A 111,432-nucleotide genomic window follows, 5' to 3' on the forward strand; every position below is an offset into this window, starting at 1 on the left:
AGCAGGAGGCCAACCGGAACCAGGCCGAGTACGAGCGCCAGACGGCCGTCGTCCGGGCCTCGTACCAGTCCGAGGTGGACCGCGCGCAGGCCGAGGCCGCGCAGGCGGGCCCGCTCGCGCAGGCGAACTCCCAGCGCGAGGTCCTCGCGGCCCGGACCGAGCTGGCCGAGCGCGCCGCGCAGCTCCGCCAGCAGGAGCTGGTGGCGGAGGTCGTCAAGCCCGCCGAGGCCGAGGCCGAGCGGATCAAGACGCTGGCGCTGGCCGAGGCGGAGCGGACGAAGATCCAGGCCGAGGCCGCTGCCTCGTACGACCGGGTCGCCCTCGACCAGCTCCTCATCGACCAGCTCCCCCAGATCGTCAAGGAGGCCGCCACGGGCCTCTCCCGGGCCAATGTGAACGTCCTCAACGGCGCCGACGGCCTCGGCGAGATCGCCGCGGGCCTCGTCGGCCAGGGCCTCACGATCCTGGACACCGTCAAGCAGAACCTGCACGGGACCGACGGCGCGAACGGGACGCCCCCAGAGGCCCCGGCTTCGGCCCCGACCCCGGCCCCGCAGCCCCGCCGCTCCGACGACGGCCCGGTCCCGCTGGCCTGAGGGCCCCGCTCAGCAGCAGCCCGGAGCGCCGGCGCCCGGCAGCGACCGCTTGTTGCGGGAGGCGAGGTTCCGGGCCGCCAGCTCCTCGTCCGCCGGATAGCCGACCTCCTCCAGCGTCAGCCCGTGCGGCCGTACGACGTGCACCGCCGAGTCCCGGACCCCGGCCTCCAGCACCTTGCCGGGCCACTCGGGCGGGCGGTGCCCGTCGCCGACGAAGAGCATCGCGCCCACCAGCGAGCGCACCATGTTGTGGCAGAACGCGTCCGCGACGACGGTCGCCTCCAGCACCCCGTCGTCGTGCCGCGTCCACTCCAGCCGCCGCAGCGTACGGATCGTGGTCGCACCCTCACGCTTCTTGCAGTACGCCGCGAAGTCGTGCTCCCCCAGCAGCGCCCCGGCCGCCGCGTTCATCGCGTCGAGGTCGAGCGGCCAGTTGTGCCACAGCACGTGCCCGCGGCGCAGCGGGTCGGCGCCGCCGGGGTGGTCGGTGACGCGGTAGGCGTAGCGGCGCCAGGTCGCGGAGAAACGCGCGTTGAAGTGCGCGGGGGCCTCCGCCGCGCGGAAGACCCGTACGTCCATCGGCAGCCGCCCCGCGAGCCGCCGCAGCAGCCGCTCGCCGTGCTCGGCCCACACCTCGTCGGGCAGGTCCACGTGCGCGACCTGCCCCCGCGCGTGCACGCCCGCGTCCGTGCGCCCCGCGACGGTCAGCTCGGGCGTGTGGTCCAGCCGCATGACGACGCGCAGCGCGTCCTCCAGCTCGCCCTGCACGGTCCGCTGCCCGTTCTTCTGCTTGGCCCAGCCGGAGAAGTCCCGCCCGTCGTAGGCCAGGTCCAGCCGCACGCGCCGGAACCCGGCCGCCACCTCTTCGCTCACACGCCCGATCTTCTCAGACCGCGCGCGCCGGTCCGGCCGTCAGGCCGCCAGGAAGGACTCCACGCGCGCGGCGAGCGCCACCGGGGTCTCGTGCATCGGATAGTGCCCCGCGCCGGACAGCACCTCCACCTCGGCGCCCGGATGGCTCGCCGTCCAGGCTTCCCTGACCGTGCTCTCGGGGATGGCCAGATCGTGCTCTCCCGCGAAGACCTTGACCGGCATCCCGCGCGCCCCCGGCACCGGGCACCTGAGGTCGTCGTACGCGAACGAGCGCGCGTACGCGGCGAAGGCTGCCGGACTTGACCCGTCCAGCGAGGCGCGCGTCATACGGTCCAGCCACCCGGCGCCCGCCCTGTTGCCGGTCGAGAAGTCCAGCAGCGCGCGACGCGCGTCCGCCGAGTGCACCGCCGCCAGGAAGGCCGCCCACTCGCGCTCCCCGATCCCCGCGGGGCCGGGGGGCGTCGGGGTGATGCCGACGAGCTTGCGCACCCGCAGCCACGAGGGTGCCTCCGCCGCGGCCAGATGCAGCGCCTTCGCGCTCATGGAGTGCCCGACGAACGAGCACTCGCGCCAGCCGAGCCGCCCGGCGAGCGCGAGTGCGTCGTCGGCCAGCTCCCGCATCGAGAAGGTGCCCGGCACCGCGGCGCGGCGCCCGTAGCCACGCGCGTCCAGCAGCGCGCAACTGAAGCGGGAACCGTCCAGGCACTCCAGGAACGGACCCCATGTGCCCGTCGGCACCAGCCAGTCGTGCGCGGCGATCACCCGGTGCGGCCCCGAGCCGACGACCCGCGGGCGGGGGACGGTGGAGGCGGCGGTCACGCCGCGGCGGCCGTCGTCCCCACGCTCGCCAGCCAGCGGTAGGCGAGCAGGATGTTCAGCCGGTGCAGCGAGCGCAGTTGGGTGCGGAACGCCTCGGGCGCCGCGGCCGGCGGGGTGACCCCCCACATCGGCAGCTCCTCGCAGAGCGTCTCGACGGGCACCCCGGCCTCCCGCCCCCGGTGCACCTCGGCCGCCAGGTGCTCCAGATACGAGATCAGCCCCGAGACCCCCGGCTCGGCGGGCCCGAGGAAGGCGTGCCCGGGGACGAGGGTGTCCAGGTCGAGGGTGGCCTTCATGGTCCGCAGGCTGCGTGCGTAGCCGAGCGGGTCGCCGATCAGCGCCATCGGCGGTGCGCCGGGGGTGATGAAGTTCCCGGTGAAGGTGACCTTGGCGTCGGGCACATGGACGAGCGTGTCGCCCGAGCCGTTGCCGGGGCCCAGGTGCCACATCTGGACCACCCGGCCGCCCAGGTCGATTTCGCAGAAACGGTCGAACACCACATCGGGGCGGCGCCAGGTGACGACCCCGTCGAGCGAGGTGTCGCCGTACATGCTCTCCGAGCGGACGCGCTTCTCCGTCTCCAGGTCGGTCATGGCGGCCTTGTTGAGGCGCGAGGAGAACACGGTGACGTCGTCGCCGAAGGCGGTGTTCCCGAAGGTGTGGTCGCCGTGGTAGGTCGTGTTCACCAGGTAGCGGACGGGTTTGCCGGTCAGCCCGGCCGCCACCTCCTGGATGTGCCGGCCGACGCCCGGGGTGACCCCCGAGTCGATGACGAGGGCCGCGTCCCGGCCGACGACGAGCCCGTTGTTGTCCTTGGGCGGCACGTTGGCCATCAGGGCGTAGACGCCCTCGGCCAGCTCCTGTGGCCGCAGCTCCAGCCCGGCCGGGCTCAGATCGGGCGCGACGAACCCCGGGGGCCGCTCGCTCATCTCGTGCACCACGGGCAGGTGACCGTGCATCAGGCGTCTCCTTCTTCGTACGGGATGACACAGCTCAGGAAGAACGTCACGTGGTCCGCGGCCAGGCGCCGGGCCGACGCCAGATCGGCCTCGGTCGCCTCCGCGCGCAGATGCAGGATGCGCGGAACGTGCAGCGGCGCGAACAGCTCCCAGACGAGCTGCCGGGGCGCGGGCCCCGCGCGGACCAGCCCGGCCTCCTGCCACCGCACGAACGGCTCCCGCAGCCGGTCCAGCGCCTCCTCGATCGCGGCGGCGAGACCGCCGAGCCCGCCGTCCCCCGCCCCGTCGCGCAGCAGGACGCTGGTGAAGCGCCGCGCCCTGGGGCCGGTCCAGCCCGCCATCAAGCGGTCCACCAGCATCGGCACGGCCACGCGGGGGCCCGCCGCGACCAGCTCGTCGACGTCGACGTCCAGCGCTTCGAGCGAGACGGGGCCCGCCTCCGCGAACAGCGCGTCGTAGATCGCCTGCTTGCTCGCGAAGTGCCCGTAGATCGCGCTGTCCCGCACCCCGACCTCGGCCGCGATCTGCCGGACCGTGGTGGCTGCGAACCCCTGGCGCGCGAACAGCTCCAACGCCGCGTCCAGCAGCAGCTCCCGCGTGGCACGCGCCTCGCTCTTCGGCGGGCGGCCACGCCGCACCGGCTTTGCTCCGTCCATGGAAATAATTTAATGAGCGCCAACTCAATTAATCAAGAGCTACGGGCAACGGACCCCCGGGCCCCCGGGCACACGAAAGCGGGCCCGCTCCCCGAAGGGTGCGGGCCCGCTCAGCCGAGAGGCGCGAAGGGGCTCAGGCGTCCTTGGACTCGCCCTCGGCCTCGTCCTTGGACTCGCCCTCGGCGGCGTCCTTCGGCTCGGCGTCCTTCTTCAGCTCCGCCACGGCCTCGTCGCCCGCCGCGTCCTTGGCGGAACGCTTCGTGGCGGCCTCGGCCTCGCCGACCGCGGCCTGCTGCACCGTGAGCGCCTCGACCAGCTCGATCACGGCCATCGGGGCGTTGTCGCCACGACGGGGACCGATCTTGGTGATGCGGGTGTAGCCACCGGGACGGTTCTCGTACCGCGGGCCGATCTCGGTGAAGAGGGTGTGCACGACGCTCTTGTCGAGGATCGTGCGCATGACCTGGCGACGGTTGTGCAGGTCGCCCTTCTTCGCCTTGGTGATCAGACGCTCGGCGACCGGACGCAGGCGGCGGGCCTTCGCCTCGGTCGTCGTGATGCGGCCGTGCTCGAAGAGGTTGGTGGCGAGGTTCGCCAGCATCGCCTTCTGGTGCGCGGCGCTGCCGCCCAGACGGGCACCCTTGGTGGGCTTCGGCATGGTGTTTCTCCTTCGTTGTCACTGCACCGGCCGTGTCAGGAACCGGTGGCAGTCCCGGCCGTATCAGGTACCGGGGTACGGCCCCGGGCCCGCGGAAAGGGGCCCGGGGGACTGGGGCGGACCCCAGAGATCACTGCGCGTGGTACGCGCTCAGTACTGCTCGGTCTCCACGAAGCCCGCGTCCGCGTCGTCGTCGGCGCCGAAGGCGTCGGCGGCGGCGGTCGGGTCGAACCCGGGAGGCGAGTCCTTCAGCGCCAGGCCCATGCCGGCCAGCTTGGCCTTGACCTCGTCGATGGACTTCGCGCCGAAGTTGCGGATGTCGAGCAGGTCCGCCTCGGAACGGGCCACCAGCTCGCCCACCGAGTGGATGCCCTCGCGCTTGAGGCAGTTGTACGAGCGGACCGTGAGCTCCAGCTCCTCGATCGGCAGCGCCAGGTCCGCGGCCAGGGCGGCGTCCGTCGGGGACGGGCCCATGTCGATGCCCTCGGCGTCGACGTTCAGCTCGCGAGCCAGGCCGAACAGCTCGACCAGGGTCTTGCCGGCCGACGCCATGGCGTCGCGCGGGCGCATGGCCTGCTTGGTCTCGACGTCGACGATCAGCTTGTCGAAGTCGGTGCGCTGCTCGACACGGGTCGCCTCGACCTTGTAGGTGACCTTGAGCACCGGCGAGTAGATGGAGTCGACCGGGATACGGCCGATCTCCTGGCCCACCTGCTTGTTCTGCACGGCGGAGACGTAGCCGCGACCGCGCTCGACGGTCAGCTCCATCTCCAGCTTGCCCTTGCCGTTGAGCGTGGCGAGGACCAGGTCCGGGTTGTGCACCTCGACACCGGCCGGCGGGGCGATGTCCGCGGCGGTGACCAGGCCCGGGCCCTGCTTGCGCAGGTACATCACGACCGGCTCGTCGTGCTCCGAGGAGACGACGAGGGACTTGATGTTGAGGATCAGGTCGGTGACGTCCTCCTTGACGCCCGGCACGGTGGAGAACTCGTGCAGGACACCGTCGATACGGATGGACGTGACCGCCGCACCCGGGATCGAGGAGAGGAGCGTACGACGCAGAGAGTTACCGAGGGTGTAGCCGAAGCCGGGCTCCAGCGGCTCGATCACGAACCGTGAGCGGAACTCGTCGACGACCTCTTCGGTCAGGGAAGGACGCTGAGCGATCAGCATGTGATGTGTGCCTCCATGTTTCGGCAACCGCTATTTGATGCCGTTACTGCAAGGGTACGGGCGGCACGGCCGTAGTAAAGCCGTACCGCCCTCCCCGGAACCGAGCGAAGTACCCGGACTACTTCGAGTACAGCTCGACGATCAACTGCTCCTGCACCTGGGTGTCGATGCTGCATTCCCCCGGGGAGTGATCCCCGGACCCCAAGCCGCACACGGGGTGCGCCCCGAAGCCGGATGCCGGAGCTGTCGTGCTGTCCCCTACTTCGAGTACAGCTCGACGATCAACTGCTCCTGCACCTGGGTGTCGATCACCTGGCGCTCCGGCAGCGAGTGCACGAGGATCCGCATCTTGGACGGGATCGCTTCCAGCCAGGCCGGAACCGTCTTCTCGCCCGCCTCCGCGGCCGCCACCTGGAAGGGCGTGAGGCTGCGGGAGGTCTCGCGGACCTCGACGATGTCGCTCACCGACACCCGCGCGGACGGGATGTCGTTCTTCCGGCCGTTGATGGTGATGTGGCCGTGCTTGACCAACTGCCGTGCGTGGTCGCGGGACTTGGCAAAGCCGGCCCGGTAGACCACGTTGTCCAGACGGGTTTCGAGGATCCGCAGCAGGTTCTCACCAGTCTTGCCCTGCTGACGGTTGGCCTCGTTGAAATACCCGCGGAACTGCTTCTCCAGGACACCGTAGATACGGGCTGCCTTCTGCTTCTCACGCTTCTGCAGCAGGTACTCGGAGTCCTTGGTGCGCCCGCGACCGTGCTCACCCGGGGGGTAAGGACGGATCTCGATCGGGCACTTCGCGCTCTCGCACTTGCTCCCCTTGAGGAAGAGCTTCTGCTTCTCCCGACGGCAACGCTTGCAGTCGGCCCCGGTGTAACGCGCCATTGTTTAGTTGATCCCTACTTCAGTCGGTTCAGACCCGGCGACGCTTCGGAGGGCGGCAGCCGTTGTGCGGGGTCGGGGTGACGTCCTGGATGGACCCGACCTCGAGGCCGGTGGCCTGGAGCGAGCGGATCGCGGTCTCGCGGCCGGAGCCCGGACCCTTCACGAAGACGTCGACCTTGCGCATGCCGTGCTCCTGCGCGCGGCGCGCGGCGTTCTCCGCGGCCATCTGCGCGGCGAACGGCGTCGACTTGCGCGAGCCCTTGAAGCCGACGTGGCCGGCCGAGGCCCAGGAGATCACGTTCCCGGTCGGGTCGGTGATCGAAACGATGGTGTTGTTGAACGTGCTCTTGATGTGAGCGTGCCCGTGGGCGACGTTCTTCTTCTCCTTGCGGCGCACCTTCTTGGCGCCGGCCGTACGGCCCTTCGGAGGCATATAGCAAAACTCCCGTGGAGGTGGTCGGTCCTACAGCGCGGACCGCTTGCAGCGTGTCCGGTGCGGACTACTTCTTGCCCGGCTTCTTCTTGCCGGCGATCGCGCGACGCGGGCCCTTGCGGGTGCGGGCGTTGGTCTTGGTGCGCTGACCGTGGACCGGGAGACCGCGCCGGTGACGCAGACCCTCGTAGCAGCCGATCTCGACCTTGCGGCGGATGTCGGCCTGGATCTCACGGCGGAGGTCACCCTCGACCTGGAGGTTGTTGTCCACGTACTCGCGGATCTTGACCAGCTCTTCCTCGGCCAGGTCCCGGACGCGGGTGTCCGGGCTGACCCCGGTCTCGCTCAGGGTCCGCTGGGCCAGCGTGCGGCCGATGCCGAAGACGTAGGTGAGGGCGACCTCGACGCGCTTCTCGCGCGGGAGGTCGACGCCTGCGAGGCGTGCCATGGATGTGGCTCCTGATGATTTCGTCGGAGGTCTGCAACAGCGCCGGTCCCTCACCCGTCGGGGAGGGTCCCCGGCCTCCGACCGGGGGTGTCGATGCTGGCGCACGGAACGTGCGGCACCGGGCTCTGCTGTGATGACTTGTCGCTCGCGTCGCGCGAAGAACTGCGAAAGGCAGATCGGTGGTCGTGCGTCAGCCCTGGCGCTGCTTGTGGCGCAGGTTGTCGCAGATGACCATGACCCGGCCGTGACGGCGGATCACCTTGCACTTGTCGCAGATCTTCTTGACGCTCGGCTTGACCTTCATGATGTGAGGTACTCCGGGTCCGTAGATCTACTTGTAGCGGTAGACGATCCGTCCACGCGTCAGGTCGTACGGAGACAGCTCCACCACGACGCGGTCGTCGGGAAGGATACGGATGTAGTGCATCCGCATCTTGCCGCTGATGTGCGCGAGGACCTGGTGCCCGTTCTGGAGCTCCACCTTGAACATCGCGTTCGGGAGAGACTCGACGACGGTGCCCTCGATCTCGATGGCCCCTTGTTTTTTGGCCATGCTTGAGCGCTTCACCTTCCGGGATCGGCTACCTGGGGTCGGCCAGGCATACGGATACACCTGGGCCGACGAGCCAGTCTACGTCACGGCCCACGGAAAGACGAATCCAGGGATTCTCCCCGTTCCGCGTGATCGTTACGCGTGATCGTTATGCGAGGGGGTCGGGGGCGGCCGTCACGCCCAGCTCCGCCAGCTTCGCCTTGCCGCCGTCCGGGGAGGTCAGGACCAGGGGGCCGTCCTCGGTGAGGGCGACGGAGTGCTCCCAGTGGGAGGACCAGGTGCCGTCATTCGTCTTCACGGTCCAGTCGTCCGAGAGGACGTGGGTCTTCGCCGTGCCGAGGCTCACCATCGGCTCGATGGCCAGGCACATGCCCGGGACCAGCTTCGGGCCCCGGCCGCGCCGCCGCTCGACGTAATTCAGCAGGTGGGGGTCCATGTGCATCTGCGAGCCGATGCCGTGGCCACCGTAGTCCTCGATGATCCCGTACTTGCCGGAGGACGGGCGGGGCTGGCGGCGGATGTACCCCTCGATGGCCCGGGAGACGTCCACCAGGCGGTTGCCCTTGCGCATCGCGGCGATGCCGGCCCACATGGACTCCTCGGTCACCCGGCTCAGCTCACGCAGCTCCGCCGAGTGGCCCTCCCCCACGAAGACGGTCAGGGCCGCGTCGCCGTGCCAGCCGTCGATGATCGCGCCCGCGTCGATGGAGAGCAGATCGCCCGCCTTGAGGACGGTCTCGCGGTCCGGGATGCCGTGGACGACGATGTCGTTGACCGAGGTGCAGATGTTGCCGGGGAAGCCGCCGTAGCCGAGGAAGTTCGGCTTGGCGCCGTGGTCGGCCAGGACCTTGGCCGCGACCTCGTCGAGGTCCTTCGTCGTCGCGCCCGGGACGGCGGCCTCGGCGCACGCCTTGTGCATGGCAGCGACCACCAGCCCCGCCTCGCGCATCTTCGCGATCTGCTCGGGGGTCTTGATCTCCACCATGGCGGATGCCGCCTTCCTCAACTGACGGGAGCTGTTGCTGTTGCGCTGTTCGTGCTGTCTCAAGTCTGCCAGCAAGCGAAAGGACCGGACTCCCGGTCCGGCCCCTTCACCACCTCGTCCTCGGACTAGCCGCGGCCGAGCGCCCGCATCGCGCGCTCGGTGACCTCGCCGACCTCGCCCAGCGCGGAGATCGTGGTCACGAGCCCCTGCGCCTTGTAGTGGTCGATGATCGGCTCGGTCTCGCTGTGGTAGACGGCGAGCCGCTTGCGCACCGTCTCCTCGCGGTCGTCGTCCCGCTGGTACAGCTCGCCGCCGCACACGTCGCACACGCCCTCGGTCTTCGGGGGGCTGTACTGCGCGTGGAAGACGTGGCTGCTGTCGCTGCGGCAGATGCGCCGTCCGGCGATCCGCTTCACGACCTCGTCCTCGGGGACCTCCAGGTCCAGGACGGCGTCCAGCTTCTGGCCGTTCTCGTCCAGATAGCTGTCCAGCGCCTCGGCCTGCGCGATGTTCCGCGGGAAGCCGTCGAGCAGGAAGCCGTCCCCGGCGTCCGGCTCTTCCATACGGCTCTTGGCCATCCCGATGGTGACCTCGTCCGGCACGAGCTGCCCGGCGCGCATGTACTCCTGGGCCTTCTGGCCCAGCGGCGTGCCCTGGCTGATGTTGGCGCGGAAGAGGTCACCCGTCGAGATGTGCGGAATCGACAGGTTCTCGGCGAGGAACGACGCCTGCGTTCCCTTGCCCGCACCAGGCGGTCCGACGAGGACGATACGCATCAGCGGAGGAACCCTTCGTAATGACGCTGCTGAAGCTGGCTCTCGATCTGCTTCACGGTCTCAAGTCCCACGCCCACGATGATCAGAATGCTGGTCCCGCCGAACGGGAAGTTCTGGTTGGCGTTGAACATGATCAGCGCGACGGTCGGCACCAGGGCGATCAGACCCAGATACAGAGAGCCGGGCCACGTGATGCGGTTCAGCACGTAGCTCAGATACTCCGCGGTGGGACGGCCCGCACGGATGCCCGGGATGAAGCCACCATACTTCTTCATGTTGTCGGCAACCTCTTCGGGGTTGAAGGAGATAGCCACATAGAAGAAGGCGAAAAAGACAATCAGCAGGAAGTACGTGGCGATGTAGATCGGGTGATCGCCCTTGACAAAGTGCGCTTGAATCCACTGTGCCCAGCCCGCTTGCGAGCCGCTGAACTGCACGATGAGCGCCGGAATGTAGAGGAGCGAGGACGCGAAGATGACGGGAATCACACCCGCCTGATTGACCTTCAGCGGAATGTAGGTCGACGTTCCGCCGTAGCTCCGGCGGCCGATCATGCGCTTCGCGTACTGCACGGGAATGCGGCGCTGGGCCTGCTCGACGAAGACGACGAGAGCGACCATCGCCAGGCCGCAGATGATGACCGCGCCGAACTCGATCCAGCCGTCCGCGAGCTTGCCCTGCTTCTTGATGGACCACAGGGCGCCCGGGAATCCGGCGGCGATCGAGACGAACATGAGGATCGACATGCCGTTGCCGATGCCGCGGTCGGTGACCAGTTCGCCGAGCCACATGATGAGCGCGGTGCCCGCGGTCATCGTGACGACCATGGTGATCGTCGTGAAGATCCCCTGATCGGGGACGATCTCGCTGGCGACGGAGCAGTTCTGGAAGAGTGAGCCGCTGCGCGCGGTGGCGACCAGGCCGGTGGCCTGGAGGATCGCGAGCGCGACAGTCAGGTAACGGGTGTACTGCGTGATTTTCGCCTGCCCGGCCTGGCCCTCCTTCTTCAGGGCCTCAAGGCGCGGAATGACCACGACCAGGAGCTGGAGGATGATGCTCGCCGTGATGTACGGCATGATCCCCAGCGCGAAGATCGTGATCTGGAGCAGCGCGCCGCCGCTGAACATGTTGACCAGGCCGAAGAGTCCCTGCGAGCCCTTCGCCTCGTCCATGCACGCCTGGACGTTCTCGTAACTGACACCCGGCACGGGGACATGGGCTCCGATGCGGAAGAGCACCATGATTCCGAGCGTGAAGAGCAGCTTCTTGCGCAGGTCGGGCGTCTGGAACGCCCGGGCGAACGCGGTGAGCACGGTGCCTCCTGCGCCCCCCGCGTTACGCGAGAGGTGACGGTCTTGAGGATCGACAGAATTAACGGTGCCCGCCACCTTACCGGCGACTGCACCGCCCTAGAAACGACCAGCCGTGGAACGACCGACCGGGGATGCCCCGTTGGGACATCCCCGGTCGCTCAGTCACCCGGCCAACGAACTCAGAGGAGTTCGGTGACGGTGCCGCCGGCAGCGGTGATCTTCTCCTTGGCGGAGCCGGAGACCTTGTCGACGGTCACCGTCAGCGCCACGGCGATGTCACCGGAGCCCAGCACCTTGACGAGCTCGTTCTTGCGAACGGCGCCCTTGGCGACCAGGTCGGCCACCGTCACCTCGCCACCCTGCGGGTAGAGCGCGGCCAGCTTCTCCAGGTTCACCACCTGGAACTGCTTGTGGTTCGGGTTCTTGAAGCCGTTCAGCTTGGGCAGCCGCATGTGCAGCGGCATCTGCCCGCCCTCGAACCGCTCCGGAACCTGGTAACGGGCCTTGGTGCCCTTGGTGCCACGACCCGCGGTCTTGCCCTTGGACGCCTCACCACGACCCACACGGGTCTTGGCGGTCTTGGCGCCGGGGGCCGGCCGGAGGTTGTGGACCTTCAGCGGCTTGTCCTCCGCCATCTCAGTCGACCTCCTCGACCGTCACGAGGTGGCGCACGGTGTGCACCTGACCGCGAACGACGTCGCTGGCCTCGCGTACGGCCACGTCGTTGACGCGCTTGAGACCGAGGGTCCGCAGCGTGTCACGGTGGTTCTGCTTCGTCCCGATGACGGACTTGGTCTGCGTGATCTTCAGGCGAGCCATTACGCGCTCACCCCGGCACGCGCCCGCAGCAGAGCGGCGGGAGCCACGTCCTCCAGCGGCAGGCCACGACGGGCGGCGATCTCCTCCGGGCGCTGAAGCCCGCGGAGCGCACCCACCGTGGCGTGCACGATGTTGATCGGGTTCGACGAACCGAGCGACTTGCTCAGCACGTCGTGGATGCCCGCGCACTCCAGCACGGCGCGCACCGGGCCACCGGCGATCACACCGGTACCGGGCGAAGCCGGCTTCAGCAGCACGACACCCGCGGCCTCCTCACCCGTGATCGGGTGCGGAATGGTGCCCTGGATACGCGGGACCTTGAAGAAGTGCTTCTTGGCCTCCTCAACGCCCTTGGCGATGGCGGCCGGCACCTCCTTGGCCTTGCCGTAACCGACACCCACGGTGCCGTCACCGTCGCCCACCACGACCAGCGCGGTGAAGCTGAAGCGACGACCACCCTTCACAACCTTGGCGACGCGGTTGATCGCGACAACGCGCTCAACGTACGCGGTCTTCTCGGCGGCAGCGCCGCCGTCCCGGCCCTTACGGTCCCGCCGCTCGCCGCCACCGGCGCCGCCACCGCGGCGCTGGGGTCCAGCCATTGGAATTACCTCTCTCGTTTAACGTCCGCTTGCAGGACCGTTCTCAGAACTTGAGCCCGGCCTCGCGGGCGGCGTCGGCCAGAGCGGCAATCCGCCCTGCGTACTTGTTGCCACCGCGGTCGAACACGACGGCCTCGACACCCGCGGCCTTCGCACGCTCGGCGACCAGCGCGCCGACCTGCTTGGCCTGAGCGCTCTTGTCGCCCTCGCCGCCGCGGATGGAACCGTCCAGGTGCGACGCCGAGGCCAGCGTGTGGCCCGCGAGGTCGTCGATGACCTGGGCGGTGATACCGCGGTTGCTGCGCGTCACCACAAGGCGGGGGCGCTCGGGCGTGCCCGAGACCTTCTTGCGGATGCGAATGTGACGGCGCTTGGCGGCGGCGCGCTTGTAGGCGTCGCCCTTAGCGATCTTCACGCCGTATGCCATGGCTTACTTACCAGCCTTTCCGACCTTGCGGCGGATGGTCTCGCCCGCGTACTTCACGCCCTTGGCCTTGTACGGGTCGGGCTTCCGCAGCTTGCGGATGTTCGCGGCGACCTCGCCGACCTGCTGCTTGTCGATGCCCTCGACCGAGAACTTGGTCGGCGACTCGACCTTGAACGAGATGCCTTCCGGCGCCTTGATCAGGATCGGGTGGCTGTAGCCCAGGGAGAACTCCAGGTCGGAGCCCTTGGCCTGGACGCGGTAACCGACACCGCTGATTTCGAGGTCCTTGCTGAACCCGTTGGTCACGCCAGTGATCATGTTCGCCACCAGCGTGCGGGACAGACCGTGCAGGGCCTTGTTCCGGCTCTCATCGTTGGGGCGGGTGACGACGAGCGCGCCGTCCTCGCCCTTGGCGATCTCGATGGGCGCGGCAACGGTGTGCGAAAGGTTCCCCTTGGGGCCCTTCACCGCGACCGTCTGGCCATCGATGGTGACGTCCACACCGGCGGGAACCGTGATGGGGAGCTTGCCAATGCGCGACATAGCTGTTTCCTCCGTTCCCTTCCGTTACCAGACGTAGGCGAGGACTTCCCCACCCACGCCCTTCTTCTGCGCCTGCTGGCCGGTGAGCAGACCGTGGGAGGTGGAGATGATCGCCACGCCCAGGCCGCCGAGCACCTTCGGCAGGTTGGTGGACTTTGCGTAGACCCGCAGACCCGGCTTGGAGATCCGCTTGATGCCCGCGATCGAACGCTCGCGGTTCGGGCCGAACTTCAGCTCAAGGACGAGGCTCTTGCCGACCTTGGCGTCTTCGGTCTTCCACCCGGTGATGTAACCCTCCTGCTGGAGGATCTCCGCGATGTGCGACTTGATCTTGCTGTGGGGCATCACGACGGTGTCGTGGTACGCCGAGTTCGCGTTCCGCAGACGCGTGAGCATGTCTGCGATCGGATCGGTCATGGTCATGTGATGGCCTTCGGCCTCTCTCGCCGGGGTTTCCCTGTGTGCTCCGTCCCTCTCCCCGTCCGCCCTGGCGGGCGACGGGACGGGTGCGGTGCGGGGGACCTACGGCGTAGTAAGCGACTTTGCAGCTTACCGAGAGTCCTGGTGCATCCCCGAGGGGATTACCAGGAGCTCTTGGTCACGCCCGGCAGCTCGCCACGGTGCGCCATCTCACGGAGGCACACGCGGCACAGGCCGAACTTGCGGTAGACGGAGTGCGGACGGCCGCAGCGCTGGCAGCGCGTGTACGCACGCACGGCGAACTTCGGCTTGCGGCTGGCCTTGGAGATCAGGGCCTTCTTCGCCATGGTCAGTTCTCCTTGAACGGGAAGCCGAGGTGACGAAGCAGGGCCCGGCCCTCGTCGTCGTTGGTCGCCGTGGTGACCACGGTGATGTCCATGCCCCGGACCCGGTCGATCTTGTCCTGGTCGATCTCGTGGAACATGACCTGCTCCGTGAGACCGAAGGTGTAGTTGCCCCGGCCGTCGAACTGCTTCGGCGACAGACCGCGGAAGTCGCGGATGCGCGGCAGCGCGAGCGACAGCAGGCGGTCCAGGAACTCCCACATCCGGTCGCCGCGCAGCGTCACGTGGGCGCCGATCGGCTGACCCTCGCGCAGCTTGAACTGCGCGATGGACTTCCGGGCCTTGGTGACGGCGGGCTTCTGACCGGTGATCGTGGCGAGGTCCTTGATGGCACCCTCGATCAGCTTGGAGTCGCGGGCGGCGTCGCCCACACCCATGTTGACCACGATCTTGGTCAGACCGGGGATCTGCATGACGTTGTCGTAGGAGAACTCGTCCTGCAGCTTGCCCTGGATCTCGGCGCGGTAGCGCTGCTTCAGGCGCGGGGCCTCAGTGGTGGCAGTCATCAGATGTCCTCACCGGTCCGCTTGGCAACGCGGATCTTGTTGCCTTCGTCGTCGAAGCGGTAACCGACGCGGGTCACGACCTTGTTGCCGTCCTTCTCCACGACGAGCTGAACGTTGCTCACGTGGATCGGGGCCTCGGTCGTCACGATGCCGCCGGTCTTGGAACCACGAGCGGTCTGGCCGGCCTTGGTGTGCTTCTTGACCCGGTTGACACCCTCGACCAGGACGCGGTCCTCGCGGGGGTAGGCCACGATGACCTTGCCCTGCTTGCCCTTGTCCTTGCCGGTGATGACCTGGACCAGGTCACCCTTCTTGATCTTCATGCTCACAGCACCTCCGGCGCGAGGGAGATGATCTTCATGAACTTCTTCTCGCGCAGCTCACGGCCCACCGGGCCGAAGATACGGGTGCCGCGGGGGTCGCCATCGTTCTTGAGGATGACGGCCGCGTTCTCGTCGAAGCGGATGTACGAGCCGTCGGGGCGGCGGCGCTCCTTCACGGTGCGCACGATGACCGCCTTGACGATGTCGCCCTTCTTCACGTTCCCGCCGGGGATCGCGTCCTTGACGGTAGCGACGACGACGTCACCGATGCCCGCGTAGCGCCGGCCCGAGCCGCCGAGCACACGGATGGTGAGGATTTCCTTCGCACCCGTGTTGTCGGCGACGCGAAGCCGAGACTCCTGCTGGATCACGTCTATCTCCTGTATGTCTGCCGGTTCCCGCCGGGGTGGCCCTCATGAACAGAGGCACCCCGGCGAGCCTGGCGGAACGAACCTGGGGCCGTACGGCCCAGGAATTACTTGGCCTTTTCGAGGATCTCGACGATGCGCCAGCGCTTGGTGGCGGACAGCGGCCGGGTCTCCATGAGGAGGACGCGGTCGCCGACGCCGGCAGCGTTCTGCTCGTCGTGCGCCTTGAGCTTGTTCGTACGGCGGATGACCTTGCCGTACAGCGCGTGCTTCACACGGTCCTCGACGGCGACGACGACGGTCTTGTCCATCTTGTCGCTGACGACGAGACCCTCGCGGGTCTTGCGGAAGCCGCGCGCCTGCTCGTTCTTCTCAGTCACATTCGTCTCGCTCATCAGGCGCTCTCCACCGTCTCGATGCCCAGCTCGCGCTCACGCATCAGGGTGTAGATCCGGGCGATGTCCTTGCGGACGGCCTTCAGCCGGCCGTGGTTCTCAAGCTGCCCGGTCGCCGCCTGGAAGCGGAGGTTGAACAGCTCTTCCTTGGCCTCGCGGAGCTTGCCAACGAGCTCCTCGTTGCCCAGCTCGCGCAGCTCGGACGCCTTGGTTCCGGCCGCCATCACGCGTCACCTGCCTCGCGCCGCACAATGCGGCACTTCATCGGAAGCTTGTGGGCGGCGCGGGTGAGCGCCTCCTTGGCAATCTTCTCGTTCGGGTAGGACAGCTCGAACATCACGCGCCCCGGCTTGACGTTCGCGACCCACCACTCCGGAGAACCCTTACCGGAACCCATGCGGGTCTCGGCGGGCTTCTTCGTCAGCGGGCGGTCCGGGTAGATGTTGATCCAGACCTTGCCGCCACGCTTGATGTGACGGGTCATGGAGATACGAGCGGCCTCGATCTGCCGGTTCGTCACATAAGCGCCGGTCACGGCCTGGATGCCGTACTCACCGAAAGCGACCTCGGTGCCACCCTTCGCCATGCCCTTGCGCTTGGGGTGGTGCTGCTTGCGGTGCTTGACCCTGCGAGGGATCAGCATGTCGGTCAGGCCTCCGTTCCGGTGCTCTCAGCAGCCGGAGCAGCGGCGGGAGCGGCGGCCTCGGCCTTGGGGGCCTCGGAGGCGCCAGCGCCCTGGTTGCTCTGCTGCTGCGGCTTGCGGCCGCGGCCGCCACGCTCGCCACCACGACGGGGGCGGTCGTTGCCGCCACCGCGCGACGGGCGGTTGCCCGCGCGGGCCGCGGCGTTCTCGGCGCGGACCTCGGCGATGTTCTTGACGTCGCCCTTGTAGATCCAGACCTTCACGCCGATACGGCCGAAGGTCGTCTTGGCCTCGAAGAAGCCGTAGTCGACGTTCGCACGGAGCGTGTGCAGGGGCACACGGCCCTCGCGGTAGAACTCCGAGCGGGACATCTCGGCGCCGCCGAGACGGCCGCCGCACTGGATCTTGATGCCCTTGGCGCCGGCCTTCATCGCCGTCTGCATGCTCTTGCGCATGGCGCGGCGGAAGGAGACCCGGGAGGAGAGCTGCTCGGCGACCGCCTGGGCCACGAGCTGCGCGTCCGTCTCGGGGTTCTTCACCTCGAGGATGTTGAACTGGATCTGCTTGCCGGTGAGCTTCTCCAGGTTGCCCCGGAGACGGTCGGCCTCGGCGCCGCGGCGGCCGATGACGATGCCCGGGCGCGCCGTGTGGACGTCCACGCGGACGCGGTCACGGGTGCGCTCGATCTCGACCTTGGAGATACCGGCCCGCTCCATGCCCTGCGTGAGCATGCGGCGGATCGCGACGTCTTCCTTGACGTAGTCCTTGTACAGCTTGTCGGCGTACCACCGCGACTTGAAGTCGGTGGTGATGCCGAGCCGGAACCCGTGCGGGTTTACCTTCTGGCCCATTACCGGGTTCCTTCCTTGCTGCTCACGACCACGGTGATGTGGCTCGTCCGCTTACGGATCCGGTAGGCGCGGCCCTGGGCGCGCGGACGGAACCGCTTCAGGGTCGGGCCCTCGTCGACGTAGGCCTCGGAGATGAAGAGGCTGTCGGCGTCGGTGTGGTCGTAGTTGTGCGCGGCGTTGGCGATGGCGCTGTCCAGCACCTTGCCCACCGGCACGCTCGCGGCCTGCGGGGCGAAACGCAGGACCGCCTGAGCCTCCGTGGCGTTCATGCCACGGACGAGGTCCACCACCCGGCGGGCCTTCATGGGCGTGACGCGCACATAGCGCGCTGAGGCCCTGGCTTCCATGGTTGTCCCTTCGGTGTCAGTCATAGTCTTCACACCCCGCTGATCAGCGACGACGCGACTTGCGGTCGTCCTTCACGTGGCCGCGGAAGGTGCGGGTCGGCGCGAACTCGCCGAGCTTGTGGCCGACCATCGACTCGGTGACGAACACCGGGACGTGCTTGCGGCCGTCGTGCACCGCGATCGTGTGGCCGAGCATGGCCGGGACGATCATCGAGCGGCGAGACCAGGTCTTGATGACGTTCTTGGTGCCCGCGTCGTTCTGTGCATCCACCTTCTTGCCCAGGTGGTCGTCGACGAAGGGCCCCTTCTTGAGACTGCGCGGCATCTAAACCCGCTCCTAGCGCTTCTTGTTCGTCTTGCGGCGGCGGACGATGTACTTGTTGCTGGCCTTCTTCGGCGAGCGCGTACGGCCCTCCTTCTGACCCCACGGCGAAACCGGGTGGCGGCCACCGGAGGTACGACCCTCACCACCACCGTGCGGGTGGTCGATCGGGTTCATGACCACACCGCGGACGGTCGGGCGGACGCCCTTCCAGCGCATGCGGCCGGCCTTGCCCCAGTTGATGTTCGACTGCTCGGCGTTGCCGACCTCGCCCACAGTGGCGCGGCAGCGGACGTCGACCAGGCGGATCTCACCCGAGGGCATGCGGAGGTGGGCCATGCGGCCCTCCTTCGCCAGCAACTGGATGGAGGTGCCGGCGGAGCGGCCGAACTTGGCGCCGCCGCCCGGCTTCAGCTCCACCGCGTGGATCGTCGTACCGACCGGGATGTAGCGCAGCGGCAGGTTGTTGCCCGGCTTGATGTCGGCGCCCTGGCCGTTCTCGATCCGGTGGCCCTGCTCGATGCCGCGCGGCGCGAGGATGTAGCGCTTCTCGCCGTCGGCGTAGTGCAGGAGCGCGATGCGCGCGGTGCGGTTCGGGTCGTACTCGATGTGCGCGACCTTGGCGGGCACGCCGTCCTTGTCATGGCGACGGAAGTCGATGACACGGTAGGCGCGCTTGTGGCCACCGCCCTGGTGGCGGACGGTCACACGACCGGCGTTGTTACGGCCGCCCTTGCTGTGCAGCGGGCGGACCAGCGACTTCTCCGGCGTGGACCGCGTGACCTCGACGAAGTCGGCGACGCTGGAGCCACGACGGCCCGGGGTCGTCGGCTTGTACTTGCGGATACCCATTTCTCAGTCCTCGTCCGATTCCGGACGATCCGGACCTCCGTCAGGAGGTCGGACCGCCGAAGATGTCGATACGGTCGCCCTCGGCGAGGGTCACGATGGCGCGCTTGTTGTCGGCGCGCTTGCCGTAACCGGTGCGGGTGCGCTTGCGCTTGCCCTGCCGGTTGAGCGTGTTGACCCCGGTGACCTTGACCGAGAAGACCTCTTCGACGGCCTGCTTGATCTGGGTCTTGTTGGCACGCGGGTCGACGATGAACGTGTACTTGTTCTCGTCCAGCAGCGCGTAGCTCTTCTCCGAGACGACCGGCTTGATCAGCAGGTCGCGCGGGTCGGTGAAGGTCTTGCTCGGCTCGGCGGGCGCGATCGGGCCCGGACCGTCCGCGGCGCGGCGGGCGGCCTTGGCGACGCGAGCGGCCTTCGCTGCCTTCGCTGCCTTGGAGGCAATGCTCGGGTGACGCGTAGCCATCAGGCCTCGCTCCCTTCGGTCTCAGCGGCCTTCTGGGGGCCAGACACGAAGGACTCCAGGGCGGCCTGGGTGAAGACCACGTCGTCCGAGACGAGTACGTCGTACGTGTTGAGCTGGCCCGGCTCCAGGATGTGCACCTGGGGCAGGTTGCGCGCGGAGAGCCAGGCGGCCTCGTCGGCGCGCTCGACGACCAGCAGCACGTTCTTGCGCTCGCTGATCTTGCCGAACAGGGTCTTCGCGGCCTTGGTGGAGACCTCGCCCTCGACCACGCCGGAGACGACGTGGACGCGGCTGTGACGGGCCCGGTCGGAGAGGGCACCGCGCAGGGCGGCGGCCTTCATCTTCTTCGGGGTCCGCTGCGAGTAGTCACGCGGCACGGGACCGTGCACGACGCCACCGCCCGCGAACTGCGGGGCGCGGGTCGAGCCCTGACGGGCACGGCCGGTGCCCTTCTGGCGGTACGGCTTCTTGCCGCCGCCGCGGACCTCGCCGCGAGTCTTCGTCTTGTGCGTGCCCTGACGGGCCGCGGCCTGCTGTGCGACGACGACCTGGTGGATCAGCGGAACGCTGACCTGCACGTCGAAGATCTCCGAGGGGAGCTCGACGGACCCGGTCTTCTCGCCAGCGGGCGAAAGGATGTCAACGGTGCTCATTTACCTTCAGGCCCCCTTGGCCGCGGTACGGACCAGGACGAGGCCGCCGTTCGGACCAGGAACTGCGCCCTTGATGAGCAGCAGGCCCTTCTCCGCGTCAACGGCGTGGACGGTCAGGTTCTGGGTGGTGACCCGCTCGTTGCCCATACGGCCGGCCATGCGGGTGCCCTTGAAGACCCGGCCCGGGGTGGCGCAGCCACCGATGGCGCCCGGCTTGCGGTGCACGCGGTGCGCACCGTGGGAAGCCTTGCCGCCGTGGAAGCCGTGGCGCTTCATGCCGCCCGCGAAGCCCTTGCCCTTGGACTTGCCGGTCACGTCGACCTTGATGCCGGCCTCGAAGGTGTCGGCACTGATCTCCTGGCCCAGCGTGTACTCGCTGGCGCCGGAGGTGCGCAGTTCCACCAGGTGGCGGCGCGGGGTGACGTCGGCCTTGGCGAAGTGGCCCTTGAGGGGCTTGTTCACCTTGCGCGGGTCGATCTCGCCGAAGGCGATCTGAACGGCCTCGTAGCCGTCCTTGTCTGCGGTGCGGACCTGGGTCACGACATTCGGCCCGGCCTTGACGACGGTCACGGGGACAACGCGGTTGTTGTCGTCCCAGACCTGGGTCATGCCGAGCTTCTCGCCCAGGACGCCCTTGATCTGCTTAGCCATCTCTACGACACCCCTCAGAGCTTGATCTCGATGTCGACGCCGGCCGGGAGGTCCAGGCGCATCAGCGAGTCAACGGTCTTGGGGGTCGGGTCGAGGATGTCGATCAGACGCTTGTGGGTGCGCATCTCGAAGTGCTCGCGCGAGTCCTTGTACTTGTGCGGCGACTTGATGACGCAGTACACGTTCTTCTCAGTGGGCAGCGGCACCGGGCCAGCGACCGACGCGCCAGTGCGGGTCACCGTCTCGACGATCTTCTTCGCCGAGTTGTCGATGACCTCGTGGTCGTAGGCCTTGAGCCGGATGCGGATCTTCTGTCCCGCCATGGCTACTTCGTAGTCCTGTCTCTCGTAACGCTCTGGAACCCGCGGGTTTCCGTCCCCTCGCTCCACTTCCGACCCACGCGGTCGGGCGTGTCGCGACCCTTCCCGTACTTCACCGCGGACGTGCGTCACCTGGGACGCATCTCCGTCGGACGGAAGGATTCGGGGGCAGAGGACCCACCGGGTGCCTGGCTGGAAGCCCCTCCCACGCTTCCCGGAAGATTCCCGTACTTCCACCCCTGATAAGGGGCGACGAATACCTGGGACTCGCTTCCGGTCCTCCCGGCGGGAGGCGCGCGGCATCGGCACTCAACCGAGCAACCTGGACAGTGTGCCACAAGGGGAAAGGCCATCGCCAATCGGGCCTCTATCACACCGGGGCCCTGCCTGCGGCGACCGACCCGGGACCGATCACTACCGGCGAGTAAGGTTCGTACGCCCCGCCGTACGGCCGCGAGGAGCCCGCCCCGGAGAATCCGGGAGCGACGGTACCAGCGCGGTTCCGACGGCGCCGCGTCCGCCGGCGTCCACGCGATCGGCCCGCCTCGCCCGCGGCCACGGCGGGCCGGGGCAGGGTTCGTAACTCCGAGTGATCATCCGGATGCGCGTTTGATAACGTGGCGGCTTCATCCGTGGGGCCGCCGATGCTGAGGGGGCGGGATGGGACTCCCGGACGAGATAGCGGCGCTGCGCGCGGGCGAGGGGAACCCGGGGGCGCTGGTGGGGGAGCTGCGGCGGACGGCCGTGCTCGTGCTCACGTCGGGCGAGGACGGGATCGTGACGGCGCCGTACGGCGGGGTGCGGTGGATCCTCGCGTTCACGGACGAGGAGGCGCTGGCGCGGTACGCGCACGCGCGGCGGAGCCCTCCGGACGCGTCCTGGCCGTACGCGGCCGTGCTCGGCGCCCGTCTCCTCGACGCCGTCGTCCCCGCGCAGGACGGCCCCACGGGCGTGGCCGTGAACGTCGCGGACGAGGACGGCTCGATGCTCTTCCCGCCGGTGCCCGGCATCGTCCCGGACGCCGTGGCGGTCACGGAGGAGGGGGACGAGGGGTGAGCGGCGGGGGCAAGGACGTCGACGGGGTCGAGTGGGACAAGGAGTCGCTCGGTCTGGTCGAGAAGGGGCTCAAGGGCGCCATCGGCGAGCTGAAGGAGTCGGGCAGTTCGGCGACGGACTCGTTGCAGGGCGCCGGCTTCGAGGAGTTGTCGCTGACGCAGATGGAGGCCGGGCACGCGGGCCTGGCCCGGGACTTCGAGGACTTCTGCGAGAAGTGGGAGTGGGGCGTGCGCGCCCTGGTCCAGAACGCCAACGGGCTGGCGGAGCGGCTGGGCCTGTCGGCGGGGCTGGAGTACGAGGAGGACCAGTACCGGTCGGGAACGCTCAAGATCGCGGCCAACTCGGTCCTGTTCACCGGCAATCCGCACGCGAGCGAGGAGCAAGTCGTCAAGCAGAGCTACGGCGACATCCTCACCCCGGACGCGCCGGACTACTCCGCGGACTCCTTCCGGCAGGCCAAGGACGACATCGTCCAGGAGGGCAAGGACACCGCCCGTTCCCTGACCGAGGACGGCATGGGCGGGATGCGCGCCGACCTGGCCCAGGAGGTCACGGGGACCAGCGACGAGGAGGCCGAGGCGCAGCGCGACCGGTTCTTCGGCCCGTCGGCGGAGGAGCGCGCGAAGGCGGAGGGAGCCGAGGGGGGCGGGCGCTGATGGGCTGGGGCGATCTGGTTCCGGACGGAGTCAAGGACAAGTTCGAGGACGCCAAGGAGGCCGTCGGTGACGGCGTCGAGGGGATGGGCAACTGGGGCGCCGACCGGCTCGACGACGTCGGTTGGCAGGGCGGCGCCGACTTCGTGCGGGACAAGTCCCGTTCGGTCGCCAACCGGCTGGGCGCGGACGTCGCCGAACTCCAGCTCGACGAGTCCGACGAGCCCAACAGGCTGGTCTACGGCAGCCCCGGCAAGCTGCGCGCCACCGCCCGTCATCTGACCGATTTCCAGGGGGCGTTCAACAACGTCGCGGCCGGTCTCAAGCGCGTCGGCAAGGGACAGCTCAAGGGCCGGGCGGCGGACGCGTTCTGGGACAAGGTCGGCCTGGAGCCCGCGAAGTGGACCAAGGCCGCCGACGCCTGCGAGAAGGCCGCCGGGGCCCTGGACGACTTCGCGGGCACCGTCGAGTGGGCACAGGGGCAGGCCCGTGAGGCGATAGCCAAGTACAAGGACGACAAGAAGGACGAGGCCGAGGAGCAGCTCCAGGAAGCGCGCACCCAGCGCAACACGGCCGCCGCCCGCGCGCAGAAGGCCGTCAGGGCCGCGGCGGAGGCGGCCCCGCCCAAACCCTCCTACGCCGAGCGCGCCAAGGACGGCCTGGCCGGCATCAAGCTGGACGCGACCCATGTCGCCGGAGGCGCGGTCAAGGGCGTGGCGGGCATGTACGGCTTCGTGCGGTCCGTGAACCCCGTGGACCCCTACAACCTCACGCACCCCGCCGAGTACGCCACGAACCTGGCCTCCACCAACATGGGCATCGTCCGTATGGTCAACGACCCTGTCGGCACGGGCAAACAGTTGTGGGACGGCTTCCAGAAGGACGGCGCCGAGGGCCTCGGCCGGGTCATTCCGGAACTGATCGGTACCAAAGGCGTCGGCACCGCGCTCAAGGCCGCGAAGGCGGGCCGAGGAGCACGCCTGGCCGACGACGTACCGCGTCCCCGCGCCGACCTGGAGAAGAAGGGCCCGGACGACGCGGCCAAGCAGGGCAAGGAGACCCCGTCCGGAGGGACGGACCCGGTGGACCTGTCCACGGGCCGTATGTACCTCCCGCAGACGGACCTGACGCTGCCCGGCGCGATGCCGTTCTCCTTCACCCGCCGGGTGGAGTCCGGCTACCGGCTGGGCCGCTGGTTCGGCCCGTCCTGGTCCTCGACGGTGGACCAGCGGCTGGAGGTCGACGCCGAGGGCGTCGTGTACGTGGCGGAGGACGGCCGCCTCCTGGCCTTCCCACACCCGGCCCCGGGCCTGCCGACGTACCCGACGGCGGGCTCGGCGAGGATGCCGCTGAACCGTGAGGTGGACGGCGGCTACACGCTGACGGACCCGGAGACGGGCTGGGTGCGGCACTTCGCGCCGCCCCCGTCGGGCGAGGACGGCACCGCTCGGCTGGAGCAGATCACCGACCGGAACGGCCACAGCGTCACCTTCGAGTACGACCCCGCGACGGGCGCCCCGGTCCGCCTGGTCCACAGCGGCGGCTACGAGGTCCGGCTGACGGCCGAGGACGGCCGCGTAAGGGCCCTGTCCCTGGGCTCGCGAGAGGTCCTCCGCTACGGCTACGACGACGCGGGCAACCTGACGGAGGTCACCAACTCCTCGGGCGTACCCCTGTGCTTCGAGTACGACGAAGAGCGCCGGGTGATCGCCTGGACCGACACCAACGGCCGCCGCTACGACTACGTGTACGACAACCTCGACCGCGTCATCGCCGAGGGCGGCACCGCGGGCCATATGCAGGTCCGTATCGACTACGACGGCGTGGACGAGGCGACGGGCCACCGGGTCACGACCCTCACGAGCGCGGCGGGCGAGTCGACCCGCACCCTTTTCGACGACCGCGGCCGGATGGTCGGCGATATCGACGCGCTGGGACACCGCACCGCGACGGAAAGGGACCGCTGGAACCGTCCCCTCTCCCATACGGACGCCCTGGGCCGTACGACGCGCTACGAGTACGACGAGTCGGGCCGTCTCTCGACGGTCGTGCGCCCGGACGGCACGGCCATGTCGTTCGTCCGCGACGAGAGGGGACACCCCGTCGCGACGACGGCCCCGGACGGCACGGTCTGGCGCGAAGAGTGGGACGAGCACGGCAACCGCACGGCGGTCACCGATCCGGCGGGCCACACGACGCGCTACGGCTACGACGGGCGGGGCCACCTGGCGACGGTGACGGACGCTCTGGGCGGGGTCACGCGCGTACGGTGCGACAGGGCGGGCCTCCCGGTGGAGGTGACGGACCCCCTGGGCGCGACGACGCGCTACGAACGGGACGCCTTCGGCCGCCCAGTGACTGTCGTGGATCCCCTGGGCGCACGTATGGCTCTGGAATGGACGGTCGAGGGCAAACTGTCCCGCCGTACGGACCCGAACGGTGCCACGGAACGCTGGGAATGGGACGGCGAGGGCAACTGCACCCGCCACGTCGACGCGGCGGGCGGCGAGACGCGCTACGAGTACGGCCACTTCGACGTCCTGGAGGCCCGCACCGGCCCGGACGGCGTCCGCTACGAGTTCGCGTACGACGCGGAGCTGCGGCTGACGGAGGTCCGTAACCCGCAAGGTCTGACCTGGTCCTACGCCTACGACCCGGCGGGCCGCCTGGTGGAGGAGGCGGACTTCGACGGCCGCGCACAGCGCTACACGGTGAACGCCGCGGGCGAACTGGTGTCCCGGCTCACCCCGCGAGGCGAGGAGATCACCTATGAGCGCGACGTACTGGGCCGTACGACGCGCAAGTCGGTGGCGGGCGAAGAGACGACCTACGCCTACGACGCCGCGGGCCGCCTCCTGGAGGCGCACAGCCCGGACGCGAGGCTCCACTACCAGCGGGACAAGCTGGGCCGGGTAAAAACAGAACTGCTGAACGGTCGAGCCCTCACCCACACGTACGACGCCCTGGGCCGCGAGACGCGTCGCGTGACGCCGACGGGTGTGGTGACGACGTACGCGTACGACGCGGCGGGCAACCGCACGAGCCTGACGACGAACGGCCGGACGCTCGACTTCGCGTACGACGACGCGGGCCGGGAATCGCACCGCACGATCGGCGAGGGCGATCTGTCCCTCACCCACATCTGGGACCCGGCGGGCAGACTGACGGCCCAGTCCCTGGACGCCGAGGGCCCACTCCGCGAGCGGACCTACACCTACCGCGAGGACGGCTACCTGCAGACGGTCGACGACTCCTTGACGGGCCGCACGACGTACGACCTGAACGCCGTCGGCCGCGTCACCGCGGTCCACGCCCGCGGCTGGACGGAGCGGTACGCGTACGACGAGGCGGGCAACCAGACGGAGGCGCACTGGCCGGACGAGCACGCGTCCCCGGAGGCGCGGGGCGCACGCACGTACGAGGGCACACGGGTCCAGACGGCCGGCACGGTCCGCTACGAACACGACGAGTCGGGCCGCGTGGTGCTCCGCCAGAAGAGACGGCTCTCGAAGAAGCCGGCGACATGGCGCTACGAGTGGAACGCCGAGGACCGCCTGCGCCGGGTGGTGGCCCCGGACGGCAAAGAGTGGCACTACGCGTACGACCCCCTGGGCCGCCGCATAGCGAAGCGCTCGGACGACGAACGGGTCGACTTCACCTGGGACGGCCCCAGACTGGTCGAGCAGACCACAACAGCCGGGCCTCTCCCCCACCCCGTGACCCTCACCTGGGACCACAAGGGCTTCGCCCCCGTGACCCAGACGGAACGCCTGACCACGGAGACCTCGCAGAAGGAAATCGACTCCCGCTTCTACGCGATAGTCACCGACCTGGTCGGAACCCCGACAGAATTGGTCGACGAATCAGGCGCCACGGCCTGGAGCGCCCGAACCACCCTCTGGGGCACCACAACCTGGCCCACCACCTCCACGACCTACACCCCCCTCCGCTTCCCGGGCCAGTACCACGACCCGGAGACGGGGCTGCACTACAACTTCCACCGGTACTACGACTCGGAGACGGCACGATACGCGTCCCCTGATCCTCTTGGACTGAGCCCAGCAGCGAATGCGACCTCATACATCAAGAATCCCTGCACATGGGCTGACACGCTGGGACTTGCACCATGCCCCCCGGAGGGAAATGACGCACCCGCAGGCAGATCATGGTGGGGCCCAGAAGGAGGAACAACCCTCAGAGGGCACGACTACTACACCCCGCACACGCCAGAGTTGCAGAACCTGGTGAACCCTCAGGGTGGCAGGAGTAACTGCGGCCCGGTGTCGGCGTCAGTTGACTCGACTCTCCAAGGTTCACCCGCCTCAGCCCCGGGAGCGGACAGACCGATGACGATGCGCGAAATGCAGAACTCACTCGGCGGAACATTCCAGAGGCAAAACGGGCTGTCTGGACTGGTCGAGAACATGGAGAGAGCCGGGGACGGCGCACGAGGAATCGTCGGCGCATGGCCGAGGACGGGCGTAGGGCACTACTTCAACGTGATGAATGACCGAGGCAACGTAGTCTTCCTTGACGGACAGGTAGGGATGGCACACCATCTCACACGATGGGAAAACTACTGGCTGATGAGGAGAGACTGACATGCTGAACAAGCAGGAGGCACTATTCCGCGCAAATGATTTCCTCAGGGAGAAGAGCAAGGAATGGAACAAGGAGGGCGAGATTCGAATCGAGAGCGAGGGCGCCTTCACCGACAAAGATTCACTCCTCGTGTGCTACAACACGATCGCATACCTTGACCATGGAGACGAGCTGGACCGTCTCGCCGGCAACAATCCCATCGAAGTCAATCTGCGAACTGGCGACTGCCGCATACTCTCCCTCGATGAAACCCTAAAATACATGGACGAGGGTTTCCTCAAGTAGTGCCGAGACTTCAAGAAGTGGCCTACATGACCGAAACAAAGTGACCACCTGGCACTGGAAAGTCACCTGGCACCACGACTTCGCCGACGAGCCCGTGGCCATCTGCAGCGAGATCGGCGAGGACGGATACGAGGTCCGCAAGGTGGAGGAGTTCCGCGACGGCATGCTCTCCTGGGCCGACGGAGAACACGAGCACGGGCGCACCGGGCTCGCCGTGATCCCCATGGGCCGGATCGAGGACATCCAGGCCCAGGCCGAGTTCACCGCGTCCCACATCCCTCGCGCCGAGTTCGAGGCCGTATGGCACCGCGCCACAGACCGACAGGCCCGTCCGTAGCTCCTCTGACCTGCATGAACGCCACCGCGATTGACAATAGGCAGGCAAACACCTGCATAATCGAGGTGTGAGCGACTCAAGGGACACGCACGTGGAGCTGGACGTCGACTCGGTCTTCAAAGCGCTGGCCGACCCCACCCGACGCCTCCTCCTCGACCGTCTGCGCACGCACAACGGCCAGACGCTCCGCGACCTGTGCGAGCAGCTCGACATGGCGCGACAGTCGGCGACGCAGCACCTCGACGTCCTCGTACGCGCCAACCTCGTCACCGTCACCCGCCGCGGCAGGGAACGGCTGCACTACCTCAACCCCACGCCCATCCACGAGATCGAGCAGCGCTGGATCTCGAGCTTCGACAGGCCCCGCCTCCGCGCGCTCAGCGCCATCAAGCACCAGGCAGAGGAGTACGCCATGACCACCGACGCCTCAACCGGCGCCTCGACCGTCCCGGACTACGTCTACGTCACCTATATCCACGCGACCCCCGAGCAGGTCTGGAAGGCCCTCACGGACGCCGACCTGACCGCCCGCTTCTGGGGGCACGCGAACGTCTCCGACTGGCAGCCCGGCTCCCCCTGGGAGCACCGCCGCATCGACGGCTCGGAGGCCGTCGACGTCGCGGGACGGGTCCTGGTGGCCGAGCCGCCGACCCGCCTCGTCATCACGTTCGACGACGCCGTCGACGCCTCCCCGGACCCGTCCGTCGTGACGTTCCTCGTCGAGCCGCACCAGGAGATCGTCCGGCTGACCGTCACCCACGAGAAGATCCCGAACGAAGAGTTCCGCGGCGACATCTCCCAGGGCTGGCCCGCGGTCCTCGCCAACCTCAAGTCCCTCCTGGAGACCGGCGACGTCCTCCCGCAGGCTCCGTGGGACATGCACGCCTGATCGTCCTCGGCCACGAGAACGAGTGCGGCTCTACCTCGCCGCAACCCCCTGAGGCGACCTCTCCATGTCCCCGGAGCCCGGCACCGGCTCCCCCGCGTCGCCGCCGACGGCCACCACCCGGTTCCCCGCGTCCACGTGGACGACACGCGGCACCAGCGCTCGCGCCTCCTCGTCCGTCACCTGGGCGTAGGCGATCAGGATCACCAGGTCTCCGGGGTGGACCAGGTGGGCCGCGGCGCCGTTGATGCCGAGGACGCCGCTTCCGCGTTCGCCCTCGATCACGTACGTCTCCAGGCGGGCCCCGTTCGTGACGTCGACGATGTGGACCAGCTCGCCCGGCAGCAGGTCCGCCGCGTCCATCAGGTCGGCGTCGATCGTCACCGAGCCCACGTAGTGGAGGTCGGCCTGGGTGACGGTGGCACGGTGGATCTTGGACTTGAACATGGTGCGCAGCACAATGAACTCCCGAAGGGTGAAAGGTCGCGCCCCCTCCTCAAGACCGGGGTGCGCGCCGACACCGCCCATCGTACGACCGTTCGCGCACGCAAGAGGGCCCGTACGGCACGAAGCCGTACGGGCCCTCTCAGCGCGTTCCGCGTGAGCGTGCGCGCGTCAGGTCACTTGAGGATCTTGGTGACCTGGCCGGCGCCCACGGTCCGGCCACCCTCACGGATGGCGAACTTGAGGCCCTCCTCCATGGCGACCGGCTGGATGAGCTGGACGCTCATCTCGGTGTTGTCGCCCGGCATGACCATCTCGGTGCCCTCGGGGAGGGTCACGACGCCGGTCACGTCCGTGGTGCGGAAGTAGAACTGCGGGCGGTAGTTGTTGAAGAACGGGGTGTGACGGCCACCCTCGTCCTTCGACAGGATGTACGCCTGCGCCTCGAACTCGGTGTGCGGGGTGACAGAGCCCGGCTTGATGATGACCTGGCCGCGCTCGACGTCCTCGCGCTTGATGCCGCGGAGCAGCAGACCGACGTTCTCACCGGCCTGACCCTCGTCCAGCAGCTTACGGAACATCTCGATGCCCGTAACCGTGGTCGTGGTCTTGTCTTCCTTGATGCCGATGATGTCGACGGTCTCGTTGACCTTCAGCACACCGCGCTCGATACGGCCGGTGACGACCGTACCGCGACCGGTGATGGTGAAGACGTCCTCGATCGGCATGAGGAACGGCTTGTCGGTGTCGCGCTCCGGAGCCGGGATCGCCTCGTCGACGGCCTTCATCAGCTCGACGACGGACTTGCCCCACTCCTCGTCGCCCTCGAGGGCCTTGAGCGCGGAGACCTTGACGACCGGAACCTCGTCGCCCGGGAACTCGTACTCCGAGAGAAGCTCACGGACCTCGAGCTCGACGAGCTCCATGATCTCCTCGTCGTCCACCATGTCGGCCTTGTTCAGGGCGACGACGATGTACGGAACGCCGACCTGGCGGGCCAGGAGCACGTGCTCCTTGGTCTGCGGCATCGGGCCGTCCGTGGCGGCGACCACGAGGATGGCGCCGTCCATCTGGGCGGCACCGGTGATCATGTTCTTGATGTAGTCCGCGTGACCAGGGCAGTCAACGTGGGCGTAGTGACGGTTCTCCGTCTGGTATTCGACGTGCGCGATGGAGATGGTGATACCGCGCTGGCGCTCTTCCGGCGCCTTGTCGATGTTCTCGAAGGCCGAAGCCTCGTTCAGGTCCGGGTACGCGTCGTGCAGCACCTTGGTGATCGCCGCGGTAAGAGTCGTCTTGCCGTGGTCGATGTGACCGATGGTGCCGATGTTGACGTGCGGCTTAGTCCGCTCGAACTTCGCCTTCGCCACTGGGGTCCTCCTGTGGACTGGTGCTGTACACCCTCCACACTTTGCGGAGGGGTTCAGGTGGTCGTACCGAACAGGACAGGACCCCGAGGGGGATGCCCTTGACCTGTTCGCTTGGATGGGCCGGCGGCCGGGGCCCCGGAACAGACCGTAGGACGGGTCGTACGGTCTGTGCCGGAGTGCCCCGAATGCCTTTGCTCCAGCCTAAAGGGTGAGTACGGGTGCCTTACTCGCCCTTGGCCTTCGCGATGATCTCCTCGGCGACGCTCTTGGGAACCTCGGCGTAGGAGTCGAACTGCATGGAGTAGTTGGCACGGCCGGAGGTCTTGCTGCGCAGGTCTCCGACGTAACCGAACATCTCCGAGAGCGGAACCAGGCCGGTGACGAGCTTGGCGCCACTGCGGTCCTCCATGGACTGCACCTGGCCGCGGCGGGAGTTGATGTCGCCGATCACGTCGCCCATGTAGTCCTCGGGCGTCGTCACCTCGACCTTCATCATGGGCTCCAGCAGGGCCGGGCTCGCCTTCCGGGCGGCTTCCTTGAACGCCATGGAACCGGCGATCTTGAAGGCCATCTCGGACGAGTCGACGTCGTGGAAGGCACCGTCGAGCAGCGTCACGCGGACGCCGGTCAGCGGGTACCCCGCCAGCACGCCGAACTCCATGGCCTCCTGGCAGCCCGCGTCCACGGACGGGATGTACTCCCGCGGGATGCGGCCACCGGTGACCTGGTTGACGAACTCGTATCCGTCGCCCTCAAGAGGCTCGACAGCGATCTGCACCTTGGCGAACTGACCGGAACCACCGGTCTGCTTCTTGTGCGTGTAATCGACCTTGTCGACCTTCTTGCGCAGCGACTCGCGGTACGCGACCTGCGGCTTGCCGACGTTGGCCTCGACCTTGAACTCGCGCTTCATACGGTCGACCAGCACGTCGAGGTGCAGCTCGCCCATACCCGCGATGATCGTCTGGCCGGTCTCCTCGTCGGTCTTGACCTGGAAGGACGGGTCCTCCTCGGCCAGCCGCTGGATCGCGACGCCCAGCTTCTCCTGGTCGCCCTTCGACTTGGGCTCGATGGCGACCTCGATGACCGGGGCCGGGAACTCCATCGACTCCAGGATCACCGGGCTCGACGCGTCGGAGAGGGTCTCACCGGTGGTGGTCTGCTTGAGACCCATGACGGCGACGATGTCACCGGCACCCACCGACTCGATCTCCTCACGCTTGTTCGCGTGCATCCGGTAGATCTTGCCGATGCGCTCCTTCTTGCCCTTCACAGAGTTCAGCACCTGGGTGCCGGTCTGCAGACGGCCCGAGTAGACCCGGATGAAGGTGAGCTTGCCGAGGTGCGGGTCGCTCGCGATCTTGAACGCGAGGGCCGACATCGGCTCCTCCTCGGAGGGCTTACGGACGATGACCTCGTCCGAGTCCTTCGGGGAGTGGCCCTCGATGCCCTCGACGTCCAGCGGCGACGGCAGGTACCGGGCGATGGAGTCGAGCAGGGGCTGGACGCCCTTGTTCTTGAACGCGGTACCGCAGAACACCGGGGTGACCGTGGTCGTGCCCTCGGCGCCGGTGGAGGCGAGGGTGATACGGCGGATCGCCGCGACGAGCTGCTCCTGGCTGGGCTCCTGGCCCTCCAGGTACAGCTCCATCATCTCCTCGTCGTTCTCCGCGACGGCCTCGAGGAGCTTGCCGCGCCACTCGTCGGCAGCCTCGACGTGGGTGTCGGGGATGTCGACGGTGTCGTAGGCCTCGCCCAGCTTCGTCTCGGCGGACCAGACCAGGGCCTTCATCTGGACCAGGTCCACGACGCCACGGAAGTCGGCCTCGGTGCCGATCGGAAGCTGCATGACCAGCGGGATCGCGCCGAGGCGGTCGCTGATCATGTCGACGCAGCGGTGGAACTCCGCGCCGGTCCGGTCGAGCTTGTTGACGAAGCAGATGCGCGGAACGCCGTAGCGGTCGGCCTGACGCCACACGGTCTCGGACTGGGGCTCGACACCGGCCACACCGTCGAACACCGTCACAGCACCGTCGAGCACGCGCAGGGCACGCTCCACCTCGACGGTGAAGTCGACGTGCCCCGGGGTGTCGATGATGTTGATCGTGTAGTCGACGTCGTTGAGCGGCCAGTGAGTGGTCGTCGCGGCGGACGTGATCGTGATGCCGCGCTCCTGCTCCTGCTCCATCCAGTCCATCGTGGCAGCGCCGTCGTGGACCTCACCGATCTTGTAGGAACGACCGGTGTAGAAGAGGATCCGCTCGGTGGTGGTCGTCTTGCCCGCGTCGATGTGGGCCATGATCCCGATGTTGCGGACCTTGGCCAGGTCAAGTGAAGTGGTAGCCATAAGGCTTCAGTCTTCTCTCGGTCTCGATGGGGTCTGCGACTACCAGCGGTAGTGCGCGAAGGCCTTGTTGGACTCGGCCATCTTGTGCGTGTCCTCACGCTTCTTGACGGCTGCGCCGAGGCCGTTGGAGGCGTCGAGCAGCTCGTTCATGAGGCGTTCGGTCATGGTCTTCTCGCGGCGGGCGCGGGAGTAACCCACGATCCAGCGCAGCGCGAGAGTGGAGGAACGGCCGGGGCGGACCTCGACCGGAACCTGGTAGGTGGCGCCACCGACACGGCGGGAGCGGACCTCGAGGGTCGGCTTCACGTTCTCCAGGGCGCGCTTCAGGGTGATGACCGGGTCGTTGCCGGTCTTCTCCCGCAGGCCCTCCATGGCGCCGTAGACGATGCGCTCGGCGGTGGAGCGCTTGCCGTTCAGCAGCACCTTGTTGATGAGGGAGGTCACCAGAGGGGAGCCGTAAACCGGGTCGATGATGACCGGGCGCTTCGGGGCGGGGCCCTTACGAGGCATGTTTACTTCTCCTTCTTGGCGCCGTAGCGGCTGCGAGCCTGCTTGCGGTTCTTGACGCCCTGCGTGTCGAGGGAGCCGCGGATGATCTTGTAACGAACACCCGGCAGGTCCTTCACACGGCCACCGCGCACGAGCACGATCGAGTGCTCCTGCAGGTTGTGGCCCTCACCCGGGATGTAAGCGGTGACCTCGATCCCGCTGGTCAGACGCACACGCGCGACCTTACGCAGGGCCGAGTTCGGCTTCTTCGGGGTGGTGGTGAAAACACGCGTGCAGACGCCGCGGCGCTGGGGGGAACCCTCCAGGGCGGGCGTCTTGTTCTTCTCGACCTTGTCCTGCCTGCCCTTGCGGACAAGCTGCTGGATCGTAGGCACCGTTTCTCCGGTTTCTGTGTGCCGTCTCGGTAAAGCTAACCCGGGCCGCGCTCCGACCCACGAGGTCGGGCGTGTCGAAGACTGCAGAGCCGCGCGAAGGCGGGTGACTCCTCGTATGGAGAAGCATGCAGATCCGGTGTCACCATCGGCGCTGGCCTTGACCGCTCTCGCGGGACGGCAGCAGAGCAGGGGACACCCCAGGCACAAGGTCAGATCGTACCCAGCACAAGGGCTCGGGTCAAAACAGAGCCCGCGCCACCGTAGCGCCCCCGACCTGCGAGGAGAAGAGCGACCGGCCGAGGAGAGATCAGCTCGCGGCCACCGCGATCAGGATCACAAGGACCGCCACCCCGATGGCCAGCCATCCCAGCACCAGGCCCGCCGTCGCGAGCCCCGTGCCCTCCTCGCCCGTTCTGCGGATCTCGGCCTTGGCCTTGTGGCCCAGGATGACGGCCGGGATCGCCGTCAGCCCGTACATGGGCGTCAGGATGCCGCAGACCAGCGCGCCGATCGCGGATCCGTTGGTCTTCGGCATCGGCGCCGGAAGGAACGTGCGCGCCACGGGAGGCTGCGGCTGCACGTACTGCACCGGGGCCGGCGCGGGCATCGGCACCGGGCCCTGCGGCAGGTCGGCGAGGAGCGCGTGCAGCTCGCCGTACGTCTCCGCGTTCGACGCGCGGGTCAGCCGCGCCTCGTACTCCTCCTGGCGCAAACGTCCCTCGCTGAAGCCCGCCTTCAGGACATCGATGGCACGCTCGCGGTCCGTGTGTGACGCACGCATCGTCTGCATCGGCTGCCCTGGCTGCTGGCGCGCCGGAACGCCCTCCGGGTTCCATGGCCCGTACGACACTGCCCCCACCTCCCAGCCTGGTCTCTCCCCCATCATCCATGACGCGCGGCGTTCCTGGCCGGTTCATCGCGAGAGGAAGAGGTATTACAGGCCACGGGGCGGCCACCCCCGCAAGGGTGACCGCCCCGTGGCGTCCTACGTCCTGGATCAGGCGTTGTACGGACCGTAGTCGTAGTCCTCCAGCGGGACCGCCTGGCCGGAGCCCGTACCGAACGGCGAGTAGTCGATGTCGTCGTACCCGACGGCCGAGTACATCGCCGCCTTGGCCTCCTCGGTCGGCTCGACCCGGATGTTGCGGTAGCGGGACAGGCCCGTACCGGCCGGGATGAGCTTACCGATGATGACGTTCTCCTTGAGGCCGATCAGGGAGTCCGACTTGGCGTTGATCGCCGCGTCGGTCAGGACCCTGGTCGTCTCCTGGAAGGACGCCGCCGACAGCCACGACTCGGTGGCCAGCGAGGCCTTGGTGATACCCATGAGCTGCGGACGGCCGGAGGCCGGGTGGCCACCCTCCGCCACGACCCGGCGGTTCTCACCCTCGAACTTGGTGCGCTCCACCAGCTCACCCGGCAGCAGCTCCGCGTCGCCGGACTCGATGATCGTCACGCGGCGCAGCATCTGCCGGATGATGATCTCGATGTGCTTGTCGTGGATCGACACGCCCTGCGAGTTGTAGACCTTCTGGACCTCGCCCACCAGGTGCACCTGGACGGCGCGCTGGCCGAGGATACGGAGCACGTCGTGCGGGTTCTCCGTACCCACCGTGAGCCGCTGGCCGACGGCGACGTGGTCGCCCTCGCCCACCAGCAGACGGGCGCGCTTGGAGACGCTGTACGAGGTCTCGTCCGAGCCGTCGTCCGGGGTGACGACGACCTTCTTGGTCTTCTCCGTCTCCTCGATACGGACCCGGCCGGCCGACTCCGAGATCGGCGCGACGCCCTTGGGCGTACGGGCCTCGAAGAGCTCGACGACACGCGGCAGACCCTGCGTGATGTCGTCACCCGCCACACCACCGGTGTGGAAGGTACGCATCGTGAGCTGGGTGCCGGGCTCACCGATCGACTGGGCCGCGATGATGCCGACGGCCTCGCCGATGTCGACGAGCTTGCCGGTGGCCAGCGAGCGCCCGTAGCACATGGCGCAGGTGCCGACCGTGGACTCGCAGGTGAGGATCGAGCGGGTCTTGACGGTCTCGACGCCGTGCCGCACGAGCTCGTCGATGAGCACGTCGCCCAGGTCGGTGCCGGCCGGGGCCAGCACCTTGCCGTCGACGACGATGTCCTCGGCGAGGCAGCGCGCGTACACGCTGGTCTCGACGTCGTCGTCCTTGCGCAGGATCCCGTCGGCGCCCTTGGTCGCGATCGACAGCTTGAGGCCGCGGTCGGTGCCGCAGTCCTCCTCGCGGATGATCACATCCTGGGAGACGTCGACCAGACGACGGGTCAGGTAACCCGAGTCCGCGGTACGCAGGGCGGTGTCCGCCAGGCCCTTACGGGCACCGTGCGTGGAGATGAAGTACTCCAGCACGGAGAGACCCTCACGGAACGACGCCTTAATGGGCCGCGGGATGGTCTCGTTCTTCGCGTTGGACACCAGACCGCGCATACCCGCGATCTGACGCATCTGCATCATGTTCCCTCGGGCGCCCGAGTCCACCATCATGAAGATCGGGTTCGTCTTCGGGAAGTTCTCGTTCATCGCCTCGGAGACCTCGTTGGTCGCCTTGGTCCAAATGGCGATGAGCTCCTGCGTGCGCTCGTCCTTGGTGATCAGACCGCGCTCGTACTGCTTCTGGACCTTCTCGTCCTGCGCCTCGTAACCGGCGATGATCTCCGGCTTGGCGTCCGGGACGACGACGTCCGAGATCGCGATCGTGACACCCGAGCGGGTCGCCCAGAAGTAACCGGCCGACTTCAGGTTGTCCAGCGCGGCGGCGACGACGACCTTGGGGTAGCGCTCGGCCAGGTCGTTGACGATCTGGGAGAGCTGCTTCTTGCCCACGGTGTAGTCGACGTACGGGTACTCCTCGGGCAGCAGCTCGTTGAAGAGCGCGCGGCCCAGGGCCGTCCGCAGACGGAACGGGTCGCCCGGCTGCCACTCCGGCTCGCCCTCCTCCGGCTGCGGCGGGGTCCAGCCCAGGGGCGGGGTGGTCCCGGCCGGGAAGCGGATGTCGACCTTCGCCTGGAGAGACAGCTCCCCGGCGTCGAACGCCATGATCGCTTCGGCGGTGGAGTTGAACGACCGGCCGTCGCCGATGGTCTCGCGCTGCTCCTCGTCGGTGGTGAGGAAGAACAGCCCGAGGACCATGTCCTGCGTCGGCATGGTGACCGGACGGCCGTCGGCGGGCTTGAGGATGTTGTTCGAGGACAGCATCAGGATGCGGGCCTCGGCCTGCGCCTCCGCGGAGAGCGGCAGGTGCACGGCCATCTGGTCACCGTCGAAGTCCGCGTTGAACGCGGTGCAGACGAGCGGGTGGATCTGAATGGCCTTGCCCTCGACGAGCTGCGGCTCGAAGGCCTGGATGCCGAGGCGGTGCAGCGTGGGCGCACGGTTCAGCAGGACCGGGTGCTCCGCGATGACCTCTTCCAGCACGTCGTACACGACCGTGCGGCCGCGCTCGACCATGCGCTTCGCGCTCTTGATGTTCTGCGCGTGGTTCAGGTCGACCAGGCGCTTCATCACGAACGGCTTGAAGAGCTCCAGCGCCATCGCCTTCGGCAGACCGCACTGGTGCAGCTTGAGCTGCGGGCCGACGACGATCACGGAACGGGCCGAGTAGTCGACGCGCTTGCCGAGCAGGTTCTGACGGAAGCGGCCCTGCTTGCCCTTGAGCATGTCGGACAGCGACTTCAGCGGACGGTTGCCGGGGCCCGTGACCGGGCGGCCGCGGCGGCCGTTGTCGAAGAGCGCGTCGACGGCCTCCTGGAGCATCCGCTTCTCGTTGTTCACGATGATCTCGGGCGCACCGAGGTCGAGCAGACGCTTCAGGCGGTTGTTGCGGTTGATGACGCGGCGGTACAGGTCGTTCAGGTCGGAGGTCGCGAAGCGGCCACCGTCGAGCTGCACCATCGGACGCAGGTCCGGCGGGATCACCGGCACGCAGTCCAGCACCATGCCCTTGGGGCTGTTGCTGGTCTGCAGGAACGCGGAGACGACCTTGAGGCGCTTGAGCGCCCGGGTCTTCTTCTGGCCCTTGCCGGTACGGATGACCTCGCGGAGCTTCTCCGCCTCCTCCTCCAGGTCGAAGGTCTCCAGGCGCTTCTGCAGGGCAGCGGCGCCCATGGAGCCGTCGAAGTAGGTCCCGAAGCGGTCGCGCAGCTCGCGGTAGAGCAGCTCGTCGCCCTCCAGGTCCTGCACCTTGAGGTTCTTGAAGCGGTTCCACACCTCGTCGAGGCGGTCGATCTCGCGCTGCGCGCGGTCGCGGAGCTGCTTCATCTCGCGCTCGGCGCCCTCGCGCACCTTGCGGCGCACGTCCGCCTTGGCGCCCTCGGCCTCCAGCTCGGCGAGGTCCGCCTCCTGCTTCTTGGCGCGGGCCTCGAGGTCCGCGTCGCGGCGCTGCTCGATCTGCTGGCGCTCCACGCCGACGTGCGCCTCCAGGGAGGGCAGGTCGCGCGTACGGCGCTCCTCGTCGACGTACGTGATCATGTACGCCGCGAAGTAGATGACCTTCTCCAGGTCCTTCGGGGCGAGGTCCAGCAGGTAGCCCAGCCGGGACGGGACGCCCTTGAAGTACCAGATGTGCGTGACGGGAGCGGCCAGCTCGATGTGGCCCATCCGCTCGCGGCGCACCTTGGCGCGGGTGACCTCGACACCGCAGCGCTCACAGATGATGCCCTTGAAGCGGACGCGCTTGTACTTGCCGCAGTAGCACTCCCAGTCCCGGGTCGGACCGAAGATCTTCTCGCAGAAGAGTCCGTCCTTCTCGGGCTTGAGGGTTCGGTAGTTGATGGTCTCCGGCTTCTTGACCTCACCGTGCGACCACTGACGGATGTCGTCAGCGGTGGCCAGGCCAATTCGCAGTTCGTCGAAGAAGTTGACGTCGAGCACTCTCGTCAATCCCTCTCAGGGTCGTATGTCAATGGTCTGAACGGGGTCGCGGGAGGGCCGGGGAGCCGTGGAGCGCCCCGGCGAACCCGTCAGACCTCTTCGACGCTGCTCGGCTCGCGCCGGGACAGGTCGATACCGAGCTCCTCCGCGGCGCGGAAGACGTCCTCGTCGGTGTCGCGCATCTCGATCGACATGCCGTCCGAGGACAGCACCTCCACGTTGAGGCAGAGCGACTGCATCTCCTTGATGAGCACCTTGAAGGACTCGGGGATGCCGGGCTCGGGGATGTTCTCGCCCTTGACGATGGCCTCGTAGACCTTCACGCGGCCGGTGACGTCGTCGGACTTGATGGTGAGCAGCTCCTGGAGGGCGTACGCGGCGCCGTAAGCCTCCAGCGCCCACACCTCCATCTCGCCGAAGCGCTGGCCACCGAACTGGGCCTTACCACCCAGCGGCTGCTGGGTGATCATCGAGTACGGACCGGTCGAACGGGCGTGCAGCTTGTCGTCGACCAGGTGGTGCAGCTTCAGGATGTACATGTACCCGACCGAGATCGGGTCCGGGAACGGCTCACCGGAGCGGCCGTCGAAGAGCTGCGCCTTGCCGGACGGCTGGACCATCCGGTCGCCGTCGCGGTTCGGGACCGTCGAGTTGAACAGGCCCGAGATCTCGTCCTCGCGGGCACCGTCGAAGACCGGGGTCGCGACGTTGGTACCCGGGGCGACCTCGTCGGCGCCGATCGCCTGGAGCCGCTGCATCCACTCCTCGGAGCCCTCGACCTTCCAGCCCTGGGAGGCCAGCCAGCCGAGGTGGATCTCCAGCACCTGGCCCGGGTTCATCCGGGACGGGACGCCGAGCGGGTTGAGGATGATGTCGACCGGGGTGCCGTCCTCCAGGAACGGCATGTCCTCGACCGGCAGGATCTTCGAGATGACGCCCTTGTTGCCGTGACGGCCGGCGAGCTTGTCACCGTCGGTGATCTTGCGCTTCTGGGCCACGTAGACCCGCACGAGCTGGTTGACGCCCGGGGGCAGCTCGTCGCCCTCCTCGCGGTCGAAGACGCGGACGCCGATGACCTTGCCGGTCTCGCCGTGCGGCACCTTCAGCGAGGTGTCGCGGACCTCGCGCGCCTTCTCGCCGAAGATCGCGCGGAGCAGCCGCTCCTCGGGGGTCAGCTCGGTCTCGCCCTTGGGGGTCACCTTGCCGACGAGGATGTCGCCCGCCTCGACCTCGGCACCGATGCGGATGATGCCGCGCTCGTCGAGGTCGGCGAGGACCTCCTCCGACACGTTCGGGATGTCCCGGGTGATCTCCTCCGGGCCGAGCTTGGTGTCGCGGGCGTCGACCTCGTGCTCCTCGATGTGGATCGAGGAGAGGACGTCGTCCTGCACCAGGCGCTGGCTGAGGATGATCGCGTCTTCGTAGTTGTAGCCCTCCCAGGGCATGAAGGCCACGAGGAGGTTCTTGCCGAGGGCCATCTCGCCCTCGTCGGTGGACGGACCGTCGGCCAGGACCTGGCCCTCGATCACGCGCGCGCCCTCGTCCACGAGCACCTTCTGGTTGAAGGAGGTGCCCTGGTTGGAGCGGGTGAACTTGGCGATGCGGTACGTGGTGTACGTGCCGTCGTCGTTGGCCACCGTGACGTAGTCCGCGGAGACCTCCTGGACCACGCCCTCCTTCTCGGCCTTGATCACGTCACCGGCGTCGACCGCGCAGCGGTACTCGATGCCGGTGCCGACCAGCGGCGACTCGGTCTTGATGAGCGGCACGGCCTGCCGCATCATGTTCGACCCCATGAGCGCGCGGTTGGCGTCGTCGTGCTCCAGGAAGGGGATCATGGCGGTCGCGACCGACACCATCTGGCGCGGCGAGACGTCCATGTAGTCCACCTCGCCGCCGGGGATGAGGTCGACCTCTCCCCCACGGCGGCGGACCAGCACGCGGTCCTCGGCGAAGCGCATGTCCTCGGCGAGCGGCGCGTTGGCCTGCGCGATGACGAAGCGGTCCTCCTCGTCGGCCGTGAGGTAGTCCACCTCGTCGGTGACGACACCCTCGACGACCTTGCGGTACGGGGTCTCGACGAAGCCGAACGGGTTCAGCCGGCCGTAGGAGGCGAGCGAGCCGATCAGACCGATGTTCGGGCCTTCCGGCGTCTCGATCGGGCACATGCGGCCGTAGTGCGAGGGGTGCACGTCACGGACCTCGAAGCCGGCCCGCTCACGGCTCAGACCACCCGGGCCCAGCGAGTTCAGACGCCGCTTGTGCGTCAGACCCGAGAGCGGGTTCGTCTGGTCCATGAACTGCGAGAGCTGGCTGGTGCCGAAGAACTCCTTGATGGAGGCGACGACCGGCCGGATGTTGATCAGGGTCTGCGGCGTGATCGCCTCGACGTCCTGGGTGGTCATGCGCTCACGCACGACGCGCTCCATACGGGCGAGACCCGTACGGACCTGGTTCTGGATCAGCTCGCCGACGTTGCGCAGGCGGCGGTTGCCGAAGTGGTCGATGTCGTCGGTCTCGATGACGATCGTGTCGCCCTCGGCGGACTGCGACTCGGTCTCGCCCGCGTGCAGCTTCACCAGGTACTTGATCGTGGCGATGATGTCGGCGGTGGTGAGCACGCCGGAGTCCAGCGGCTCGTCGCCGCCGAGCTTCTTGTTGATCTTGTACCGGCCGACCTTGGCCAGGTCGTACCGCTTCGGGTTGAAGTAGAGGTTCTCCAGCAGCGTCTGCGCGGCCTCGCGCGTCGGGGGCTCGCCCGGGCGCAGCTTGCGGTAGATGTCGAGCAGCGCGTCGTCCTGACCCTGGGTGTGGTCCTTCTCCAGGGTGGCGCGCATGGACTCGTACTGGCCGAACTCCTCCAGGATCTGCTCGGTGGTCCACCCGAGCGCCTTGAGCAGGACGGTCACGGACTGCTTGCGCTTACGGTCGATGCGCACGCCGACCATGTCGCGCTTGTCGACCTCCATCTCCAGCCAGGCACCGCGGGACGGGATGACCTTGGCGGAGTAGATGTCCTTGTCGGAGGTCTTGTCGATCGAGGAGTCGAAGTAGACACCGGGGGACCGGACGAGCTGGGTGACGACGACACGCTCGGTGCCGTTGATCACGAAGGTGCCCTTGTTGGTCATGAGCGGGAAGTCGCCCATGAAGACCGTCTGGGACTTGATCTCGCCGGTCTCGTTGTTGGTGAACTCGGCCGTGACGAAGAGCGGAGCCGCGTACGTGAAGTCGCGCTCCTTGCACTCGTCGATCGAGTTCTTGGGGGGCTCGAAACGGTGATCGCGGAAGGTCAGCGACATCGACCCGGAGAAGTCCTCGATCGGGGAGATCTCCTCGAAGATCTCTTCCAGACCGGACTTGGTGGGAACGTTCTGTCCACTGTCCAGAGCGGCCTCGACGCGAGCCTTCCAGGCGTCGTTGCCGAGCAGCCAGTCAAAGCTCTCGGTCTGGAGCGCGAGAAGGTTCGGAACCTCGAGGGGCTCCTTGATCTTCGCAAAAGAGATACGCAGCGGGGCAGTGCTGGCGCCGTTGTTCGAATTGGCAGTCGAGGCAGTGCGCGAGGCGGCCAAGAGGGGGTCCTTCCGAGGGCTCGGACTCTCTACACGCATACCGGTGCCCCTGGTGACGGGCAGGGGGCAGCTAAAAGGCAGCGCAAAGGGTCAGTGTAGCCACAAGGCCCACTGATGTCCAGAGCGGATTTCAGGAAACCGGCTCACGCCCCGGTCTCCACCTCCTGCGGTTGTTCTTCTCTTCCACAGAACCCTCCCGGCGGCCTCGATTCGCCGGGCCGGACTGCGCCTGCCGCAACACTTCCCGCTTCGCCTCCGATCCATGCCTCGGATCCAGGATCGATGTGACGACGCGTCCCGAGAATTGCGCGCTGCGTGCCGTTCGTCAAGGCCCCCTCGGGCAACGAAGATCACCATACCCGCCCCCGGGAGCAGGACGGCGCAACCGGGGCAGAGACGCCGAAGGGCGACCACCCGTGTGGGTGATCGCCCTTGGCTGCTGCCCCACCCGTACAGGGGTGGAAGCGGTGACTCAGAGAGTCGTGAGGGTCACTTGACCTCGACGGAGGCGCCGGCGCCCTCGAGGGACTCCTTGGCCTTGTCGGCGGCGTCCTTGGCGACCTTCTCCAGAACCGGCTTCGGCGTGCCGTCGACCAGCTCCTTGGCCTCCTTCAGACCCAGCGAGGTCAGCTCGCGCACGACCTTGATGACCTGGATCTTCTTGTCGCCCGCACCGGTCAGGATGACGTCGAACTCGTCCTGCTCCTCGGCGGCCTCGGCCGGCGCGCCGGGGGCACCCGGGGCGGCGACGACGGCGGCGGCCGGGGCGGCGGCCTCGACGTCGAACTTCTCCTCGAACTTCTTCACGAAGTCCGAGAGCTCGATGAGGGTCATCTCCTCGAACTGCGCGAGCAGCTCGTCCTGGGTGAGCTTCGCCATGGTGGCGGTCCTTCCACTAAGTCGGCTGGTGCCGGATGTACATAAGAGGCGGGCGTACTACGGGCCCGCTGCGATCCCCGTACGGACGGAGATCAATGCGCGAGCCGAGTTACTCGGCACCGCCCTGCTCGTCCTTCTTGCTGCGAAGCGCCTCCGCGGTGCGGACGAACTTCGTGAGCGGGGCCTCGAAGGTCGCCGCGGCCTTGGCCATGGACGCCTTCATGCCACCGGCAAGCTTGGAGAGCAGCACCTCGCGGGACTCGAGGTCCGCGAGCTTCTTGAGGTCGTCGGCGCCGTACAGCGCGCCGTCGACGATGCCGCCCTTGATGACAAGAGCGGGGTTCTCCTTGGCGAAGTCACGAAGACCCTTCGCCGCCTCGACCGGGTCACCGGTGACGAAGGCGACGGCGGACGAGCCCTCGAAGAACTCGTCCAGCTCGTTGATCCCGGCCTCGTTGGCCGCGATCTTGGTCAGCGTGTTCTTCACCACACGGTACTGAGCGTTGTCACCGAGCGACCGGCGCAGCGTCTTGAGCTGCGCCACGGAGAGTCCGGTGTACGCGGTGACAACCGCTGCGTTCGAGTTACGGAACTTGTCCGTGATCTCGGAAACCGCGTCGATCTTGTCAGGCGCGACCTGTTCCCTCGCCATGGGCCTCGGCCTCCTTCCGGGTGATGAGGACCGCTCGGAAGGGGCTGAACAAAACGAAACGCCCCAGCGCAGGCGCATGGGGCGGTACTCGACCGGAACAGACTTCGCTCCGGGAGTGCTTCCTCACATCACCTGCGCGGGCCGTCCGCAGCTAGCGGATCCTTCGGTCACCGTGCCCTCTGTGCGAGCACGACGACGACCAGCGGTCTTTGGCTTCCCGATGAGAGTACGCGAACGGCCCCTCCGGCGCCAAATCCGCCGAAGGGGCCGCAGAAGCCCGAAGGGGCCGCGTTCGCGACTGCGAGGGTCAGCTCGCGCCGGCGCCCGCGCCGCCGCTCATCATCTTCTCGAAGCTGACCGCGCCGGACGGCTCGGTGACGTTCACGTCGGTGCCGTAGTCCGTGTAGTACACCGTGTTGTCCACGCTGGTGGTGCCCTGCTTGTTCTTGGCGGTCTCCCGCTTCTTGACCAGCAGGTCCTTGTCGTCGATCCAGAGGTCGATCCGCTCCTTGGTGAGCCCCTGCTGCTGGAACTGCTGCTCCAGGGCCTGCAGGTCGGACTCGCTCAGGTCCTTCGACTGCATCCGCGTCAGCTCGCTCAGCTTGACGTCGCCGGTGTAGTGCGTGGCCTTGACCCCGCGCACGGACTCGCTGCCGACCGCCTTGACCTTGCCGGTGGCCATGAGGAGCTGGACCGAGCGCGCCGGGTTGTTGTTCTGGATCTGGTCCTTCATGTACGCGCCGGACGGCCCAGCCTTCTTGGCCAGTACGTCGTAGTCGTACTCGATCCACTTGCCCTGGGCCGCGCCCGCGGCCATCTGGATGTACATCGCGTCCGGGAGGTAGCGGGCCTGCATCGGCTTGTTGCCCGCGCCCATCGCGGCGCCGCCCTGCATGGTGATCTCGGCCTTGCCGGTCATGCCGCCCTCGGACCAGTCGAAGGACCCCTTGTTGGTCGAGTTCATGGCCTGGCCCTGGACCGTCTGCTTCTGGTCGCCGTCGACGCGGGCCGACTTCTGCTGCTCGGTCGTCGTGGACGCCGCCTTGAGCGCGGCGAGGGCGCTCTGGGCCGGCGAGCCCCCGGCCTTGTCGCCGCCGCCCTTCCCGCCCTTGTCGTCGTCGCCGCCGCCGTCGCTGCCACAGGCCGTGAGGCCCGCCATCAGTACGACGCCTGCCGCGGCCGCGACTATTCGAGTCCTGCGCACGGGATCTACCCCCCGGTTGGATACGTATGTCTTTAACCGCACCTTACGTAAGCCCTGAGACGCCTGGGCCGCCGGGAGGGGTTCCCGACCGCCTCCGGCACGGAAAAGGCCGGTGCCCGCCTCCCCGGAGGGAGACGGGCACCGGCCTCACGCTGTGCGCTGCCGCGCGGTCCTGACGGCTCAGACGGCCGCCGGGTCCTCCTCGACGAGGAGGTTGCGGGTGCGGTTGGAGTCGACCGGGATGCCGGGGCCCATCGTGGTGGAGACCGTGGCCTTCTTGATGTAGCGGCCCTTGGCGGCGGACGGCTTCAGACGGTTGACCTCCTCAAGGGCGGCGGCGTAGTTCTCCACGAGCTGCTGCTCGGTGAAGGACGCCTTGCCGATGATGAAGTGCAGGTTCGCGTGCTTGTCGACACGGAACTCGATCTTGCCGCCCTTGATGTCGCTGACGGCCTTGGCGACATCCGGGGTGACGGTGCCGGTCTTCGGGTTCGGCATCAGACCACGCGGACCGAGCACGCGGCCGAGGCGGCCGACCTTGCCCATGAGGTCCGGGGTCGCGACGACGGCGTCGAAGTCGAGACGGCCGCCGGCCACCTCCTCGATGAGCTCGTCGGAGCCGACGATGTCGGCGCCGGCGGCTTCCGCGGCCGCAGCACGGTCACCGGTCGCGAAGACCAGGACCCGGGCGGTCTTACCGGTGCCGTGCGGAAGGTTCACGGTGCCGCGGACCATCTGGTCGGCCTTGCGCGGGTCGACACCCAGGCGCATGGCGATCTCGACGGTCGCGTCGAAGTTCTTCGTGGAGGTGTCCTTGGCGAGACGGACGGCCTCGAGCGGCGCGTACAGACGCGTCCGGTCGACCTTGGCGTCCGCTTCGCGGAGAGTCTTGCTGCGCTTCACTGCTGCTCCTGACGGTGATGGAGTCGTGGTACGGGCCAGCGCTTGGCCCTGCCACGGCGGTACGGGACGGGCTGCCGGGACCGGCAGCCGACCGGGCTTGTCAGCCCTCGACGTCCACGCCCATGGAACGGGCGGTGCCGGCGATGATCTTCTCGGCGGCGTCCATGTCGTTGGCGTTCAGGTCGGGCATCTTCGTGGTGGCGATCTCGCGCACCTGGTCACGGGTGATCTTCGCGACCTTGTTGGTGTGCGGGACGCCCGAGCCCTTCTCGACGCCGGCGGCCTTGAGGATCATCTTGGAGGCCGGGGGCGTCTTGGTGATGAAGGTGAAGGAACGGTCCTCGTAGACCGTGATCTCCACCGGGATCACCCAGCCACGCTGCGACTCGGTCGCGGCGTTGTACGCCTTGCAGAACTCCATGATGTTGACGCCGTGCTGACCCAGCGCCGGACCGACCGGCGGAGCCGGGTTGGCGGCACCGGCCTGGATCTGGAGCTTGATCAGCCCCGCGACCTTCTTCTTCTTGGGAGGCATGTTCTCTCCGGGTCCTGGTGAGAGGTGATTCTTCCTCCGCCCTTCACCCGGGCGGAGGCATACCGCACAACGATAGCCCGTACCGTCGCGCGGATTGAAACCGAGCAGGTCAGACAGTCCCTGGGGGCTGCCTGACCTGGCCGGAAGCTGTGTGCGAAGAGGCTGAGAGGCTCAGTTCTTCTGGATCTGGTCGAAGCTCAGCTCGACCGGGGTCTCGCGGCCGAAGATCTCGACGAGGCCCTTGACCTTCTTCGAGTCGGCGTTGATCTCGTTGATCGTCGCCTGGAGGGTGGCGAAGGGACCGTCGGTGACGGTGACCGAGTCGCCGACCTCGAAGTCGAGCACCTGGACCTCGACCTTGCGGCCGGGCGTACCCGCGGGCTTGCCCTCCTCGTCGGCCGCGGCGGCCTTGGCGGCCTTCTCCTCGGCCTCGGGGGCGAGCATCTTGACGATCTCGTCGAGGGTCAGCGGGTACGGGTCGTACGCGTTGCCGACGAAGCCGGTGACGCCCGGGGTGTTGCGGACGACGCCCCAGGACTCGTTCGTCAGGTCCATGCGCACCAGGACGTAGCCCGGGAGCTTGTTCTGACGGACGGTGCGGCGGTCGCCGTTCTTGATCTGGACGACCTCCTCCTGCGGCACCTCGGCCTGGAAGATGAAGTCCTCGACGTTGAGCGACACGGCGCGCTGTTCGAGGTTGGTCTTCACACGGTTCTCGTAACCCGCGTAGGTGTGGATCACGTACCACTCGCCGGGGAGGAAGCGCAGCTCCTCGCGGAGGGCGGCCACCGGGTCGACCGGCTCCTCTTCCTCCGCCTCCGCTTCGGCTTCCTCGGCGGCCTCCGCCTCTTCCCCGAGAGCTTCGGCGTCCTCGGCGGTCTCCGCGACGGCGTCCGTCTCGACGTGGACCGCGGACTCCTCCGCGGCCTCGCCGGCAGCGGCATCGGCAGCTTCCGCCTGGTCAACGCTGGCGTCCGCAGCCTCGACGATGTCGCGCGCGGTGTCATCGCCCTCTGCGGGCTCGACGGCGTCGTTCAGGTTCGGCTCAGACACGGTGGCTGCTTCTTCCTGGCTTCAAGGGGTCGAACATGCGGAAAGCGCCGCCGGGTGGGCGGCTCCGCTGGAGGTCAGCCGAAGACGTACTTCATTACTTCGGACAACCCATAGTCAATCACGAACACCAAGGCGATGATGATGACGACGAAGACGATCACCACGGTCGTGTACGTCGAGAGCTGGTTGCGCGAAGGCCAGACGACCTTGCGCAGCTCCGCGACGATCTGACGGTAGAAGAGCGCGAGACGGGCCAGGGGCCCCTTCTTCCCGCGCTTGCCGCCCCGTCGGGGCTTCTTGCCTTCCGACGACCCTCCGGGTTCGGGGACCTCGGTGGTATCCGTGATCTCCGTCACTCGTCCTCACCTGATCCGGGTCGTGGCCCTGCGGCGTCCGGCCCGGCCGCACGGCGGTGCATTCAGTGCATTTCGTCAACGTTACGCAAGCACACACCTGGCGACGTGTGTGTAGCAGGGCCGGAGGGACTCGAACCCCCAACCGCTGGTTTTGGAGACCAGTGCTCTACCAATTGAGCTACGACCCTTTGTGTTTCCCTCAACCTACCGCATCCACGCGGCTGCATGGAGTGCGTGCTCCGGGTGACGGCTGAAGGCCAACGACGTGTGAGTGTACGTGCTCGCGGCGCGGGCGTCGAACAGGTACCGCCGCCGTACCCGGCCGACCCCCGTGCCCGGGGTCCGCCAGGTCTGGGAACATGCCTGTATGACCGCTGCGACTCCCCCTGGACAGTCCCCCGCCGAGCGACGCGTATCGGCCCGTGTCGGCGCCATCTCCGAGTCGGCGACGCTCGCCGTCGACGCCAAGGCGAAGGCCCTCAAGGCCGCCGGGCGCCCGGTGATCGGCTTCGGCGCCGGCGAGCCCGACTTCCCCACGCCCGACTACATCGTCGAGGCAGCGGTGGAGGCCGCGCGCGACCCGAAGAACCACCGGTACACCCCGGCGGGCGGACTTCCCGAACTGAAGTCCGCCATCGCCGCGAAGACGCTCCGCGATTCCGGATACGAGATCGAGGCGTCGCAGGTGCTGGTCACCAACGGCGGCAAGCAGGCCATCTACGAGGCGTTCGCCTCGATCCTGGACCCGGGCGACGAGGTCATCGTCCCCGCGCCGTACTGGACCACCTACCCCGAGTCGATCCGCCTCGCGGGCGGCGTCCCCGTCGAGGTCGTCGCGGACGAGTCGACCGGGTACCGGGTCTCCGTCGAGCAGTTGGAGGCCGCCCGCACCCCGAACACGAAGGTGCTGCTCTTCGTCTCGCCGTCCAACCCGACGGGCGCGGTCTACTCCCGCGAGCAGATCGAGGAGATCGGCCGCTGGGCCGCCGGGCACGGCCTGTGGGTGCTGACGGACGAGATCTACGAGCACCTGGTGTACGGCGACGCCGAGTTCCATTCGCTGCCGGTCGTCGTCCCCGAGCTGCGCGACAAGTGCGTCGTCGTCAACGGCGTCGCGAAGACGTACGCGATGACGGGCTGGCGCGTGGGCTGGGTCATCGGCCCGCAGGACGTCATCAAGGCCGCCTCCAACCTCCAGTCGCACGCGACGTCGAACGTCAGCAACGTCTCGCAGCGCGCTGCCCTCGCCGCCGTCTCCGGCGACCTGGAGGCCGTCGCGAAGATGCGCGAGGCGTTCGACCGCCGCCGTCGCACGATCGTGCGGATGCTCAACGAGATCGACGGCGTCGTCTGCCCCGAGCCCGAGGGCGCGTTCTACGCGTACCCGTCGGTGAAGGGCCTGCTCGGCAAGGAGATCCGCGGGAAGCGTCCGCAGACCAGCGTCGAGCTGGCCGCCGTGATCCTGGAGGAGGTCGAGGTCGCGGTCGTCCCGGGCGAGGCCTTCGGCACCCCGGGCTACCTGCGGCTGTCGTACGCGCTGGGTGACGAGGACCTCGTCGAGGGCGTCTCCCGCGTCCAGAAGCTGCTGGCCGAGGCGCGCTGAACCGTCCGGCCGCCGAGCGGTCCCCGGGGCGAGCCCCGGGGACCGCTCGTGTTTTCGGGGGACGGCCCGATCGAGGAACCCGCTACCCCCCGCCCGGCCGCATGCGGCAAGATCTTGGGATGTTGCACGAAAGCGCGAGCGGAAACGGCACGAGACGGGACCTGAGGGCGCTGCCGAAGGCGCATCTGCATCTGCACTTCACCGGCTCGATGCGCCCCGGCACGCTGCTGGAGCTGGCCGACAAGTACGGCGTCCATCTGCCCGAGGCGCTCAAGGGCGGGGAGCCGCCCAGTCTGCGCGCGACGGACGAGCGGGGCTGGTTCCGCTTCCAGCGGCTGTACGACATCGCGCGCTCGTGCCTGCGCGCCCCCGAGGACATCCAGCGGCTGGTGCGCGAGGCCGCCGAGGAGGATGTGCGGGACGGCTCGCGCTGGCTGGAGATCCAGGTCGACCCGACCTCGTACGCGCCCCGGCTGGGCGGTCTGACGCCCGCGCTGGAGATCATCCTGGACGCCGTGGAGAGCGCCTCGCGCGAGACCGGGCTCGGGATGCGCGTGGTGGTCGCGGCGAACCGGATGAAGCACCCGCTGGACGCCCGTACGCTCGCGCGGCTCGCCGTCCGGTTCAAGGACCGGGGCATCGTCGGCTTCGGGCTCTCCAACGACGAGCGGCGCGGTTTCGCACGCGACTTCGACCGGGCCTTCACCATCGCCCGCGAGGGCGGGCTGCTGGCGGCGCCGCACGGGGGCGAGCTGTCGGGCCCGCAGAGCGTGCGGGACTGCCTGGACGACCTGCGGGCGCGCCGCGTGGGCCACGGGGTGCGCGCGGCCGAGGACCCGTGGCTGCTGGCGCGGCTGGCCGAGCAGGGCGTGACCTGCGAGGTGTGCCCGGCGTCGAACGTCGCGCTGGGGGTGTACGAGAAGGCCGAGGACGTGCCGCTGCGCACCCTGTGGAAGGCCGGGGTGCCGATGGCGCTGGGCGCGGACGACCCGCTGCTGTTCGGCTCGCGGCTCGCCGCGCAGTACGAGCTGGTCCGGGACGCGCACGGCTTCTCGGACGACGAACTGGCCGAGCTGGCCCGCCAGTCCGTACGCGGCTCGGAGATGCCGGAGGCGGTACGGGACGGGGTGCTGGCCGAGATCGACGGCTGGCTGGCGGCCTAGGGGAGGAGTCCGCGCAGGAGGGTGCGTACGAGGTCCGTGGCGAACTCCTCCACGGGCTGGGGCGGGGGCATGCCTTCCGATGCGTCGTAGACGAACGCGCGCTGGGAGCAGGCGCCGAGCAGGAGCGTGGCGGCGGACGCGGGGTCGGCGTCGGGGCGCAGGGCGCCGCGGTCGCGCTCGGCGCGCAGATAGCGGGCGAGCGCCTCCAGCGGGACGTGCGGGCCCTGGCCGAGTTCCCGTACGCCCTCGAAGTGGCGTTTCTTGAGGGTGGGTTCGGCGAAGAGCGAGGCCGTGATGGGGAGGCTCTGCTCGTAGAAGCGGACGGCGTGTTCGGCGACGCGCGTGAGGTTGTGCTCCACCCCGAGGTCGCCCGGGTCCTTGCTCAGCTCTTCGAGGAGCGGGTTGAGGCGGGGCAGCCGGTCCTTGAGGACGCGGACGTAGATCTCCTCCTTGCTCCGGTAGTGCTTGTAGAGCGCCGCCTCGGAGCAGCCGGCCTCGCGGGCGATCTCCTTGGTGGTCGTGCGGGCCAGACCGATCGTGCGCAGCAGGTGCTCGGCGGCGTCGATGATCCGTTCGCGGGTGGGCCGCGTTGACTTGGGGGTGGGCATTCACTCACCCTAAGGGTGAGTGAGCACTTACCCACCATCGGAGGTACGGCGTCATGAGGTTCACGGTCTTCGGAGCGACCGGCGGTACGGGGCAGCAGCTCGTGACGCAGGCACTCGACGCGGGACACGAGGTCACAGCGGTCGTACGGAACCCCGCCCGGCTGCCCGTACGGGAGCACGAGCGGCTGGAGGTCGTCGTCGCCGACGTCACCGACGCCGCGGCGCTGCGCCCCGCCGTCCGGGGGCGCGACGCCGTCCTGTCGGCGCTCGGCGCGCCCAGCAACAAGGCCGCGGGGATCGCCTCCCGGGGCACCCGCGAGATCCTGCGCGCGCTCGACGCGGAGGGCGTCCGGCGCTATGTCGCGGTGAGCGCGCCCCCCGCCGGGGAGATCCCGGAGGGCGAGAGCCTGCTGTTCCGGGCGGTGATGTGGCCCCTGGTCAAGCGGATCTTCAAGGACGTCTACGCGGACCTGCGCGTGATGGAGGCCGAGATCCGCGCGAGCGCGACGGACTGGACGATCATGCACCCGCCCCGCCTGACGGACGGTCCGCCGACGGGCTCGTACCGGACGCGGACGGGCGGCGCCGTCCCCCGCAGCCACACCGTCTGCCGCGCGGACGTGGCCCACGCGATGCTCGCCCTGGTCGACGACCCGACGACGTTCAAGCAGGTGGTCGGCGTCGCGGCCTGAACGGCCTCAGCGCGCGGGCGTGAGCCTCACCGGCAGGGTGGCATGACCGTTGGCGATGAACGACGGCACGTGAGCGATCTCCTCGGGAGGTACGGCGAGGGCGAGGCCGGGGAAGCGCGCGAAGAGGGCGGGCAGCGCGGTGCGGGCCTCGATGCGGGCCAGCGGGGCGCCCAGACAGAAGTGGACGCCGTGTCCGAAGGCCAGGTGTTCGGGGTCCTCGCGGCGGATGTCGAACACCGCGGCGTCCGCCCCGTGCCTGAGCGGGTCGCGGCCCGCCGCGCCGAAGGTGGCGAGGATCGGGTCGCCCTTCCGGATGGTGAGGCGGCGGGTTCCCGCTCCGCCGGTCAGCTCGATGTCCTCGATGGCGTAGCGCAGCGGGATGCTGGAGACGCTGGGCGCCCAGCGCAGCGTCTCCTCGATCACGTTCTCCCACGGCACCTCGCCGTTCCGCACCAGCGCGAGCTGGTCGGGGTGGGTGAGCAGCGCGTGCACCGCGTTGCCGATGAGGTTGACGGTGGTCTCGTGCCCCGCGCTCATGAGCAGCAGCAGGGTGGCCTGGAGTTCGGCCTCGGTGAGCCGGTCGCCGTCCTCGTCGCGGGTGGAGACCAGCATGGTGGCCAGGTCGTCGCCGGGGTGCTCGCGCTTGTGCGCGATCAGCCCGTCGAAGGTCGACGCGATGTCCCGCATCGTCCGGTCCGCTTCCTCCGGCGTGGTGGTGGTGTCCATGATCCGCTCGACGAGGTCGGACAGATCCGAGCGCGACTCCTCCGGTATGCCGAAGAGCCCGCAGATGACGAGCATCGGCAGCGGGAAGGCGTACGCGGCGCGCAGGTCGACGGTCTCCCCCGGCGGCACCTCGCCGAGTCCGTCCAGCAGCTTCGCGGTGATGCGCTCGACCTCGCCGCGCATCGCCTCGGTGCGGCGGCCGGTGAAGGCGGGTGCCACAAGCTTGCGCAACCGCCGGTGCTCGACGCCGTACGAGGTGAGCATGTTGACCGGCGCCGTCCAGGGCTGGATCCAACTGTCGTGGTGCTCGCCGCGCTGCCAGGCGGGCCAGTGCTTCCGGGGGTCGCGGGAGACGCGGGGGTCGGCGAGCAGCTTCTTCAACAGGTCGAACTCGCTGACCGTCCAGGCCATGATGCCGCCCGGCAGCTCTACCCGGGTCGCGGGCCCCAGCTCGCGGAGGCGCTCCGCCTCGCCGTTGACGTCGCGTCCCGCGGGGTCGAGGACGAAGGGCTGCTCCATGGCGTGACTCCTGCCTGGTCGGGGGTGATCGGCGTGAAGCCGGCCGGAAGCTCGACGAGCCCCCGGTGGAAGGGCCCGTGGCGCCAGACCAGCTCGTCGTGCGGGACCGTGAGCTGGATGTCCGACAGCCAGGCCGTGAGGCGTTCGATCGCGGTCGTCGCTATGAGCAGCGCGGGGTTCTGCACCGGGCAGGCGTGCGGCCCCGCCGCCCACGCGAGATGCGCGCCACCGCCGGAACCGCCCGCGGCGGCGGACTCGCCGGGGGCCGTACGGCCGTGCTGGGTGCTGGCCGCGGCGTACGAGACGAGGACGAGCTGGCCCGCGCGCAGCCAGGTGCCGTGGAAGAAGATGTCCCGGGTGGGAAAGTGCGGCGACAGGTTGGACATCGGGGAGTCGTTCCGCAGCACGTCGTGCAGGGCGTCGCGGGGCGTGAGGCCACCGCTGGACAGGGTGCTGTAGTAGCGGTCGTCCGAGAGCATCCGGGCGAGCGCGTTGCCGATCAGGTGGGTGGTGGGGTTGTGGCCCGCGGCCATGGTCACCACGATCTCGGAGGCCAGCTCGTCGGGGCTCAGACCGGCCGGGTGGTCCATGAACCAGGAGGCGAGGTCCGCGCCGCGCTTCTCCCGCTTGGCCTCGATCAGCTCCCCGATGTAGGCGGAGAACGCCTCGTTCGCGGCGACGGCCTCCTCCGGCGTCGTGGCGTCCAGCATGCCGCACAGCGCGGTCACCAGCCGGTCGCTGTAGGAGTCGGGCAGGCCGAAGAGGCGGTTGAACACCAGCACCGGCACCTTGCTCGCGTACTCGGCCATCAGATCGGCCTCACCGCGCGAGCTGAAGCGGGAGATCAGCTCCTCGGCGACCTGCCGGGTGTGCTCGCGCAGCTCGTGCGGGGCGATCAGGGAGAAGCTCTCGGTGATCACCTGACGGTAACGCCGGTGCGCTTCCCCGTCGTTGACCAGCGCGTTCGGCCGCCAGCCCATCATGGGCAGGACCGGCGAATCGGGTGGCACGGTCGCCTGCCAGGCCCGGGAGTCCTTGCTCCAGGTCTCCGGGTCGTGCAGCAGTTCCAGCGCCGCGCGGTAGTCGGTGACGAGCATCGCGCCGATCCCGGGGGCGATCTCGACCGGGGCGAGCGGACCGTACTCGCGCAGCCGGTCGTAGACGCTGTACGGGTCGGCGGCGAAGTCCGGCCCGTACAGCGCGACGACCTCGTGGTCCGGCGACGTGGGAACGGGCAGTGGGGCCGCGGCGGAGTGGTCGGGGGCGCGGACAGGGGTACGGGGCGGTCGGGGCGCGGTCACTCGGTCTCCTGGGACGTGTGGGCGAGGACGTGGCCGACGAGGGCGATCAGCGCGTCGACCGACTGGTCGGTGTCGCGGGCGTCGCAGTGCACCAGGGGCGTGTCCGGGTGCAGATCGAGGTGGTCGCGGAGGGTCCCGGTGGCGTGCCGCGGGGAGTCGGGGAAGTGGTTGACGGCCACCGCATAACGCAGCCCCGCCTCCTCGATCATGTCCATCACCTCGAAGGAGTCGGCCAGCCTCCGGGTGTCGGCCAGCACCAGGGCGCCCAGCGCGCCGCGGGCGATGTCCTGCCAGAGGGGCCGGAAGCGCCGCTGGCCGGGGGTGCCGAAGAGGTAGAGGGCCAGATCGCCGGGGAGCGTGCGGCGCCCGAAGTCGATGGCGACCGTGGTGGCCGCCTTCTCCCGGATCCCGGCGAGGTCGTCGACGAGCGCGCCGCTGCGCGTCATGACCTCCTCGGTGTGCAGGGGCCGGATCTCCGACAGCGACCGGATGAAAGTGGTCTTGCCGACACCGAACGGCCCGGCGACGAGCAGCTTCACCAGCGTCTGCCGGTCGTCCTCCAGATAGCCCGAGGGGGCGCCGCTAGGAGGACTTGAGAGTACGGAGTCCATCGAGAACCTTCTCCAGAATCTCGCGTTCGGGGAGGCGGTGCGCGGGTACGGGCGGCCGGGCACGCAGCAGACCGGCCTCGACCAGATCGGCCACCAGGACCTTCACCACGCTGACCGGAAGCCGCAGATGAGCGGCGGCCTCGGCCAGCGACAGGGCCCCGGGGCGCAGCAGTTCCAGCAGCCGCCGCTCTTCCGGACGCAGTCCGTCGGGACCGCCGGGACCGGCGCCCTCGGAAGAGGGGTCGGCGGGGTTGTGCAGCACGGACAGCCGGTCGAGCGTGTCGCGGCCGGGCCGTCCCCGTCCGGAGGCGGCCAGATAGGCCGGGACCAGCCGTCTGCTGCTCCGGCCGGCACTCACGCCGGTGCGTCGTCGCGGGTCGGGCTGTTCATGGCCTTGTCCCCCAGCGTGGCGACCTGCACCTGCATCTGATGGGTGACCACCCGCATGTTCACCTCGGGCGTGGCGAAGACCGTCAGGCAGGTGTTCTCACCGGCGGGGATCGCGAAGACCCACCCTCGGTCGGACTCGATGACCGTCTGGCGCAGCCGTACGTCCTCCTCGCCGCTGAACGCCCGCGACGTGGTGCGCGCCGCCCCCTGGAGGGCCGACATCATCGCCGCCACGCCCTCGGCGGCCTCCCGTTCCAGACCCTCGGAGCGGCCCTCGACGAAGCCGTCGCCGGAGATGACGGCCGCGTGGGCGACATGGGGCAGTTCCATCAGCGGGGCCAGCACCCAGGACATGTCCTCGGAAACCGGGCGACGGGGGGCGGGGGTCATGACGAGGTGTTCCCTTCCTGGTCGATGTCGGGCCCGGAGGTGCTGCCCTCGGTCTCGGCGCGATCCACGGAGGTACCGGCCGCCGCACGGCCGGACTCGGTGCCCCGCTGGAAGTCGCCCCAGCGCTCAGCACTGCGCTCAGCGTCGACGTCCGCGTCGACGTCCGCGTCGGCGTCGGCGCCCGGGTCGGCACCCGTGGCCGGGGCCGGGGCCGTGGCGGCGGCTCCGTCCCCGGACGGGGATGTCCCGGTCCGAGGCTCCGCTGGTTGCGGCCGGCGGCGTCGGCGCCGTGGGAGAGGGGCCTCCGCCGTGGGCACAGAGGTGTCCGGAGTCCCCTCGGCCGCCCCGGACGGAGCCGGGTCCTGAACCGGGTCCTGAAGCGGGTCCTGAACCGGGTCCGGTTCCGGGCCCGGGGGCCGACGGGGCGCGGGGGTGCCGGAGACGGGCGTGGGCGTCATCGCGGACGGCGGGTTCTTCTCCTCGTCGAGCAGGACGAGCAGCGGCTCACCGGGGATGTGCACGATGGCGCGGACGCCGCCGTATGGCGAGGTCTCCACATGGGCGCTGAAGCCGTACTGCCGTGCGAGCTGGCCGACGGCCGCGAACCCGGTCCGTACGGGGTCGCCCAGCTCGGTCAGCAGCGTCTGCTCCTGACCGGACATCAGCCGCCGGGCCCGGAGCAACTCCTCCTCGTGCATACCGACCCCGGCGTCGTCCACGATCACCGTCGCGCCGCGGTTGCCCTGCTGGACGGTGACCGCGACCGGGAGGTCGGGGTGCGAGTGGTGCAGCGCGTTGGCCATCAGCTCGGTCAGCGCGACCGCGACGGGCTCCACGGCCCGCGCCACCACGCCCACCGGGTCACGCAGGCGGCTGGTGACCTGGATGCGCTCGTAGCCCTGGAGGCGGGAGGTGGCGCCGACGACGATGTCGGCGACATGCGAATCCTGGCGGGTCAGCCCGGGCCATGCCCCGCACATCACGGCGGTGGCCTGTACGCGGCGCAGCGCCTGCTCGTTGAGGAAGTCCGCGGCGAGCAGATCCTGGACCAGCCGGGGGTCGTCGTGACGTTCCTGCATCTCCTGGAAGAGGGTCTGCAACTGGTAGAGCAGCGACTGGATGGTCGTGGCGGTGCCGCGCATCGCGGCCTGCGCCGCGGCGTCGACGCGCAGCCGCTCCTTGTCGAGCAGGTCGCCCGCGGTGTCCAGTACGGCACCCAGCGCCTGGTCGAGCGTGCTCCCGGCGATCTGCGGCTCGGCCGGTCCCCGTACGGACATGTGGGGGTGGGTGAGCGCCAGCGCCAGATCGGGCAGGCGTGCGGCGGCCAGGTGCCGGATCTCGGCTTCGGGGACCGGGACGTACGCGGCCATCTCGTCGCGGTTCCGGGTGACGTTCCCGAGTTCGGTCCGTGCCGCCTCGGCCTGGGCTCTCAGACCGCGCAGTTCTCCATGGGTACGGACCAGACGGAGCGCCATTCCTAAGGCGGCGGCCGTCCCCACGGAGAGGAGCACGACGAGAGCCACCGGTATCTCGGTCATCTCAGTCCTTGATCGGCTGGAATTCTGACTACGGCTTCCCCACCGGGCGCCGTGCCGTGCGGCTCCCGTGCGGAGGCCGTACCCGGCGCACGCCAGAACCCCGCTCTCGCACACGAGTTGACCCGCTCGACGCCCCCGGCATCTCCTGCCACAGGAACATCACCATGTTGCCGCAGTCACCGCCGCCGCACACCCTCATCCGGGGAGTCCGGGCACCTTCCGTGGATCCCGCGGAGGGCATCCGTCCGGCTTGTCCGTGTTCCGAGAGATCCGGACGCCGGTCTAGAGCGCGCAGCCCACCGTCACCGGTTCGTTGACCAGAGTCACGCCGAAAGCCTCGTGGACGCCGTCGCGGACCTCGCGGGCGAGGGCGAGGAGGTCGGCGGTGGTGGCCGCACCGCGGTTCGTGAGGGCGAGGGTGTGCTTGGTCGAGATACGGGCCGGGCCCTCCCCGTACCCCTTGGCGAAGCCCGCGCGGTCGATCAGCCAGGCGGCGGAGGTCTTGGTGCGGCCCTCCCCCGCCGCGAAGGCGGGCGGGGCCACATCGGCCCCGAGGCGCTCGTGGACGCGCGCGGTGAAGGCCGCGAAGTCCGCGTCGTCCAGGATCGGGTTGGTGAAGAAGGACCCGGCCGACCAGGTGTCGTGGTCCTCCGGGTCGAGGACCATGCCCTTCCCGGCGCGCAGCTTGAGGACCGTCTCGCGCGCGGTGGCGGCGGGCACGCGCTCGCCGACCTCAACGCCGAGGAGACGCGCGGTCTCGGCGTACCGCAGCGGCGCCGACAGGCCGTCCGCGTCCTCCAGTTCGAACCGGACGCGCAGCACGACATAGCGCGAGGGGTCGGCCTTGAAGCGGCTGTGGCGGTACGAGAAGCCGCAGTCGGCGTTGTCGAGCGTGACGGTCTCGCCGCTCCGGCGGTCGTACGCGACGACCTCGGTGAGGGTGGCGGAGACCTCCTGGCCGTACGCGCCGACGTTCTGCACCGGCGTCGCGCCCGCGGAGCCGGGGATTCCGGCGAGGCACTCGATGCCCGCGAGGCCCGCCTCGACGGTACGGGCGACGGCCTCCGACCAGTTCTCCCCCGCGGCCAGCTCCAGCCGGGTGCCGTCCAGCGCGAAGCCGCGGGTGGCGATGCGGACGACGGTGCCCTCGAAGCCTTCGTCGGCGATCACGAGGTTGCTGCCGCCGGCGAGGAGCAGCAGCGGCGTGCCGCTCTCGTCGGCCTCGCGGACCGCCCGCACCACCTCGTCGTCGGTGGTGGCGGTGACCAGGCGCGCGGCGGGGCCGCCGAGCCGAAAGGTGGTGAGCGGGGCGAGGGGGACGCCGAGTTCTGCGTGAAATTCCTGCACGGGCACAAGCGTACGGGCCCGTACGCGCGGCACGTACGGGCCCGGTGGGGCGGCGGCCCCGGTGTTCAGACGCCGACGGGTGTGCGGGCGTCCGGGCCGGACGGCGCGGTTCCGGTGCCGCCCTCCTCGGTCCCGGCCCCGGTCCCGGTCCCGGTCCCGGCCCCGGTCTCGGCGTCGGCGTCGGCGTCGGCGTCGTGCGGCGTCGCGGCGGAGGCGCCGACGCGGCGCGGGATCAGGAAGGCCGCGAGCGCGCCCACGGCGACCCCCGCCGCTCCGGCCCAGACGGCGGGCCGCAGCCCGTCGACGAACGCCTGCGGCGTCTCGTAGCCGCCCCGGGACGCGAAGACCGCCGAGAGGACGGCCACGCCGAGCGCGCCGCCCAGCTCGCGCACCGCGTTGTTCGCGCCGGAGGCGATCCCCTGTTCGGAGGGGCGCACGCTGGACATCACGACGTTCGCGGCGGGCGCGAAGTACAGCGCCATGCCGATGCCTCCGACGACGAAGGCGGGCAGGTACGGGCCGTAGGAGAAGTCGGCGGAGAGCAGCGCCGCGATCCAGCCGAGGCTGACCGCCTGGAGCGCGAGCCCGGCGGCGACGACGGGTCCGCCGCCGATCCGGTCGGAGAGGATGCCCGCGAGCGGCGCGACGATCAGGGACATGCCGGTCCAGGGCAGCATCCGTATCCCGGCCTCGGTGGGCGAGTAGCCGCCGACGCCCTGGAGGAACTGGCTCAGCAGGAAGATCGAGCCGAACATCCCGACGAACATCAGCAGGCTCGCCCCGTTGACGGCGCTGAACGCGCGGCTGCGGAAGAGCCGCATCGGCAGCATCGGGTGCTTCGCGCGCGTCTCGTACGCCACGAAGCCCAGCAGCAGTACGGAGCCGCCGATGAGGGAGGTGAGGACGGTGCCGCTGGTCCAGCCGTCGGGGTTGCCGCGGACCAGGCCGTAGACAATGCCGAAGAGCGAGGCGCTGGCCAGTGCCGTGCCGGGCAGGTCGAGCCTGCTGCCCGCGTTGCGGCTCTCGTCGAGGCGCAGCAGGACGAGCGGGATGACGATCACGCCGATCGGGACGTTCAGCCAGAAGATCCAGTGCCAGGAGATGTGTTCGGTCAGCGCGCCGCCGACCAGGGGGCCGGTGGCGACGGCTATGCCCTGCACGGCGCCCCAGACGCCGAGCGCGGCGCCGCGCCGGGCCGCGGGCACGGCCGCGGTCAGCAGGGTCAGGCTCAGCGGCATGAGGATCGCGGCGCCCACGCCCTGCACGGCACGGGCCGCGACCAGCCCGTCGATGCCGTCCGAGAGCGCGGCGGCGGCCGAGGCGGCGGTGAAGATGCCGAGCCCGAGCGCGAAGATCCGCCGGCGCCCGAACCGGTCGCCGAGCGCCGCGCCGGTCATCAGCAGGACGGCGAACGTGAGCGTGTACGCGCTCACCGTCCACTCCAGGTCCTCCAGGCCGCCGCCCAGGTCCTCGCGGATGTTGGGCAGCGCGGTGGTGACGACGAGGTTGTCGAGCGCGCCCATGAAGCTGGCGACGCTGGTGATGACGAGGGCCCAGACGGCTGTGCCGCGCCGGGCGGTGGATTGCTGGGTCATGACCTTCCCCTGATTTAGTAATTGACCACTAACTTTCGCGGGCGAAAAATCACCCCGCAGCGCGGGCCGACCGGCCGGGAGCGGGCTCGAAGCCGCCCCCGCCCCGGGGCTACGCGTCGGGGTTCGAACTGTCGCGGCCCGGGGCCTCGGGCCGCTCCGGCGTCCCGGGCCGCTCCGGACTCCCGGACCGCTCCGGGGCCATCGGCATCAGATTGAAGCAGCCCCACACCCGGTGGTCGGCCGAGAAGCCGAGCGAGGCGAGGACGTTGATGAGCATGCCGTAGGCGAAGAACTCGGCCGTCTCACCCTCGTCGGCACCGAGCGCCAGATGCGCGCTGTCCCACAGCTCCACCCACTTCCTGCGGACGGCCTCGCCGACCTCGTGGTCACCCTCGGCCTCCGCCGAGGCGACCGCGACATAGACCTGCATCTGGAGCAGCAGCTTCTCGGGGTCGGACAGCAGGTTCTTGTACGCCTCCGCCATCGCCATGTGCGCCTCGTCCGCGGACTTGCCGCGCACGGCCTCGGCCATGGCGCGCTGGATCTCCTCCATGCAGCGCGTCGCCGCCGCGAGGAAGAGCTCCTGCTTGTTCTTGAACAGCCGGAAGAGATAGGGCTGCGAGACGCCCACGCGCCGGGCGATCGCCTCGGTGGAGGTGCCCTTGTATCCCCCGCGGGCGAACTCCGTGATCGCCGCGCGGATGACGCTCTCGCGCCGCTCCTCTGCGCTCATCCTGACCATGTGGCTAAGTTATTGGCCAATCACTAACTCTGTCAAGGCGGGAACGCGTAAGGGGCGCCCCGCAATGGAGGGCGCCCCTTACAGCGGACTCGGTGTCCCGCGTCTCAGGCCAGACGGACGACCGCCCGGGACATGCCCAGGACCTTCTGGCCGGCGCTGGTCGCTGTCAGGTCCACGCGGACCGTGCGCTCGTCGTCGTCCAGCTTGGCGGCGACCTTGGCGGAGACCTCGATGGCCGCCCCCTGGTCGTCGTCCGGGACGACGACGGGCTTGGTGAACCGCACCCCGTACTCCACGACGGAGCCCGGATCCCCCGCCCAGTCGGTCACGACCCGGATCGCCTCGGCCATGGTGAACATGCCGTGCGCGATGACGTCCGGGAGGCCGACCTCCTTGGCGAACCGTTCGTTCCAGTGAATGGGGTTGAAGTCCCCCGACGCGCCCGCGTAGCGCACGAGCGCCGCGCGGTCCACGGGGAAGGTGCCGGACGGGAGTTCGGTGCCGACCTCGACGTCCGCGTAAGCGACCTTGGCTGCCATCTGCGTCACTCCTCTTCCGCCGCGCGGACGACCAGCTTGGTGTGCGCGGTCACCACGAGTTCCCCGTGCGCGTCGTGCACGTCACCGCGCACGTCCAGGATGTCGTTCCCGGCGAGGGATTTGATCGACTCGATGGTGGAGGTCACGGAGAGCAGATCGCCCGCGCGGACCGGGCGCGCGTACGCGAACTTCTGGTCGCCGTGCACCATACGGCTGTAGTCGAGGCCGAGCTGCGGGTCCCGGACCACCCGGGCGGCCTCACCGAAAGTGATCGTGAACACGAAAGTCGGCGGGGCGATCACATCGGGATGGCCGAGGGCCTTCGCCGCGTCCAGATCGAGATATGCGGGATTGGTGTCCCCGATGGCTTCCGCGAATTCACGGATCTTCTCCCTCCCGACCTCGTAGGGGCGGGTGGGCGGATAGGTCCGCCCGGTGAAGGACTGGTCGAGCGCCATCGACGGCACCTCCTGCGGAAGCGGTAGCGGGCTGGAAGCCGGATACGAAGGGTGCCGCACGGAACCAGAGCCGCGCTCGACCCGTGACCCGGCGGTGCCCAAACAGCATGAGGCCGACCCCGGCTCACGGGGGCGGCCTCATGGCAGAGATGACGTCAGCGCGTCTCGCGGTGCACGGTGTGCCTGTTGTCGCGCGGGCAGAACTTCTTCATCTCAAGCCTGTCCGGGTTGTTGCGCCGGTTCTTCTTCGTGATGTAGTTCCGCTCCTTGCACTCCACGCAGGCCAGCGTGATCTTCGGGCGGACGTCTGTGGCAGCCACGTGAGTGCTCCTTGACGAACGGATGGGCTTTAACGCAGAAAGAGTAGCCGATCGGAGGACCGACCCCACAACCGGCTACTGTCGGTGAAGTAGCGGTGACCGGACTTGAACCGGTGACACAGCGATTATGAGCCGCTTGCTCTACCGACTGAGCTACACCGCCACGATGCGGCGACCTCCGCCAGGTGACGAAAGATCTCTCACATCAGAGCCCCAAAACGGAATCGAACCGTTGACCTTCTCCTTACCATGGAGACGCTCTGCCGACTGAGCTATTGGGGCGAGCGGTGAAGACATTACACGCCTGGCCGCCAAAGGTGAAATCCGTATTGGCGGCGCCCGCGCTCCCCTGGCGGCACGCACCCCAACGGGCTCTCGCACCACACCAGTACGACTATTCGCCTCCTCCCCGACCGTACACAGCGCTCCCCCTACGCTCGTCACACTCGACGCGAGCGTGGGAGCCCGATGACCGACAGTGAGCCTCAGGAGCCGGGGAAGCGCGCGCGGGATTCCCGTGGTCCCACGGCGCCGCGCTCCCTCGTGCTGTGCGGAGCCCGGCTCGCCGACGGCCGCACGGTGGACGTCCGGCTCGTCGGCGACCGTATCGAGGCCGTCGGCACCGCGGGAAGCCTCGCGGCGCCGCACGATCCGGACGTCCAGCGTGCCGCCCCCGGCGCCGCGGGCGGGTCGCGGGTGGACCTCTCCGGCTATCTGCTGCTCCCCGCGCCCGCCGAGCCGCACGCGCACTACGACACGGCGCTGACCGCGGACCCCGCGGCCCCCGGCCGGCCCCCGTGCCCGTCCTCCGAGGACGTGCAGCGCCGTACGACGGAGGCCGCGCTCCTCCAACTCGGCCAGGGCGCCACCGCGTTGCGCACCCATGTGCACATCGGGGCCGTCGCGGGGCTGCGGGCGCTGGAGGCCGTCCTCCAGGCGCGCCGTTCGCTGCGCGGCCTCGTGGACCTCACGACCGTCGCCGTGCCCCGGCTGCTCACCGGCGCCGCGGGGGCCGAGGAGCTGGCCATGCTGCGGGACGCGGTCAAGATGGGCGCGACCGCCGTCGGCGGCTGCCCCGACCTGGACCCGGACCCGGGCGGCTACGCGGAGGCCGTCCTCGCGGTCGCCGCCGAGCACGGCTGCGCCGTCGACCTGCACACCGACGGGAACGACCCCGCGCGCCTCGCCCGGCTCGCCGCCGCGGCGGGCGGGCTGCGGCCCGCCGTCACCCTCGGACCCTGCTCCGGGCTCGCCCGGCTGCCGCACCAGGTCGCGCTGCGCACCGCCGACCAGCTCGCCGCCGCCGGGGTCACGGTCGTCAGCCTGCCGCAGGGCAACTGCGGCGTCCTGGAACGCCCTTCACCGGGCACGCCCTCGCGCGTCGCGCCCGTACGGCTGCTGGCCGCCGCCGGGGTCTCGGTCGCGGCCGGCTCCGGCGCGCTGCGGGACGCGTCGAACCCGGTGGGCAGGGGCGATCCGCTGGAGGCCGCGTATCTTCTCGCCTCCCACGGCGAGGCCCGCCCGGAGGCCGCCTACGGCGCCGTCAGCGCCCGTGCGCGCGCCGCCATGGGCCTGCCCGAGGTCCGGGTCGAGGCGGGCTTCCCCGCCGAACTCCTCGCCGTACGGGGCACGGAGGTCGCGGGGGCGCTCTCGCTGGCGTACAGCCGGATCGTGGTGCACCGGGGGCGGGTCGTCGCGCGGACGAGCGCGGTGCGCGAGTTCTGCGACACGACCGCGCCGCCCGCCGATCTCGGGCTGCCACGCCAGTCACAGGGGTGACAGCGCCGCCGGGCGCCCGACGGGGCGTACGGTCGGGAGCATGCGCACAGTCATCGCTGGTGGACACGGTCAGATCGCGTTGCGGCTGGAGCGGTTGCTCGCCGGACGCGGGGACGGGGCGGCGGGCATCATCCGGCGCCCGGAACAGGCGAGCGACCTACTCGCCGCGGGAGCCGAACCCGTCGTCTGCGACCTCGAATCGGCCTCGGTCGACGAGGTCGCCCGGCATCTGGAGGGGGCCGACGCGGCCGTCTTCGCAGCGGGCGCGGGGCCGGGCAGCGGCACCGCCCGCAAGGAGACCGTCGACCGCGACGCGGCCGTGCTCCTCGCCGACGCCGCCGAACAGGCCGGGGTACGCCGCTTCCTCATCGTCTCCTCCATGGGCGCGAACGCCGGGCTGGAGGGGACGCCGGACGGCATGGACCCGGTCTTCGCCTCGTACCTGCGCGCGAAGGGCGCCGCCGACGACGCCGTACGGGCGCGGACCGCGCTCGACTGGACGGTCCTGCGCCCGGGACGGCTCACCGACGACCACGGCACCGGGCGGGTCCGCCTGGCGGCCGAGACGGGTCGCGCGGACGTCACGCGGGACGACGTCGCGGCCGTCCTGGTCGCGCTCCTCGACGAGCCGCGCACGGCGGGCCTGACGCTGGAGCTGGTGGGCGGGGAGACCCCGATTCCGGAGGCGGTCGCGTCGGTGGCCGGCTGACCCGCACCGGCGCCGGGCCCGCGCCCCGCGCCCGGACATGACCGTGCCCCCGCCCCGGCTCGCTCCGGGGGCGGGGGCACGGCCGTACCGGCCGGGGGCTATCCGGCCGTCACAGGTTCCACGGCTTGTCGTCGGGGGCGATGCGCCACAGGCGGTCGGAGCTCGGGTACGCGGTCTCCAGGTGGAGCGTGTCCCAGGACCCGTCGTTGTACCGGTCCAGGGCCATGGCCAGCTTGTCGTCGGTCTTGGGCGTCCACATCCACCAGCCGGTGTTGTTCCCGCCGCTCCTCTCCGGGTGCCCGACCCACTTCTGCAGGTCCGAGCCGTCGCACTTCTTGATGACGATCCTGGCGCCCCGCTTCGGCGTGGCCGACGCGGGCTGCAGGCACTTGTCCGACGCGGCGTTGCGGAACACCCGCGTCGAGGTCCGCGTGCCGCTGTCCCAGCCTGGCCCCTCCACCCGCCACGACTCCGAGCGGTACTTCCACCCGGGAGAACGCAGCGAGATCGCGTTCGCCCCCTCGGCAGCGCTGTCACTGAGCGTGGCCAGGCGGCTGCCGTCCATCTTGTTGATCACGTCACGGTCGGCGGGCGCGGCTGAAGCAGTCGTGCTCCCCGCCACACCCGCCGTGACGAGGGCGGCGGCAGTGGCGGCGAGCAGATAACCGCGGCGTCGAGACATGTCAGGAATCCCCTCTGTGGAACGCCGCGCGAAGAGCGCGGTGGACACAATGAATCTTGAAGTGAACTCGCATAAGGGGACAATGAGTTGGAATCGGGTTCACTCCAAGGAGTTGCCGCATCTCCGGCGCCGGGCTTGACCTGCCCCCGCTGTGGAAGTCGCCAGGGCGCGCGCCCGCGGGAGGCGGGGGTCAGTCGAGGCGGGGGAGGAGCCGCCGGGCCTGGGCGAGGATCGTCGTGACGAGGTCGGCGGCCGGTGCGCCGTCGGCGACGAGGCCCGCGGACTGGCCCGCGTACAGCGCCAGCGCCTCCAGGTCGCCCGTCATCCCCGCAAGGGGAACCGTGTCCTCGTAGCGCCGGTGCGTCCCGCCCGCCTCGTCCGCGGCCACCACGCCGCCCTCGTCGGGACGGCCGGGCGCCGCCGGGCTGCCCGCCTCCTCCCACGCGGCCATCGTGGAGTTGCGCAGGGCTCGGTGGGGCGCGTCGGGCCAGCCCCCGTCGAAGCAGCGGGTGTACGCGGCGTCGTCCGGCGCGGCGGCACGCACCGCGTCGCGGTACGTGGGGTGGCTCGCGGCCTCGTGCGCGGTCAGGAACCGGGTGCCCATCCAGGCGCCCTGCGCGCCCAGGGCCAGGGCGGCGGCCAGCCCCCGGCCGTCGGCGATCCCGCCCGCGGCGAGCACCGGAACCGGGGCGACCCGGTCCACCACCGCCGGGACGAGCGCCATGGTCGAGGTCCGGCCCCGTACGTGCCCGCCGGCCTCCCACCCTTGGGCGACAACGGCGTCGACGCCCGCCTCCACCGCCGCCCCGGCCTCCGCGACCGATCCCACGGTGTGCAGGTGGACGGTGCCGGAACCGCGCACCCGTGCGCGTACGCCGGTGGGATCGCCCCAGAACGTGGACAGGACGGGCACCCGCTCGGCCAGGCAGACCTCCAGCAACTCCTCGACGGGAAAGTCGAGGACGAGGTTCACCGCGAAGGGTCTGTCGGTCAGTTCGCGCACCCTGCGGATGGCCTCGCGAGCGGCGGCCGGGGGCGTCCAGGTGAGGGCGAGCGACCCGAGACCCCCGGCGCCGGAGACCGCGGCGGCCAGCTCCGGCGTGGCCGCGGAACCGATCGGGGCCTGGAAGACGGGATGCCGTATGCCGAGCGTCGCGCACAAGGGAGTGGTCAGGCCGGTCAGGTCGGTCATGGAGTCTCCAAGGGGCGGTCGGAGGTTTCGGAGCAGTCGCGCCCGCGGCTCAGCGGCCGCCTTCCTCGCGCCGTGCGGTCCGGCGCTGCCCGGCGCGGTGGGCGAGGGCATCGAGGACGCGTTGCCATGCCGGGGACGCCTCGGAGATCCGGGAGACGACCAGCTTCACGTATTCCGGGGGCCGGCCGCCGTCCCGTTCCCGCGCGGTCTCCCACGCGTCCAGGTCCTCGATGAGCCGGTCCAGGCGAGGATCGTGCGGGTCCCAGTCGAACGACTGGTCGCAGGCGAGATACAGGCGCGCCGTCGCGGGATCGTCGAGTTCGGCGTTCTTCTCCCGTACCCGTCCCGGCATCAGGTGCGGGTCCAGCGCCCGCATCAGGATCCACGCGTCGCGCTCCAGCCGTACCCGCCGTTCACTGATCCCGAGCGCGCGCATCCGGTCCAGGACGGCGACCACCTCGGGCGGCAGCGCGAGCCGCTCGCCGCCTGCGAGTTGGGTGATCCGGCGGCGGTTCTCGGCGAGCTGGTCCATCTTGCGCCGCAGCTCGTCGTCGATACCGGCGATCGCCGCGTCGAACTCGGCGGGCCGCGCGTGCAGCAGCGCGTCGATACGGCTGAGCGGCACCCCGGCGTCCGCGAGGGTCCTGATACGGATGAGGTCCACCGCCGCCTGCGCGCCGTAGCGGCGATAGCCGGAGGCGTCACGCTCGGGCTCGGGAAGCAGACCGACGTGGTGGTAGTGGCGAACGGTGCGCACGGTCACGCCCGCCGTCGTCGCGAGCTGGCCGATCGTGAGCACCGTCCTCCTCCTGTGGTGTGTGTCATTCCGGTCGTGGCGAGTCTGAGGTCTTTCGTTCGGACACGGGGCCGGGCTCGCGGGGCGGCGCCCCGCCCCCGGCCCTCCGCCGCCCGGTTGTCGAGGACGACCGATCAGTGGTCGTTCTCCCAAAAAGCGCTGCTCTGGGGGCCCTTGGCCCAGAACCCGAAGGCGACGCCGTTGTTCTCATCCAGATCGTACTTCGCGCCATCCGAGGCGCGATGCGTCTTGCACGTGCCGGCGCCCGTCGAGACCGACATGCCGTACGAGTCGCCGGCGTGGCCGTCCTCGGCGACCGCAAGCTCGGCGGAATACCCGTCCTTCTTCGTGTCGCACAGCTTGACGATGTCGCCGTGCTCCTTGACGTACACGCGCACGCCGGACGAGCCGGGGGTATTGGGGCCGAAGATGTGGTCCCAGCCGGCCGCCGAGGGCGCCGCGGAGGCGCTGCCCGCGGTCATCGCCAGGGCGGCGGAGGCCAGTGCGGTCGCACCGACGAGTATGCGGCCGATTCGGAACTTCACAGGATTACTCCTTGCGTCAGGGGAAAATGCGGACGTGTTGGTGCGGTGCACCGCTGGGTGGAAATTCACTCGCGCATGGAATGCGTTCGGACAGATCCCGCCTGCCACTACAGGCACCTCTTGAGCGAAAGACCGGCCTAGAGTCGGTCCGCCCGGTGGACGACGTCGCGGACCGCCTGGACCACGGCATCGGGCCTCTCGAAGCAGAGCCGGTGGTGGCTGGTGTCGGCGATGACGCGCTGCTCGCCGTACGAGACCGAGTCCACCAGGGCCGCGTCCATCCGCTTCCTGGCCTCCCGCATCTCCCGCGCCGTCCTCTCCGAGGTCAACGCCTGCTCGCCGGGGTCGGCGCCCACCACGGTGAGGGCGACCACGGGGACGTCGGGAAGCCCCGGCCCGCACCGCAGCTCGGCGGCGAGTGCGGCCAGACCGGAACGCTCGGCGACACCGGCGTCGGTCCACTCGTCGCTCACGTGGGCCTCGGTCAGCGCCCGCCGCACGGGCTCGGGGTAGTCCGCGAACATCTCCGCGAACATCTCACGCAGGGCCGGGCGCATCTGAGCCATCTGCTCCCTGCCGGGCGCCATCCGCTCGACCGCGTCCAGGCTCGCCGAGGGCGGCATGAAGGAGTCCCAGTCGCGGTGGAAGACGTCCAGGCACACCATCCCGGCCACCTCTTGCGGGAAGAGCTGCGCAAAGCGGTGCGCGTACAGGCCGCCGAGGGAGTGCGCCGCGAGGACGTACGGGCCCGGGACGTCCAGGGCCCGCAGCAGCTCCCGCAGCTCGGTGGCGATGACGGCGGCAGGCCGGGGCAGCGGCAGCGGATCGCTGTAGCCGGTGCCGCCGCGGTCGTACACGACGGTGGTGGTGAACCGCGAAACCTGCTGCTGTACGCCGAGGTAGTCCAGCCCGACCGCGCTCGCGCCCGGCACGAACACGACGGCCGGCCCGCCGCTGCCCATCTGGTGCGCGAACACGCGGCGCCCGTCCACCTCCTGAAGACCCCCGACCGGCGGCGCGAACCGAACCGGGGAAGTGCTCTCGTTCGTCATGCGCCCAGCCTCCAACCCTGACGCAGGGGCAGGGTCAAACTCCGCCGGCCACGAACCAAGCCGCCCTGGCGGCGCTCGGTGACGTGCTGCCCTCCCAGGAGGATTCAGGGAGCGTCAGGGCGTGCCGCGCCTGGCGTGTGAATCGGTAGCAGGGCTGGCTACTGTTCGGGGCATGTCTGAAACTCCCGGCCAGCTTTCCCCGGGCGTCGACGCCATATCCCGCCCACAGCCCTCTGTTGTGGTGCCGGGCCTGCGGTACATCGCCGACTGGCTCACCCCCGGCGCCTGCCAGGCCCTGCTCTCGGACATCGACGCCGCGGCGTGGTCGGCGCGGTTGAAGCGGCGGGTGCAGCACTACGGCCACCGCTACGACTACGGCCGCCGCAGCGTGGCAGGCCACCAGCAGGAAGCCGCGCCGCCGCTCCCGGAATGGGCCCGCCGGACGGCCGCCCGCCTCGTGCGTGAGGGCCGGATGGACCGAGAGGCGGAGCAGGTGATCGTCAATGAGTACCAGCCGGGCCAGGGGATCAGCGCCCACGTCGACTGCCTGCCCTGCTTCGGTCCGGTCATCGCCGCGATCTCACTGGTCTCCGGCTGCCTCATGGACTTCACCCATCCCGAGGACGGCGCGAAGCTGGCAGTGCCGCTCGCACCCGGCAGCCTGCTGGTCATGAGCGGGCCGGCCCGCTACACCTGGCGCCATGCCATCGCCGCACGCAAGAGTGATCCCGGAACCACCGGCCGTATCCCACGCGGCCGACGTGTGTCGGTGACCTTCCGAACCCTGCTGCATCCCGACCAGTAGCTCCACCGAACCAGCACCAGATCATCCGCCCGTACGCCCGTACGCCCGACAGGGGCGAACGTCGCTGATGCGGCACGGCGAAGCCCCGATCGGGGAGCATCCGGTCGTTGGTCCGGAGGTTCAGCCGGACAGGGGGAGCAAACACCTCCGCGACTCTCCGGGCCGTAGCCGTGGCCGTAGGTGCGCTGGATCCAGCACGCCGGCACCCCCTCGTGAGCAGGGTGCGACGATCTTTCTCTTTCCGGCCCCGGTTCGGGACGAGGGATTCGAGCACGAAGAAGCCCTCCCGAACCTGCTCTCTCGCAGGTTCGGGAGGGCTTTCCCATTCCTGTGGCGGCGCCAGGATTCGAACCTGGGAAGGCTGAGCCGGCAGATTTACAGTCTGCTCCCTTTGGCCGCTCGGGCACACCGCCTGGGATTGCTGCCCGGACACCTTCTTGGCGCGGTGCTCCGTGGCAACGGTGTAAACCATACCCGATGCCGGGGGGTGGTTCGCCACTCGGTTGATCAGGAGGTCCGCGCCCGAGGCTCGGCCGGGGCCGGGCGGCGGGTGGCTAGGCTTGCGGCACGGTCCGACGCGCGGGCCGTTCCCTGACGGATCTACGTACGAGGAGCCAACTCACCATGGCCGACTCCAGTTTCGACATCGTCTCGAAGGTCGAGCGGCAGGAGGTCGACAACGCCCTCAACCAGGCCGCCAAGGAGATCTCGCAGCGCTACGACTTCAAGGGCGTGGACGCCTCGATCGCCTGGTCGGGCGAGAAGATCGAGATGCGGGCGAACTCGGAGGAGCGGGTGAAGGCCGTGCTCGACATCTTCCAGACCAAGCTGGTCAAGCGGGGGATCTCACTGAAGGCCCTGGACACCGGCGAGCCGGCGGCCTCCGGCAAGGAGTACCGGATCCACTCCTCGCTCCAGGAGGGCCTCTCGCAGGACAACGCGAAGAAGGTCGCCAAGGTCATCCGCGACGAGGGCCCGAAGGGCGTCAAGGCGCAGGTGCAGGGCGACGAGCTCCGGGTCACCTCCAAGAGCCGGGACAACCTGCAGGACGTCATCAACCTGCTGAAGGGCAAGGACTTCGACTTCGCGCTCCAGTTCGTGAACTACCGGTAGGCGCGAGAAGCCCGTACGGACAAGGGCGCGGTCACTCCCGGGACGCGGGGGCGGGCGCGCCCTTGTCCGTCTCCGCACCCGTATCCGCCGTCCCCGCTGACGCCTCCGCGGACGCCTCCGGCAGCCGTACGTGGCGCAGGCCGCGGACGCTGAGGACCGCGGCGGCGAGGGTGACGACGACGGCGGCGAGGGCCGCGCCGCGCATGCCGTGGGTGAACGCCTCGCGCGCGGCGGACAGTACGGCCTCTCCCGTACGGCCCGGGAGGCGGTCCGCCGTGGCGACCGCGCCGCCGAGCGTCTCGTGCGCCGCCTCGCGGGCGCGCGCGGGGAGGCCGGGCGGGAGGGCGTCGGTGACCTCGTGGCGGTAGAGGGCCGTTCCGACGCTGCCGAGCAGGGCCATTCCGAGGGCGCCGCCGAACTCCTGCCCCGCTTCGAGCAGCCCTGAGGCGGTGCCCGCCTGCTCGGGGGGTGCGGTGCCGACGACCAGGTCGGTGACGAGGGTCATGACGACGGCGATGCCCACCGCGTAGACCGCGGCCCCGGCGAGCACGAGGGGCAGCGGGGAGCCGGCCTCGACGCGGGTCAGGACGAGGAAGCCGCAGGCGGCGACGGTGAAGCCCGCGCCGATGAGGTACGCGCGGTTCACGCGGCGGGCGGCCTGGACGCTCACGGGGGCGGCGACGCCGACGGCGAGCGAGGGCACCAGGCTCCACAGGGCGGCACGCAGGGGGCTCATGCCGAGCACCGACTGGAGGTACTGCGTGCTGAAGATGGCGAAGCCGATCATCACGAACATGGCGGCCAGGTTGGTGCCGAGCGCCGCGCCGAAGCCGGGGCGGCGGAAGAGCGCGAGGTCGAGCATGGGGTTCGGGGCCGTGCGCTGGCGGTGTACGAACAGCAGCGCGAAGGCCGCGCCGACGGCGAGGGCGAGCACGTACGCGTGGTCGTAGCCCTCCGCGGCGAACTCCTTGATCCCGTAGACCGCCGGGAGGATCGCGGCGAGGGAGAGCAGGGCGCTGAGCCAGTCGAAGCGGCCCGCCGCGGGGTTCTTGAACTCGGGGACCAGGAAGGGCCCGAACGCCAGCAGCAGCGCCATCACGGGCAGGTTGACGAGGAAGACCGAGCCCCACCAGAAGTGCTCCAGCAGGATGCCGCTGAGCACCGGGCCGACGGCCACGCCGCCCGTCATCACGGCCGACCAGATGGCGATGGCGGTCGCGCGCTGCGCGGGGTCGTGGAAGAGGTTGCGGATCAGCGCGAGCGTGGACGGCATCAGCGTGGCGCCGCCGAGGCCGAGCAGGGCGCGGGCGGCGATGAGCATCTCCGCGCTGGTGGCGTACGCGGCGGCCGCGGAGGCGAGCCCGAAGGCGAGGGCGCCGCAGAGCAGCAGCCTGCGGCGGCCCACGCGGTCGCCGAGGGCGCCCATGGTGAGCAGCAGGCCGCCGAGGACGAAGGCGTAGATATCGAAGATCCAGAGCTGCTCGGCAGCGCTCGGCTCCAGTTCGTGGGAGATGAAGGGCACCGCGAAGTAGAGGACCGACACGTCCATGGAGACCAGGAGCAGCGGCAGCAGGAGGACGGTCAGGGCGGTCCATTCCCTGCGGCCCGCGCGGGCGGCGGCGGACGGAGAAGGCCGGGGCGGCGGCGCGGAGGGCGCGGAGGGTGTGGTCATGCCGGGACTATACGAACGTCTTAAACACTTGTCTATGACGGATGTATAAGACGTACGTTTAGGACGTCCGTATAAGACAGCCGTCTAAGGGCTGGGGTACGGTCGCCGCATGGGACATCGCGAGGATCTGCTCGACGGCGCGAAGCGCTGCCTGCTGGAGAAGGGATGGCGCGCGACGGCGCGGGACATCGTGGCCGCCTCCGGCACGAACCTGGCCTCGATCGGCTACCACTACGGCTCCAAGGACGCACTCATGCGCGAGGCGCTCTTCGCCGCGATGGGCGACTGGGGCGACGAGATGCAGGCGATCACCGAGTCGGCGCTCAGCGGCACGGCCTCCCCCGCCGAGCGCTTCGCGACCGCGTGGCGCGTCCTGTCGGACCTCTTCGACAAGCACCGCACCCTGTGGGCGGCGAACTTCGAGGCCGTCCAGCGCTCGGACAGCGATCCCCAGTTGCGCTCGGCCTTCGTCGCGGCGGAGCGCGAGGCCCAGGCGGGACTGGTGGCGCTCTTCCACGGGGTGCCCGACTCGGAGGTCTCCGAGGAGGACACCGCGCTCTACGGGCCGCTGTACCACCTGCTGGTGAGCGGAATGGTCGCGCAGAAGACGCTCAACCCCGACGCGGAGGTCTCGGGCGAGAACCTCATCGAGGCGATGCGCCACATCGCCGACCGCCGCAGGCCCTGAGGGCCCTGAGGGCCTTCACCGGAGGACCGAAGGGGCGAAGGGCCGACGGAATCAGCGGGGCTCCCGGCCCGCCATCTTCTCCAGCCGGGCCACCCGCTCCGTCATGGGCGGGTGCGTGGAGAACAGCTTGGAGAGGCCCTCGCCCCGGCGGAACGGATTGGCGATCATCATGTGGCTCGCCGTCTCCAGGCGCGGCTCAGGGGGCAGCGGAAGCTGCTGGGTGCCCGCCTCCAGCTTCCGCAGCGCGGAGGCGAGGGCGAGCGGGTCGCCGGTGAGCTGGGCCCCCGAGGCGTCCGCCTCGTACTCCCGCGAGCGGGAGACGGCGAGCTGGATGAGGGAGGCGGCGACCGGGCCCAGGATCATGATCAGCAACATGCCGACGAGCCCGGGCCCCTCGTCGTCGTCCGAGCGGCCTATGGGAATCAGCCAGGCGAAGTTGACCAGGAAGAGCACCACCGAGGCCAGGGCTCCGGCGACGGACGAGATGAGGATGTCGCGGTTGTAGACATGACTCAGCTCGTGGCCGATGACGCCGCGCAGCTCGCGCTCGTCGAGGATGCGCAGGATGCCGTCCGTGCAGCACACCGCCGCGTTCCGCGGATTGCGGCCCGTCGCGAACGCGTTCGGCGCCTGGGTCGGCGAGATGTAGAGCCGCGGCATCGGCTGCCGCGCGGCCGTCGACAGCTCGCGCACCATCCGGTACAGCTCGGGGGCCTCGAACTCGCTGACGGGGCGGGCACGCATGGCGCGCAGGGCGAGCTTGTCGCTGTTCCAGTACGCGTACGCGTTCGTCCCCAGGGCCACGAGCAGGGCGACGACCAGACCGGTCGTGCCGAAGAAGCTCCCGATGACGAGGATGAGTGCGGACAGTCCCCCGAGGAGCAGGGCTGTCCTCAGCCCGTTGTGCCGGCGGTGCACGGTGCGCCCTCCAGATGGTGCGGCGGGGGAACCCTGAGCGGGGTGGGCGATCCACCCTCCAGTGTCCAGCGGCCCCTTCCAGTGGACCTTCCCTGCCTGGTCAACGCACCACGGGCAGGCGCAGTTCCCCCGGCCGCAGTACCGCTGCCGGTGCGCGGGCTCCCTCGGGCGCGCCTCGCGGAGCCTTCCGTCAGAACAGGGAGGTGTCCGCGAAGCGCAGGATGAGCTGCGGGGCGCCCGAGATGGCGATGCCCAGGACGGCCGTCACCCCGATGGTCGCCGTCAGGACGCCCGAGGGCGCGACGCGCGGCGCGGCCTCGCGCCCGTCCGTACGGAACAGGACGGCGGTCCACTGGAGGTAGTAGTAGAGCGCGATCACGACGTTGACGGCCATGACGACCGCGAGCCAGCCCAGGCCCGCGTCCACGGCCGCGCCGAAGACCGTCACCTTGGCGAACAGCCCGACCACGCCCGGCGGCAGACCGGCCAGGCAGAGCAGGAAGAAGCCCAGGCAGAGCGCGGCCAGGGGGCGGGTGGAGATCAGGGCGCGGTAGTCGCTGATCCGGTTGGCCGCGTGCGTACGGCCGACGAGCGCGGCGACCGCGAAGGCGCCCAGGTTCACCACGCCGTACATGAGCGCGTAGGCGACGGTCGCGCCGACGGCCCTGTCCGTGTCGTCCGTCCAGGCCGCGGCGGCGATCGGGACGAGGAGATAGCCCGCCTGCCCGACGGAGGACCAGGCGAGCAGCCGTACGGCGCTGTGCTCGCGGTCCGGGCGCTGCCGGAGGGCGCCCAGGTTGCCGACCGTCATGGTGAGGGCCGCCAGTACGGCCAGGGCGGGGCCCCAGACGTGGTCATAGGAGGGGAAGGCCCGCAGGGTGACGAGGATCAGCCCGGAGAAACCGACGGCCTTACCGACCACCGAGAGGTACGCGGCGACCGGAAGGGGCGCACCGACATACGTATCGGGCACCCAGAAGTGGAACGGGACGGCCGCCGTCTTGAAGGCGAAGCCCACGAGGGTGAGCGCGACGCCCGTGGTGGCCAGGGTGCCCAGGCGGCTGTCCGTCGCGGGCAGGGCCTCGGCGACGGCCTCCAGGTGCATGCTGCCGGTGGCCGCGTAGACGAAGCTGACGCCCAGGAGCATCACGGCCGTCGCGGTGACGGACGACAGGAAGAACTTCAGGGCCGCCTCGGACGAACGTGCCTCCCCCCGGCGCAGACCGACCAGCGCGAACGCCGGAAGGGACGCCACTTCCAGGGCGACGACCAAAGTGGCCAGATCGCGGGAGGCGGGCAGCAGCGCCGCACCGGCGGCGGACGACAGCAGCAGGAACCAGAACTCCCCCTCGGGCAGCTTGTCGTCCTTCACTGACGTCACCGACAGCAGGGCGGCCACGAACGCGCCGCCCAGCACGAGGAACTGGATGACAAGAGCGAACGGGTCGGCCACATAGCTGCACGCGCCGGAACCGCCCGTCAGGCAGAAGGTCGATCTGTTCTCCCCGATGAGCGGGATCAGCGACAGTCCCGCGAGGGCCAGACCGGCGAGGGAGACCCAGCCGAGCAGGGGCTTGCGGCGGTCGTCCAGGAAGAGGTCGGCCACCAGGACGACGAGGGCGACGACGGCGGCGACGGCGGGCGGCGCGATGGCCACCCAGTCGACGGACTGGATGGTCTGGGCAGCACCCGCCGTCTGAACCGTCTGGAGGGTGGCTTCGGTCGCGGGCGTCATCGGGTCACTCCTGGCAGGAGGTTCTGCACCGCCGGGTCGGTGAGCCCCAGGAGCGCGGCGGGCCACAGTCCGGCGAGGACGGTGAGGACGACCAGGGGCGTCCAGGCGGCGTATTCGTAGCGGCGTACGTCCGGCACGGTCGCGAGCGGCGGGAGGGGCGCGGGGCGCGCCTCCCCCGGGTCGCCCATGCAGACGCGGCGGACGACGACGAGCATGTAGGCGGCGGTCAGCAGGGTGCCGACGGCGCCGAGCGCCATGAACACTAGGTAGGCGGGGCGGCTGAGGCCCCCGGCCGGGTGGAAGGCGCCCAGGAGGGCGAGCAGTTCGCCCCAGAAGCCCGCGAGTCCCGGCAGCCCCAGGGAGGCCACGGCGCCGAAGGCGAGCAGCCCGCCGAACCGTGGCGCCTTCCCGTACAGCGCGGCCCCGCCCGTACCGGCCAGTGCGTCCAGGTCGGTCGTGCCCGCGCGGTCCTTGAGGGCGCCGACGAGGAAGAAGAGCAGGCCGGTGATGAGGCCGTGGGCGATGTTCGCGAACAGGGCGCCGTTGACGCCCGTGTGGGTGAGGGTCGCGATGCCGAGCAGGACGAAGCCCATGTGGCCGACCGAGGAGTACGCGATCAGCCGCTTCAGGTCGCCCTTGGCGCCGCGCCGTGCGAGGGCGAGGCAGGCGAGGGACCCGTAGATGATGCCGACGACCGCGAAGGCCGCCAGATACGGCGCGAACGTCTCGGCGCCCTCCGGCGCGGCGGGCAGCAGGATACGGACGAACCCGTAGGTGCCCATCTTCAGCAGGACGCCCGCCAGGAGCACCGAGCCGACCGTGGGCGCGGCCGTGTGCGCGTCGGGCAGCCAGGAGTGCATCGGCCACATGGGCGCCTTGACGGCGAGCCCGAGGCCGATGGCGAGCGCCGCGACGAGCTGCGTGGTGTGGCTCAGCCCGGCGCCGTGCTGTTCGGCGAGCCGCACCATGTCGAATGTGGGTCCGCCCTGGGCGTTCAGGCCGACGACGAGCAGGCCGAGCAGCATCACGACGGAGCCGAGCAGCGTGTAGAGGATGAACTTCCAGGCGGCCGGGCCCCTTCCCTCGCCGCCCCAGCGGGCGATGAGGAAGTACATCGGGATGAGCACCATCTCGAACGCCAGGAAGAACAGCATCAGGTCGAGCACGGCGAACGTCGCCAGGGTGCCGCACTCCAGCACCAGCAGCAGCGCGACGAACGCCTGGGGGCGCGGCCCCGCCGGCATCTTGAAGTAGCTGTAGAGGGCGCACAGGAACGTCAGCAGCGCGGTCAGCACGAGGAGCGGCAGGGAGACGCCGTCCACGCCGAAATGGAGGCGGATCCCGAGGGCCGGGATCCAGCTCACGTCCGACTCGGCCTGCATGGTGCCCGGGTTGTCGTGGTCGAAGCCCAGCGCGAGCACGACCGTCGCGGCCAGCACCACGCCGGTGACGGTCACGCCGTGGCGCAGCACCGCCTGGTCGGGGCCGCGCCCGCGCAGCCCGGGCGGCGCGGGCAGCAGCGCCGCGGCGGCGCCGAGCAGCGGCAGCACGACGGCGGCCAGCAGCAGGGCCCGCATCACGGTGTCGTCGAGGGAGATCACGAGGTCACGCCCCTCCGTTCCCGGCCGCCGCGACGACGGCGACCACGGCGACCACGAGGGAGCCCGCCAGCAGCGCGCTCAGGTAGGTCTGTACGTTGCCGGTCTGCGTACGCCGCACGGCCGCGCCGAGCAGCCGGGGGCCGAGCCCCGCGCCGCTGACGTAGGCGTCGACGACCTCCCGGTCGAGGAACCGTACGAGCTTCGCCGCGCCCTGGACCGGACGGACGACGAGCGCCGTGTAGACGGCGTCCAGATGGAAGCCCGCCGCCGCGTGCCGGTGCAGCGGGCCCAGGAGCAGCAGCCCCGGGTCGGCGTCGGCCTCCGGGTGCGCGGCGGCCAGGGCCGTGGTGTGCCGCCAGGTCGCGAAGGTGAGGATCCCTCCGACCAGGGCGACCCCTGTGGCGAGGACCGAGGTGGTGAGGGTCGGCGCGAGGGAGCCCCCGTCGAACCAGTCGGGCAGCACGGGGAAGGCGAGCCCGAAGGCCAGCGAGGGGACGGCGAGCAGCCACAGGACGGCGGTCATGACGGCCGGTTCGCGGTGGTGGGTCGGCTCGAAGGTCTCGGGGGCCTGCTGCGGGACGGCCTCGGGCACGTGCTCGGCGGCCTTCTCCGGGTCGGGACGCAGCGGCGCGGTCGCGTCCGTACCCCGGAAGGCCAGCAGCCACAGTCTCGCCGCGTAGGCCGCGGTCAGGACGGCCGTGAGCAGGCCCGCGACCAGCACGATCCAGCCGACGCCCACGGGGACGCCGTGCTCGTCGCCGAACGCCGCGTGCTCGGCGGCGCCGAGCACGGCCTCCTTCGAGAAGAAGCCCGCGAACGGCGGGATCGCGGCGAGCGCGAGCAGCGCGACGCTCATCGTCCAGTAGGCGTCCGGGGCGCGCTTGGCGATGCCGCCCATGCGGGACATGACGGTGAGGGAGTTGGTGCCCGCCGCGTGGATGACGACCCCGGCGGCGAGGAAGAGCAGCGCCTTGAACGCGCCGTGGGCCAGCAGGTGGAAGACGGCCGCGCCCCGGTCGGCGACGGCGAGGGCGCCCGCCATGTAGGCGAGCTGGCTGATGGTCGAGTACGCGAGGACGCGTTTGATGTCGTCCTGCGCGAGCGCGGCCAGCGCCGAGCCGGTCATGGTGACGGCGGCGACGAGCGCGAGGAGCGCGAGCGCGGCGGCCGAGGCGGTGAAGACGGGCAGCAGCCGCGCGACGAAGTAGACACCGGCGGCGACCATCGTCGCGGCGTGGATCAGCGCCGACACGGGCGTCGGGCCCGCCATCGCGTCGGGCAGCCAGGAGTGCAGCGGGAACTGCGCGGACTTGCCCGCGACCCCGGCGAGCAGCAGCACCGCGATCAGCGTCGGGTGGTCCAGCTCGAAGCCGGAGAGCGGCGAGGTGAGGCGGGTGACGATCGCGCTGATCCGGAACGTGCCCGCGTCGGAGGCGAGCGCGAGGATGCCGATGAGGAACGGCACGTCGCCGAGCTTCGTGACGAGGAACGCCTTGAGCGAGGCGGCCCGCGCCGCCGGGGTCTCCCAGTAGTGCCCGACCAGGAAGTACGAGCAGATGCCCATGATCTCCCAGCCGACGAGCAGCACGATGAGGTCGTCGCTGTAGACGACGAGGAACATCGCGGCGGTGAACAGGGAGACGAGCGCGGCGTACGAGGGGTAGCGCGGGTCGTCGCGGAGATACCCGGTGGAGTAGAGCTGCACGCACGAGGCGACGAGGCCGACGAGGACCGCGACGAGGACGGCGAAGCCGTCGAGGTGCAGGGCGAGCTGGACGGGCAGCGCCTCGTTGCCGGTCGGGGTCAGCTCGGTGGCGGCGCGCAGCGGGGCGCCGCCGCCCTGGCGTACGGCGACGGTGATCGCGAGGGCCGTCGCGACGAGCGTGGGCAGCACCGCGAGGGGCCGGGCGAAGCCGGGCGCGCCACGGCCGAGGAGCAGCCCGGCGACGGCGCCGAGGAAGGGGAGGACGGGGACGAGGACGGCGAGGGTCGTGGTGCTCACGCGTGCTGCCTCCCTGCGGAAGTCTCCGAACTCCCCGAGGTCTCCGAAGTCCCCCGGGTCTCCGAAGTCCCCTGGTCAGCCTCGGTTTCGGCGGCGTTGTCAGTGGCGGGTGCGAGACTTTCTGCATCGTCGGACCCGCCGCTGGGATTGCCCCCTGGCGAACCTCCGTCCTCACGGAGGTCCCTGAGTCTGTCGACATCGGAGCTGCCCCGATTCCGGTAGACGAGCAGCACGATGGCGAGACCGATGCCGATCTCGGCCGCGGCGATGGCGATGGTGAAGAGCGTGAGTGCCTGGCCCGCGTGCAGGGTGTCGCGGAGCCAGACGTCGAAGGCGACCAGGTTGAGGTTGACCGCGTTCAGCATCAGCTCGACCGACATCAGCACGAGGATGGCGTTCCGGCGCGCGAGGACGCCGTAGAGACCGACGCAGAAGAGCAGCACCGCCAGGACGGCCGGATAGGCGAGATGCATCAGCGGTCGCTCCCCTTCTGCCTGCGAGAGAGGACGATCGCGCCCACGAGGGCGGCGAGGAGGAGGACGGAGAGCGCTTCGAAGGGCAGCACCCAGTGCCGGAAGAGGGCCACACCGGTGACCTCGGTGGAGCCCGCGACCGAGTCGTCCAGCTCGATCCAGGTCGAGCGGAAGGCGTCGATGACGACGGTGAGGAGGGTCGCGGCCGCGGCGACGGCCACGGCGAGGGCGACCCAGCGGTTACCCGAGTCGGCGTCGGGCGAGCGGCCGATGGGCGCCCTGGTGAGCATCAGCCCGAAGAGGAGGAGGACGACGACGGATCCCACGTAGATCAGGACCTGGACCCAGGCGATGAACTCCGCGGTGAGGAGGAGGTATTCCACGGCGATCCCGCCGAGCGCCGCCACCAGCCACAGGGCCGCGTGCACGAGCTGCTTGGTGGTGACGGTGACGAGCGCGGCGCCGAGCGTGACGAGTCCGACGAGGACGAAGACGATCTCGACGCCCGTCGGGGACAGGAAGCCGGGATGGGAGGCGGCGAGGCTCAGCGATCCGGTCACTCGGGCTCACCCCGCTGTTCGGCCTGCTCGGCCGCCTCTGCGGCAGCCTTCTCGGCGGCCTTCTCGGCGGTCTTGCGGGCGGCGGCGATCTCCTTGGGCTCCTCGGCGGCGGGGTCGAGGGCGGGCGGTTCGGGGACCGTCCACATCCACTCGCGGAGCCGGTCGCGTTCGTGGGTCAGCTCGTGGATGTCCGTCTCCGCGTACTCGAACTCGGGGGACCAGAACAGCGCGTCGAAAGGGCAGACCTCGATGCAGATACCGCAGTACATGCACAGGGCGAAGTCGATGGCGAAGCGGTCGAGGACGTTGCGGCTGCGCTCGCGTCCGCCGGGCGCGGCCGGGGGCACCGTCTCCTTGTGGGAGTCGATGTAGATGCACCAGTCCGGGCACTCGCGGGCGCAGAGCATGCAGACCGTGCAGTTCTCCTCGAAGAGCCCGATCACTCCCCGGGAGCGGGGCGGCAGCTCGGGCTGCGCGTCCGGGTAGTGGGCGGTGTGCGAGCGCCGCGTCATCGTGCGGAAGGTGACGGCCAGGCCCTTGGCCAGGCCGGAGCCGAAGACGGCGGAGGGGCGGGACACGGCTACATCACCACCTTGACGACGCCGGTGAGGGCGATCTGGAGCAGGGCGAGGGGGACGAGCGCCGTCCAGGCCACGCGCTGGATCTGGTCCTCGCGCAGCCTCGGGTAGCTGACGCGGAGCCAGATGACGACGAAGGAGAGGAGGGCGGTCTTCAGCAGCGTCCAGAGCCAGCCCAGCCCGTCCGCGAAGGGGCCGTGCCAGCCGCCGAGGAAGAGCACGGCGGTCAGCGCGGAGAGGACGACGATGCCCGCGTACTCGGCGAGGAGGAAGAGCGCGAAGCGCAGCCCGGTGTACTCGGTGTACGCGCCGAAGATGATCTCGGAGTCGGCGACGGGGGCGTCGAAGGGAGGGCGTTGCAACTCGGCCAGGCCGGCCGTGAAGAAGACGAAGCCGCCGATGATCTGCCAGGGCAGCCACCACCATTCCCAGGCGTCGAGGATGCCGGGGAGGGAGAGGGTGCCCGCGGCCATCGCGACGGAGGCGGCGGCGAGCAGCATCGGCAGCTCGTACGCCATGAGCTGGGCGGCGGTGCGCAGGCCGCCCAGGAGGGAGAACTTGTTGGCGGAGGCCCAGCCGCCCATCAGCGAGCCGAGCACGCCGACGCCCATCACGGCGAGGACGAAGAAGATGCCCGCGTCGATCGCCTGGCCGACGCCGCCGTTGCCCGGGGCGGGCCAGACGGGGATCGCGACGAGGACGAGGAGGTAGGGGATGAGGGCGATGGCGGGCGCGAGCTGGAAGATACGCCGGTCGGCGCCGTCGGGGACGACGTCCTCCTTCTGCGCGAACTTGACGCCGTCGGCGACGAGCTGGGCCCAGCCGTGGAAGCCGCCCGCGTACATGGGTCCGACACGGCCCTGCATATGGGCCATGACCTTGTGCTCGGTCTGACCGACGAGGAGGGGCAGGACGAGGAAGGCGAGCAGCACGGCGACCAGGCGGAGCGTGACGTCGAGCGCGTCCATCAGCCCTCTTCTCCTCTCGCGTTGCCGGTACCGCCTTCGTCGTCGGACTCCTCCGCGCCCTGCTCCTCGAAGGCCGGGCGGGCGTGGTGCCAGGGGGCGTCCGTGGAGCGGGGGGCCGTGGCCTCACCGCTCCGCGGTTCCGCGCTGTCCGGCTGATCCGGGCTCTTCGGTTCCTCCGCGCGCCGGGGCGAGCGGGGGGACCGCGGCGGCGCGGTCGGCGTGGCCGACTCGGGTGACGGCGCCGACTCGGGCGTCTCCGATGCCTGGGGTGCCTCGGGCGTCTCCGATGCCTGGGGTGCCTCGGGCGTCTCCGATGCCTGGGGTGCCTCGGGCGCCTGGGGCGGCGTTGCCGGTTCGGTGGTGGGGGCGTCCGGGCGCTGGCTCGCCGAGCCCTCCGTCGCCGAGCGGGCGCGGCGCGGCGGGCGCTGGCTGGTGGAGCCGTCGCCCGCGGTGCGGGTGCGGCGCGCGGGGCGTTCGCCGGAGGCCGCAGCGGCGCGGCCCCGGGCCGGGCGCGACGGGGCGGGCGGGAGCTGGCCCTTGAGCGGGCCCCACTCGTTGGGGTCGGGGACGCCGGGCGGAAGCATCGTGCGGCGCTTCGGGCCGCCGTGGCCGGACTCGCCGGGCTCCTTCGCGCCCGGCCAGGTCTTGGCGACGCGCGCGGCGAGGACGAAGTCCTTGCGCAGCGGGTGTCCCTCGAAGCCCTCGGGCAGCAGCAGCGGGGCGAGGTCCGGGTGGTCGGGGAAGTCCACGCCGAACATCTCGTGCGTCTCGCGCTCGTGCCAGGAGGCCCCGGCGTAGATGCCGGTGGCGGTCGGGAGCGAGGGGGCCCCGTGCGGCACGGTCGTACGGACGACGAGGCGGCGCAGCGGCTCACCCGCACGCTCCCCCGCGCCCCCGCCCGGGAGGGCGGCGACGTGGGCGCAGACGTGGAAGCCGGTGCCGGGCTCGTCGACGGCGCTGAGCCAGTCGAAGTAGGTGCAGTCCAGCGCGTCGCGCGCGACGCGGAGGGCGGAGAGCCAGGACTCGGCGGGGACGTCGACGGTCAGCAGCCCGTACGCGTCCTCGGCCGTCGCCCCGACGCCGAACAGCGCCTCCGTGCCACCGGGCAGCCAGCCGACGGTGCCGGGACCGGTGGGCTCGGCGGACTCCGACGCGGGCTCCGGCGCGGGTTCCGGCACGGACTCCGATGCGGGCTGCGGCGCGGGCTCGGCCGGCTCCGTGGGTTCCGTGGGCTCGGTCACCGTTCCTCGCCCTCCCCCGCGCCGTTCGTACTCGGGGTGCCCGGGACGGCGGGCGGCGGTTTCACCAGGCCGCTGGTGAGCGCCGCCGCGGGGGCCTTCCCGTTGGACTCATGGGGCCCGTTGGACCCATGAGGCCCGTTCGCCCCGTACCGGTGCGAGGTCGACTCGGCGGCGATCTTCTCCTGGAGCTTCAGCACGCCCTGGAGCAGCGCCTCGGGCCGCGGCGGGCAGCCCGGCACATAGACGTCGACGGGGATGATCTGGTCGACGCCCTTGGTGACGGAGTACGAGTCCCAGTAGGGCCCACCGCAGTTGGAGCAGGCGCCGAAGGAGATGACGTACTTCGGCTCGGGCATCTGCTCGTAGAGCCGCTTGACCGCGGGGGCCATCTTGTCGGTGACCGTGCCGGAGACGACCATCAGGTCGGCCTGGCGCGGGCCCGGCGCGAAGGGGATCACGCCGAGCCGGATGAAGTCGTGCCGGGCCATCGACGCGGCGATGAACTCGATCGCGCAGCAGGCGAGCCCGAAGTTGAAGACCCACAGGCTGTAGCGCCGGCCCCAGTTGAGGACGACCTTCATGGGCTCGGGGGCCAGCCGCGCGAGCGGGCCCAGCCGGGCCGGGGGCGCCAGGTCGACGGGCTGCCGCGAGCCACCGGTGTTCGTTCCGCTTACGTCCATTCCAGGACGCCCTTCTTGTACGCGTACAGCAGGCCGACGGCGAGGAAGCCGAGGAAGATGAACATCTCCACGAGCGTGATGCCGCCGAATCCCGGGGCGGCGAAGACCGTCGCCCAGGGGAAGAGGAAGACGGAGTCGACCGCGAAGATGACGTACAGAAAGCTGTAGACGTAGTAGCGGATCTGGGTGTGGGCCCAGCCCTCGCCCACCGGGTCGACGCCGCACTCGTACGTCAGCATCTTCTCCCGGGTGGGCACCACCGGCCGCAGCAGCCGTCCCGCGGCGAAGGCCACGGCGACGAAGAGCACCCCGACAACCGCGACCAGCCCGACGACCGAATAGCCGTGGAAGTAGTCCGGCACGTCCGCCCCTGTGGTGTGTGTGGTGAGTGGTGCTGTTCGAGGATCTGTACGCACGGGAGTCTAGGCCCTGCCCCGGGCCGCGAGCACCGCCGCGTCACACTCCGTTCGGCTCCGTTCACACATGCTTCGGGGCACGCTCCCACGTGAGGTGGGGTTAACCCCACCCCACCTCACCAAGGGACCCCATAGCGCCGCCAAAGGCGGCCGGGCAGGCTGGGGCGTATGACCGCGAGTCCCCTGAGATCCGAGCCCGACGCACCGGCCGCCCCGGCCGGGAGCGGGGACGTCGAACCGCTGCCGCCGCCCCGGGCCGCCCTCTCCGCGCAGACGTGCCGGGAGATCGCGCATCTGCTGGTCAACGCGGTGGTCGACACGGTCGCCTTCGTCTACGTCGTGACGCTGCTGTGGACCGGCACGTTCCTCTCCGTCACGACGATCGGGCTGCCGCTGCTGGCGGTGGGGCTGCTCGGCGCGAGGCAGATCGGCAAGTTCGAGCGGGCGCGGGCGCGGCTGCTGCTGCGCGTGCGGATCGACGAGCCGAGCCCGCTGCGCGCCCCGCGCCCCGGGTTCCTGCCGTGGCTGTGGGAGCGGCTCAAGGACCCGGTGGCCTGGCGGCAGGTGCTGTACTCGTTCGTGCGCTTCCCCTGGGGGTGGCTGACCTTCTGCGTGACGCTGCCGTCCCTGATCGTGGCCTGGCCGGTGCTGCCGTGGGTGGCGCGGGGGCTGACGAACGTGGACCGGCTGATGGTCCGCACGCTGCTGGCGCCCTCCGACGAGCTGGAGCGGCGCGTCGCCGAGCTGGAGTCGGACCGGGGTGCGGTGGTGGACACGGCGGCGGCGGACCTGCGCCGTATCGAACGCGACCTGCACGACGGCGCCCAGGCACGCCTCGTCGCCCTCGCCATGGACCTCGGCCTCGCGAAAGAGAAACTCCTCGAAGACCCCGAAGCCGCCGCCAAAATGGTCGACGAAGCCCACGGCGAGGTGAAACTCGCCCTCCAGGAACTCCGCGACCTCGCCCGCGGCATCCACCCCGCCATCCTCACCGACCGCGGACTCGGCCCCGCCCTCTCCGCACTCGCCGCCCGCTGCACCGTCCCCGTCACCGTCACCACCGACCTCGCCCGGCGCCCCGCCCCCGCGATCGAGGGCATCGCCTACTTCACGGCGTCCGAGCTGCTGCAGAACGTCAGCAAGCACAGCGGGGCGCGTACCGCCGGCGTGGAGGTGTGGCGCACCGACCAGCGGCTGCTCGTCCAGGTGACCGACGACGGGAAGGGCGGGGCGAGCGCCGACGCGGGCTCCGGGCTCGCGGGCCTCGCCGAACGCCTCGACGCCGTCGACGGCCTCCTCGTCCTCGACTCCCCGCCCGGCGGCCCCACCACCGTCACCGCCGAACTGCCCTGGCGCGACGAGCACGAACAGAAGCGGGGAGCGACGGCATGAGGCCGACCATGGGTGCGCCGGGTGTGGTGCGTACGGTGCTGCGCGCGCCGTTCGAGCGCCGGGCGCTGCGCGAGCTGCTGTACGTGCTGTCCGGGCTGCCGCTCGCCGTCGCCACCTTCGCGTACGCCGTCACGATGCTGTTCGTCGGCGCCGGGCTGCTGATCACGTTCCTCGGGGTGCCGGTGCTCGCCGCCGGGCTCGCGGGGGCGCGGGGTCTCGGCCGTCTCGAACGGGCACGGGCCCGGGGGCTGCTGGGCCTGGACGTCGCCGAGCCCGAGCCCGTACGGGCGCTCCAGCGGTCCCGGGGTCCGATGGCCTGGATGGGCGCGACGCTGCGCAGCGGCGTGTCCTGGCGGCACGTGCTCTACGCGCTGCTCCATCTGCCGTGGGCGATGCTGAGCTTCACGGCCACCGCGCTGGTCGTCTTCCACGGCTGGCTGCTGCTGCTCTTCCCCGCCTGGCAGTGGCTCTTCCACAACCGGGACCGGGACGCCCTGCAGTTCCACGACGGGCTCCAGATCGGGGCCAGGAGCGGCCAGGGCGGCGGCGAGGTGCTGGACACGCCGCCGGAGGTCCTGGTGGTGACGGTCGTCGGGCTGCTGCTGGTGCTGCTGACGCCGTGGCTGGTACGGGGCCTGAGCCGGGTCGACCGGCTGCTGGTCGTCGGGCTGCTGGGCCCCTCGCGGCTGGCGACGCGGGTGTGGGAGCTGGAGTCGGACCGGGGTGCGGTGGTCGATACGGCGGCGGCGGACCTGCGCCGTATCGAACGCGACCTGCACGACGGCGCCCAGGCACGCCTCGTCGCCCTCGCCATGGACCTCGGCCTCGCGAAAGAGAAACTCCTCGAAGACCCCGAAGCCGCCGCCAAAATGGTCGACGAAGCCCACGGCGAAGTGAAACTCGCCCTCCAGGAACTCCGCGACCTCGCCCGCGGCATCCACCCCGCCATCCTCACCGACCGCGGACTCGGCCCCGCCCTCTCCGCACTCGCCGCCCGCTGCACCGTCCCCGTCACCGTCACCACCGACCTGACGGAGAGGCCGGTGGCGGCCATCGAGGGGATCACCTATTTCACGGTCTCGGAGCTGCTGCAGAACGTCAGCAAGCACAGCGGCGCCACCCGGGCCGGGGTCGAGCTGTGGCGGGGCAAGGACCGGCTGATGCTCCAGGTGTCGGACGACGGGAAGGGCGGGGCGAGCGCCGAGGCGGGCTCGGGGCTCGCGGGGCTCGCCGAACGCCTCGACGCCGTCGACGGCCTCCTCGTCCTCGACTCCCCACGTGGCGGCCCCACCACCGTCACCGCCGAACTGCCCTGGCGCGACCAGTAGCGGAACAGGTCGCGGCGCCCGGCCCCCGGGCACCGGCGGATCTGGGATGCTGGTGGGAAGGGGACACGCTTCAGGGGGGCCGGGTAGATGGAGAGCGCGGAGGACAGGGTGCGCGTGGTCATCGCGGAGGACTCGGTGCTGCTCCGGGAGGGGCTGACCCGGCTGCTCACGGACCGGGGGTACGAGGTCGTGGCGGGCGTCGGGGACGGGGACGCGCTGGTGAAGACCGTCGCCGAGTTCGCCGAGGCCGGACAGCTCCCCGACGTGGTCGTGGCGGACGTGCGGATGCCGCCGACGCACACCGACGAGGGCGTGCGCGCGGCCGTCCGGTTGCGGGAGACGTACGGGGACCTGGGTGTGCTGGTCCTGTCCCAGTACGTGGAGGAGCAGTACGCGACGGAGCTGCTGGCCGGATCCAGCCGCGGGGTCGGCTATCTGCTGAAGGACCGGGTAGCCGAAGTGCGTGAGTTCGTGGACGCGGTCGCGCGAGTCGCCCAGGGCGGCACGGCGCTCGACCCGGAGGTGGTCGCGCAGCTTCTCGGGCGCAGCCGCAAGCAGGACGTGCTCGCAGGTCTCACCCCGCGGGAGCGGGAGGTGCTGGGCCTGATGGCCGAGGGGCGGACGAACTCGGCGGTCGCCCGGCAGCTCGTGGTGAGCCACGGGGCCGTCGAGAAGCACGTCAGCAACATCTTCCTGAAGCTGGGCCTCTCGCAGAGTGACGCGGATCACCGGAGGGTCCTCGCGGTGCTGACGTATCTGAATTCGTAGCGGAGGGCGGCGCGGGGCCGCCGTCAGGCCGTCCCGTGCCGCCAGGGGAAACGGAGAGCTTGAGGAGCACTCCAGGGGGTGGAGCGAGCGTGGCAGCGCAGTGCGGCAGAGCGTCTCAAAAAGCTGTCCAGCATGGGATCACCTTCGGGAAGGCAACCCTTAGCGACGTACGATGGCTGGCGAGCCGCCGCCTTGAGGGAGGTCCGATCCACCGTGACCAGTCAGGTCAGTAGCCCAGTCGGGCATCAGTCCGGCCCTGAGAGAGGGCAGGACAGCGGGCAGGACAAGGAGGTCAGGCGCCTGGACCGGGTGATCATCCGGTTCGCGGGCGACTCCGGCGACGGCATGCAATTGACGGGCGACCGCTTCACGTCCGAAACGGCCTCGTTCGGCAACGATCTCTCGACGCTGCCGAACTTCCCGGCCGAGATCCGTGCCCCCGCGGGCACGCTGCCGGGCGTCTCCAGTTTCCAGCTCCACTTCGCCGATCACGACATCCTGACGCCGGGCGACGCCCCGAACGTCCTGGTGGCCATGAACCCGGCGGCGCTGAAGGCGAACATCGCGGACGTGCCGCGCGGCGCCGAGATCATCGTCAACACGGACGAGTTCACCAAGCGTGCGATGGCAAAGGTCGGCTACGACTCCAGTCCACTGGAGGACGGCTCCCTGGACGGATACAGCGTCCACCAGGTGCCGCTCACCACGCTCACGGTCGAGGCGCTGAAGGAGTACGACCTGGGCCGTAAGGAGGCGGGCCGGTCGAAGAACATGTTCGCGCTGGGCCTCCTGTCGTGGATGTACCACCGACCCACCGAGCAGACCGAGGCGTTCCTGCGCACCAAGTTCGCCAAGAAGCCGACGGTCGCGGAAGCGAACATCACGGCGTTCCGCGCGGGCTGGAACTTCGGCGAGACGACCGAGGACTTCGCCGTCTCGTACGAGGTGGCGCCGGCGTCCACCGCCTTCCCGCCCGGTACGTACCGGAACATCTCGGGCAACCTCGCGCTGTCCTACGGACTGGTCGCGGCGTCTCAGAAAGCGGACCTTCCGCTTTTCCTCGGCTCGTACCCCATCACCCCGGCCTCCGACGTGCTGCACGAGCTGAGCAAGCACAAGAACTTCGGGGTCCGCACCTTCCAGGCCGAGGACGAGATCGCCGGCATCGGCGCCGCCCTCGGCGCGGCCTTCGGCGGCTCGCTGGCCGTGACGACGACCTCGGGCCCGGGCGTGGCGCTGAAGTCCGAGACGATCGGCCTCGCGGTCAGCCTCGAACTGCCGCTGCTGATCATCGACATCCAGCGCGGCGGCCCCTCCACCGGGCTGCCCACCAAGACCGAGCAGGCCGACCTGCTCCAGGCGATGTACGGGCGGAACGGCGAGGCACCGGTGCCCATCGTCGCCCCGTCCACGCCCGCCGACTGCTTCACGGCGGCGCTGGAGGCGGCCCGGATCGCGCTCACGTACCGGACGCCGGTCTTCCTGCTCTCGGACGGCTATCTGGCCAACGGCTCGGAGCCCTGGCGGATCCCCGACCCGGACGAGCTGCCCGACCTGCGCGTCCAGTTCGCCTCGGGCCCCAACCACGAGCTGGAGGACGGCACCGAGGTCTTCTGGCCGTACAAGCGCGACCCCCACACCCTCGCCCGCCCCTGGGCGGTGCCCGGCACGCCGGGACTCGAACACCGCATCGGCGGCATCGAGAAGCAGGACGGCACGGGCAACATCTCCTACGACCCGGCCAACCACGACTTCATGGTCCGCACCCGTCAGGCCAAGGTCGACGGGGTCGAGGTGCCGGACCTGGAGGTCAGCGACCCGAGCGGCGACGCCGGGCTGCTGGTGCTCGGCTGGGGCTCCACGTACGGGCCGATCACGGCCGCCGTGCGCCGGATCAGGAACGCGGGGGGCACCATCGCGCAGGCCCATCTGCGCCATCTCAACCCGTTCCCCCGGAATCTCGGAGAGGTGCTGCGGCGTTACGACAAGGTGGTCGTGCCGGAGATGAACCTCGGGCAGCTCGCCACCCTCATCCGCGCCACCTATCTCGTCGACGCACAGTCGTATACGCAGGTCCGCGGTCTGCCCTTCAAGGCCGAGCAGCTCGCGAACGCTCTCAAGGAGGCCATCACCAATGGCTGAGACTTCGACAGGTCTCGCGGAGGGGGCTCCTCTGACCGAGGAGGCCGACAGCAAGGGCCCGGAGGCGCTTTCCCTGGTGCCGAGGGCCGTGGGCAAGCAGACGATGAAGGACTTCAAGTCGGACCAGGAGGTCCGCTGGTGTCCCGGCTGCGGCGACTACGCGGTGCTGGCCGCCGTCCAGGGCTTCATGCCCGAACTCGGCCTGGCGAAGGAGAACATCGTCTTCGTCTCGGGCATCGGCTGCTCCTCCCGCTTCCCGTACTACATGAACACGTACGGGATGCACTCGATCCACGGCCGCGCCCCGTCCATCGCCACCGGCCTCGCCACGTCGCGACGGGACCTGAGCGTGTGGGTGGTCACGGGCGACGGCGACGCCCTCTCGATCGGGGGCAACCACCTGATCCACGCGCTGCGGCGGAACGTGAACCTGAAGATCCTGCTCTTCAACAACCGGATCTACGGCCTGACGAAGGGTCAGTACAGCCCGACCTCCGAGGCCGGGAAGATCACCAAGTCGACGCCGATGGGCTCGCTGGACGCGCCGTTCAACCCGGTGTCGCTGGCGCTCGGCGCCGAGGCGAGCTTCGTGGCCCGTACGGTCGACTCGGACCGCAAGCACCTCACCTCGGTGCTGCGCGCCGCCGCCGACCACCCGGGCACGGCGCTCGTGGAGATCTACCAGAACTGCAACATCTTCAACGACGGCGCGTTCGAGGTCCTGAAAGACAAGGAGCAGGCGCAGGAGGCCGTGATCCGGCTGGAGCACGGCGAGCCGATCCGCTTCGGGACCCCGGCGGAGGACGGGCTCGGCGCCAAGGGCGTCGTGCGCGACCCCAGCGGCGAGCTGCGGATCGTCGACGTGCGCGAGGAGGGCACGGCGGACGTCCTCGTCCATGACGCCGCGGCGGACTCCCCCGGCACGGCCTTCGCGCTCTCGCGGCTGGCCGACCCGGACACCCTGCACCACACGCCGATCGGCGTGCTGCGCAGCGTCCGCCGCCCGGTCTACGACACGGAGATGGCCGAGCAGCTCGACCGCGCCGTGGAGCAGAACGGCAAGGGCGACCTGTCCGCCCTGCTGCACGGGAACGACACCTGGACGGTCGTGGGCTGAGCCCCGCCGACCGACCCCGAAGTGCCCGGCGCCTCCCCGGAGGTGCCGGGCATTTTCGCGCCGCCGGGGCCGACAGGACCATAACGCGGGACGGAACTGACAGGGGTGCCCGTCTTCCGTTACCGTGCGGAGGGCACGGCGAGAGAGGGGGCTCCGATGGGGACGCAGGGGACGGACAAGGCGGGTCTGGCCTATGGCTTCGCGGCATACGGGATGTGGGGGCTGCTCCCCCTCTACTGGCACCTGCTCCAGGACACCGGCGCCTCCGAGGTGCTCGCCAACCGCATGGTGTGGTCGCTGCCGACCGCGCTGCTGATCCTCGCGCTGGTGCGCCGCTGGTCCTGGATACGCCCGCTGCTGCGCGAGCCGAGGAAGCTCGCGCTGATCCTGCTGGCCGCCTGCGTGATCTCCGCGAACTGGGGGCTCTACATCTGGTCGGTCAACTCCGGCCGGGTCATCGAGGCCTCCCTCGGCTACTTCATCAACCCGCTGGTCTCCATCGCCTTCGGCGTCCTGCTGCTCCGTGAGCGGCTGCGCGTGGCGCAGTGGGTGGCCGTGGGCGTCGGCGTGCTCGCCGTGGTCGTGATGACGTTCGCCTACGGCAAGCTGCCGTGGGTCTCGCTCACCCTCGCCTTCAGCTTCGCCACGTACGGGCTGATCAAGAAGAAGGTCAAGCTCGACGGCGTCGAGGGGTTCAGCGCCGAGACGATGATGCAGTTCCTGCCCGCGCTCGGCTTCCTCATCTGGCTCGGGGCGCGCGGCGACTCGACCTTCGCGACCGACGGCGGGGTCCACACCCTGCTGCTGGTCCTCTCCGGCGCGGCCACCGCGCTGCCGCTGATCTTCTTCGGCGCCGCCGCCGTCCGGCTGCCGCTCTCCACCATCGGGCTCCTCCAGTACATGGCGCCCGCCTTCATGTTCGTCCTCGGCGTGACCGTCTTCCACGAGGAGATGCCGCCCGAGCGCTGGGCGGGCTTCGGGCTCGTCTGGGCGGCGCTGGCGCTGCTGACCTGGGACGCGCTGCGCACGGCACGCCGCGGCCGGGCGGCCCTGCGCGCCGCCGCCGCGGCGGCGAAGCGGGAAGCCGAGGCCAAGGCCAAGGCCGGGTCCGAGCCGGGGGGAGAGCCCGGCGGGGACCAGGAGGCCCCCGCTCAGTCCTCCGCCACGCCCGCGCGGTAGCCGCTCATCACCGCCAGGCTCTCGTCCCGCACGGGCCGCGAGGTGTCGCGGTCCGGGCGGTACGGCTCCAGGTCGGGCAGCGCGACGCCCTCCGTCAGCTCCCGCGCGGCCAGCTCCCCCAGCAGCGGGGCCAGGGTGACGCCGCTGTGGGTCACCAGCGAGTAGAGCCCCCCGGCCTCCGGGTGCGCCCCGGCGAGCGGCAGCCCGTCGGCGGGCACGGGCCGCACCCCGACCCGTACGCCCGCGAGTGCGCCGGAGCGCAGCGCGGGCAGCACCTCGGCGCAGCGCGCCAGGAGATCCGCCTCGGGCGGTACGTCCGTACCCGGCGTCGGCTCCAGCAGCGCGTCGGCCGCCCAGGAGATCGCGACGACCCGGCCACCGGGCGCCGGGCGCAGGTCCACGCCGGGGGTCGCGAGGACGGCGCCGAGCCCGGGCTCCGGCAGCGGCACCGACTCCCCCACCAGGCCCGGGATCTGGCGCAGCGGCAGCCGTACGCCCGCGAGCGCGGCGATACGCGCGGCGTCCGGCCCCGCGCAGTTGACGACATGGTCCGCAGCGAACCGCTGCCCGCGCGCCCGCGCGCCGCGCACCCGGCCACCGTCGAGGAGCAGATCCTCGACCGGAGTGTCGTAGCGGATGTCGGCGCCGCGCGCCGCCGCGCGGTCCAGCAGCGCGCGGGCCATGAGAGGCGCGTCGTACCAGGCGGCCTCGTCGTGGACGACCAGTTCCCCGGCGCGGCACGCCGCGGGGTCGGCGGCCGGGGCGAGCGTGCGCAGCTCGGCCGGGTCCGCCGTGCGGCAGGGGTGGCCCCATGCGGCGAGGCGCGCGGCGCGCTCCCGGATCGTGCGCCGCTCCTCCTCGGTGTGCCCCCACTGGACCAGGGGCACGGGATGGCGCCAGCGTTCGCGGCCCTCGGACTCCAGGGCGGGGTGGAGGGCCGCGCTGCGGCGGTTCAGCTCGTAGTAGGAGCGCGGGGTCTTGAGGTGGGTGACGTCGATGGAGAAGGTCGCGCCGGAGGTGCGCTGCGCGGGGCCGTGCGCGTCGAGCACGGTGACGGCGGCGCCCGCGCGGGCGAGGTGGTACGCGGTGGCGGCGCCGATCACTCCGGCACCGATGACGAGGGCACGGGTCATGAAGCTGTCGACAACCTTCCGGGTCAGAGAACCTTGCTGAGGAACGCACGGGTGCGTGCGTGCCGGGGGTCGCCCAGCACCGCCTCGGGGGCGCCGGACTCGACGACCACGCCGTCGTCCATGAAGACGAGCGAGTCGCCGACCTCCCGCGCGAAGCCCATCTCGTGGGTGACGACGACCATGGTCATCCCGTCGTCGGCGAGGGCCCGCATCACGTCCAGCACCTCGCCCACGAGTTCGGGGTCGAGGGCCGAGGTCGGCTCGTCGAAGAGCATCAGCTCCGGCTCCATCGCGAGCGCGCGGGCGATGGCGACGCGCTGCTGCTGCCCGCCGGAGAGCTGGGAGGGGTAGGCGTCGGCCTTGTCGCCGAGGCCGACGCGGGCCAGCAGCGCGCGGGCCCGCTCCCGCGCCCGTTCCCTCGGCTCCCTCTTGACCTGGACGGGCGCCTCGCAGACGTTCTCCAGCGCGGTCATGTGCGGGAAGAGGTTGAAGCGCTGGAAGACCATGCCGATGCCCCGGCGGCGCCGGGCGACGGCCTTCTCGCTCAGCTCGTACAGCCTGCCGCCGCGCTCCTCGTAGCCGACGAGCTGACCGCGTACGGACAGCCGCCCGGCGTCGATCGTCTCCAGATGGTTGACGCAGCGCAGGAACGTGGACTTGCCGGAACCCGAGGGGCCGACCAGGCACATCACCTCGCCGGGCGCGACGCTCAGATCGATGCCGCGCAGCACCTCGGTACGGCCGAAGCTCTTGCGGACGCCTCGCGCCGCGATGACGGAGGTCGACGGGGCGGTCAACGGGACGTCTCCTCACGGTTCTTCCGCGCCGCGGCACGCAGCCGCTGGAGCGGGGTGGGCGGCAGCGCGCGGCTGGAGCCGCGGCCGTAGCGGCGCTCCAGGTAGAACTGGCCGACGTTGAGGACGGAGGTCGCCACCAGGTACCAGAAGCAGGCGACCATCAGCAGCGGCACCTGCTGGAAGTTGCGCGAGTAGATGCCCTGGATCGAGGTGAGCAGCTCGGGGACGGCGATGGCGAAGACGAGGGAGGTCGTCTTGAGCATCGAGATCGCCTGGTTGCCGGTCGGCGGGATGATGATGCGCAGCGCCTGCGGCAGCACGATGCGGCGCAGCGTCTGGCGGCGCGTCATGCCGAGCGCCTGGGCCGCCTCGTTCTGCCCGTCGTCCACGGAGGTGATCCCGGCGCGGACGATCTCCGCCATGTACGCGGCCTCGTGCAGCCCGAGCCCGAGGACGGCCGCCGCCATCTGCGTGATCAGCGTGTTCGTCTCGACCTCGACGAAGGTCGGGCCCCACGGAACGCCGAGCCCGACCTTCGGGAGGATCGCGGAGAGGAAGTACCAGAAGAGGAGCTGGACGAGGAGCGGGGTGCCCCGGAAGACCCAGATGTAGCACCAGATCAGATTCGCCAGGATCGGGTTGCGGGACATCCGCAGCACGGCGAGCAGGACGCCGCCGACGATGCCGAGGGTCATGGCGAGCACCGTCAGCAGCAGCGTCGTCCGCAGCCCTTCCATGATCACCGGGGAGAAGAGGAACTCGCCGACCGTCCCCCAGCGCATCCGGGGGTTGGTGATCCAGCCCTCCAGCAGGAACACGAGCAGGAAGACGAGGGCGACGGCGGCGATCCGCAGCCCGGGGCGGCGCAGCGGGACGGCCCGTACGGAGTCGGCGGGGGCGGGGGCGGGGGCGGCCGTTCCGGCCTCCGCCCCGTCTCTCACGGCCGTCATGCCCGGCCCCCGTTCACCGTGGCGCGCTTCAGGGCGCCGTTGGCGATCTTCCACTGCTTGAGGATCTTCGTGTAGGTCCCGTTGTCCATGAGCTTCTGGAGGGCCCCGCGCACCGCGCGTACCAAGTCCTTGTCCTCCTTGTTGATCAGGATTCCGTACGGCAGGAAGCGGTACGGCTCGCCGCCGGTGCGGAAGCGGCCGTGCGACATCTCCGCCTGGTAGCCGACGGTCGGGGTACCGCCGACGAAGGCGTGCGCGCGGCCCGTCGAGAGGGCTTGGAAGCAGCCCACGGAGTCGGGGAAGACGAGCTTCTCCAGCTTCGGCTCGCCCCGGGCCGCGCACTTCTTCGCCTGCGCGGCGACGTCGTCGACCTGCGAGGTGCCCTGCTCGACCGCGACCTGGCTGCCGCACAGACTGTCGAGCGAGTCGACGCCGTCGGCGGCGCGCTCGGAGACGAGGATCGAGCTGCTCGTCCTCATGTAGTCGACGAACGTGATCTGGCTCTGCCGCTCGGGCTTGTCGAGCATCGCCTGGATCGCGACGTCGTAGCGGCGGGACTGGACGCCGCCGATGATGCTGTCGAAGTTCGCCTGCACCAGCTTGACGTCCAGCCCGAGGACCTGGGCGACGGCGCGGATGAGGTCGGGTTCGGCGCCGATGACGGTCTTGTTGTCGAGGTCGAGGAGGGAGAGCGGCGGGTAGTCGTTGCCGACGGCGGAGGTGAGGGTGCCGGACTCGCGGATCTTCTCCGGTACGAGCGCGCGCAGCTCCTTGTCGACCGGCTGCCGGGGCACCTTCGACTGGTTGACGGTGGACGTGCCGCCGCAGCCCGCGGTCGTCAGCGCGAGGAGCGCGGTGAGCGCGAGCACGGGCCATGCCGTTCTTCTGGGCACCGCTCTTCTGGGCACGGAGCCTCCTCGGAGGGAACGGATCGGGGTGCACGCCAATCTGCGGGACGGCCCGTGTGCCCGGCAAGATCAGGAACAGTGACGCTTTCCGCACGGGGTGTTCAGCTCTTCTGATGCTCCGCGGTCGCCTGCTACGTTCCGGTGATGCTCACACCGCCGCAGCTCAGGGCGATTCGCGAGGTCGTGGCCGCCGGTTCGTTCCGTACGGCGGCGCGGCGGCTGGGGTACTCGCCCTCGGCCGTCTCCCAGCAGATCTCCACCCTCGAACGCGCGCTGGGCGTCGCCCTGTTCGAGCGCACGCCGCGCAGCGTCCGGCCGACGGCGGCCGGCGCGCACCTCGCGCACCGCGCGACCCGGCTGCTCGCCGAGCTGGCCTCGACGGAGGACGAGCTGCGCGCGTACGGCGCGGCGGAACGCGGGCGGCTGCGGCTCGGCAGCTTCTGGTCGGCCGGATTCCGGCTGGTGCCCGCCGTCCTCACCGGCTTCCTCCGCGACCGCCCCGAGGTCGAGGTGCGCTACGAGGAGGGCGATCCGCAGGTCACGGTCCCGGCGGTGCTGGAGGGGAGCCTCGATCTGGCGGTCGTCTTCGAGTACGGCGTCGTCCCGCATCACTGGCCCGAGGAGCTGACCCGCACGCTGGTCCTGGAGGAGCCGCTGTACGTGCTGCTGCCGGAGGGCCACCGTCTGGCGGGCCGGGCACCGCTCCGGCTGTCCGACCTCGCCGACGAGCGCTGGATCAGCTACCACGAGGACACGGACGCGGCCCGCTGCCTCCTGCACATCTGCGCGGCGGGCGGCTTCCGCCCCGAGGTCCTCTTCCGCACGAACGACTACAACCTCCCCTACGAGCTGGTCCGGCGGGGTCTCGGTGTCGCCGTCGCGCCCGAACTCGCCGTCCCCGCGCCCACCCACGGCGTCCACCTCACCCGCCTCACGGACCCCGCCCATGTCCGCCGCGTCCACGCCGTCCACCGCACGACGGACCCGAACCCGTTCCTCCCCCTCGCCCTCGGCCTGCTCCGCGAGGCGGCGGCGGCCGTACGGGACAGTACGGTGCGGGCATGACAGAAGAGAGCGGGCGGATCCCGTTGCGGTTCTGGGGAGTGCTGGGGCGCGGGGCGCTCTACGGGCTGGCCGCCGTGCCGGTCACCGCGCTCGTCGCGTACGTGCTGCGCGGCGAGCAGCGGATCTCCTTCCTCCTCGTCGCCTCGGGCGCCGGGCTCCTCGGCGGCGCGATCTGCCTCGCGCTCGGCGGCTTCCTGTGGATCCCGGGCGAGGCACGCCGCTGGCGCGAGTGGCGCGCGCTGCTCTCCGAGGGCCAGTACGAGGGCCTGACCGTACTGGCCCCGACGATGGTCCGGGTCGGCGCCGTGGGGCTGGTGCTGGGCCCGTTCGCGTACGGCCTCCACGGGCTGGCGGGCGGGCCGTGGTGAGGGGCGGCGCTACGCCGTGATGTCGCGGCTCGTGAAGCGGGCCCAGGCGGCCGAGCCGAACACCGCGCCGTAGAGGGCCTGGAGGCCGAGGTTCTTGACCAGGTCGTCCCAGTAGACCGGGTCGCGCAGGACGTCGGAGAAGCTCAGCCAGTAGTTCGGGAAGAGATACGGGTGGATGGCGTGGAGCTGCGGGATCGTGTTCACGATCTGGACCGTGATCAGCAGCCCGACCGTCGCGGCCATCGCGGCGATGCCGCTGTTGGTGAGCGTCGAGATGAAGAGCCCGAGGGCCGCCAGGCCCACCAGTGACGCGGCGACCAGCACCGCGATGAACAGCGCCCGCGCCAGCCCCTCCGCGAACGGCACCGTCGTGCCGGACAGCAGCGTGACCTCCCCGACGGGGAAGAGCAGCGAGCCGACCGCGAGCGCCGAGACCGCGACGACGAGCGTGGCGGCCAGGCAGAACGTCAGGACGGTCGTGAACTTCGCCAGCAGCAGGCGTGTACGCCCCGCCGGGGCGACCAGCAGATAGCGCAGCGTGCCCGCGTTGGCCTCGCCCGCGATCGAGTCGCCCGCGATCACGCCGATGGCCATCGGCAGGAAGAACGGCAGCGTGGCCGCGAGCGAGGTGAAGACCAGGAACAGGCCGTTGTTGGTGACCTGCGAGATGAACGCCGGGCCCTCGCCGCCCTGGCTCCCGCCCCCGCCGCCGATCGAACCCCCGTCGCTCGTCTCGATCTTGACGGCGATGCCGACCAGCACCGGCACCAGGGCCAGCACCGCGAGCAGCGCGAGGGTGCGCCAGCGGCGGAAGGTGACGGCCAGCTCGGAGCGGAAGAGCCCCAGCGACCAGAGCGGGCCCGGCGTCCTCGGGACAGCCGCCCTTTCGGTGGCCTCAGCCTGCGACATCGAAGCCCTCCCCGGTGAGCGAGACGAAGACGTCCTCCAGCGAGGCCCGCGCCATGCCGAACGCGCGTACGCGCACGCCGTCCCGTACGAGGGCGGCGTTGAGGTCGGCGAGGTCCGGAGGGTCGGTGGCCGGGAGGTCCCCGGTGAGCTGCTCCCCGTCCGCCTCCAGGTCGGTCACGCCGTGCTCCTTGAGGACGCGGAGCGCGTCGGAGGGGTCGGGCGTGGTGACGGTCAGCCTGCCGCGGGCGCCCGCCGACATCTCGGCGACGGTCCCCTGCGTGACGAGACGGCCCCGGTTCATCACGGCCGTGTGCGAGCAGACCTGCTCGATCTCGTCGAGCAGGTGGGAGGAGAGGAAGACGGTGATCCCGTCGTCCGCCAGCTCGCGGACGAGGGTGCGGATCTCGCGCATGCCCTGCGGGTCGAGCCCGTTGGTGGGCTCGTCCAGGACGAGCAGGTCGCGCGGCTGGAGCAGGGCCGCGGCCAGGCCGAGGCGCTGCTTCATGCCCAGCGAGTACGCCCGCGCCTTCTTGCCCGCCGCGGCCGAGAGCCCGACCCGCTCCAGGGCCCTGCCGACGCGGGCCGCGCGGGTGCGGGGGTCGGCGGTGGGGTCGGCCGCGTCGAAGCGCAGCAGATTGTCGCGCCCGTTCAGGAAGCCGTACAGGGCCGGGCCCTCGATGAGGGCGCCGACCCGGGGCAGCACCCGGCGAGCGCCGTGGGGCATGGGCTCGCCGAGGAGGCGGGCGCCGCCCTCGGTCGGCTCGATCAGGCCGAGCAGCATCCTGATCGTCGTCGTCTTCCCCGAGCCGTTGGGCCCGAGGAAGCCGAAGACGCTGCCGCGCGGCACGGTGAGGTCGAGGGAGTCGACGGCGAGCTGACCGCCTCTGTAGCGCTTGGTGAGCCCCTGGGTCGAGATCACGGGTTCCCCGTCGCCACGGTCGGCGGCCGTCTCGGCCATACGCTCCCCCTCTGCCTCGGTGGTGGTTACTTCGCGTCCGCGTTCGCGGCCTTGATGAGCCCGTCCTTGGTGACGGCGCCGACGTAGACCTTGCCGTCCTCCGTCATCAGGGCGTTGACCAGGCGGGTGCTGAAGACGCGGCCGGTGCCGAAGTCGCCCTTGGCCTCGTCGGTGAAGCTGTCGAGCAGCTTCTGGGCCTGGGCGCCCTCGCCCTTGTCCAGCCCCTCGCCCTTGGCGATGCCGCCGAGGCCCGGACCGCCGCCCGCCTTGCCGGTGTCGATCCTGGCGACCTTGTTCCAGTCCGCGCCCTTGCCGAGGATGTCCAGGCCGGAGAGGTCGGGCTGGGAGCCGTGGGCCTTGCCGCGCTTCTCGTCGAACTTCTTGTCGAGCTTCTCCTCCGTGACCTTCGTGCCCTTCGGGGGCTTGAAGTCGAAGGTGCCGCCGTCGGGCTTGCCGAAGTCGACCTTCTTGTAGCCGATGTCGACGACGGCCTTGCCGCCGCTCTTCGGGGTCAGCGTGAACTTCAGCGGCGCCCCGTTGTCCGCGTCGACCGCTATGCGGATCTCGCCGACGGTGGTGTCGGGGGCGTCCTTCGGGGTCAGCACGAGCTGGTACGCGTCCCGGCCCGCGACCTTCGCCGTGCCGTCGACGGAGGCCGACGTGCCGGACTTCTCAGCCGCCTCGAGCGCCCGCTTCGCCGCCTTCTCCGGCGTCAGTTCGGGCATCTTCTCGTGCTCGGTCCCCGCCTTGCCGCCCTTCGCGGGCGCCTTGGCGTGCCACGCCGTGTTGCTGCCGCTGTCGTACGCCCACAGCTCGCCCGCGTTGTGGATCAGGCTGTACTCGGCGGCGTCCTCGACGATCGAGACCCGCTGCTTGTCGGGGCCGTCCGCCGCGACGCGGAGCGTGTGCTCGCCGGAGGCGAGCTGCGTGAGCTTCTGCTGCGGGGCGGCGCCGGGCTTCTCGCCCTCGCCGTCCTTGCCCTCCTCCTCGCCGCCTCCGCCTCCGCCGAAGGGGCCGCCGCCCTGGCCGCCGGAGCCGCCGGGGAGGGAGGGCAGGCCGAGGTCCGTGCTGATCTTGACCGTGCCGGAGACCTGGTCGGCGTCCGACTTGGCCATCTTGGCCACGAGTTCCTCGGCCGTGATCTTGGGCAGGTCCGGGTCACCGGCGTCGGCGAGCGCGGGCACCAGGCCTACGGTGGCCGCCGCCACGCCCGCGATGGCGACCGGTACGCCGTACCGGAGCGCCTTGCGCCTGGGCTTGCTCGGTTGGATCTGTGCCATGTGTACGTCCTACCTCCGTCGTCGGCGGCGGTTCGCTTACGTCGCAACGTCGCACTCGTCCACCCCTTGCCGCCATTCTCACCCGAATCGGTGCGGGGTGTGTGACTCCATGGCATCAAATCCGACCGGCCTAGGCGTCAGCCGACGGGGGCAACTCGACGTACTCCCCCGGGATGACACTCCCTGATGAGAGCTCCCCCGTTCTAGGGGGCGGAACGGAAGCGCCCCTTCAGGGGCGCGGGGAACTGCGCGCCCAGCCACGACGCGGCCGCAGCCTGCGAAGCACAGCACGGGGCACCCCGAACCCAGCCCAGAAGTCCGGGACACCCGGCACGGGGGCTGCGCTTGCCGGCCCTGCTCCCCCAAGCTCTTCGAGCAGGGGGTACCCCCAGTGGCAGACCTCCCAAGCTTCGCGGGAGGCCTCAGCGGAGGTGTCCCGTCAGGGGCGCGGGGAACTGCGCGACCAGCCACGACGCACCCGCAGTCGGCAACGCACGGGATAGGGCAGCCCCTGAACCGGCCCTTAGCCGGCCCGGTGGACGACCGCTTCGCACAGGCCCGACAGGGCGGCCTTCGCGGCGTTGTCCGGCAACGGCGCCAGCATGTCGCGGGCCGCCTCCGCGTAGCGGACCGTGTCGCGGCGGGCCTGCTCCAGTGCCGGGTGAGCCCGCAGTCCCGCGAGGGCCTCCGCGTGCCGGGCGTCGTCCGTGAGGTCCCCGTCGAGCAGCGCGGCCAGCTCCCGGTCCTCCGCCGTCGCGCCGGGCGACGCGGCGCGCGCCCGTACGTACAGCACCGGCAGCGTCGGGATGCCCTCGCGCAGGTCCGTGCCCGGGGTCTTGCCGGACTCGCGGGCCTCGCTGGAGATGTCGAGGACGTCGTCGGCGAGCTGGAAGGCGACGCCGATCCGCTCCCCGTACTGGGTGAGGATCGACACAATCCTTTCGTCGGCCCCGGCCATCATCGCGCCGAAGCGCCCCGCGACGGCGATCAGCGAGCCCGTCTTGCCCCCGATCACGTCGAGGTAGTGGTCGATGGGGTCCTGGCCCTCGGAGGGGCCGGCGGTCTCCATGATCTGCCCGGTGACGAGCCGTTCGAAGGCCTCGGCCTGGATGCGTACGGCCTCGGGGCCGAGGTCGGCCAGTATGTGCGAGGCCCTCGCGAAGAGGAAGTCACCGGTGAGGACCGCGACGGAGTTGTCCCAGTTGGCGTTGGCGCTGGCGACGCCGCGCCGCACGTCGGCCTCGTCCATCACGTCGTCGTGGTACAGCGTCGCGAGATGGGTCAGCTCGACCACCACGCCCGAGGGCACCACCCCCGGCGCGTACGGGTCGCCGAACTGGGCGGCCAGTGTCACCAGCAGCGGACGGAAGCGTTTCCCGCCCGCGCGCACGAGGTGCTGGGCGGCCTCCGTGATGAACGGCACGTCGCTCTTGGTGGCCTCGAAGAGACCTTCCTCAACGGCCGCCAACCCTGCCTGGACATCGACTTCGAGAGCCTGGTCCCGCACGCTCAGCCCGAAGGGCCCGACGACGGTCACGAGGGGTACTCCTGTCTGCGAACGTGGAATGAACGATCCGGTGATCGCGCGGTGTCACGCTGTCTCATATTGGCTCGGTGCCACCATCACCTGGCAGCGTATCCGGTCACATAACGATCACGGTTGGCGCCTGTCCCGCTGACCGCTCTTAGGGGTCCTCGCACCTTCTTACCGCGCCATGCCCGGACATACGGGATATGTTTCAGATCACCCTTTGGCTGTGGTTTGCGGAGTCGAATCCGGGACAGCAGGGGCACTCGAATCACCACCGGAACCTCGTTCGTCACTCTCGCATCAGGAGCCCTCCCCCGTGTCCCGCCCCGAACCCACGTTTCTCGGCCAGCCCCGTGGCTTGCTGCCGCTGTCCGGCCTGGAGATCTGGGAGCGCTTCTCGTTCCTCGGGATGCAGGCCATCCTCGTGCTCTTCTTCTCCGCCTCGGAGGCCGACAACGGCCTGGGGATGGAGCCGGGGCCCGCGGCGTCGGTGGCCGCCGGGTACAGCACGCTCGTCTACCTGCTGTCCGTCGCGGGCGGCTGGATCGCCGACCGGATGCTCGGCTCGTACCGCTCGGTCCTCTACGGCGGGATCCTCATCGCCTGCGGCCACTACGCGATGGCCGTGCCGCACCCCGCCTCGACCTGGATCGGCCTCGGCCTGATCAGCGCGGGCACCGGCATGCTCAAGCCGAACGTGGCCGCCATGGTCGGCAAGCTCTACTCCGCCGACGACGACCGCCGAGACGCCGGATTCTCGCTCTACTACATGTCCATCAACGTCGGCGCGTTCCTCGGGCCGATCATCACGGGCCTGCTCGGCGAGGACATCGACTGGCACCTGGGCTTCTCGGCCGCCGCCGTCGGCATGACGCTCGGCCTCGCGCAGTACCTGCTCGGCCGCCGCCACCTGGCCGGGCGCAAGGACGGCGCCGAGTTCCCGCTGCCCCCGGCCGCGATGCGCCGCGCGGTGTGGCTGATCTGCGGCGGCCTCGTCGCCGCCGCCGCGCTGTGCGTGCTGCTGAGCGCGCTCGGCGCGCTGACCCTGCCGGGCTTCGTGGACGCCCTGACGTACGTGTCGATGGCGGCGCCCGTCGTCTACTTCACCGTGATCTGGCGCAGCCCCCGGGTGACGGCGGCCGAACGCGGACGGCTGCGGCCCTTTCTGGTCCTGTGGCTGGCCTCGGTGGCGTTCAACTTCGTGCTGTTCCAGTCGTACACGGTCCTGGTGCTGCTGACGGACGCGCACGTCAACACGAGCGTTCTCGGCTGGCACGTGCCGTCGAGCTGGATCAGCTCCGCGCTGGGCGCCGTGTCCGTGCTCTCCGCGCCCGTGATCGCGTCCGTGTGGTCCCGGATGGGGCACCACCAGCCCCACGCGTCCCGCAAGCTCGCGCTCGGCGTGCTGCTGGGCGGCCTCGGCTTCGTCGTGCTCTCCCCGGTCACGCTCGGCAAGTCGGGCACGAGCTGGGAGATCAGCCTGGTGTGGGTGGTGCTGGCGGTGCTGCTGATCGGCGTCGGCGACGTGCTGCTGGAGGCCACCGGCATGTCCGCGACGACCAAGCTCGCGCCCGCCGCCTTCAGCAGCCAGGGGCTCGCGCTCTGGTTCCTCTCGCTGGCCCTCGCGACCGGCGTCCAGGCACAGACGGTGAAGTTCTACGGTGATATCGCGGACTCCCTCTACTTCCTGCTCAACGGGGCGGTGGCGGTGGTCGTCGCCCTCGCGGTCTTCGCCGTCGCGCCCTGGCTGCGCCGCACGATGCACCCCGTCCACTGAGTCGTTCCGCTGGTGTCGGAGGATCGGTTTATGCACATTCGTACCGCCGAGGAGTTCCCCTACCGCGTCGAGCGGCAGGACGTCCGCATCCCCATGGGCGACGGGGTGGCCCTGTACGCCCGGATCTGGCGCCCCGTGACCGACGAGCCCGTGCCGGTCCTGCTCGAATACCTGCCCTACCGGCTCAGCGACTGGACCGCGCCGCGCGACGCGCAGCGCCACCCCTGGTACGCCGGGCACGGCTACGCCTCCGTCCGCGTCGACGTGCGCGGCCACGGCAACTCCGAGGGGCTGCCCGGCGACGAGTACGACGAGACGGAGCTGACCGACGGCGTCGCCGTCATCGAGTGGCTCGCGGCCCAGCCCTGGTCCAGCGGCAGGGTCGGGATGTTCGGCATCTCCTGGGGCGGCTTCAACAGCCTCCAGCTCGCCGCCCGCGCCCCCGAGGCCCTGAAGGCGATCGTCACCGTCTGCTCCGCCGACGACCGCTACGACAACGACGTCCACTACATGGGCGGCTCGGTCCTCGCCGTCGACATGCACGCCTGGGCCTCCACCATGCTCGCCTTCGTCTCCCGCCCGCCGGACCCCGCGCAGGTCGGCGACGCCTGGCGCGACATGTGGCGCGAACGCCTGGAGACCGTGGACCCGTTCATCCACACCTGGCTCGCCCACCAGACCCGCGACGACTACTGGCGGCACGGCAGCGTCTGCGAGGACTACGGCGCGGTGAAGGCCGCCGTGCTCGCGGTCGGCGGCTGGCACGACCCGTACCGGGACACGGTGCTGCGCCTGGTCGAGCACCTGGACTCCCCGGTGCGCGGGCTGATCGGCCCCTGGTCGCACCAGTACCCGGACCGGGGGCTGCCGCCGGGCCCGGCCATCGGCTTCCTCCAGGAGACGCTGCGCTGGTGGGACCACTGGCTGAAGGACCGGGACACGGGGGTCATGGCGGAACCCCTCCTCCGCTCCTGGATCAGCGAGTCGCACCCGCCCGCCACGGTCTACCCCGAACTGGAGGGGCGCTGGGTCGGCGACGACGCCTGGCCCTCCCCCGCCGTGACGATGACGCCGTACGAACTGCCGGGCAGCGGGCCCGTGCCCGTCCGGGCGCCGCAGCACACCGGTGTGGACGCGGGCCGCTTCTTCCCCTTCGGCAACGACTCCGACCTCCCGCCCGACCAGCGCGAGGAGGACGGGCGTTCCGTCTGCTTCGACTCGGCGCCGCTGGACGGACGCGTGGAGGTCCTGGGCCGCCCGCGCGTCCGGCTCCGGGTGACGTGCGAGGTCCCGCGCGGGCAGGTGATCGCGCGGGTCTGCGATGTCGCGCCCGACGGCTCCTCGACGCTCGTCACCCGCGGCGTGCTCAACCTCGCCGCGCGGCACGGCAGGGGCCGCGCGGTGGACTGGGAGCCGGGCGCCACCGAGGACGTCGCCTTCGAACTCAACGGCATCGGCCACGCGTTCCCGCCCGGGCACCGGATCCGGCTCGCGCTCTCCTCCGCGTACTGGCCCTGGATCTGGCCGCAGCCCGGCAGCGAGGCGGGCTGGACCCTCGACCCGGGCGCGAGCGCCCTCGAACTCCCCGTCCGCGACCCCTCCGCCGACGCGGGGCGCCCCGCGATCCGCTTCGAGCCTCCGGAGCAGTCCGAGCCCCTCGGCGTGAGCTACCCGGACGCGCCGGGTCAGCGCCCCGAACGCCTCGTCGTCCGCGACGTCGCCGCCGGCGAATGGTGCCTGGAGGTCGACCCCCGCTACGGCGGCACCCGTATCTACCCGGACGGCCTGGAGTTCACGGAGGACGCGCTGGAGACGTACGTGATCCGCGAGCACGACCCCTTGAGCGCCCGCACCCGCTCGGACTGGGCGATCCGGCTGCGGCGGCCCTCGCTGGGCTGGGACGCGCGCGTCACCACGCGTTCGTCGATCGCCTCGACGGCTGACGAGTTCGTCACGGAGAACGAGCTCGTATGCCACGAGGGGGCCACGGAACTCTTCCGCCGCACCTGGACCCACCACATCCCCCGCACCTCGGGCTGACCCGACCCCCGACATCGGGGCTTGCCCCATAAGGGGCGCGGGGAACTGCGCGGGCAGCCACGACGTAGCCGCAGGCTGCGACGCGCAGCGCGGGGCACCCCGTACCCAGCCCCCTGGCGCCGGGCACCCGGCACGGGTGGGCGGGGTCAGGTGTGGGCGGCGGCTCGGGCAACGCGGGGCGAGGCATACTCGGTTCCCACCACGAACCGCATCAGGGGGCCGTACGACGCGGCCGCCGGGAGGCCCGTGAAGAAGAGGCCGGGGGCCGAGGACTGGAAGTCCGGGCCCAGCATGGGCGCGGGGGTGCGGCCGCTGCGGGCCAGGGAGGCCCGCAGCGCGGGGCCGAGGAAACCCATCGCCGCGAGATCCACCCGGTAGCCCGTCGCGGCGATGACGTGATCGGCCTCCACCGCCGCGCCGCCGTCCAGCTCCAGCCGCACGCGGCCGCCGCCCGCGAGGGCCACGCGCCGCACCGCGTGGCCCTGCGTCACCGAGACCCGGCCCGCGAACCGTTCGCGGAGCCACCAGGCGCCGAGCGGGCCGAGGACGCGCCGGACCAGGTCGTGGCGTACGGGCGCGGGCAGATGGCGGTAGGCGCCCGCGTGGTACGTCAGCGCGTACAGCGACCAGGCGCGGCCGAACGGGCTCTCCGGCCGGAACCGGGGCTGGCGGTCGGGCGGGGCGCCGAAGCCCACGGCGGTCCGCCCGCGCGCCACGACCCGCACCGAAGCGGCGCCCGCCTCGGCGGCGAGCACCGCCGTCTCCAGCGCGGACTGCCCCGCGCCGACCACGGCCACCTCGCGGCCCGCGAGCCGCGCCGGGTCCGGGTGCTGGGAGCTGTGGGAGACGGGCCCCGTGGGGGTGGGTCCGTCCGGCACGGCGGCGCCCAGCACCGGCGGTACGTACGCGAAGCCGCTCAGCCCCGTGGCGACGACCACGGAGCGCGCCACGCACACGTCCCCCGAGTCGAGCTTGACCTCGAATCCGCCGCCCCGGCGCCGGTCGACGGCGACGACCCGGACCTGTTCGAGGTCCGGGACCAGCTCGCGCCGGAACCAGCGCCCGTAGCGCGTGAAGGTCTCGACGGGCACGATGTCCCAGTCCGACTCGTAGCGCTTCTCGCCCGTCGCGAGGCAGTAGTCGAGCAGGCCGTGGCCCGGCTGCGGGGCGTCGATGTTCGAGGCGACCGGGGTCGACTTGAGCAGCATGCCGGCGGGCATGTGCGCGCTCCAGCTCACCATCGGCTCGCCGAACACCCGCGTCGGCACCCCCCTCGCCCGCAGGTGCGCGGCCGTCGACAGGCCGTACGGTCCGGCGCCGATCACCGCAACCGGCAGATTCCGGCGGGTCCTCGCACTCGCGCTCGCGTTCACTGGATGATCCCCTCCCACCTCGGTCACCTCACCTCGGTCACCTCACCTCGTACGCGTCACCTCGTACGCGTCACCCGTGGCTCCCCCGCCAGTGCTGCCACAGATGCTTGAGCCCCGGGCGCAGCAGCCGCGCCGCCATCAGCGCGGCCGGCACCGGGTCGTCGGCCGCGGCCCAGGCCAGCTCGGTGCCGTGCGCGGCGCGCTCGGGGGCGTGCGGGGCGCGGTAGCCGGGGCCGCCGTGGCGGCGGCGGTAGGCGAGCCGGGCGACCGGATCGATGTTCTCGACCACGTACCGCCGCCCCTCGCGCTGCCCGCCCTCGGGCACCGGGCGCCCGGTCAGATGCAGATGCTGCGCCCGTACGACGTCGATCCCCGCGTCGCTCTCGAAGAGCCGGAACTGGGCGCCCACGCGCGGGTTGAAGTCCAGCAGCTTGTACCGCCCGTCGCGGCGGTCGAAGCGCCAGTCGAGGTCGATGATCCCGGCGAAGCCGATGTGCTTGACGAACCGGGCCGACAGCGCGGCCAGTTCGGGGTTGCCGACGGCGTACGCCGCCGCCGTCATCCCCGCGTGCGGCGGCCACGCGCGCACCTTCACGCCCGTGAACAGCGTGAGCGGTTCGCTCCCGGCGCCGAGGTACGCGTGCACGATCCAGTCCTCGGCGTCCTCCAGCGGCAGGTACTCCTGGAGGATCACCCCGGGCCGCTCGCCCCACCGGCGCGCCAGCGCGAGGAGTTCGCGGGGGCCGTCGATCCGCGTCGTCCCGTTCACCGCCGGGTTCTCCCGCCGTACGAACGCCTCCCGGTTCTTCGCCACCACGGGGAAGCGCGCCCCGGCGGCGAACCGCTCCACATCCGCGTACGTCCGGGGCGAGCTGCCCGCGGGCGACGGCACGCCGTGCTCCGCGCACAGCTCGTGCAGGCCCTGCTTGCTGGCGACCCGCCTCGGTAAGTGCGGCTCCACGCGCGGGAAGAGGAACCGCTCGCGCAGCTCGCGCTGGTGCTCGGCGATGAGCACGGCGGCCTCTTCGTCCGTCGGGATCAGCACGGCCGGGCGCCCGATGCGGCGGCCCGCGCGCAGCAGGCCCTCCAGCAGCCGTTCCGGAGGCTCCCGCCCACTGGTGGGCCAGACGAACGGGCGGCGCAGATAGCGCGAGCGCGCGGCGGGCGTCCAGCGGTCCTCGGTGATCGCGTACACCGGTACGCCGAGACGGCCCAGGCTGCGGATGGCGCCTACGCCGCCGTGGTGCAGCGGGTAGTCCCCGATCTTGACGATCAGCGCGGGGACGGATCTGTCGATCCCCGTACGGTTCTCCGTACGGCCCCTTGTACGGTCGGTGCTGGTTCCGTCGGTGCTGGTTCCGCTGGTGCTGAAGCGCGCGCCCTCGATCGCCACTCGACCCCCTACCGCACGGCGCGGCTCACTTCCGGCCCCGTGCCCCCACGAACGACGCTAGGGCGGAACGTGCCTTCCGCCAAGCCCCCCCCGGACCGGACGCGCCCTTCCGGCCATACCTTTGCCCGGCCTTTGCTCCCTTCAGCGGGCGCGTACAGGGCCTTAACCTGACCGCCATGAGTACACCCGACGACTCCCCCGCCCTGTTCGGCCTGGACAACCTCCCCTACGGCCTCTTCAGCACGGCGGACAGCCCCGGCCACCGCCGTGTGGGCGTCCGCTACGGCGACTCCGTCCTCGACGCCGGCGCCGCGGCCGCCGCCCTCGGCTCCGCCCACGCCGAGCTGCTGGCCCGGCCCTCGCTCAACCCGCTGATGGCCGAGGGCCGCGCCGTGTGGCGGGCCGTACGGGCCGAGCTGCGCGGCTGGCTCGCGGACGGCTCAGCCGACCCGTACCTGCGGCCCCTGTCCGAGGCGAGCCTCCACCTGCCCTTCGAGGTCGCCGACTACGTGGACTTCTACGCGAGCGAGCACCACGCCACCAACCTCGGCCGTCTCTTCCGCCCCGACGGCGCCGCGCTGCTCCCCAACTGGAAGCATCTGCCCGTCGGTTACCACGGGCGTTCCGGCACCGTCGTCGCCTCCGGCACGCCCGTCGTACGGCCGCAGGGGCAGCGCAAGGCGCCGTCCGAGTCCGCGCCCACCTTCGGGCCCACCCGGCGCCTCGACATCGAGACGGAGCTGGGCTTCGTCGTCGGCGCGGGGCGCGAACGCGACGGCTCGGGCGTCGCGCTCGGCGACTTCTCCGAGCACGTCTTCGGGGTGACCCTGCTCAACGACTGGTCGGCGCGGGACATCCAGGGCTGGGAAGGCCAGCCGCTGGGTCCGCACCTGGCGAAGTCGTTCCTCACGTCGGTCTCGCCGTGGATCACGCCGCTGGAGGCGCTGGACGCGGCGCGGGTCGCGCCGCCGGCGCGGGACGAGGCGCTGCTGCCCTATCTGGACGACAGCGCGCCCGGCATCGAGCCCGGCGGGCTCGACCTGCGCATCACGGTCCGGCTGAACGGGCACGTGATCGCCGAGCCGCCCTTCTCCGCGATGTACTGGACGGGGGCGCAGATGCTGGCCCACATGACGGTCAACGGGGCCTCGCTGCGTACGGGCGATCTCTACGGCTCCGGCACCGTCAGCGGGCCCGACCGGCTCACCCAGTCCGGGTGCCTCCAGGAACTCACCTGGGGCGGGGCCGAGCCGGTTGTCCTGGCGGACGGCAAGCGGACCTTCCTGGAGGACGGCGACGAGGTCACCCTCTCCGCGTGGGCCCCGGGCCCTTCCGGCACCCGCCTCGCCCTCGGCGCCGTCACAGGCCGCGTAACCCCATCACCGAGCTAGCCCCCCCCCGGGGGCACCTCCCCCGGGGGTGCCCCCGGCTTCTCCGCGCCCCTGACGGGGCAGGCCCCTGCCTCTCCCTCCACTGCGCTCGGGAGGTCTGCGCGTCCCTGACGGGGCAGGCCCCCACTCCTCCCTGCTGTGCTTGGGAGGTCTGCCACTGGGGGTACCCCCTGCTCGAAGAGCTTGGGGGAGCAGGGCTGGCAAGCGCAGCCCACATCGCCGGGTGCGCGGACACGAGAGCTGGGTTCGGGCTGCCCCGGGCTGTGCATTGCAGGCTGCGGCTGCGCCGTGGCCGGGCGCGCAGTTCCCCGCGCCCCTGGAGGGGCAAGCCCAGGAGTCCCGTGCGGAGGAGAAGGGTCACGCCTGCTCGGAGAGTACGGTCAGTACGCCCTCGCCGTAGGTGGCCAGTTTCTTTTCGCCGATGCCGGGCAACTCGCCGAGCTCGGGGAGCGAAGAGGGCCGGCGCACCGCGATGTCGCGGAGGGTCGCGTCGTGGAAGACGACGTACGCCGGAACCCCCTGCTCCTTCGCCTGGGCCGCGCGCCAGGCGCGCAGGCTCTCGAAGAGCGGCTGGGCCTCCTCGGGGAGGTCGGCGGCGGGCGCGGCGCCCTTCGGCTTCGACCGGGACGGCGCCTTCGGCGGCCGTACGTCCTTGCGGAGCTGGACCTCCCGCTCGCCCCGCAGCACGTCCGCGCTGGCGTCCGTGAGCGCCAGCGTCCCGTACTCGCCCTCGACCTCGACGAGGCCCTGCGCCAGAAGCTGGCGGACGACGCCGCGCCATTCGGCCTCGGCCATGTCGGCCCCGACGCCGAAGACCTTCAGCGCGTCGTGGTCGAACTGGATGACCTTCGCCGACTTCCGGCCCAGCAGGATGTCGACGATCTGGCCCGTGCCGAACTTCTGGCCGCGCTCCCGCTTGAGGCGGACGATCGTGG

At 70.5% G+C, this 111,432-nt stretch carries 117 protein-coding genes and 4 tRNA genes (2 of these 121 cut by a window edge); 26 read left to right on the forward strand and 95 right to left on the reverse strand.

All coding sequences use genetic code 11. The features are described 5' to 3' along the window. Positions 1–596, forward strand: partial view of a flotillin family protein gene (locus ABD343_RS15060; protein ID WP_344528592.1) — the 3' portion only. 583 nt of this gene lie to the left of the window's left edge; only the last 596 of its 1,179 coding nucleotides appear in the window; its start codon lies beyond the left edge, outside the window; it ends in the stop codon at positions 594–596. A 9-nt stretch (positions 597–605) separates the two neighbouring features. Here ABD343_RS15060 and truA read toward each other — a convergent pair whose 3' ends face one another. The 35 genes from truA to rpsJ all read right to left on the reverse strand — a co-directional run bounded on the left by truA (position 606) and on the right by rpsJ (position 21,039). Further along, complete coding sequence (truA, locus tag ABD343_RS15065) at positions 606–1,469, reverse strand: tRNA pseudouridine(38-40) synthase TruA (RefSeq protein ID WP_344528106.1); 864 nt, start codon at positions 1,467–1,469, stop codon at positions 606–608. Positions 1,470–1,508: 39 nt separating this feature from the next. Beyond that, positions 1,509–2,288, reverse strand: coding sequence for an alpha/beta fold hydrolase (locus ABD343_RS15070; protein ID WP_344528108.1), 780 nt, complete (start codon positions 2,286–2,288; stop codon positions 1,509–1,511). Further along, on the reverse strand, positions 2,285–3,247 hold the full coding sequence (locus ABD343_RS15075; RefSeq protein ID WP_344528110.1) for an MBL fold metallo-hydrolase: 963 nt from the start codon (positions 3,245–3,247) through the stop codon (positions 2,285–2,287). Before ABD343_RS15075 ends, ABD343_RS15070 begins: the two co-directional genes overlap by 4 nt. Beyond that, complete coding sequence (locus ABD343_RS15080; RefSeq protein WP_344528112.1) at positions 3,247–3,903, reverse strand: TetR/AcrR family transcriptional regulator; 657 nt, start codon at positions 3,901–3,903, stop codon at positions 3,247–3,249. Before ABD343_RS15080 ends, ABD343_RS15075 begins: the two co-directional genes overlap by 1 nt. Positions 3,904–4,036: 133 nt before the next feature. Beyond that, a complete protein-coding gene (gene rplQ, locus ABD343_RS15085; RefSeq protein WP_344528114.1) occupies positions 4,037–4,561 on the reverse strand; it encodes a 50S ribosomal protein L17 in 525 nt (174 codons plus the stop codon). Positions 4,562–4,711: 150 nt separating this feature from the next. After that, entirely contained in the window at positions 4,712–5,734 is a 1,023-nt protein-coding gene (locus tag ABD343_RS15090; protein WP_019354927.1) for a DNA-directed RNA polymerase subunit alpha, read from the reverse strand. Between the two features lie 258 nt (positions 5,735–5,992). Beyond that, positions 5,993–6,619 carry a 30S ribosomal protein S4 gene (rpsD, locus tag ABD343_RS15095; RefSeq protein WP_344528117.1) on the reverse strand — a complete coding sequence of 209 codons (627 nt, stop codon included), beginning with the start codon at positions 6,617–6,619 and terminating at the stop codon, positions 5,993–5,995. 28 nt (positions 6,620–6,647) lie between these two features. After that, positions 6,648–7,052 (reverse strand): 30S ribosomal protein S11, encoded by a 405-nt coding sequence (rpsK, locus tag ABD343_RS15100; RefSeq protein ID WP_016473404.1) that lies wholly within the window; start codon positions 7,050–7,052, stop codon positions 6,648–6,650. Positions 7,053–7,119: 67 nt separating this feature from the next. After that, a complete protein-coding gene (rpsM, locus tag ABD343_RS15105; protein ID WP_344528120.1) occupies positions 7,120–7,500 on the reverse strand; it encodes a 30S ribosomal protein S13 in 381 nt (126 codons plus the stop codon). A 190-nt stretch (positions 7,501–7,690) separates the two neighbouring features. Continuing rightward, the gene (gene rpmJ, locus ABD343_RS15110; protein ID WP_003956441.1) at positions 7,691–7,804 is read right to left on the reverse strand and encodes a 50S ribosomal protein L36; all 114 of its coding nucleotides are present in this window, start codon (positions 7,802–7,804) and stop codon (positions 7,691–7,693) included. Positions 7,805–7,831: 27 nt separating this feature from the next. After that, complete coding sequence (gene infA, locus ABD343_RS15115; RefSeq protein WP_003948620.1) at positions 7,832–8,053, reverse strand: translation initiation factor IF-1; 222 nt, start codon at positions 8,051–8,053, stop codon at positions 7,832–7,834. A 148-nt stretch (positions 8,054–8,201) separates the two neighbouring features. Beyond that, positions 8,202–9,038: a type I methionyl aminopeptidase gene (gene map, locus ABD343_RS15120; protein ID WP_344528595.1), complete on the reverse strand. Its 837-nt coding sequence runs from the start codon at positions 9,036–9,038 to the stop codon at positions 8,202–8,204. Positions 9,039–9,163: 125 nt separating this feature from the next. After that, the gene (locus ABD343_RS15125) at positions 9,164–9,814 is read right to left on the reverse strand and encodes an adenylate kinase (protein WP_344528122.1); all 651 of its coding nucleotides are present in this window, start codon (positions 9,812–9,814) and stop codon (positions 9,164–9,166) included. Beyond that, positions 9,814–11,127 carry a preprotein translocase subunit SecY gene (gene secY, locus ABD343_RS15130; protein WP_344528124.1) on the reverse strand — a complete coding sequence of 438 codons (1,314 nt, stop codon included), beginning with the start codon at positions 11,125–11,127 and terminating at the stop codon, positions 9,814–9,816. Before secY ends, ABD343_RS15125 begins: the two co-directional genes overlap by 1 nt. Positions 11,128–11,306: 179 nt before the next feature. Further along, the gene (rplO, locus tag ABD343_RS15135; RefSeq protein ID WP_344528126.1) at positions 11,307–11,762 is read right to left on the reverse strand and encodes a 50S ribosomal protein L15; all 456 of its coding nucleotides are present in this window, start codon (positions 11,760–11,762) and stop codon (positions 11,307–11,309) included. A 1-nt stretch (position 11,763) separates the two neighbouring features. After that, positions 11,764–11,946: a 50S ribosomal protein L30 gene (rpmD, locus tag ABD343_RS15140; RefSeq protein WP_344528128.1), complete on the reverse strand. Its 183-nt coding sequence runs from the start codon at positions 11,944–11,946 to the stop codon at positions 11,764–11,766. Further along, the gene (gene rpsE / locus ABD343_RS15145) at positions 11,946–12,548 is read right to left on the reverse strand and encodes a 30S ribosomal protein S5 (protein ID WP_344528130.1); all 603 of its coding nucleotides are present in this window, start codon (positions 12,546–12,548) and stop codon (positions 11,946–11,948) included. The genes rpmD and rpsE overlap by 1 nt, the downstream gene beginning before the upstream one ends. 43 nt (positions 12,549–12,591) lie before the next feature. After that, complete coding sequence (gene rplR, locus ABD343_RS15150) at positions 12,592–12,975, reverse strand: 50S ribosomal protein L18 (RefSeq protein WP_344528132.1); 384 nt, start codon at positions 12,973–12,975, stop codon at positions 12,592–12,594. Positions 12,976–12,978: 3 nt separating this feature from the next. Continuing rightward, the gene (gene rplF / locus ABD343_RS15155) at positions 12,979–13,518 is read right to left on the reverse strand and encodes a 50S ribosomal protein L6 (protein WP_344528134.1); all 540 of its coding nucleotides are present in this window, start codon (positions 13,516–13,518) and stop codon (positions 12,979–12,981) included. A 24-nt stretch (positions 13,519–13,542) separates the two neighbouring features. After that, the gene (gene rpsH / locus ABD343_RS15160) at positions 13,543–13,941 is read right to left on the reverse strand and encodes a 30S ribosomal protein S8 (RefSeq protein WP_274040317.1); all 399 of its coding nucleotides are present in this window, start codon (positions 13,939–13,941) and stop codon (positions 13,543–13,545) included. A gap of 158 nt (positions 13,942–14,099) precedes the next feature. Further along, complete coding sequence (locus tag ABD343_RS15165; RefSeq protein ID WP_030883916.1) at positions 14,100–14,285, reverse strand: type Z 30S ribosomal protein S14; 186 nt, start codon at positions 14,283–14,285, stop codon at positions 14,100–14,102. Positions 14,286–14,287: 2 nt separating this feature from the next. After that, positions 14,288–14,848 carry a 50S ribosomal protein L5 gene (rplE, locus tag ABD343_RS15170; RefSeq protein ID WP_344528139.1) on the reverse strand — a complete coding sequence of 187 codons (561 nt, stop codon included), beginning with the start codon at positions 14,846–14,848 and terminating at the stop codon, positions 14,288–14,290. Then, a complete protein-coding gene (gene rplX / locus ABD343_RS15175; protein WP_209266967.1) occupies positions 14,848–15,171 on the reverse strand; it encodes a 50S ribosomal protein L24 in 324 nt (107 codons plus the stop codon). The genes rplE and rplX overlap by 1 nt, the downstream gene beginning before the upstream one ends. Positions 15,172–15,173: 2 nt before the next feature. Beyond that, entirely contained in the window at positions 15,174–15,542 is a 369-nt protein-coding gene (rplN, locus tag ABD343_RS15180) for a 50S ribosomal protein L14 (RefSeq protein ID WP_019354942.1), read from the reverse strand. Positions 15,543–15,646: 104 nt separating this feature from the next. After that, entirely contained in the window at positions 15,647–15,934 is a 288-nt protein-coding gene (gene rpsQ / locus ABD343_RS15185) for a 30S ribosomal protein S17 (RefSeq protein ID WP_344528143.1), read from the reverse strand. Beyond that, complete coding sequence (gene rpmC / locus ABD343_RS15190; protein WP_023531026.1) at positions 15,934–16,158, reverse strand: 50S ribosomal protein L29; 225 nt, start codon at positions 16,156–16,158, stop codon at positions 15,934–15,936. The genes rpsQ and rpmC overlap by 1 nt, the downstream gene beginning before the upstream one ends. Beyond that, complete coding sequence (gene rplP, locus ABD343_RS15195; RefSeq protein ID WP_344528147.1) at positions 16,158–16,577, reverse strand: 50S ribosomal protein L16; 420 nt, start codon at positions 16,575–16,577, stop codon at positions 16,158–16,160. Before rplP ends, rpmC begins: the two co-directional genes overlap by 1 nt. A gap of 5 nt (positions 16,578–16,582) precedes the next feature. Next, the gene (gene rpsC, locus ABD343_RS15200) at positions 16,583–17,428 is read right to left on the reverse strand and encodes a 30S ribosomal protein S3 (protein WP_344528149.1); all 846 of its coding nucleotides are present in this window, start codon (positions 17,426–17,428) and stop codon (positions 16,583–16,585) included. Further along, positions 17,428–17,775, reverse strand: coding sequence for a 50S ribosomal protein L22 (rplV, locus tag ABD343_RS15205; protein ID WP_344528151.1), 348 nt, complete (start codon positions 17,773–17,775; stop codon positions 17,428–17,430). Before rplV ends, rpsC begins: the two co-directional genes overlap by 1 nt. A 43-nt stretch (positions 17,776–17,818) precedes the next feature. Beyond that, positions 17,819–18,100 (reverse strand): 30S ribosomal protein S19, encoded by a 282-nt coding sequence (gene rpsS, locus ABD343_RS15210; RefSeq protein WP_344528153.1) that lies wholly within the window; start codon positions 18,098–18,100, stop codon positions 17,819–17,821. Between the two features lie 12 nt (positions 18,101–18,112). Beyond that, the gene (gene rplB / locus ABD343_RS15215; protein WP_344528155.1) at positions 18,113–18,949 is read right to left on the reverse strand and encodes a 50S ribosomal protein L2; all 837 of its coding nucleotides are present in this window, start codon (positions 18,947–18,949) and stop codon (positions 18,113–18,115) included. Between the two features lie 40 nt (positions 18,950–18,989). After that, positions 18,990–19,412: a 50S ribosomal protein L23 gene (gene rplW / locus ABD343_RS15220; RefSeq protein ID WP_344528157.1), complete on the reverse strand. Its 423-nt coding sequence runs from the start codon at positions 19,410–19,412 to the stop codon at positions 18,990–18,992. After that, positions 19,412–20,065, reverse strand: a complete 654-nt coding sequence (gene rplD / locus ABD343_RS15225; protein ID WP_344528159.1) for a 50S ribosomal protein L4 — start codon at positions 20,063–20,065, stop codon at positions 19,412–19,414. Before rplD ends, rplW begins: the two co-directional genes overlap by 1 nt. A 6-nt stretch (positions 20,066–20,071) precedes the next feature. Beyond that, on the reverse strand, positions 20,072–20,716 hold the full coding sequence (rplC, locus tag ABD343_RS15230; RefSeq protein WP_344528161.1) for a 50S ribosomal protein L3: 645 nt from the start codon (positions 20,714–20,716) through the stop codon (positions 20,072–20,074). Between the two features lie 14 nt (positions 20,717–20,730). Continuing rightward, positions 20,731–21,039, reverse strand: coding sequence for a 30S ribosomal protein S10 (gene rpsJ, locus ABD343_RS15235; RefSeq protein ID WP_016473429.1), 309 nt, complete (start codon positions 21,037–21,039; stop codon positions 20,731–20,733). A 657-nt stretch (positions 21,040–21,696) separates the two neighbouring features. Here rpsJ and ABD343_RS15240 point away from each other — a divergent pair. From ABD343_RS15240 to ABD343_RS15265, 6 genes are all read left to right on the forward strand, one after another. Then, a complete protein-coding gene (locus ABD343_RS15240) occupies positions 21,697–22,092 on the forward strand; it encodes an SseB family protein (RefSeq protein ID WP_344528163.1) in 396 nt (131 codons plus the stop codon). Then, positions 22,089–22,748, forward strand: coding sequence for a hypothetical protein (locus ABD343_RS15245; protein WP_344528165.1), 660 nt, complete (start codon positions 22,089–22,091; stop codon positions 22,746–22,748). Before ABD343_RS15240 ends, ABD343_RS15245 begins: the two co-directional genes overlap by 4 nt. Next, a complete protein-coding gene (locus tag ABD343_RS15250; RefSeq protein ID WP_344528167.1) occupies positions 22,748–27,346 on the forward strand; it encodes a putative T7SS-secreted protein in 4,599 nt (1,532 codons plus the stop codon). The genes ABD343_RS15245 and ABD343_RS15250 overlap by 1 nt, the downstream gene beginning before the upstream one ends. 1 nt (position 27,347) lies before the next feature. Beyond that, positions 27,348–27,632, forward strand: coding sequence for a YrhB domain-containing protein (locus tag ABD343_RS15255; RefSeq protein ID WP_344528169.1), 285 nt, complete (start codon positions 27,348–27,350; stop codon positions 27,630–27,632). Positions 27,633–27,672: 40 nt separating this feature from the next. Beyond that, positions 27,673–27,969, forward strand: coding sequence for a DUF6881 domain-containing protein (locus ABD343_RS15260; protein ID WP_344528171.1), 297 nt, complete (start codon positions 27,673–27,675; stop codon positions 27,967–27,969). Positions 27,970–28,036: 67 nt separating this feature from the next. Beyond that, positions 28,037–28,858: an ArsR/SmtB family transcription factor gene (locus ABD343_RS15265; protein WP_344528173.1), complete on the forward strand. Its 822-nt coding sequence runs from the start codon at positions 28,037–28,039 to the stop codon at positions 28,856–28,858. 30 nt (positions 28,859–28,888) lie between these two features. Here the strand turns inward: ABD343_RS15265 and panD are convergent, their stop codons facing one another. From panD to ABD343_RS15345, 16 genes are all read right to left on the reverse strand, one after another. Continuing rightward, entirely contained in the window at positions 28,889–29,314 is a 426-nt protein-coding gene (panD, locus tag ABD343_RS15270; protein ID WP_344528175.1) for an aspartate 1-decarboxylase, read from the reverse strand. 161 nt (positions 29,315–29,475) lie between these two features. Beyond that, positions 29,476–30,669: an elongation factor Tu gene (gene tuf, locus ABD343_RS15275; protein ID WP_344528177.1), complete on the reverse strand. Its 1,194-nt coding sequence runs from the start codon at positions 30,667–30,669 to the stop codon at positions 29,476–29,478. A 223-nt stretch (positions 30,670–30,892) separates the two neighbouring features. Further along, positions 30,893–33,016, reverse strand: a complete 2,124-nt coding sequence (gene fusA / locus ABD343_RS15280) for an elongation factor G (protein ID WP_344528179.1) — start codon at positions 33,014–33,016, stop codon at positions 30,893–30,895. A 39-nt stretch (positions 33,017–33,055) separates the two neighbouring features. Continuing rightward, on the reverse strand, positions 33,056–33,526 hold the full coding sequence (gene rpsG / locus ABD343_RS15285; RefSeq protein ID WP_019354980.1) for a 30S ribosomal protein S7: 471 nt from the start codon (positions 33,524–33,526) through the stop codon (positions 33,056–33,058). A 2-nt stretch (positions 33,527–33,528) separates the two neighbouring features. Then, entirely contained in the window at positions 33,529–33,900 is a 372-nt protein-coding gene (gene rpsL, locus ABD343_RS15290; RefSeq protein ID WP_003948652.1) for a 30S ribosomal protein S12, read from the reverse strand. Between the two features lie 307 nt (positions 33,901–34,207). Next, positions 34,208–34,681 (reverse strand): DUF1707 and DUF4190 domain-containing protein, encoded by a 474-nt coding sequence (locus ABD343_RS15295; RefSeq protein ID WP_344528180.1) that lies wholly within the window; start codon positions 34,679–34,681, stop codon positions 34,208–34,210. A gap of 216 nt (positions 34,682–34,897) precedes the next feature. Next, on the reverse strand, positions 34,898–38,797 hold the full coding sequence (locus tag ABD343_RS15300) for a DNA-directed RNA polymerase subunit beta' (RefSeq protein WP_344528597.1): 3,900 nt from the start codon (positions 38,795–38,797) through the stop codon (positions 34,898–34,900). Between the two features lie 89 nt (positions 38,798–38,886). Further along, complete coding sequence (gene rpoB, locus ABD343_RS15305; RefSeq protein ID WP_344528183.1) at positions 38,887–42,369, reverse strand: DNA-directed RNA polymerase subunit beta; 3,483 nt, start codon at positions 42,367–42,369, stop codon at positions 38,887–38,889. Positions 42,370–42,858: 489 nt separating this feature from the next. Continuing rightward, positions 42,859–43,248 carry a 50S ribosomal protein L7/L12 gene (gene rplL / locus ABD343_RS15310; protein ID WP_344528185.1) on the reverse strand — a complete coding sequence of 130 codons (390 nt, stop codon included), beginning with the start codon at positions 43,246–43,248 and terminating at the stop codon, positions 42,859–42,861. A 109-nt stretch (positions 43,249–43,357) separates the two neighbouring features. Continuing rightward, entirely contained in the window at positions 43,358–43,900 is a 543-nt protein-coding gene (gene rplJ, locus ABD343_RS15315; RefSeq protein ID WP_344528187.1) for a 50S ribosomal protein L10, read from the reverse strand. A 307-nt stretch (positions 43,901–44,207) separates the two neighbouring features. Beyond that, a complete protein-coding gene (locus tag ABD343_RS15320) occupies positions 44,208–45,104 on the reverse strand; it encodes an SCO4651 family lipoprotein (RefSeq protein ID WP_344528189.1) in 897 nt (298 codons plus the stop codon). Positions 45,105–45,284: 180 nt separating this feature from the next. Further along, positions 45,285–46,007 (reverse strand): 50S ribosomal protein L1, encoded by a 723-nt coding sequence (gene rplA / locus ABD343_RS15325; RefSeq protein WP_344528191.1) that lies wholly within the window; start codon positions 46,005–46,007, stop codon positions 45,285–45,287. 100 nt (positions 46,008–46,107) lie between these two features. Further along, positions 46,108–46,542 carry a 50S ribosomal protein L11 gene (gene rplK / locus ABD343_RS15330; RefSeq protein ID WP_344528193.1) on the reverse strand — a complete coding sequence of 145 codons (435 nt, stop codon included), beginning with the start codon at positions 46,540–46,542 and terminating at the stop codon, positions 46,108–46,110. Positions 46,543–46,713: 171 nt separating this feature from the next. After that, on the reverse strand, positions 46,714–47,595 hold the full coding sequence (nusG, locus tag ABD343_RS15335; protein WP_344528195.1) for a transcription termination/antitermination protein NusG: 882 nt from the start codon (positions 47,593–47,595) through the stop codon (positions 46,714–46,716). A gap of 74 nt (positions 47,596–47,669) precedes the next feature. Further along, positions 47,670–47,951, reverse strand: coding sequence for a preprotein translocase subunit SecE (secE, locus tag ABD343_RS15340; RefSeq protein WP_344528197.1), 282 nt, complete (start codon positions 47,949–47,951; stop codon positions 47,670–47,672). A gap of 115 nt (positions 47,952–48,066) precedes the next feature. Then, positions 48,067–48,139, reverse strand: a tRNA-Trp gene (locus ABD343_RS15345). A 179-nt stretch (positions 48,140–48,318) separates the two neighbouring features. Here ABD343_RS15345 and ABD343_RS15350 point away from each other — a divergent pair. Continuing rightward, the gene (locus tag ABD343_RS15350) at positions 48,319–49,554 is read left to right on the forward strand and encodes a pyridoxal phosphate-dependent aminotransferase (RefSeq protein WP_344528199.1); all 1,236 of its coding nucleotides are present in this window, start codon (positions 48,319–48,321) and stop codon (positions 49,552–49,554) included. A gap of 119 nt (positions 49,555–49,673) precedes the next feature. After that, positions 49,674–50,717: an adenosine deaminase gene (locus tag ABD343_RS15355; protein ID WP_344528201.1), complete on the forward strand. Its 1,044-nt coding sequence runs from the start codon at positions 49,674–49,676 to the stop codon at positions 50,715–50,717. Here ABD343_RS15355 and ABD343_RS15360 read toward each other — a convergent pair. Continuing rightward, complete coding sequence (locus tag ABD343_RS15360) at positions 50,714–51,325, reverse strand: TetR/AcrR family transcriptional regulator (RefSeq protein ID WP_344528203.1); 612 nt, start codon at positions 51,323–51,325, stop codon at positions 50,714–50,716. The two genes, ABD343_RS15355 and ABD343_RS15360, sit on opposite strands and share 4 nt — an antisense overlap. Positions 51,326–51,378: 53 nt before the next feature. Here ABD343_RS15360 and ABD343_RS15365 point away from each other — a divergent pair, with 53 nt between their 5' ends. Further along, positions 51,379–52,017, forward strand: coding sequence for an NAD(P)-dependent oxidoreductase (locus tag ABD343_RS15365; protein ID WP_344528205.1), 639 nt, complete (start codon positions 51,379–51,381; stop codon positions 52,015–52,017). 6 nt (positions 52,018–52,023) lie between these two features. On the opposite strand, the gene ABD343_RS15370 is transcribed toward ABD343_RS15365, so the two are convergent. The 14 genes from ABD343_RS15370 to ABD343_RS15435 form a co-directional block, all read right to left on the reverse strand. Beyond that, the gene (locus ABD343_RS15370; protein WP_344528207.1) at positions 52,024–53,262 is read right to left on the reverse strand and encodes a cytochrome P450 family protein; all 1,239 of its coding nucleotides are present in this window, start codon (positions 53,260–53,262) and stop codon (positions 52,024–52,026) included. Then, on the reverse strand, positions 53,172–54,563 hold the full coding sequence (locus ABD343_RS15375) for a cytochrome P450 family protein (protein WP_425578183.1): 1,392 nt from the start codon (positions 54,561–54,563) through the stop codon (positions 53,172–53,174). Before ABD343_RS15375 ends, ABD343_RS15370 begins: the two co-directional genes overlap by 91 nt. Next, positions 54,560–55,174 (reverse strand): GTP-binding protein, encoded by a 615-nt coding sequence (locus tag ABD343_RS15380; protein WP_344528209.1) that lies wholly within the window; start codon positions 55,172–55,174, stop codon positions 54,560–54,562. The genes ABD343_RS15375 and ABD343_RS15380 overlap by 4 nt, the downstream gene beginning before the upstream one ends. Then, positions 55,146–55,532, reverse strand: coding sequence for a DUF742 domain-containing protein (locus ABD343_RS15385; RefSeq protein ID WP_344528211.1), 387 nt, complete (start codon positions 55,530–55,532; stop codon positions 55,146–55,148). The genes ABD343_RS15380 and ABD343_RS15385 overlap by 29 nt, the downstream gene beginning before the upstream one ends. Then, positions 55,529–55,954, reverse strand: coding sequence for a roadblock/LC7 domain-containing protein (locus ABD343_RS15390; RefSeq protein WP_344528213.1), 426 nt, complete (start codon positions 55,952–55,954; stop codon positions 55,529–55,531). The genes ABD343_RS15385 and ABD343_RS15390 overlap by 4 nt, the downstream gene beginning before the upstream one ends. Beyond that, positions 55,951–57,492: an ATP-binding protein gene (locus ABD343_RS15395; RefSeq protein ID WP_344528215.1), complete on the reverse strand. Its 1,542-nt coding sequence runs from the start codon at positions 57,490–57,492 to the stop codon at positions 55,951–55,953. Before ABD343_RS15395 ends, ABD343_RS15390 begins: the two co-directional genes overlap by 4 nt. 282 nt (positions 57,493–57,774) lie before the next feature. Then, positions 57,775–58,839 carry a UDP-N-acetylmuramate dehydrogenase gene (locus ABD343_RS15400; protein ID WP_344528217.1) on the reverse strand — a complete coding sequence of 355 codons (1,065 nt, stop codon included), beginning with the start codon at positions 58,837–58,839 and terminating at the stop codon, positions 57,775–57,777. A gap of 65 nt (positions 58,840–58,904) precedes the next feature. Next, complete coding sequence (locus ABD343_RS15405; RefSeq protein WP_344528219.1) at positions 58,905–60,434, reverse strand: MFS transporter; 1,530 nt, start codon at positions 60,432–60,434, stop codon at positions 58,905–58,907. 109 nt (positions 60,435–60,543) lie between these two features. Continuing rightward, positions 60,544–61,176: a TetR/AcrR family transcriptional regulator gene (locus ABD343_RS15410; protein WP_344528221.1), complete on the reverse strand. Its 633-nt coding sequence runs from the start codon at positions 61,174–61,176 to the stop codon at positions 60,544–60,546. Between the two features lie 104 nt (positions 61,177–61,280). Beyond that, positions 61,281–61,715 (reverse strand): MaoC family dehydratase, encoded by a 435-nt coding sequence (locus tag ABD343_RS15415; RefSeq protein WP_344528223.1) that lies wholly within the window; start codon positions 61,713–61,715, stop codon positions 61,281–61,283. 5 nt (positions 61,716–61,720) lie between these two features. Beyond that, positions 61,721–62,173, reverse strand: a complete 453-nt coding sequence (locus ABD343_RS15420; RefSeq protein ID WP_344528225.1) for an FAS1-like dehydratase domain-containing protein — start codon at positions 62,171–62,173, stop codon at positions 61,721–61,723. Positions 62,174–62,328: 155 nt separating this feature from the next. Beyond that, positions 62,329–62,493 (reverse strand): 50S ribosomal protein L33, encoded by a 165-nt coding sequence (gene rpmG / locus ABD343_RS15425; protein ID WP_019354206.1) that lies wholly within the window; start codon positions 62,491–62,493, stop codon positions 62,329–62,331. A gap of 90 nt (positions 62,494–62,583) precedes the next feature. Continuing rightward, positions 62,584–62,656, reverse strand: a tRNA-Met gene (locus ABD343_RS15430). A gap of 46 nt (positions 62,657–62,702) precedes the next feature. Then, positions 62,703–62,775, reverse strand: a tRNA-Thr gene (locus ABD343_RS15435). A 186-nt stretch (positions 62,776–62,961) separates the two neighbouring features. Between ABD343_RS15435 and ABD343_RS15440 the strand changes: the two genes are divergently transcribed. Beyond that, complete coding sequence (locus ABD343_RS15440) at positions 62,962–64,272, forward strand: amidohydrolase family protein (RefSeq protein WP_344528228.1); 1,311 nt, start codon at positions 62,962–62,964, stop codon at positions 64,270–64,272. 40 nt (positions 64,273–64,312) lie between these two features. Further along, positions 64,313–64,981, forward strand: a complete 669-nt coding sequence (locus ABD343_RS15445) for an NAD(P)H-binding protein (RefSeq protein WP_344528230.1) — start codon at positions 64,313–64,315, stop codon at positions 64,979–64,981. A 109-nt stretch (positions 64,982–65,090) separates the two neighbouring features. On the opposite strand, the gene ABD343_RS15450 is transcribed toward ABD343_RS15445, so the two are convergent. The 5 genes from ABD343_RS15450 to ABD343_RS15470 all read right to left on the reverse strand — a co-directional run bounded on the left by ABD343_RS15450 (position 65,091) and on the right by ABD343_RS15470 (position 69,248). Beyond that, entirely contained in the window at positions 65,091–65,663 is a 573-nt protein-coding gene (locus tag ABD343_RS15450) for an RICIN domain-containing protein (RefSeq protein WP_344528232.1), read from the reverse strand. A 190-nt stretch (positions 65,664–65,853) separates the two neighbouring features. Further along, a complete protein-coding gene (locus ABD343_RS15455) occupies positions 65,854–66,855 on the reverse strand; it encodes an NAD(P)H-dependent flavin oxidoreductase (protein ID WP_344528234.1) in 1,002 nt (333 codons plus the stop codon). Positions 66,856–66,904: 49 nt separating this feature from the next. Continuing rightward, positions 66,905–67,654 carry a MerR family transcriptional regulator gene (locus ABD343_RS15460; protein ID WP_344528236.1) on the reverse strand — a complete coding sequence of 250 codons (750 nt, stop codon included), beginning with the start codon at positions 67,652–67,654 and terminating at the stop codon, positions 66,905–66,907. Positions 67,655–67,785: 131 nt separating this feature from the next. After that, a complete protein-coding gene (locus tag ABD343_RS15465; protein WP_344528238.1) occupies positions 67,786–68,196 on the reverse strand; it encodes a hypothetical protein in 411 nt (136 codons plus the stop codon). A 137-nt stretch (positions 68,197–68,333) separates the two neighbouring features. Continuing rightward, positions 68,334–69,248 (reverse strand): alpha/beta fold hydrolase, encoded by a 915-nt coding sequence (locus ABD343_RS15470; RefSeq protein ID WP_344528240.1) that lies wholly within the window; start codon positions 69,246–69,248, stop codon positions 68,334–68,336. 172 nt (positions 69,249–69,420) lie between these two features. Here ABD343_RS15470 and ABD343_RS15475 point away from each other — a divergent pair, with 172 nt between their 5' ends. Beyond that, positions 69,421–70,053, forward strand: a complete 633-nt coding sequence (locus tag ABD343_RS15475) for an alpha-ketoglutarate-dependent dioxygenase AlkB (RefSeq protein ID WP_344528242.1) — start codon at positions 69,421–69,423, stop codon at positions 70,051–70,053. A 331-nt stretch (positions 70,054–70,384) separates the two neighbouring features. Here ABD343_RS15475 and ABD343_RS15480 read toward each other — a convergent pair. Then, positions 70,385–70,466 (reverse strand) — tRNA-Tyr (locus tag ABD343_RS15480). A 211-nt stretch (positions 70,467–70,677) separates the two neighbouring features. Between ABD343_RS15480 and ABD343_RS15485 the strand changes: the two genes are divergently transcribed. Then, a complete protein-coding gene (locus ABD343_RS15485; RefSeq protein WP_344528244.1) occupies positions 70,678–71,166 on the forward strand; it encodes a YajQ family cyclic di-GMP-binding protein in 489 nt (162 codons plus the stop codon). A 31-nt stretch (positions 71,167–71,197) separates the two neighbouring features. On the opposite strand, the gene ABD343_RS15490 is transcribed toward ABD343_RS15485, so the two are convergent. Further along, the gene (locus ABD343_RS15490) at positions 71,198–72,838 is read right to left on the reverse strand and encodes an MFS transporter (protein ID WP_344528246.1); all 1,641 of its coding nucleotides are present in this window, start codon (positions 72,836–72,838) and stop codon (positions 71,198–71,200) included. A gap of 109 nt (positions 72,839–72,947) precedes the next feature. Between ABD343_RS15490 and ABD343_RS15495 the strand changes: the two genes are divergently transcribed. Then, on the forward strand, positions 72,948–73,526 hold the full coding sequence (locus ABD343_RS15495; RefSeq protein ID WP_344528248.1) for a TetR/AcrR family transcriptional regulator: 579 nt from the start codon (positions 72,948–72,950) through the stop codon (positions 73,524–73,526). Between the two features lie 51 nt (positions 73,527–73,577). On the opposite strand, the gene htpX is transcribed toward ABD343_RS15495, so the two are convergent. The 11 genes from htpX to ABD343_RS15550 all read right to left on the reverse strand — a co-directional run bounded on the left by htpX (position 73,578) and on the right by ABD343_RS15550 (position 84,644). Next, on the reverse strand, positions 73,578–74,444 hold the full coding sequence (htpX, locus tag ABD343_RS15500) for a zinc metalloprotease HtpX (RefSeq protein ID WP_344528250.1): 867 nt from the start codon (positions 74,442–74,444) through the stop codon (positions 73,578–73,580). Between the two features lie 190 nt (positions 74,445–74,634). Next, positions 74,635–76,179, reverse strand: coding sequence for an NADH-quinone oxidoreductase subunit N (locus ABD343_RS15505; RefSeq protein WP_344528252.1), 1,545 nt, complete (start codon positions 76,177–76,179; stop codon positions 74,635–74,637). After that, positions 76,176–77,756, reverse strand: a complete 1,581-nt coding sequence (locus ABD343_RS15510; RefSeq protein ID WP_344528601.1) for a complex I subunit 4 family protein — start codon at positions 77,754–77,756, stop codon at positions 76,176–76,178. The genes ABD343_RS15505 and ABD343_RS15510 overlap by 4 nt, the downstream gene beginning before the upstream one ends. Before the next feature lie 28 nt (positions 77,757–77,784). Beyond that, a complete protein-coding gene (locus tag ABD343_RS15515) occupies positions 77,785–79,782 on the reverse strand; it encodes an NADH-quinone oxidoreductase subunit 5 family protein (protein ID WP_344528254.1) in 1,998 nt (665 codons plus the stop codon). After that, positions 79,779–80,255 (reverse strand): NADH-quinone oxidoreductase subunit NuoK, encoded by a 477-nt coding sequence (nuoK, locus tag ABD343_RS15520; protein WP_344528256.1) that lies wholly within the window; start codon positions 80,253–80,255, stop codon positions 79,779–79,781. The genes ABD343_RS15515 and nuoK overlap by 4 nt, the downstream gene beginning before the upstream one ends. Next, a complete protein-coding gene (locus ABD343_RS15525; RefSeq protein ID WP_344528603.1) occupies positions 80,255–80,803 on the reverse strand; it encodes an NADH-quinone oxidoreductase subunit J family protein in 549 nt (182 codons plus the stop codon). Before ABD343_RS15525 ends, nuoK begins: the two co-directional genes overlap by 1 nt. Positions 80,804–80,811: 8 nt before the next feature. Further along, entirely contained in the window at positions 80,812–81,327 is a 516-nt protein-coding gene (locus ABD343_RS15530) for a 4Fe-4S binding protein (RefSeq protein ID WP_344528605.1), read from the reverse strand. A 68-nt stretch (positions 81,328–81,395) separates the two neighbouring features. Next, a complete protein-coding gene (locus ABD343_RS15535) occupies positions 81,396–82,364 on the reverse strand; it encodes a complex I subunit 1/NuoH family protein (protein ID WP_344528607.1) in 969 nt (322 codons plus the stop codon). Further along, positions 82,361–83,602: an NADH-quinone oxidoreductase subunit C gene (locus ABD343_RS15540; protein WP_425578184.1), complete on the reverse strand. Its 1,242-nt coding sequence runs from the start codon at positions 83,600–83,602 to the stop codon at positions 82,361–82,363. The genes ABD343_RS15535 and ABD343_RS15540 overlap by 4 nt, the downstream gene beginning before the upstream one ends. Beyond that, positions 83,599–84,282, reverse strand: coding sequence for an NADH-quinone oxidoreductase subunit B (locus ABD343_RS15545; RefSeq protein WP_344528258.1), 684 nt, complete (start codon positions 84,280–84,282; stop codon positions 83,599–83,601). The genes ABD343_RS15540 and ABD343_RS15545 overlap by 4 nt, the downstream gene beginning before the upstream one ends. Next, positions 84,273–84,644: an NADH-quinone oxidoreductase subunit A gene (locus tag ABD343_RS15550; protein WP_344528260.1), complete on the reverse strand. Its 372-nt coding sequence runs from the start codon at positions 84,642–84,644 to the stop codon at positions 84,273–84,275. Before ABD343_RS15550 ends, ABD343_RS15545 begins: the two co-directional genes overlap by 10 nt. 222 nt (positions 84,645–84,866) lie before the next feature. Here ABD343_RS15550 and ABD343_RS15555 point away from each other — a divergent pair, with 222 nt between their 5' ends. The 6 genes from ABD343_RS15555 to rarD all read left to right on the forward strand — a co-directional run bounded on the left by ABD343_RS15555 (position 84,867) and on the right by rarD (position 92,624). Beyond that, complete coding sequence (locus ABD343_RS15555) at positions 84,867–86,090, forward strand: sensor histidine kinase (RefSeq protein ID WP_344528261.1); 1,224 nt, start codon at positions 84,867–84,869, stop codon at positions 86,088–86,090. Continuing rightward, positions 86,087–87,418, forward strand: coding sequence for a sensor histidine kinase (locus tag ABD343_RS15560; protein WP_344528262.1), 1,332 nt, complete (start codon positions 86,087–86,089; stop codon positions 87,416–87,418). The genes ABD343_RS15555 and ABD343_RS15560 overlap by 4 nt, the downstream gene beginning before the upstream one ends. An 87-nt stretch (positions 87,419–87,505) precedes the next feature. Beyond that, positions 87,506–88,186 (forward strand): response regulator transcription factor, encoded by a 681-nt coding sequence (locus ABD343_RS15565; protein ID WP_344528264.1) that lies wholly within the window; start codon positions 87,506–87,508, stop codon positions 88,184–88,186. 213 nt (positions 88,187–88,399) lie between these two features. Further along, a complete protein-coding gene (locus ABD343_RS15570; RefSeq protein ID WP_344528266.1) occupies positions 88,400–90,328 on the forward strand; it encodes a 2-oxoacid:acceptor oxidoreductase subunit alpha in 1,929 nt (642 codons plus the stop codon). After that, entirely contained in the window at positions 90,321–91,445 is a 1,125-nt protein-coding gene (locus ABD343_RS15575; protein ID WP_344528268.1) for a 2-oxoacid:ferredoxin oxidoreductase subunit beta, read from the forward strand. Before ABD343_RS15570 ends, ABD343_RS15575 begins: the two co-directional genes overlap by 8 nt. A gap of 156 nt (positions 91,446–91,601) precedes the next feature. Next, entirely contained in the window at positions 91,602–92,624 is a 1,023-nt protein-coding gene (rarD, locus tag ABD343_RS15580; protein ID WP_344528270.1) for an EamA family transporter RarD, read from the forward strand. Here the strand turns inward: rarD and ABD343_RS15585 are convergent. The 4 genes from ABD343_RS15585 to ABD343_RS15600 are packed head-to-tail and all read right to left on the reverse strand — an operon-like array spanning position 92,597 to position 96,412. Then, positions 92,597–93,757 (reverse strand): NAD(P)/FAD-dependent oxidoreductase, encoded by a 1,161-nt coding sequence (locus ABD343_RS15585; RefSeq protein WP_344528272.1) that lies wholly within the window; start codon positions 93,755–93,757, stop codon positions 92,597–92,599. The genes rarD and ABD343_RS15585 overlap by 28 nt on opposite strands. 23 nt (positions 93,758–93,780) lie before the next feature. After that, positions 93,781–94,554: an amino acid ABC transporter ATP-binding protein gene (locus ABD343_RS15590; protein WP_344528274.1), complete on the reverse strand. Its 774-nt coding sequence runs from the start codon at positions 94,552–94,554 to the stop codon at positions 93,781–93,783. After that, on the reverse strand, positions 94,551–95,504 hold the full coding sequence (locus ABD343_RS15595; protein WP_344528276.1) for an amino acid ABC transporter permease: 954 nt from the start codon (positions 95,502–95,504) through the stop codon (positions 94,551–94,553). The genes ABD343_RS15590 and ABD343_RS15595 overlap by 4 nt, the downstream gene beginning before the upstream one ends. Continuing rightward, on the reverse strand, positions 95,501–96,412 hold the full coding sequence (locus tag ABD343_RS15600) for an ABC transporter substrate-binding protein (RefSeq protein WP_344528278.1): 912 nt from the start codon (positions 96,410–96,412) through the stop codon (positions 95,501–95,503). The genes ABD343_RS15595 and ABD343_RS15600 overlap by 4 nt, the downstream gene beginning before the upstream one ends. Positions 96,413–96,556: 144 nt before the next feature. Here ABD343_RS15600 and ABD343_RS15605 point away from each other — a divergent pair, with 144 nt between their 5' ends. Then, entirely contained in the window at positions 96,557–97,477 is a 921-nt protein-coding gene (locus ABD343_RS15605) for a LysR family transcriptional regulator (protein ID WP_344528280.1), read from the forward strand. Further along, the gene (locus ABD343_RS15610; protein WP_344528282.1) at positions 97,474–97,845 is read left to right on the forward strand and encodes a DUF6336 family protein; all 372 of its coding nucleotides are present in this window, start codon (positions 97,474–97,476) and stop codon (positions 97,843–97,845) included. Before ABD343_RS15605 ends, ABD343_RS15610 begins: the two co-directional genes overlap by 4 nt. Positions 97,846–97,854: 9 nt before the next feature. Here the strand turns inward: ABD343_RS15610 and ABD343_RS15615 are convergent, their stop codons facing one another. The 4 genes from ABD343_RS15615 to ABD343_RS15630 form a co-directional block, all read right to left on the reverse strand. Then, entirely contained in the window at positions 97,855–98,754 is a 900-nt protein-coding gene (locus ABD343_RS15615) for an ABC transporter permease (protein ID WP_344528284.1), read from the reverse strand. After that, positions 98,741–99,712: an ABC transporter ATP-binding protein gene (locus ABD343_RS15620; protein ID WP_344528286.1), complete on the reverse strand. Its 972-nt coding sequence runs from the start codon at positions 99,710–99,712 to the stop codon at positions 98,741–98,743. Before ABD343_RS15620 ends, ABD343_RS15615 begins: the two co-directional genes overlap by 14 nt. 26 nt (positions 99,713–99,738) lie before the next feature. Beyond that, positions 99,739–100,992 carry a LolA family protein gene (locus tag ABD343_RS15625; protein ID WP_344528288.1) on the reverse strand — a complete coding sequence of 418 codons (1,254 nt, stop codon included), beginning with the start codon at positions 100,990–100,992 and terminating at the stop codon, positions 99,739–99,741. A 523-nt stretch (positions 100,993–101,515) separates the two neighbouring features. Then, positions 101,516–102,529: a polyprenyl synthetase family protein gene (locus tag ABD343_RS15630; RefSeq protein WP_344528290.1), complete on the reverse strand. Its 1,014-nt coding sequence runs from the start codon at positions 102,527–102,529 to the stop codon at positions 101,516–101,518. A gap of 310 nt (positions 102,530–102,839) precedes the next feature. On the opposite strand from ABD343_RS15630, the gene ABD343_RS15635 reads away from it, so the two are divergent. Beyond that, positions 102,840–104,300, forward strand: a complete 1,461-nt coding sequence (locus ABD343_RS15635; RefSeq protein ID WP_344528292.1) for a peptide MFS transporter — start codon at positions 102,840–102,842, stop codon at positions 104,298–104,300. Positions 104,301–104,330: 30 nt separating this feature from the next. Then, the gene (locus ABD343_RS15640; RefSeq protein WP_344528294.1) at positions 104,331–106,340 is read left to right on the forward strand and encodes a CocE/NonD family hydrolase; all 2,010 of its coding nucleotides are present in this window, start codon (positions 104,331–104,333) and stop codon (positions 106,338–106,340) included. Between the two features lie 146 nt (positions 106,341–106,486). Here the strand turns inward: ABD343_RS15640 and ABD343_RS15645 are convergent, their stop codons facing one another. Continuing rightward, on the reverse strand, positions 106,487–107,665 hold the full coding sequence (locus ABD343_RS15645) for an NAD(P)-binding domain-containing protein (RefSeq protein WP_344528296.1): 1,179 nt from the start codon (positions 107,663–107,665) through the stop codon (positions 106,487–106,489). A 118-nt stretch (positions 107,666–107,783) separates the two neighbouring features. Further along, a complete protein-coding gene (locus tag ABD343_RS15650) occupies positions 107,784–109,010 on the reverse strand; it encodes a carboxylate--amine ligase (protein ID WP_344528611.1) in 1,227 nt (408 codons plus the stop codon). Between the two features lie 272 nt (positions 109,011–109,282). Here ABD343_RS15650 and fahA point away from each other — a divergent pair, with 272 nt between their 5' ends. Next, positions 109,283–110,497 (forward strand): fumarylacetoacetase, encoded by a 1,215-nt coding sequence (gene fahA, locus ABD343_RS15655; RefSeq protein WP_344528298.1) that lies wholly within the window; start codon positions 109,283–109,285, stop codon positions 110,495–110,497. A gap of 357 nt (positions 110,498–110,854) precedes the next feature. Here the strand turns inward: fahA and recQ are convergent, their stop codons facing one another. Then, positions 110,855–111,432 carry the end of a DNA helicase RecQ gene (recQ, locus tag ABD343_RS15660; RefSeq protein ID WP_344528300.1) on the reverse strand. It continues 1,270 nt past the right edge of the window, so only the last 578 of its 1,848 coding nucleotides appear in the window; its start codon lies off the right edge, out of view; it ends in the stop codon at positions 110,855–110,857.

The organism is Streptomyces albiaxialis, from assembly GCF_039530985.1.
GTDB lineage: Bacteria > Actinomycetota > Actinomycetes > Streptomycetales > Streptomycetaceae > Streptomyces > Streptomyces albiaxialis.

Bases quoted from the DNA above. Each gene is read 5' to 3' on its own strand.
- ABD343_RS15595 (WP_344528276.1), bottom strand. From the start codon at position 95,504: ATGACGGCCGTGAGAGACGGGGCGGAGGCCGGAACGGCCGCCCCCGCC.
- ABD343_RS15445 (WP_344528230.1), top strand. From the start codon at position 64,313: ATGCGCACAGTCATCGCTGGTGGACACGGTCAGATCGCGTTGCGGCTG.
- rpmD (WP_344528128.1), bottom strand. From the start codon at position 11,946: ATGGCTCGCCTGAAGATCACGCAGACCAAGTCCGTCATCGGGACGAAG.
- rplC (WP_344528161.1), bottom strand. From the start codon at position 20,716: ATGGCTAAGCAGATCAAGGGCGTCCTGGGCGAGAAGCTCGGCATGACC.
- ABD343_RS15560 (WP_344528262.1), top strand. From the start codon at position 86,087: ATGAGGCCGACCATGGGTGCGCCGGGTGTGGTGCGTACGGTGCTGCGC.
- rpsG (WP_019354980.1), bottom strand. From the start codon at position 33,526: ATGCCTCGTAAGGGCCCCGCCCCGAAGCGCCCGGTCATCATCGACCCG.
- ABD343_RS15415 (WP_344528223.1), bottom strand. From the start codon at position 61,715: ATGGCAGCCAAGGTCGCTTACGCGGACGTCGAGGTCGGCACCGAACTC.
- rplO (WP_344528126.1), bottom strand. From the start codon at position 11,762: ATGGCGGAGGACAAGCCGCTGAAGGTCCACAACCTCCGGCCGGCCCCC.
- rplV (WP_344528151.1), bottom strand. From the start codon at position 17,775: ATGGAAGCCAGGGCCTCAGCGCGCTATGTGCGCGTCACGCCCATGAAG.
- ABD343_RS15075 (WP_344528110.1), bottom strand. From the start codon at position 3,247: ATGCACGGTCACCTGCCCGTGGTGCACGAGATGAGCGAGCGGCCCCCG.
- rplE (WP_344528139.1), bottom strand. From the start codon at position 14,848: ATGACTGCCACCACTGAGGCCCCGCGCCTGAAGCAGCGCTACCGCGCC.
- ABD343_RS15610 (WP_344528282.1), top strand. From the start codon at position 97,474: ATGACAGAAGAGAGCGGGCGGATCCCGTTGCGGTTCTGGGGAGTGCTG.
- rpsE (WP_344528130.1), bottom strand. From the start codon at position 12,548: ATGGCTGGACCCCAGCGCCGCGGTGGCGGCGCCGGTGGCGGCGAGCGG.
- rpmJ (WP_003956441.1), bottom strand. From the start codon at position 7,804: ATGAAGGTCAAGCCGAGCGTCAAGAAGATCTGCGACAAGTGCAAGGTG.
- ABD343_RS15395 (WP_344528215.1), bottom strand. From the start codon at position 57,492: ATGACCGAGATACCGGTGGCTCTCGTCGTGCTCCTCTCCGTGGGGACG.
- ABD343_RS15530 (WP_344528605.1), bottom strand. From the start codon at position 81,327: ATGACGCGGCGCTCGCACACCGCCCACTACCCGGACGCGCAGCCCGAG.
- ABD343_RS15565 (WP_344528264.1), top strand. From the start codon at position 87,506: ATGGAGAGCGCGGAGGACAGGGTGCGCGTGGTCATCGCGGAGGACTCG.
- rpmC (WP_023531026.1), bottom strand. From the start codon at position 16,158: ATGGCGGCCGGAACCAAGGCGTCCGAGCTGCGCGAGCTGGGCAACGAG.
- ABD343_RS15410 (WP_344528221.1), bottom strand. From the start codon at position 61,176: ATGGTCAGGATGAGCGCAGAGGAGCGGCGCGAGAGCGTCATCCGCGCG.
- rpsQ (WP_344528143.1), bottom strand. From the start codon at position 15,934: ATGAGCGAGACGAATGTGACTGAGAAGAACGAGCAGGCGCGCGGCTTC.
- rplW (WP_344528157.1), bottom strand. From the start codon at position 19,412: ATGGCTACGCGTCACCCGAGCATTGCCTCCAAGGCAGCGAAGGCAGCG.
- rpsC (WP_344528149.1), bottom strand. From the start codon at position 17,428: ATGGGCCAGAAGGTAAACCCGCACGGGTTCCGGCTCGGCATCACCACC.
- nuoK (WP_344528256.1), bottom strand. From the start codon at position 80,255: ATGCATCTCGCCTATCCGGCCGTCCTGGCGGTGCTGCTCTTCTGCGTC.
- rpsJ (WP_016473429.1), bottom strand. From the start codon at position 21,039: ATGGCGGGACAGAAGATCCGCATCCGGCTCAAGGCCTACGACCACGAG.
- rpsS (WP_344528153.1), bottom strand. From the start codon at position 18,100: ATGCCGCGCAGTCTCAAGAAGGGGCCCTTCGTCGACGACCACCTGGGC.
- ABD343_RS15255 (WP_344528169.1), top strand. From the start codon at position 27,348: ATGCTGAACAAGCAGGAGGCACTATTCCGCGCAAATGATTTCCTCAGG.
- ABD343_RS15355 (WP_344528201.1), top strand. From the start codon at position 49,674: ATGTTGCACGAAAGCGCGAGCGGAAACGGCACGAGACGGGACCTGAGG.
- ABD343_RS15510 (WP_344528601.1), bottom strand. From the start codon at position 77,756: ATGCGGGCCCTGCTGCTGGCCGCCGTCGTGCTGCCGCTGCTCGGCGCC.
- ABD343_RS15485 (WP_344528244.1), top strand. From the start codon at position 70,678: ATGGCCGACTCCAGTTTCGACATCGTCTCGAAGGTCGAGCGGCAGGAG.
- ABD343_RS15250 (WP_344528167.1), top strand. From the start codon at position 22,748: ATGGGCTGGGGCGATCTGGTTCCGGACGGAGTCAAGGACAAGTTCGAG.
- ABD343_RS15360 (WP_344528203.1), bottom strand. From the start codon at position 51,325: ATGCCCACCCCCAAGTCAACGCGGCCCACCCGCGAACGGATCATCGAC.
- ABD343_RS15615 (WP_344528284.1), bottom strand. From the start codon at position 98,754: ATGTCGCAGGCTGAGGCCACCGAAAGGGCGGCTGTCCCGAGGACGCCG.
- ABD343_RS15165 (WP_030883916.1), bottom strand. From the start codon at position 14,285: ATGGCGAAGAAGGCCCTGATCTCCAAGGCCAGCCGCAAGCCGAAGTTC.
- ABD343_RS15470 (WP_344528240.1), bottom strand. From the start codon at position 69,248: ATGACGAACGAGAGCACTTCCCCGGTTCGGTTCGCGCCGCCGGTCGGG.
- ABD343_RS15350 (WP_344528199.1), top strand. From the start codon at position 48,319: ATGACCGCTGCGACTCCCCCTGGACAGTCCCCCGCCGAGCGACGCGTA.
- ABD343_RS15420 (WP_344528225.1), bottom strand. From the start codon at position 62,173: ATGGCGCTCGACCAGTCCTTCACCGGGCGGACCTATCCGCCCACCCGC.
- ABD343_RS15240 (WP_344528163.1), top strand. From the start codon at position 21,697: ATGGGACTCCCGGACGAGATAGCGGCGCTGCGCGCGGGCGAGGGGAAC.
- ABD343_RS15640 (WP_344528294.1), top strand. From the start codon at position 104,331: ATGCACATTCGTACCGCCGAGGAGTTCCCCTACCGCGTCGAGCGGCAG.
- ABD343_RS15545 (WP_344528258.1), bottom strand. From the start codon at position 84,282: ATGGACGTAAGCGGAACGAACACCGGTGGCTCGCGGCAGCCCGTCGAC.
- rplX (WP_209266967.1), bottom strand. From the start codon at position 15,171: ATGAAGATCAAGAAGGGTGACCTGGTCCAGGTCATCACCGGCAAGGAC.
- ABD343_RS15505 (WP_344528252.1), bottom strand. From the start codon at position 76,179: ATGACGCCCGCGACCGAAGCCACCCTCCAGACGGTTCAGACGGCGGGT.
- ABD343_RS15620 (WP_344528286.1), bottom strand. From the start codon at position 99,712: ATGGCCGAGACGGCCGCCGACCGTGGCGACGGGGAACCCGTGATCTCG.
- ABD343_RS15380 (WP_344528209.1), bottom strand. From the start codon at position 55,174: ATGGACTCCGTACTCTCAAGTCCTCCTAGCGGCGCCCCCTCGGGCTAT.
- ABD343_RS15450 (WP_344528232.1), bottom strand. From the start codon at position 65,663: ATGTCTCGACGCCGCGGTTATCTGCTCGCCGCCACTGCCGCCGCCCTC.
- rplQ (WP_344528114.1), bottom strand. From the start codon at position 4,561: ATGCCGAAGCCCACCAAGGGTGCCCGTCTGGGCGGCAGCGCCGCGCAC.
- rpsK (WP_016473404.1), bottom strand. From the start codon at position 7,052: ATGCCTCCGAAGGGCCGTACGGCCGGCGCCAAGAAGGTGCGCCGCAAG.
- ABD343_RS15490 (WP_344528246.1), bottom strand. From the start codon at position 72,838: ATGACCACACCCTCCGCGCCCTCCGCGCCGCCGCCCCGGCCTTCTCCG.
- ABD343_RS15365 (WP_344528205.1), top strand. From the start codon at position 51,379: ATGAGGTTCACGGTCTTCGGAGCGACCGGCGGTACGGGGCAGCAGCTC.
- ABD343_RS15440 (WP_344528228.1), top strand. From the start codon at position 62,962: ATGACCGACAGTGAGCCTCAGGAGCCGGGGAAGCGCGCGCGGGATTCC.
- ABD343_RS15125 (WP_344528122.1), bottom strand. From the start codon at position 9,814: ATGCGTATCGTCCTCGTCGGACCGCCTGGTGCGGGCAAGGGAACGCAG.
- infA (WP_003948620.1), bottom strand. From the start codon at position 8,053: ATGGCCAAAAAACAAGGGGCCATCGAGATCGAGGGCACCGTCGTCGAG.
- fusA (WP_344528179.1), bottom strand. From the start codon at position 33,016: ATGGCTACCACTTCACTTGACCTGGCCAAGGTCCGCAACATCGGGATC.
- ABD343_RS15370 (WP_344528207.1), bottom strand. From the start codon at position 53,262: ATGGAGCAGCCCTTCGTCCTCGACCCCGCGGGACGCGACGTCAACGGC.
- fahA (WP_344528298.1), top strand. From the start codon at position 109,283: ATGAGTACACCCGACGACTCCCCCGCCCTGTTCGGCCTGGACAACCTC.
- rpsD (WP_344528117.1), bottom strand. From the start codon at position 6,619: ATGGCGCGTTACACCGGGGCCGACTGCAAGCGTTGCCGTCGGGAGAAG.
- rplD (WP_344528159.1), bottom strand. From the start codon at position 20,065: ATGAGCACCGTTGACATCCTTTCGCCCGCTGGCGAGAAGACCGGGTCC.
- rarD (WP_344528270.1), top strand. From the start codon at position 91,602: ATGGGGACGCAGGGGACGGACAAGGCGGGTCTGGCCTATGGCTTCGCG.
- rpsM (WP_344528120.1), bottom strand. From the start codon at position 7,500: ATGGCACGCCTCGCAGGCGTCGACCTCCCGCGCGAGAAGCGCGTCGAG.
- rplJ (WP_344528187.1), bottom strand. From the start codon at position 43,900: ATGGCGAGGGAACAGGTCGCGCCTGACAAGATCGACGCGGTTTCCGAG.
- rpsH (WP_274040317.1), bottom strand. From the start codon at position 13,941: ATGACCATGACCGATCCGATCGCAGACATGCTCACGCGTCTGCGGAAC.
- ABD343_RS15585 (WP_344528272.1), bottom strand. From the start codon at position 93,757: ATGACCCGTGCCCTCGTCATCGGTGCCGGAGTGATCGGCGCCGCCACC.
- rplF (WP_344528134.1), bottom strand. From the start codon at position 13,518: ATGTCGCGCATTGGCAAGCTCCCCATCACGGTTCCCGCCGGTGTGGAC.
- ABD343_RS15475 (WP_344528242.1), top strand. From the start codon at position 69,421: ATGTCTGAAACTCCCGGCCAGCTTTCCCCGGGCGTCGACGCCATATCC.
- rplR (WP_344528132.1), bottom strand. From the start codon at position 12,975: ATGGCATACGGCGTGAAGATCGCTAAGGGCGACGCCTACAAGCGCGCC.
- ABD343_RS15390 (WP_344528213.1), bottom strand. From the start codon at position 55,954: ATGACCCCCGCCCCCCGTCGCCCGGTTTCCGAGGACATGTCCTGGGTG.
- ABD343_RS15605 (WP_344528280.1), top strand. From the start codon at position 96,557: ATGCTCACACCGCCGCAGCTCAGGGCGATTCGCGAGGTCGTGGCCGCC.
- rplB (WP_344528155.1), bottom strand. From the start codon at position 18,949: ATGGGTATCCGCAAGTACAAGCCGACGACCCCGGGCCGTCGTGGCTCC.
- rplP (WP_344528147.1), bottom strand. From the start codon at position 16,577: ATGCTGATCCCTCGCAGGGTCAAGCACCGCAAGCAGCACCACCCCAAG.
- rplL (WP_344528185.1), bottom strand. From the start codon at position 43,248: ATGGCGAAGCTCACCCAGGACGAGCTGCTCGCGCAGTTCGAGGAGATG.
- ABD343_RS15575 (WP_344528268.1), top strand. From the start codon at position 90,321: ATGGCTGAGACTTCGACAGGTCTCGCGGAGGGGGCTCCTCTGACCGAG.
- ABD343_RS15495 (WP_344528248.1), top strand. From the start codon at position 72,948: ATGGGACATCGCGAGGATCTGCTCGACGGCGCGAAGCGCTGCCTGCTG.
- ABD343_RS15405 (WP_344528219.1), bottom strand. From the start codon at position 60,434: ATGACCCAGCAATCCACCGCCCGGCGCGGCACAGCCGTCTGGGCCCTC.
- ABD343_RS15295 (WP_344528180.1), bottom strand. From the start codon at position 34,681: ATGCGTGCGTCACACACGGACCGCGAGCGTGCCATCGATGTCCTGAAG.
- ABD343_RS15080 (WP_344528112.1), bottom strand. From the start codon at position 3,903: ATGGACGGAGCAAAGCCGGTGCGGCGTGGCCGCCCGCCGAAGAGCGAG.
- ABD343_RS15555 (WP_344528261.1), top strand. From the start codon at position 84,867: ATGACCGCGAGTCCCCTGAGATCCGAGCCCGACGCACCGGCCGCCCCG.
- ABD343_RS15090 (WP_019354927.1), bottom strand. From the start codon at position 5,734: ATGCTGATCGCTCAGCGTCCTTCCCTGACCGAAGAGGTCGTCGACGAG.
- ABD343_RS15625 (WP_344528288.1), bottom strand. From the start codon at position 100,992: ATGGCACAGATCCAACCGAGCAAGCCCAGGCGCAAGGCGCTCCGGTAC.
- ABD343_RS15455 (WP_344528234.1), bottom strand. From the start codon at position 66,855: ATGACCGACCTGACCGGCCTGACCACTCCCTTGTGCGCGACGCTCGGC.
- rplK (WP_344528193.1), bottom strand. From the start codon at position 46,542: ATGCCTCCCAAGAAGAAGAAGGTCGCGGGGCTGATCAAGCTCCAGATC.
- map (WP_344528595.1), bottom strand. From the start codon at position 9,038: ATGGTGGAGATCAAGACCCCCGAGCAGATCGCGAAGATGCGCGAGGCG.